The sequence below is a fragment of the Streptomyces sp. NPDC093065 genome, assembly GCF_044754585.1.
GTDB lineage: Bacteria > Actinomycetota > Actinomycetes > Streptomycetales > Streptomycetaceae > Streptomyces.
The window spans coordinates 173014-287588 of the sequence record NZ_JBIVPJ010000006.1 but is presented as its reverse complement, the minus strand read 5'-3'; the positions used below and the strand labels follow the sequence as shown (position 1 = coordinate 287588).

Genomic DNA, 114575 nt, shown 5'->3' with positions numbered 1-114575 from the left:
GGGAGCGGGCGGCCGTCGACGACGTACTGCGGGACTGGGAGCGCATCGCCCGCCAGGCCGGTGCCGCGTCGGCCGACGGCTGGGTCCGCGCCGAACTGGGCTGCCGCGGGGAGCGCTGGGGACGCCTGGTGCTGTGCGGCTTCCGGGGCGAGCGGGCCGCCGGACGGCTGCTCGCCGACCGCGCGGCCGAGGCCCTCGTCCTGCACCGCATGCTCGCCGGTGACGGCACGCACACCGCCCAGGGCACGGGCGGCACCGGGGGCTCGGGCGGCACCGGCGGCTTCCGGGACTCGTGGGACTCGTGGGAGGAGCAGTCCGCCCGGGTCCTGCTCACCGACCTGGTCACCGGGGCCGTACCGGCGCGGCAACTGCTGCCCCGGGCGCGCGCCGCGGGGCTGCCCGTCAACCGGCGCGTCTTCGTCCCCCTCGTCGTCCGCGAGCGCGACCCGGCCCGGCCGGTCCGGGTGCTGCGGCGCCTCGGCCTGCCCGGCATCGCCGCCCGGCTCGCCGACGACCACGTCGCCGTCCTGCTCAGCCTCGCCCCCGACCAGGACGCCAGGGCGCTCACCGCCCACTTCGCGACCCGGCTGCGTGCGGAACCGGACAACTCCCACGCCGTGGTCGCGGCGGCCGACGCCCGCGCCGACTGGACCGACGTCCCGGCGGGCCTGCGCGAGGCCCAGCACGTCGCCGACGCCGTCGCCGACTCCGCGACCGCGGCCCTCGACCTGCGGCCCGTCGTACGGCTGCGCGACATCCATCTGCGCGGCCTGGTGCGGCTGCTGCGCGACGACCCGCACGTCCAGTCCTTCGCCGAACGCGAGCTGGACGGACTGCTGCGCGGCCCCGACCAGGACCTGCTGCCCGTGCTGCGCACCTACCTCGCCACCGGCCGCAACAAGTCCCGCACCGCCCAGCTCCACCACGTCTCCCGGCCCGCGCTCTACCGCCGCCTGGAAGCCATACAGGGGCGGCTCGGCGTCGACCTCGACGACTTCGAGCAGGCGGCCTCCGTACACATCGCGCTCCTCGCCCACGACGCACAACAAGGGTGACACCGTGCAATGCCCGACCCCCGCAGACGTGACACCGTGCCACTCATTTCGGCCACCCGCCGTCCCTAGGCTCACCGCACACCTAGCGCCACACCGAGCGAACCGAGCGAGTGGAGGCCGAAGATGAGCCGAGTGATCCGTGCCGCGCTCTTCCAGACCGCCTGGACGGGCGACAAGGAATCCATGATCCAGGTCCACGAGCAGGCGGTGCGCGACGCCGCCGCCCAGGGCGCACAGGTCATGTGCTTCCAGGAGCTGTTCTACGGACCGTACTTCTGCCAGGTCCAGGACCCCGAGTTCTACGCCTACGCCGAGCGCATCCCGGACGGCCCGATCGTCGAGCGCTTCCAGCGCCTCGCCCGCGAGCACGGCATCGTCCTGGTGCTCCCCATGTACGAGGAGGAGCAGCCCGGCGTCCTCTACAACACCGCCGCCGTCGTCGACGCCGATGGCTCCTACCTCGGCAAGTACCGCAAGACGCACATCCCCCAGGTGCGCGGGTTCTGGGAGAAGTTCTACTTCCGCCCGGGCAACTCCGGATGGCCGGTCTTCGACACCGCCGTCGGCAAGGTCGGCGTGTACATCTGCTACGACCGGCACTTCCCGGAGGGCTGGCGGGCGCTGGGCCTCGAAGGCGCCGAGGTCGTCTTCAACCCGTCGGCCACCTCCCGCGGCCTGTCCGGCTACCTGTGGCAGCTGGAGCAGCCGGCCGCCGCCGTGGCCAACGAGTACTTCGTCGGCGCCATCAACCGCGTCGGCGTCGAGGAGCTGGGCGACAACGACTTCTACGGCACCTCCTACTTCGTCGACCCCGAGGCGCAGTTCGTCGGCGAGGTGGCGAGCGACAAGGAGACCGAACTCGTCGTCCGCGACCTCGACATGGGCAAGCTGCGCGAGGTCCGCGACCGCTGGCAGTTCTACCGCGACCGCGCGCCGGGCGCCTACTCCCCGCTGACCGCGCCCTGACCTTCCCGGGGCCCCTGACAGGAGGGAACAGCAGCATGAGCAGCCGTACCGTCATCCGCGGTGGCCTCGTCGTCACCGCGTCCGACGAGATCCACGCCGACGTCCTGATCGAGGACGGCCGCGTCGCCGCGCTCGCCGCGACCGGCACCCCGGCGGCCGAGGCGTTCACGGCCGAGCGCGTGATCGACGCGAGCGGCAAGTACGTCATCCCGGGCGGCGTCGACGGGCACACCCACATGGAGATGCCCTTCGGCGGCACCTACGCCGCCGACACCTTCGAGACCGGCACCCGCGCCGCCGCCTGGGGCGGCACCACCACCATCGTGGACTTCGCCATCCAGAGCGTCGGCCACTCCCTGCGCGAGGGCCTGGACGCCTGGCACGCCAAGGCCGAGGGCAACTGCGCCGTCGACTACGGCTTCCACATGATCGTCTCCGACGTGAACCAGGAGACGCTCAAGGAGATGGACCTGCTGGTGGAGGAGGGCGTGACCTCCTTCAAGCAGTTCATGGCCTACCCCGGCGTCTTCTACTCCGACGACGGCCAGATCCTGCGTGCCATGCAGCGCGCCGCCGACAACGGCGGCCTGATCATGATGCACGCCGAGAACGGCATCGCCATCGACGTCCTCGTCGAGCAGGCCCTCGCCCGCGGCGAGACCGACCCCCGCTTCCACGGCGAGGTCCGCAAGGCCCTCCTGGAGGCCGAGGCCACCCACCGCGCCATCCGGCTCGCCCAGGTCGCCGGCGCACCCCTGTACGTCGTCCACGTCTCGGCGACCGAGGCGGTGGCGGAGCTGACCCGGGCCCGCGACGAGGGCCTGCCCGTCTTCGGCGAGACCTGCCCCCAGTACCTGTTCCTGTCCACGGACAACCTCGCCGAGTCCGATTTCGAGGGCGCCAAGTACGTGTGCAGCACGCCGCTCAGGCCGAACGAGCACCAGGCGGCCCTGTGGCGGGGCCTGCGCACCAACGACCTCCAGGTGGTCTCCACCGACCACTGCCCCTTCTGCTTCAGCGGGCAGAAGGAACTGGGCCGGGGCGACTTCTCCAAGATCCCCAACGGCATGCCGGGCGTCGAGAACCGCATGGACCTGCTCCACCAGGCAGTCGTCGACGGGCACATCAGCCGCCGCCGCTGGATCGAGATCGCCTGCGCCACCCCGGCCCGCATGTTCGGCCTCTACCCGAAGAAGGGCACCATCGCGCCCGGCGCCGACGCCGACATCGTCGTCTACGACCCGGACGCCGAGCAGGTCCTGTCCGCCGAGACCCACCACATGAACGTCGACTACTCGGCCTACGAGGGCAAGCGGATCACCGGCCGCGTGGAGACCGTGCTCTCGCGCGGCGAACCGGTCGTCACCGAGCGGGAGTACACCGGACGCAAGGGCCACGGCGTCTACACCCCGCGCGCCACCTGTCAGTACCTGAACTAGGAGTGGTGCCCATGGACTTCGGACTCGTCCTGCAGACCGACCCGCCGGCCTCCCGCGTCGTGGACCTCATGAAACGGGCCGAGCACAACGGCTTCAGCCACGGCTGGACCTTCGACTCCGCCGTGCTGTGGCAGGAACCCTTCGTGATCTACAGCCAGGTCCTGGCCAACACCGGCACGCTGAAGATCGGCCCGATGGTCACCAACCCGGGCACCCGCACCTGGGAGGTGACCGCCTCCACCTTCGCCACCCTCAACGACATGTTCGGCAACCGCACCGTCTGCGGCATCGGCCGCGGCGACTCCGCGATGCGGGTGGCCGGACGCAAGCCCAACACACTCGCCCGCATAAGCGAGGCCATCAAGGTCATCCGGGCGCTGGGCAGGGGAGAGGAGGCCGACCTCGGCGGCGGCACCGTCGTCAGGTTCCCCTGGATCAGGCCCGGCGCCGAAGTCCCCGTGTGGATGGCCGCCTACGGCCCCAAGGCCCTGAAGATGACCGGCGAGGAGGCCGACGGCTTCATCCTCCAGCTCGCCGACCTCTACCTGACCGAGTACATGGTCAAGGCCGTCCGGGACGCCGCCGAGGCCGCCGGACGCGACCCGGCCGAAGTGACGGTCTGCGTCGCCGCCCCCGCCTACGTCACCGCCGACGACTCGCCCGGGGCCCTCGCCCACGCCCGCGAGCAGTGCCGCTGGTTCGGCGGCATGGTCGGCAACCACGTCGCCGACCTGGTCGCCAAGTACGGCGCCCACACCGGTGCCGTACCCGACGAACTCACCGACTACATCAAGGCCCGCGAGGGCTACGACTACGCCCACCACGGGCGCAGCGGCAACCCGGACACGCAGTTCGTGCCGGACGAGATCGTCGACCGGTTCTGCCTGATCGGACCGGTCGAGAAGCACATCGAGAAGCTGACCGCCCTGCGCGCCCTCGGCGTCGACCAGTTCGCGCTGTACGACATGCACGACGCACAGGAAGCCGTGATCGACACCTACGGCACGAAGGTCATCCCGGCCGTCAACGCCTGACCCGGCTCCCCCTCCCCCCGGGTGCGCCCGGGGGGAGGGGCCCAGGGCGCACCCGCGCACCCCCCTCGGCACCGCCCGCACGGCCTCTCCCGTCCCACCGCATGATTGGCCTGCCCATGACCGACACCGCGCCCACGGCCATACCGCCGTCCGCCCAAGTCACCCTCCCCGACGGGCGCGTGGAGCTCGCCCCGGGCTCCACGCCGCCGAGCGGTCCCTACGCCAACGAGGACCTGCTGCCCGTCCCCGTCGAGCGGCGCACCTGGACCACCTACAACTTCTCCGCGCTGTGGGTCGGCATGGCCCACAACACGGCCTCCTGGACCCTCGCCTCCGGTCTCATCGCGGTCGGCATGGACTGGAAGCAGGCGGTGTTCACCATCGCCCTGGCCAACCTGATCGTGCTCGCGCCCATGCTGCTCACCGGCCACGCCGGACCCAAGTACGGCATCCCCTTCCCGGTGTTCGCCCGCGCCTCCTTCGGCGTCCGCGGCGCCAACCTGCCCGCCGTCGTACGGGCGTTGGTGGCCTGCGGCTGGTTCGGCATCCAGACCTGGATCGGCGGCGAGGCGATCTACTTCCTGGCCGGCAAACTGATCGGCGAGGGCTGGACCGGCGCCGCGACGGTCGGCGGCTACGCCTGGACCATGTGGCTGTCCTTCGCGATCTTCTGGGCGATCCAGGTCGCCATCATCTACCGCGGCATGGAGACCATCCGCCGCTTCGAGAACTGGGCCGCGCCCTTCGTCCTCGTCGGCGCCTTCGTGATGCTGTGGTGGATGGCCGACAAGGCGGGAGGCCTCGGCCCGCTCTTCGACCAGCCGTCGAAGCTCGGCTGGGGCGGCGACTTCTGGAAACTGTTCTGGCCCTCGCTGATGGGCATGATCGGCTTCTGGTCCACGCTGTCACTCAACATCCCCGACTTCACCCGCTACGGGAAGAGCCAGAAGGCCCAGACCCGCGGCCAGGCACTCGGCCTGCCGACGACGATGACGCTGTTCGCCTTCCTCTCCGTGATGGTCACCTCCGGCTCCCAGGCGGTCTACGGCGAACCGATCTGGGACCCCGTACAACTCGCCGCGAAGACGGACAACGTGGCGGGCCTGCTCTTCGCCCTGGTCACCGTCCTGGTGGCGACCCTGTCCGTGAACATCGCCGCCAACCTGGTCTCACCGGCCTTCGACTTCTCCAACGTCGCACCGCGCAAGGTGAGTTTCCGGGCGGGCGCGCTCGTCACCAGTGTCCTGGCGGTCCTCATCTTCCCCTGGAAGCTGTACTCCGACCCGCAGGGCTACATCTTCACCTGGCTCGGCCTGGTCGGCGGACTGCTCGGCACGGTGGCCGGCATCCTCATCGCCGACTACTGGGTCCTGCGCCGCGCCCGCCTGCATCTGGCCGACCTGTACCGCAGGGGCGGCCGCTACTGGTACGAGGGCGGCTGGAACTGGCGCGCGGTGCTCGCCTTCCTCGTCGGCGGCGTCCTGGCCATCGGCGGCGCCGACTTCCACCCCCTGGTCGACGGCCGCCCCGTACCCTTCCTCGAACCGCTGGCCGACTACGGCTGGGCGGTGGGCCTGGGCACGTCCCTGATCCTCTACCTGGGGCTGATGCTGCTGCCCGCCACCCGTCCGAGGGCCGCCGCGGCCGGGCCCGCTGTCCGGCCCTAGCCGTCCTGCAAGGCGGCCACGGCCTCCTTGGCCGCCTTGATGGCGCCCTTGTTGATCTCGCTCGTGCTGGGGGCCTTCTTCGACTCGAAGTCGCTGCCGTTGTACGTGATCACCACCAGGGCGTTGGACGCGCGGACGAGCACGGTGCCCTCGCGGGTCTCCTGCTTGTCCTCGGTGGTGAGGTTCACGACGGAGTAGGCGCCGTCGCCGAGTCCGGGGACCTCACCGCCGCCGCTGCGGTCGGCGACCCGCTCCTTGTACGACTTCTGCGCGGCCTCGTCCGTCTGCATCACCTCGAAGGAGACGTCGAGCCAGCGGTAGTCGTATCCCTTGAGCGCGTTCCAGGAACAGGTACGGCGCACCTTGGTGTCCGTGGACGGTATCTCCTTGCCGGCCGCCTTCGCGCCCGGCACCAGAGAGGTGACCGTCTTCCCCGCCAGGGCCCCGCACGGCGCCGGCGCGTTGGCGTACGTCTTCGTCGCCGCCTCGGTCGCCGGGGCGGAGGCCGATCTGCCGGTGGTGTCGGGCGAGGGCGTCCTGTCCTTCGCGGCCGGTGAGGTGTCCGGCCCGGACGACAGCGCCCAGCCCGCCGTGGCGAGCACGGCGACCGGTGCCAGACGGGCGGTCAGGGCGAGCGGCAGAGGAAGAGAACGCACGGCGCACTTCTCGTGGGGGACGGTGCGGAGGGTGCCCGCACTGCGGACGGGACGCCAGTGTCACACGAGTCCCCGTGGTGCGGAAGGGCGAACTCGGTGCGTGGCCGTGCGGTGACGCAGACGTACGGGCGCGTCGGGTCCGTACGGCCGTCACCAGCCACACGCCGGCCCGCGTCCGTACCCCGGTCCGGATGGCGTGGGGGAGCAGCGCCGCCTCCCGTCCGGCGAGCCGCCCGGCGGGCAAGGGGCGGCCCGGGAAGCGCGGCAGCAGGAAGCCGACGGCGTCCATATCAGCCGCGCGATGACCAAGCTCGGCGCCCGGGACCGGGCCCAACTCGTCGTGTTCGCCTACGAGTCGGGACTGGTCACGGTGCGGGAGAGGACCTAGGCGTCCTCAGGGCACCCGCGCGGTCCACTCGTGGGAGGAGAACTTCGTGCGGGCCAGCTCCCGCGCCCGGGCCAGTTCCTCGTCCGTCACCTTGCCCTGGGTCAGCCCGTACCGGCCGCCGAAGGAGGAGATCATCCGCTCGATCACGGCCTCGCGTGCGAGGCCGGTCTGCCGGCGCAGGGGGTCCACCCGCTTCTTCGCGGACTTCGTGCCCTTGTCGGACATCTTCTCCCGCCCGATCCGCAGCACCTGGAGCATCTTGTCCGCGTCGATGTCGTACGACATGGTCACGTGGTGCAGCACGGCGCCGGGGCCGCCTCCGGGGCCCACGACGCGCTTCTGCGCGGCGCCCGCGATCTTGCCCTGGTCGGTGGCGATGTCGTTCAGCGGCTGGTACCAGGCGCGGATGCCCATCTCACCGAGTGCGCCGAGCACCCAGTCGTCGAGGTAGGCGTAGCTGTCCTGGAAGGAGAGGCCCTGCACCAGCGCCTCCGGCACGGACAGGGAGTAGGTGATCGTGTTGCCGGGCTCCACGAACATCGCGCCGCCGCCGGAGATCCGGCGCACCACCTCGATGCCGTGCCGGGCGGCGCCCTCGGGGTCCACCTCGTTGCGCAGCGACTGGAAACTGCCGATGATCACCGCAGGGGAGCCCCACTCCCAGACACGCAGTGTCGGTGGGCGCCGGCCCGCGGCGACCTCCGCGGTCAGCACCTCGTCCAGGGCCATGTGCAGGGCGGGGGCCTCGGGACCCTCGTGGATCAGCTGCCAGTCGTAGTCCGTCCAGTCCGTGGCGTGCGCCAGGGCGCGGCGCACCGCGATGCCGACACCCTCCGAGGTCAGCCCGTACATGACGGTGCCCTCGGGCACGGCCGCGTCGATCCGCGCGGCGAGTCCCGTCGCGTCGGTGTCCGCCGGAGCGCCCTCCAGCGCGCGGTTCACGGCGTCCAGCGCCTCGTCCGGTTCCAGGAAGAAGTCGCCCGCCACTCGTACGTGCCGCAGCACGCCGTCGTCGGACTCCACGTCCACGACGACCAGTTTGCCGCCGGGGATCTTGTATTCACCGTGCACCGTTCCGCCTCCGTTCCGCATCCGGAGACAACAGTGCGCCCGGACGGTGTGTTCCCGCCTCCTGCCGCGACGCCCCGCGCGGGTCCGGGCGGTCACGCGACCCGCTCGGCCACCCGGTCGCCGACGGGCACGGTCAGCCGCACCTCGGTGCCGCCCCCGCGCGCCCGGCCGACGACGAGATCGGCGCCGATCAGCAGGGCGCGCTCGCGCATGCCGCGGATCCCGGCCCCCTCCGCGGTGCCGCCGGAGCCGTCGAAGCCCCGGCCGTCGTCCCGCACCCGGAGCCGGACGGCGGCGTCCCCCGCCCGCTCCAGGGTGAGCACCACCAGGCGGGCCCCCGCGTGCCGGGCCGCGTTGGTCAGGCCCTCCTGGGCGACCCGGTAGAGGACCAGGTCGGCGTTGTCGCCGAGGTCGGGCAGGCCGGAAGCGATCTCGTGGCGCACGGTCAGCGAAGGGCCGGTGAACTCGTCCGACAGCGACCTCAGGGCGCTGCTCAGGCCCAGCTCCTCCAGGACCCCCGGGAGCAGCCGGCGGGCGATGCGGCGGATCTCGTCCAGGCTCGCCCGGGTCGTCTCCTGCACCAGCGAGAGCTGCTCACGCACCTCGTCGGGCGCCTGGTCCGCGACCCGCTTGAGGTCCAGCAGCACGGCGGCGAGCGTCTGCCCCACCTCGTCGTACAGCTCCTGGGCGACCCGGTGGCGTTCCGACTCCTGCGCGCTCAGCGTGCGGGCGGCGCTCAGGGCGCGCTCGGCCTCCAGCCGGTCGAGCATGGTGTTGAAGGTGGTGATCAGCTCGGCGATCTCGCCGTCGCCGTCGACCTTCGGACGGACCCGCGGCCGCAGCAGGTCGGTCGTGGTCATGGCCTGCGCGAGCCGGCGCAGCGGCCCGAGACCGACCCGCAGCAGCAGGACGTTGGCGGTCAGTATCACCACGAGTCCCACCGTGAGGATCGCGGCCTCGGTGAGCAGGACGGGCGTCGACACGGTGACCGGTCCCAGCAGCAGCGCGGTGGCCGCGATCAGCACCACCGCGTTGAACAGGGAGATTCTCCAGAACAAGGGCACGGCAGCAGCGTCGACGACGCGCGGCGCGGGCGTCCATCGGTTCGCACACCCATTTTCGGTCCGCACCGGCACGTCTACAGGTCCCGCCCGCACGTATCTGGGTACTGTCCCCGATTCCCGTGGCCGACCACGGTGGGTGACCGTGTAGCCACTCCTGCCCCGAACGGAATCGACCCCACCCGTCCCGACCCCTGGAGGTGTGCCGGTGAGTCTGACGACGTGGCTGGCCCTGGCGGTGTTCGCCGTCGTCTACGTGCTCATCGCGACGGAGTGGGTGCACCGGGTGGCCGCCGCGCTCGGCGGTGCCGTCGTGATGCTGCTCATCGGGGCGACCGACGCGGAGCACGCGTTCTTCTCCGAACACGCCGGCATCGACTGGAACGTCATCTTCCTGCTGCTCGGCATGATGCTGATCGTCTCCGTGCTGAAACGCACCGGGGTCTTCGAGTTCGTCGCGATCTGGGCCGCGCGCCGGGCCCGCGGCAGACCGTACCGGCTGATGGTCCTGCTGATCGTGGCCACCGGCTTCCTCTCGGCCTGGCTGGACAACGTCACGACCGTCCTGCTGATCGCGCCGGTCACCATCCTGGTCTGCGGGCGCCTCGGACTGCCGGTGATCCCGTTCCTCGTCGCCGAGGTCATGGCCTGCAACATAGGCGGTGCCGCCACACTCATCGGCGACCCGCCCAACATCATGATCGGGTCGCGCGCCGGACTGTCCTTCAACGACTTCCTGATCCACATGACCCCGATCGTCGTCGTGCTGATGATCGCCTTCATCCTGATGAGCCGGCTGATGTTCCGCGACGCGTTCCGCTACGACCCCGAGCGCGCGGCCTCCGTCATGGAACTCGATCCGCGGGAGGCCATCAAGGACACCCGGCTGCTCGTCGTCAGCGGCGTGGTGATCACCGCGGTGATGGTCTGTTTCGTCCTGCACACCGCCCTCCACCTGGAGCCGTCCGTGGTGGCCGTCAGCGGCGGACTGCTGCTGCTCGCCGTCTCCCGGCTCCGTCCCGCCGAGGTGGTCAAGGACGTCGAGTGGGAGACGCTCGCGTTCTTCACCGGGCTGTTCGTCATGGTCGGTGCGATGGTGCGGACCGGCGTCATCGGCGACCTGGGCAGGACGGCGGCCGAAGCGGCCGACGGCAACCTCCTCGGCACGGCCATGGCCCTGGTCTTCGGCTCGGTCGTGCCGTCCGCGGTCGTCGACAACATCCCGTTCGTGGCGTCGGTCAGCCCCATCGTCTCCGAGATCGTCGACTCGTCCGGCGGCACCGCCGAGGCGGGGATGCTCTGGTGGGCCTTCGCCCTCGGTGCCGACCTCGGCGGCAACGCCACGATCATCGCGTCCTCGGCCAACGTCGTGGTCGTCGGCATCGCCGAGCGGGAGGGCCACCACATCTCGTTCTGGCAGTTCAGCCGCTACGGGCTCGTGGTCACAGCCGTCACCGTCACACTCGCGGCCGCATACGTGTGGCTGCGCTACTTCGCCCTGGCCTGAGGGCGGACCGGACCGCCGGCCCCGCCGGTTAGCCTGAGCCGCATGCGTGTCACCAGGGAACTGCCGACGCTCGCCGCCGGTGCGGTGGACGTCTCCTTCGTGATCAAGGGGTACGAGGAGGTCGTCGCCGCCGACACGGCCTGGAACGAGCACTCCCACCCGTGGCACGAACTGCTCTGGAACGCGCACGGCGCGTCCACCGCCGTGGTCGGTTCCCAGGTCTGGTGCATCACACCGACGCTCGGCCTGTGGATGCCCGCGGGGCAGCTGCACTCGGCCTCCGCCGTGGCCGGCACCTCCTACCGGGCCCACTTCTTCCGGCACGGCACGGTCTCCGCGCTGCCCGACGAGCCGGTGGCCGTGGACATCACCCCACTGCTCAAGCTGCTCCTGGACCGGCTCGGGGAGCCGGGCCTGCCGCCGCGCTCAAGGGACGTCACCGAAGCCATGGTGCTCGACGTCCTGCGGCCGTCACCGAGGGCGCTGCTGGTGCAGCTGCCCACGTCCGCGCTGCTGCGGCCGATCGTGGACGCGGTCCGGGCCGACCCGTCCGACCAGCGCACCCTGACCGGCTGGGCCACGGCCCTCGGTTGCAGCGCCCGCACCCTGACCCGCGCCTTCCGTACCGAGACGGGCACGAGCTTCGCCCGCTGGGTCGCCTCGGTACGGGCCCAGCACGCCGTGCACCTGCTGGCGCTCGGGTTCGAGGTGGACGTGGTGGCCGACGCGGTGGGCTACCGCTCGGCGAGCGCCTTCGGGGCGGCCTTCCGGCGGACGACGGGGACCACCCCGGGCCGGTTCCGGGCGCGCTGAGGGCGGGCGCGTGCGGGGGGCGTGCTGTGTCCCGATCGCTACAAGTCCTGTCACGAAGGCTCGATTGCTACCGGTGCGCGGCCTGCCTAGTCTGAGCGGGTGAGTTCAGGTAAGCCTTACCTAACTCATCGGGTCCGGCTCTTCGTGCCCGACTCCCCGTGCCCAACTCCCCCGAAAGTGAACACCGGGTCGATGAGAACACCCCGCCTTCGCGTACTCGCCCTCGCGGCGGCCCTCCTGCTCGGCCTCACCGCGTGCGGTGGCCAGGACGACGACACCAAGTCCGACGGCAGTGCCGCCGGCGCCGACGCCTCCGGGCAGTTCCCCGTGACGATCAAGCACGCGCTCGGCACCACCGTCGTCCCCGACAAGCCGAAGCGCGTCGCCACCGTCAACTGGGCCAACGACGAGGTGCCGCTCGCCCTCGGCGTCGTCCCGGTCGGCATGGCCAAGGCCAACTTCGGCGACGACGACGGGGACGGCGTACTGCCCTGGACCGAGGACCGGCTGAAGGAACTCGGCGCCAAGACCCCGGTGCTGTTCGACGAGACCGACGGGATCGACTTCGAGGCCGTCGCCGACACCCGGCCCGACGTCATCCTCGCCTCGTACTCCGGGCTGACCGCGCAGGACTACGAGACCCTCAGCGAGATCGCCCCCGTGGTCGCCTACCCCGAGGCCGCCTGGGCGACCCCGTGGCGCGACATCATCCGGCTGAACAGCAAGGCCATCGGCCTCGCCGACGAGGGCGACGAGCTGATCGGCGAACTTGAGGGACAGATCACCGAGACCGTCGCCAAGTACCCCCAGATCAAGGGGAAGTCGGCGATGTTCATGACCCACGTGTCCTCCAAGGACGTCAGCGAGGTCGGCTTCTACACCACCCACGACACCCGCACCCAGTTCTTCACCGACCTGGGCATGAAGATCCCGGCCAGCGTCTCCGGGCCGTCGAAGGACACCAAGAAGTTCGTGCTCACCAAGAGCGCCGAGCGCATCGACGACTTCAACGACGTCGACATCGTCACCGGATACGGCGACGACAAGGGCGAACTCCTCAAGGCCCTCAAGAGCGACCCGCTCACCTCGAAGCTCACCGCCGTCAAGCAGGGCTCGATCTACCTGCTGCCCGGCAGCACCCCGCTGGCGACCGCCGCCAACCCCACCCCGCTGTCCATCCCGTACGTCCTCGACGACTACGTGAAGGCGCTCGCCGCGGCCGCGGACAAGGCCGCGTGACCGCCACCGGGACCCTGCGCGCGCCGAACGCCCTCCCCATACGGCGTTCGGCGCGCGTGCGCGTGATCTGGCTCCTCGTCCTCGCGGCGGTCCTGCTCGTCGTCATGACCGCCTCCCTCGCCCTCGGCTCGCGCGACGTCGCCTGGTCCGACGTGTGGGCGGCGCTCGGCGGGGCCGACCACACCCTGGAGGAGGCGGCGGTCGCCAAACGCATACCGCGCACCCTCCTCGCCGTCGTCGTGGGCGCCGCCCTGGGGGTCTCCGGCACCGTCATGCAGGGCGTCACCCGCAACCCGCTCGCCGACCCCGGCATCCTCGGCGTCAACATGGGCGCCTCGCTGGCCGTGGTCACCGCCATCGCCCACTTCCAGCTCGCCTCAGCGGCCGGGTACGTCTGGGTCGCGATGGGCGGGGCGGCCCTGACCGCCGGGTTCGTGTACGCCGTCGGTTCGCTCGGCCGCGGCGGCGCCACCCCGCTGAAACTGGCCCTGGCCGGCGCCGCCATCTCGGCCGCGCTCGCCTCGCTGGTCAGCGCGGTTGTGCTGCCGCGCAACGACATCTCCGACACCTTCCGGCTGTGGCAGATCGGCGGCGTCGGCGGCGCCTCCTACGGGCAACTCGGCAGCGTGGTGCCCTTCCTCGCCGCCGGGTTCGTGCTCTGCCTCGCCAGCGCCCGCGCCCTCAACTCGCTGGCCCTGGGCGACGACCTGGCGGCCGGGCTCGGCGAACGGGTGGCCCTCGTACGGGCCGTCGCGGCGCTCGGCGCGGTCGTGCTGTGCGGCGCGTCCACCGCCGTCGCCGGTCCTATCGCCTTCGTCGGGCTCCTGGTGCCGCACACCTGCCGTCTCCTGGCCGGTGTCGACCACCGCTGGCTGCTGCCACTGTCCGCACTGGGCGGTGCCGTCCTGCTGACCGCCGCGGACGTGGTGGGGCGGGTCGTGGCACGGCCCTCCGAGATCGACGTGGGCATCCTGACCGCGATCCTCGGCGCCCCCTTCTTCATCCACATCGTCCGCCGACAGAAGGTCAGGTCCCTGTGAGCGCCCCCGCCGTCAGCGCCGCCTCCACGCTGCGGACCGTCACCCGCACCCGCGTCCGCGGCGCCCTGCGACGACGGCTCCTCGTCCTGACCCTGCTGGTCCTCGTCGTCGCCGCCCTCGTCACCTCCCTGATGGCCGGGCACACCTTCTACCCGGCCCACGACGTGCTGCGCGTGGTCATGGGGGAGGACGTGCCGGGCGCCTCCTTCACCGTGGGAAGACTGCGGCTGCCGCGCGCGGTGCTCGCGCTGAGCGCCGGACTCAGCTTCGGCATGGCCGGCGTCACCTTCCAGACGATGCTCCGCAACCCGCTCGCCAGCCCCGACATCATCGGCATCAGCGCGGGCGCGAGCACCGCGGCGGCCGTCGCCATCGTCGTCTTCTCGCTGGGCGGTACCGAGGTGTCGGTCGTGGCGATCGCCGCCGCGCTCGGGGTCGCGCTGCTCGTGTACACCCTCGCCTTCCGCGACGGGGTCGCCGGCACCCGGCTCATCCTCATCGGCATCGGCGTCTCCGCCCTGCTCGACAGCGTCACCTCCTACGTCCTGTCGCAGGCCGGCGAATGGGACCTCCAGGAGGCGATGCGCTGGCTCACCGGCAGCCTCAACGGCACCACCTGGGACGAGACCGTGCCCAGTGTCGCGGCGGTGCTCCTGCTCGGCCCGGTGCTGCTGTCCCAGGCCCGCAACCTGAGCGCCCTGAGCCTCGGCGACGACACGGCCTCCGCGCTCGGCGTCCGCGTCGAACGCACCCGCGTCGTCGTGATCGTCGCCGCCGTCGGGCTGATCGCGTTCGCGACGGCCGCCGCGGGACCGATCGCCTTCGTCGCCTTCCTCTCCGGCCCGATCGCCGCCCGGCTGGTCGGCACCGGCAGGTCCCTGCTGGTCCCCGCGGGACTGGTCGGCGCCCTGCTCGTCCTGGTCGCCGACTTCACCGGCCAGTACGCCTTCGACACCCGCTACCCCGTGGGCGTCGTCACCGGCGTCCTCGGCGCGCCGTACCTCGTCTACCTGATCGTCCGCACCAACCGGGCCGGAGGCTCACTGTGACCGCGTCCCACACCCTGTCCACCGAGGGCCTCACCCTCGGCTACGGCGACCGCGTCGTCATCGAGGGCCTCGACCTAGCCCTCGCGGCCGGACGGATCACGGTCATCGTCGGCGCCAACGCCTGCGGCAAGTCCACGCTGCTGCGCTCCATGTCCCGGCTGCTCGCGCCCCGCGCCGGACGCGTCGTGCTCGACGGCAAGGAGGTGCACCGCACCCCGGCCAAGGAACTCGCCCGCACCCTGGGCCTGTTGCCCCAGTCGCCGGTCACCCCCGAGGGCATCACCGTCCTGGACCTGGTCGGCCGGGGCCGCCACCCGCACCAGCGCGCCTTCTCCCGCTGGACGGCGCAGGACGACGCGGCAGTCGCCGCCGCACTGGAGGCCACCCACACCACCGACCTGATGGACCGCGCCGTCGACGAACTCTCCGGCGGCCAGCGCCAACGGGTGTGGATCGCCATGGCGCTGGCCCAGCAGACCGACCTGCTGCTGCTCGACGAACCCACCACGTTCCTCGACATCAGCCACCAGATCGAGGTCCTCGACCTGCTCACCGACCTCAACCGGACCCGCGGCACCACCATCGTCATGGTCCTGCACGACCTCAACCTCGCCGCCCGCTACGCGGACCGGCTCATCGCCCTCGCCTCCGGCGGGCTGCACGCCGCCGGAAATACGGCGGAAGTGATGACCGAGGAGACGGTACGGTCCGTGTACGGCATGGAGAGCCGCGTCATCGAGGACCCGGTCTCCGGCAGGCCCCTCGTCCTGCCCATCGGACGCCACCACACGACGGCCACGGCGACCGTCGCCGGAGACAACGAAGCAAGGCCATGACCCCGAAGCTCACCGCGCTGCTGCCCGACCTCGCGCCCTGGCGCTCCTCCCGCGACTTCCGCCTCCTGTGGGTGCAGGGACTGGTCACCTACCTCGGCAGCGTCATGGCGCTGATCGCGCTGCCGCTCCAGATCAAGGAGCTGACCGGCTCCCCGCTCGCCGTCGGCGTCATGGGCGCCGTCGAACTCGTCCCCCTGGTGGTCTTCGGGCTCTACGGCGGGGCACTCGCCGACGCCGTGGACCGGCGCAGGGTCATCGTGCTCACCGAGGCGGGCCTGGGACTCCTGGCCGCCGTCCTGCTCGTGAACGCGCTGCTGCCCCGGCCCATGCTCTGGCCGCTGTACGTGGTCGCCGGCGGGGTGGCCGCACTCGCCGGACTGCAACGCCCCGCGCTGGACTCGCTGCTGGCCCGGATCGTGCCGCACGACCAACTGGCCGCCGCCGCGGCCCTGAACGCCCTGCGCTGGCAGGCCGGCGCCATCGCCGGACCCGCGCTGGCCGGCCTCGTGGTCGCCTACGCGGGCAACGTCCCCGCGTACGCCACCACCGTGGTCTGCTTCTGCGCCTCGGTCCTGATGTGCCGCCGGCTCTCGCCGGTGCCGCCCGTCGAGCACGCGGCCAAGCCGTCCCTGCGCGGCATCGTCGAGGGTGCCCGGTACGCCTGGTCGAGACCGGTGCTGCTGGGCACCTACGCGATCGACCTGGCGGCGATGCTCTTCGCCTTCCCGAACACCATCTTCCCCTTCCTCGCCGACGAACTGGACGCCGACTGGGCGCTGGGCCTGATGTACTCGGCCGGTGCCGTGGGCTCCCTGCTGATCAGCCTGACCAGCGGCTGGGTGTCCCGGACCCGGCGGCACGGCCTGCTGGTGGTGTTCGGCGCGGCAGGCTGGGGTCTGGCCGTCGCGGCGGCCGGCTGGACCGCGAACGTCTGGCTGGTGCTGGCCTGTCTCGCGCTGGCCGGAGCCGGGGACATGCTCAGCGGCCTGGGCCGCTCCACCATCTGGAACCAGACCATCCCCGACCGGCTGCGCGGCCGGCTCGCCGGCATCGAGGTGCTCTCCTACAGCATCGGACCGCAGCTGGGCCAGGTCCGCGCCGGGGCGATGGCCGGCTGGACCGGCGCCCGCCCGGCGATCTGGACCGGCGGGGTGGCCTGTGTCGCGGCCGTGGGACTGCTCACCGCCGCGCTGCCCGGGCTCGTCGGTTACGACGCCCGAACCGACGAGGACGCCCTGCGCCGCGCCCAGGAGGGCAACGGGCCCCGCGCCGAGGCACCGAGCCCGACGTGAGAACGGCGGACCGCCGCCGTCACGGACGTGTCGTGACGGCGGCGGTCCACTCCGGCCGGTTCCGGCCGGCCCGGCTCACTTCAGGGCGTGTTCCCACTCCCGCGCCGGCGACCAGAGCCCGCCACCGCCGGGAGCCGACCCACGGCCGGCGTCCCGGGCCGCGCCCGGCCAGTGCGGATACTGCTGCTCCGCAGGCCGGAACCCGACCGTGTACGTACGGGTGAACGCGCCGTTGGCCGAGGTCACCGTGATGGTGCGGGTGGTGAACCCGCGCTGGGACGACGAGACCGTGGAACTGCCGGCCGTCACCTTCACCCGCGCGCCCGACGCGGCCGTCACGGCACCGACGGCCGGGATCCGCTCGTACTTCGGCCAGTCCACGACGTACGTGGACACCTCTGGGTCGAACCCGTCGAGCGAGACGCCCCCCACGGTGATCGCGGAGGCGTCCGCGACGCTCGCCTTCGTGGCGTCGGGGGAGTTGGTCACCGTGACCGACCCGTCGGCGTCGACGACCACATCCGCCGCCATCGCCGCCGCCAGGTTGATCCGCTGCCAGCTCGGCCCGTCGGACCCGGTGAGGTCGAGCGGGTACCCCGAGTCCGTCGCGGTCTGCTCCAGCACCTGGGTGCGCTGCTCGGCGGTGAGATCCGGGAAGGCCGTGATCAGCAGCGCCGCCGCGTCGGACGGCGCGTCGAGGGCCTGCCCGGCCTTGCCGGTCCGGGAGAACCCGTAGGACAGGCGCTGGGTGTACCGATCGATCTGCTGGGCCGTGCTCAGACCGGCGTAGGGGTCGCCCGCGCAGGCCGTGAGCGTGTCGCCGTACCCCTCCTTCTCGCACCGGGCCAGCAGCACGTTCCGGATCTCGGTGCGGGCCTGCGTCAGCAGCTTCTCGAAGCCGGGGTCCGCCCAGCGGTGCGCCACGGTGGCCTGGGCCGTGATCCGGCCGCCCATGACGTCCAGCGGGTAGTGGAACCCGAGGACGACGCGGTTGTTCCCGTACTCCGAGGTGCGCGCGAGGATCGACGGCGCCAGCTCCGGCAGCAGCGTGGCGAGGATCGTCCCGGCCTCGTAGCCGCCGTAGGTGTGGCCGCTCGGGTACGAGCCGCTGGTGGCCAGGCCCGCATACGAGCCGTCCTGGGACTCGTAGACGCCGCCGCCGTCGCCGACGAAGCCGAGCCGGACGTACGGGCGCAGGTACTGGTAGTGGTTCTTCGCCGCGTCGTGGGTGTCCAGGCTCTTGGTGACGCGGGAGAACAGCGCGCTGGTCTTGGGCAGTTGGCCTCCCTTGAGGGCTTCGCCGTAGAGCGGTCCGAGCCGGGAGCCCAGTCCGTCGGCCATGGTGACGGTGGCGCTGTTGGAGGCGTCCACCACGGCGCGGTCGACCTGCTTCTGCGTCGCCGCGTTGTTGATGCCGAGGGCGATCGTGTCGTTCTCCGCGGTGGACGAAGTGCCCTCGGACAACTTCTTGTTGGCGCCGAGAGTGGCGGGGCCGAGGTCGTCGAAGCCGCTGAGGAGGCCGTTGAAGTAGTCGCCTCCGTCGTCGGTCGCGGGCCACGAGTCCGACGCGTAGGCGGCGTCGAGCACGTCGTCCGGGAAGGGGGACGGCTCGTAGTCCGAAGGATCGGTGGCGGTGGCGGTGGCGGTGGCCGTGGTCGTGGGCTCGGCCGTCGGGCCGGGGTCGTCGGAGCTGCCGGCCGGGGTCACCGCGGTCACGGTGGCGGAGTGGGCCTTCGCCTTGCCCGCGGTGGTGAGCAGCGCGGTGTCCGAGGTGCCGGGCACGTGCGCGGTCGTTCCGTCGTCGAGGGTGACGGTGTAGCCGACGACGGGGAAGCCGCCGTCACCGGCGGGCCGCCAGCTCACCCGGACCCGCTTGCCGTCGGTGACCACCCCCGTGACGGCCGGTGCCTGGGGCCTGTTGTCGCCCGTGACCGCGGGCTGCGTCGATGCGCTCCAGGGGGAGTCGCCGAGGGCGTTCACCGCGCGGACCCGCGCCGTGTACGAGGTGCCGGACTTCAACCGGGTGAACACGGTGTTGCGGGCGGCCGGGTCGTCGATCTCCACCTGGTGACCGCCGCTGAGCGTGACGACGTAGCCGGTGACCGGCGAGCCGCCGTCGTCCTCGGGTGCGGACCAGGCGACCGTCACACTCGTGGCGGACGCGGTCGCCGACACGGCGCCGGGCGCGCTCGGCGCCGTCTTGCGCTTCGGGGCGAGCCCGGCCAGCGCGCGGTCGAGCGCGGTGTACCGCTCGGTGAGCGTCCGGTCCGTGGCCCCGTCGTCCGCGAGGGCGGTCCTCGCCTTGGTGAGGGCCGCGGTGAAGGCCGACCAGGAGGCGTCCGTGTAACGGTCGTTGTCGCGGGCCGCCGCGGCGGTGACCAGGTTCTCCAGCCTCAGCCTCGGCAAGGCAACGAGCTGCCTGGCGGCGAGAGTGAGGCTCCGGGTCCGCAGGTCGACTTCGAGCTGGGTGGCGTCCTCGGCACCGAGCAGGTCGCGGGCGGCGGCGAGTTCGCGCCGGAACACCCCGAAGTCGATCGAGCCGTAGCGGTCCGCCTCGTCGGAGAGCCCTTCGTACTGCTCGATCGCCTTGCGCAGCGCGGACGGATCCGTGGCGGCGGGCGCCTCGACGTGGCGGAAGGCGACCCGGCCCAGGTTGGCGACGTACGGGTGCGCCGAGTCCGCGCGGGTCGTCAGCCGGAGGTGGACGCGGTGCGTACCGGTGACCGCCTCGGGCAGTGCCAGGCTGGTGGTGCCGCCCGACGACCACGCCGTGCCGGTGACCGGCAGCGGCACGGTCGCGTACGGCGTTCCGGGGGCGTCCGCGTCGAAGGAGTCCAGGTACAGCTGGACGGCCGAACCGGTGCCGCAGCGGGCGGAGTTGTTGACGTAGGTGAGCGTGACGGTGTTCTTGGGGGAGTCGCCGAAGTCGATGTCCCCGTAGTCCAGCCAGGCCCCGTCGTAGGTGCCGCCGAGGCTCGTGGCGGAGCCCGCGTCGCTCCAGGTGGCCGGCTCGCTCTTGAGTCCGCCCCCGCTGCTGCCCCTGAACGCCGTGGCGTCGAAGCCCACCGGGGCGTCCGCCTCCCGCGTCAGGGTGAGCGAGTGGACGTTGGCGACGTAGGGTTGCGCGTCGGTCTGGGTGCCGGAGACGAAGACGGCGTACACCGTCTGCTCCCCCTCGAAGACGCGCGGGTCGAGCGGCACGGTCGTCTCGGCGACGGTCCCCCAGCCCGAACCGGTGTACTCCAGGGGGATGTCCACGCTCGTCGGACCGTCCCTCGAACCAAGCCGCAGCTCGATGTGCGAGTCCGACGCCGCACGCGAGCGGGGCTTGTCGTAGCTGACGGTGACCGCGTCGGCGCCGTCGCCGAGGTCGGTGTCCCGCCACTGGGCCCACGCGCCGTTCGTCACGTTCTCGAAGACGCCGCCCGAGAGCTTCAGCGGCAGTGAACCGTCGCCGGTGGCCGAGGCGTTGGCCGTGGTCAGCGAGGCCAGTGTCGTCCTCGAACCCGACGAGGAGAGGTCTTCGGGCGAGAACCGGTACCAGTCGAAGTTGGACACCCACTGCCGCCCCGACGGGGCGTGGAACACGAACGTCGCTCCCGACGCCTCCAGCAGGGCCCGCGGGTCGGTGACGGCAGCCTGCACGGTGGTGTAGTACTGCCAGCCGCCGGTCCCGGGCAGGGAGACGGTGGCGACGACCGGGCCGTCGGCGTCCCCGGCGTGGATGTCCACGCTGCTCGGTTCCGCCGTCGGGGCCTGCGAGTTGGCGTAGCGCACGGACACGCTCCGCGGCGCGACCCCGCCGAAGTCCAGGTTCGTGTACTGCTCCCAGGCGCCCTCGGTGACGCCGCCGAGATCACCGTCCGAGTAGTACGCCTCCTTGACGAGGCTGGGGCCCTCCATCCGGTCGGGGTCCTCGGCCTGGAGGACGGCGTAACCGCCCTCGTCCAGGGTGAGCCCGTCGGCCGCGGCGCGCAGCGCGTCGTGCGCGGCCATGAGCGTGCCGGTCGGGGAGGCGGAGTCCGCGAGGACGGTCCGCGCGCGTTCCAGCGCCGTCCGGAAGACGCCGTAGGAGCCCTCGGAGTAGTTGCCCTCGCGCACCAGGGACGCCTCGTCGACGAGGGAGGTGAGGCGTCCCCGGTGCACCGCGGCGGCCGAGACGGTCAGCGGGTCGGTCACGGACACGCCGGTGCCGGTCACCGTGGAGGCCGGTATGCCGTGCGGGAAGGCCCGGTCCGTGAAGGTGATGCCGAAGCGTGCGTCGGTCCTGGTGGTGCCGGTGAGCGTCAGCGACGCGGTGCGCCTGCCGGTGACCCGCAGGTCCGCCGTCACACCGTCCGGGAGGCCGGTCACGCTCGCCGCACCGGTCCGGGTCAGGCTCGTGCCCTTGCGGGCCGCGAACGACGCCCTGCCGGACAGGCGGAGCCGGACGCCCGCGTCGACGGTGCCGTCCGCGGCGGTGGCCACGGTCCCGGGACGGGCGGAGACGACCGTCGTGCCCTTGCCCGGGCCGGTGCCGCCGTCACCGTCGCCCGTGTCGGTGCTGAGCGAGTAAGCGGGCTCGGTGCGGGCGCCCCAGGACGACGGCTTGGAGCCCATGTCGAACTTCAGGGTGCCGCCGGCGACGATCTGCGTGTAGTCGAGCCAGGTGTTCGAGAACCGCTTGCCGTTCAGGGACGCGCCCTGGACGTAGTAGGCGCTCGGCGACACCCCGTCGGCCTTCACCGTGAACTCGGCGCCGTTGGCGTAACTGATCGTCGTGGAGTCGAAGAACGGGCTGCCGATCTGGAACTGGCTGGAGCCCGCGGTCACCGGGAACAGTCCGAGGGCGGCGGCGACGAACATCGTCGACATGGTGCCGGCGTCGTTGTCCATGGTCGGCAGGAAGCCGTCCGGGGCGGGTTCGTAGACCCTGGTCTTGACCGGCGGCCTGAACTCGCCGCCGGAGCTTGGGGCTTCGCCCGTGGAGCCCGTCGCGATGTACCGGTTCCAGGTCTCGCCGGTGTAGATGGCGCGCACCCACTTCTGCGTCAGGCTCGGTTCGCCGACGTAGTTGAAGAGGTAGGGGGCCTGGAGGTCGATCTCGTTGGCGTTGGAGTGCAGCATCGTCGAGCCGTCGTCGGCGTCGGAGTCCTCGCCGAACATGTGCCGGATCGCGGCCCGGCCGGCCTTCTCGCCGCCCATGGCCTCGATGAGGCCGCCCATGTCGTACGCGTCGTACCAGTGGTACTGCCAGAGCGTGCCCTGGTAGAGCTTCGCCTCCTCGAACTTCTCGTAGTCGACGCCCTGCCACTCGCCCTCGCCGTCGCGCGGGGTGAGCAGACCCACCTCGGTGCCGTCGTCCGCCTTCCAGGCGCCGGGCCTGACCAGGTTGTCGATCGCCATGGTGGCCTGCTCACGCAGCTTCTTCGCGTCCGCGTCCTCGCCGAGCGCGTCGGCGACGACCGACAGCGCCCACTGGTCGTAGCCGCGCTGGACCGTCGTACCGGGATCACCGGCGACGTAGCCCTGCCGCAGCTGCGCCCCGGTGTAGTAGCCGGTGTACGACTTCAGCGCCGGGTAGGCCTCGTCGAGCCGGTCGAAGTCCTTGAACCCCTTCGACAGCGCGTCTGCGATCACCACCGCCGAGCGCTCCCAGCGCACCGTCGGCACCGAGTGGGTGAGGCTGCCGAGGCTCTTGCCCGAGGCGTGCGCGTCGGCGAACAGGACCACCGCGGACTGCACCATGTCCCGGTAGGTCACGGGGTCGATGTAGGCCTCGACGGAGTACTTGCGGAAGTCGTCCCAGGTGGACCAGCCGTCGTAGTACGTGAAGCCGTTCGCCTCGTGCACCGCGCCGTCGACGCCGCGGTACGTGCCGCTGGTGCTGGTGGCGTTCACCGGCAGCGCGTACATGCGGTACAGGTGCGTGTAGAACAGCTTCGTCAGCGTCGAGTCCGGGTCGGCCTTCCGGGAGGCCTGCACCGCGACGGCGCCGAGCGTGCGGTTCCAGTCCGCCTTCGTCTGCGCGCGCACCTCCTCGAAGGTGCGGCCCGCCACCTCGTTGTGCTGGTCGGTCGCGGCCTGTTCGGCGCTGATCGGCGACAGGGTGACGCGCAGTTCGACGTCGTCGCCCTCGGACGTGCCGAAGCCGAGGACGGCGCCCGTGTCGGTCCCGTCCTGCGCGGTCGCGTCGGTCAGCCTGCCGTCGTCGCCCCAACTGCGCAGCGAGGTCACGGGGACGTTGGTGGTGGCGTAGTAGTACAGGCGGTACGAGGCGCCGTTGAACGACCCGGCGACGAGTCCGCTGATCGCGGTGGTCCCGTCCCCCAGCTTCGTCGCGTCCAGGGTGGCGCGGGTCCGGCTGGTGAAGTTGTTGGCGAGGTCGAGGACGAGCTGGGGCCGCGTACCGGCCGGGAAGGCGTACCGTTCGAGCGCCGTACGGGTCGTCGCGGTCGTCTCGGCGTCGATGGTCCCGTCGGGGGACCCGAGGCCCACCCGGTAGGAGCCGGGCGACGCGGACTCGTCGTCGTGGCTGTAGGGGTGCGCGTAGGTGCTCGTGGCCGGGCGCTCGTCGTACTGCCGCGCGGTCGGGACCACCAGCAGGTCGCCGCCGCCGCCCGAACCGCCCACGCCGTCCAGGTTCGTGGCGGTGAACCCGGCGATGTGGTCCTCGTCGTAGTCGTACCCCGAGTGGTTGCGGCCCGGGGTCGTCATCGGGTTGACCTTGGCGAGGCCGTGCGGGGCCTGGGCGCCGGGGAGATCGTTGCCGTCGTCGCCGGCGGTGGACACGAACGGGTCGACGAGCTTGGTGTAGTCCGTGTCGCGGGACGCTTCACCGGCCGTGGCTGAGCTCTTCGCGACGGGCACGGCCGCGGCGGTGCCGCCGCCCGTCAGCGCGGCGAGGCCGAGCGCCCCGGCGAGGACCGCGGCGACCGTGGAGCGAAGGGCCCGGGGCCGGGGTCTGGCCGACCTTGTCGGCGGTCTCTTGGATCTGTCGGACATGGCGAGCACGGCCCCTTCCCAGTCGGACAACGTTGTCAAGCGGCAATCGAAGCAAGCGCTCCGAGGTGAACGCCTCCGCCATCACATAGGGAGAAGTCATACAACGGGGAAACGGAGTTCGTACAGAGGTTCACCCGGCCGCGAGCGACGGGACTGCCCGGCCCGGGGCGTGCGGGCGGGGGTTCGACGGTCCAGCGCAGACGGCGCGTTGTCCAGGGCGCGGGCTCCTCGCCGCTGCGACCCATTCGTCACTGCGCGCGCCCTGCCGGGAGGCGACGCCCGGGGAAATGATGTGCGGACCGCATGTGAGCCAGGCGAATCCGCACATCTGCCCCCGGGGCAGCGCGGTGTGCCGGGGAAGGACTCAATCTTGCTGCTTCTCATCTCTCCGGACGGTGTCGACGAGGCCCTCGACTGCGCGAAGGCGGCCGAGCACCTGGACATCGTCGACGTGAAGAAGCCCGACGAGGGCTCGCTCGGCGCCAACTACCCCTGGGTCATCAGGGAGATCCGTGCGGCGGTCCCGGCGGACAAGCCGGTCTCCGCCACCGTGGGCGACGTGCCGTACAAGCCCGGCACGGTGGCCCAGGCCGCGCTCGGCGCGGCCGTGTCCGGGGCCACCTACATCAAGGTCGGCCTCTACGGATGCGCGACACCCGAACAGGCCGTCGAGGTCATGAGCGGGGTCGTCCGGGCGGTGAAGGAGCACCGGGCGGACGCGTTCGTCGTCGCGTCGGGTTACGCCGACGCCCACCGCATCGGCTGTGTCAACCCGCTCTCGCTGCCCGACATCGCGCGCCGTTCGGGTTCCGACGCCGCCATGCTCGACACCGCGATCAAGGACGGGACGCGGCTGTTCGACCACGTTCCGCCCGACGTGTGCGCGGAGTTCGTGCGGCGTTCCCACGACGCCGGCCTCCTCGCCGCGCTGGCGGGCAGCGTCAGGACCGGCGACCTGGGCGAACTGGCCCGCATCCGGACGGACATCGTCGGAGTGCGCGGAGCCGTCTGCGAGGGAGGGGACCGCAACACGGGCCGGATCCGGCCACACCTGGTGGCGGCCTTCCGGGCCGAGATGGACCGGCACGTCCGGGAACACGCGGCCACTGCCGCGCAGAGCTGACCATGGCTCTGGCGACCGGACGTTCCCCGCACGACACCGGTGACCGGGGCGGGCACTTCGCCGTCGTCGATCCGTCGACCGGCGAAGCCTTCGACGAGGCTCCCGACCGGCGGCCGGAGGAACTGGACGCGGTCGTCGACCGGGCCCACGCGGCCTGGCGCGGCTGGCGGGCCGACCCGGCGGCACGCGGGGCGGCGCTGCTCGCGGCGGCGGACGCCGTCGACGCGGCCGCCGCCGCTCTCGCCCCGCTCCTCACGCGTGAACAGGGCAAGCCGCTGACCGAGTCGCACGCGGAGGTGGCCCGCACGTCCGCCCGGCTGCGCTACTTCGCGGAGCCGGACATCGGGACGCAGCCGATCGCGGACGACCGTCCCGTGCGCAGCCGGCTGCGGTGGCGGTCGCTCGGGCCCGTCGCCGCGATCGTCCCGTGGAACTTCCCCCTGCAACTGGCGTCGGCGAAGTTCGCGCCCGCGCTCGCCGCGGGCAACACGGTGGTGCTCAAACCCTCGCCGTTCACTCCTCTCGCCACACGGATGCTGGGGTCCGTCCTCGCCGCTGCCCTGCCCGAGGGCGTACTGACGATCGTCACCGGGAGGGAGCCCCTCGGTGCCCGTCTGGCGTCGCACCCGGGGATCCGTCATGTGACCTTCACCGGGTCGGCGGCCACAGGACGGGCCGTCGCCGCGGGCGCGGCGGCCTCGCTCGCCCGGGTCACCCTGGAACTGGGAGGCAACGACGCCGCCGTCCTGCTCGACGACCTCGACGTGGAGGAGGTCGCGGACCGGCTGTTCTGGGCGGCGTTCCGCAACTGCGGCCAGGTCTGCATGGCGGTCAAGCGCGTCTACGCCCCTGCGCGGCTCCACGCCCGGGTGGTGGAGGCGCTCGCACACCGGGCGAGGACGACCGCCGTCGGGTCCGGGCTCGACCCGGCCTCGCGGATCGGGCCGGTCAACAACGCCCCGCAGCTCGCCCGCGTCGAGCGCTGCACGGCCCGTGCCCTGGCGGACGGTGCCCGGGCCGCCGCCGGTGGACACCGCCTGGACCGGCCGGGGTACTTCTTCGCTCCGACGATCCTGGCCGACGTGCCGGCCGACAGCCCGGTGGTGACCGAGGAGCAGTTCGGCCCGGTCCTGCCGGTCCTGCCGTACGACAGTCTCGACGAAGCCGTCCGGGCGGCCAACGACACCGGCTTCGGACTGGGCGGCTCGGTGTGGGGGACCGACCTCGACCGGGCCGCGGCCGTCGCCGACCGTCTGGAGTGCGGGACGGCGTGGATCAACCACCACGCCGAACTCTCCCTCGCCCAGCCCTTCGCGGGCGCCAAGGACAGCGGTGTCGGCGTCGCGGGCGGACCGTGGGGGCTCTACGGAAACCTCCAGCCGTTCGTCGTGCACCGCCCGCAGGAGGCGTGAAGTGAGGTTCGGCGCGGCGGTTCTGCGTGCGTACGGGGACCCGTTCACCGTCGAGGAGGTGGTGCTGGCGGAGGGGCCGGCCGAGGGGGAGGTCCTGGTCCGGATCGCGGGCTGCGGGATGTGCCGGACCGACCTCGCGGTGCGGGGGTCGGCCGGCCGCTCCCCCCTGCCGGCGGTCCTCGGGCACGAGGGGGCCGGAGTCGTGGAGGAGACGGGAGGCACGGGCACCGGTCTGAGCGCCGGCGACCACGTGGTGCTGAGCTTCGACTCCTGCGGGCACTGCCGCAACTGCCAGGGCGCGGCTCCCGCCTACTGCGATTCCTTCGCCTCCCTGAACCTGTTCGGCGGGCGTGCGGAGCACGCCGCACGGTTCACCGACGCGACCGGAACGGCCCTGGCCCCCCGCTGGTTCGGTCAGTCCTCGTTCGCCGAGTACGCGCTGGTCCCGGCCCGCAACGCCGTCCGGGTCGATCCCTCACTGCCCCTGGAACTGCTCGGACCGCTCGGCTGCGGCTTCCTCACCGGCGCCGGCGCGGTCTTCAACTCCTTCCGTGCGGGCCCCGGCGACACCCTCGCCGTCTTCGGCGCGGGCGCGGTGGGCCTGGCCGCGGTGATGGCGGCCCACGCCGCCGGAGCGGTGACCGTGGCCGTGGACCGGCATCCCGGGCGGCTGGCCCTCGCCGAGCGGCTCCACGCCCTGCCGGTCCCCGCCGCCTCGACCGGCCTGTCCGACCGCGTCCGGCGACTGACCGGCGGGGGAGCGGCGTACGCGCTGGACACCACGGGGTCCGCCGGACTGATCAACGAGGCGCTCCGGTCGCTGCGTCCGACCGGCCGCCTCGGTCTCGTGGCCCGGCTCCACGACACGTTGCCGCTGGAGGCGGGAACGCTGGACCGCGGGCGCGCGATCTCCCACATCTGCGAAGGAGACGCCGTCCCCGCACTGCTGATCCCCCGGCTCACCGCGCTCTGGCAGGCCGGGCGGTTCCCCTTCGACCAGCTGATCCGTACCTATCCGCTGGCCGACATCAACGAGGCCGAGCACGACTGCGACACGGGCCGCGTCGTCAAGCCCGTCCTGATCCCGGACGGCCGGCGGCACTGAACGCGCCGCCCGCCGCCGCCCACCCCGGCCGGCGCCCCGGAGGGACGCCGGCCCCACGCGAACCCACCAGGGAGAAGGCATGGCCGACACGGCACCCCTCAGCAGCACCACGGACGGCGTGGAGGAAGGAGTGGGGCTGACCGCGCTCCTGGTCGCCGCGGCGCGGGCGATCGAGACCCACCGCCCGGACAGCCTCGCCCAGGACCTCTACGCGGAGCACTTCGTGCTGGGCGCCGGGGCGTCCGCGCACTGGCCGGTCCGCCTGGACCAGGCACCGGGCGGTGACACGAGCCCGCTCTGGGGACGCTTCGCCCGCTACTTCGGTCTGCGTACCCGGGTTCTCGACGACTTCCTGCTCCGGTCGGTCCGGCCCGCCGTCATCCGTCAGGTGGTGCTGCTGGGAGCGGGGCTGGACGCGCGGGCGTTCCGGCTCGACTGGCCCTCCGACTGTGTGATCTTCGAGATCGACAGGGACGGGGTCCTCGCGTTCAAGCACAAGGTCCTGGACACCTTGTCGGCCGAACCCGGGGCGGCGCGCGTGCCGGTCGGGATCGATCTGCGCGCCGACTGGGCGGGTGCCCTGACGGCGACGGGCTTCGACGTCACGGCCCCCACCGTGTGGCTGGTCGAGGGTCTGCTGTTCTACCTGCCGGCCGCCGCCGAGACCGCCCTCATCGACACGGTCGACCGGCTGAGTGCGCCGGGCAGCGCCCTGGCATACGAGGTCAAGCTCGAGAAGGACCTGATGGCGTACCGCGACAGTCCGCTGTACACGTCGACGCGCCGGCAGCTCGGCATCGACCTGCTCGACCTGTTCAGCCGGGAGCCGCGGCCCGACTCCGCGGCCCGTCTGAGGGACAGGGGCTGGACCGCGTCGGTCCACACTCCGTTCGACTTCACCCACCGGCACGGACGCGGCCCGCTGCCCGAGGAGAACGACGCCCTGGCGGGAAACCGCTGGGTGTTCGCGGACCGGGCGCGGGCGGCCTGATCGGCCCGGCCCCAGGGGCGTCAGTGGTCCGCACCCCGTTTCATGCATGGATCCCGCTGTTCCCCCCTTTCGTGTGTGAAGTTCCGTTCTGTCCTGCCGAAGTGCCCGGGGCGACCGGATAGTTGGACCAGCCGCCGGGGGCACCCCGGCGCGCTCCGACGGCAAGGCTCCACCAAGAAAGGCAGGGTGCACCATGGTGCCCACCACCGAGGCGACCGACCGCATCGAGCTGGTCTTCTCCCTCTTCGACGCCGATGGCAACGGCTACCTGGAACTCGCCGACTTCGACTTGATGAGCACCCGCGTGGTGGCCGCGGTCCCGGCCGCACAGGAGGCCGTCAAGAACAGGCTCACCGGTGCCTTCCGCCGCTACGGAGAGACGCTCCTGACCGAGCTCGACGCCAACGGTGACGGCCGCGTCAGCCCCGAGGAGTTCACCTCCGTCGTCCTCAACCCGCAGCGGTTCGACGCCGTGGTGGACGAGTTCGCCGAAGCCCTCGCCGCGATGGGCGATCCGGACGGCGACGGCTTCGTCGCCCGCCCCGAGTTCGTCGCGCTGATGATCGCGATCGGCTTCGCACGGCCCAACATCGAGGCCCTCTTCCAGGTCTTCGGCCCGGACGGGGAGGACCGCGTGCGCGTGTCCACCTGGGCCGACGGCATCAGGGACTACTACCGACCCGAGAAGTCCGGCATCGCCGGCGACCATCTGGTGCCGGGGGCCTGACGGGGATGCCTTCGGCCCGGTGAGGAGGGTGGCACCGGCCGGGGGCACACATCTACCCTGCGTACGGCAGTGGCCGGCGTCGGCAGCCCGACCCGGCCCGCGGTGGATGTGGGGGGAGTACGTGGAGGAGACGGTCGCGCGCTTCTTCTCCCCAGGCTCTCCCCACGGGCCCGACGCCTCGCACCTGCCCGTCGACGCACCCGAACACCGAGGTCAGGTATGCGATTCACGACTCGCCCCACCCTGAGCGGCACCTTCGGCATGGTGTCCTCCACCCACTGGCTGGCCTCCCAGTCCGCCATGGCGGTGCTGGAGGACGGGGGCAACGCCTACGACGCCGCCGTCGCCGGAGCCTTCGTGCTGCACGTCGTCGAGCCGCACCTCAACGGGCCCGCCGGAGAGGTGCCGATCCTGCTCGCGCCGGCGGGCGGCGAGGTGCGGGTGCTGTGCGGGCAGGGCGTGGCGCCGGCCGGGGCGACGGTGGCGCACTACAAGGGCCTCGGGCTCGAACTCGTCCCCGGCACCGGACCGCTCGCCGCCGCCGTGCCCGGTGCCTTCGACGCCTGGATGCTCCTGCTGCGCGACCACGGCACCAAGTCACCGGCCGACGTGCTGAAGTACGCCATCGGCTACGCCGAGCACGGGCACGCGCCCGTGGAGCGCGTCGCGGAGACCGTCGAGACCGTCCGTGAACTGTTCGAGACGCACTGGACGACGTCCGCCGACGTCTACCTGCCGCAAGGCCGCCCGCCCCGCCCCGGCGAGCTGCTGCGCAACCCCGCCCTCGCCGCCACCTGGAGGCGGCTGCTCGCCGAGGCCTCCGGCGCGAGGGGGCGGACGGGCGGCCGGGAGGCGGAGATCGACGCCGCACGGGAGATCTGGCGCTCGGGGTTCATAGCCGAGGCCCTCGTGCGGCAGGCCGGGCGGCCCACCCTGGACACCAGCGGTGAACACCACAGCGGCACCCTGACCGCCGCCGACCTCGCCGGCTGGTCCGCCCACTACGAGGCACCCGCGACGTACGAGTGGAACGGCTGGACCCTGTGCAAGGCCGGCCCGTGGAGCCAGGGCCCGGTCCTGCTCCAGCAACTGGCCCTGCTCCCAGCCGAGTTGCCCGCATACGGCTCCGCAGACTACGTCCACCTGCTGGTCGAGGGCTGCAAGCTGGCCATGGCCGACCGGGAGGCCTGGTACGGCGACGCGGACGGCGCGGACCGGGTCCCGCTCGACGAGCTGCTGTCGCCGGAGTACAACGCGGAGCGGCGGCGACTCGTCGGTGACAAGGCGTCGTTCGAGCTGCGGCCCGGCGCACCCGGTGGGCGCGCCCCGCGGCTCAGCGCGCACGCCCTCGGCGCCGCCGTGGAGGGGGAGGGGCTCGACGCCCTGGGGGTCGGCGAGCCGACGGTCGCCAAGAGCCCGACGTCACCGGTGCCGGGCGAACCGGACGTCGCCGCCGACGGGAGCACCCGCGGCGACACCTGCCACCTCGACATCGTGGACCGCTGGGGCAACATGGTCTCCGCCACACCCAGCGGCGGCTGGCTCCAGTCCAACCCCGTCGTGCCCGAACTGGGCTTCCCGCTCGGCACCCGGCTCCAGATGACCTGGCTGGAGGAGGGCCTGCCCAACTCGCTCGCACCGGGCCGCCGCCCCCGCACCACGCTCACGCCGTCCGTCGCCCTGCGCGACGGAGTACCGGTCATGGCCTTCGGCACCCCCGGCGGCGACCAGCAGGACCAGTGGCAGACGCACTTCTTCCTGGCCGTCGCGCTGCGCGCGCGGGTGCGCGGAGGTCTCGACCTCCAGGGCGCGATCGACGCCCCGAACTGGCACAACGACAGTTTCCCCGGCTCCTTCTTCCCGCGCGGGATGCGGGCGGGATCCGTCACCGTGGAGTCCCGCATGCCCGCGGAGGTCGTCGAGGAGCTGCGGCGTCGCGGGCACGACGTGACGGTGGGGGAGGCGTGGTCGGAGGGCCGTCTGTGCGCCGTCGCGCGCGACCCGGAGACGGGCTTGCTGTCGGCGGCGGCGAACCCGCGCGGCATGCAGGGCTACGCGGTCGGCCGCTGACCGGCACGGCACGCGGGGCCGCACGGCCCGGCCGTCACCCCGCGCGCCCGCGCGCACCCGGAGTTCATCCTGGTGCCACCCGCGGTACACCATCCGGGTGGGGATTGTCAGTGGCGCGTGCTCTCATGGAGTCATGATCGAGAACAACGAAACCATCGACGAGTTTCTCGCCCGGCCCACCGACGAGGTGGAGGCGGCCGTCCGAAAGGCGGCGGCCCAGGAGATCATGCCGCGCTGGCGCCGGCTCGCGGCACACGAGGTGGACCAGAAGGCGGGCCCGCACGACCTGGTGACGGACGCCGACCGCAGGGCCGAGCTGTACCTCACGGAGGCCCTGGCCGACCTGCTGCCGGGCTCGGTGGTGGTCGGCGAGGAGGCGGTGCACGCGAACCCCGCGTCGTACGAGGCGGTACGCGGCGAAGCACCGGTGTGGATCATCGACCCGGTCGACGGGACCCGGCAGTTCGTGCGCGGCGAGGAGGGCTTCTGCACGCTGGTGGCCCTCGCCCACCACGGCGTCGTGCACGCCTCCTGGACGTACGCCCCCGTCACCGACCGGCTTGCCACGGCCGTACGCGGCAGGGGCGCCTTCCTGGACGGTGAGCGGCTGTACGCCGGGCCGCCCGAGCCCGGCCGCGAGCTGCGGGTGGCCACCTCCCACCCGGACTACACGACGGACGAGCAGAAGCGCGACCTGCTCGCCCTGCGCACCCCGGGCGTGGCCCCCCGCCCCTGCGGTTCGGCCGGCCTGGAGTACCTCGCGGTCGCCAGGGGCGAGTGCGAGGCCACCGCCTTCTCCTGGGAGGCGGCGTGGGACCACGCGGCAGGTCTCCTCCTGGTCGAGGAGGCGGGCGGCGTCCACCTGACCCTCACGGGCGAGCCCTTCCGCATCACCGGGGGCAACGACCTGCCGTTCACGGCCGCCCGCGACGCGGCCACGGCCCGGCGGGTGGTGGCACTGCTGTCGGGCGAGGCGTGAGGGCAGCCGGCCGCCGCGGGCGGGCCCCGTGACCGCGCGCCGCCGGACCCCGGGCCTATCCTGATCCCGAGTGGCCATCGGCTGACGAAGGGGTCCGAAGGTGCCGTCGATGCTCGATGCGGTCGTAGTGGGTGCGGGGCCGAACGGACTGACCGCTGCCGTTGAGCTGGCCCGCCGAGGCTTCTCGGTCGCCGTGTTCGAGGCGCGGGACACCGTGGGCGGCGGAGCGCGCACCGAGGAGCTGACCCTGCCGGGCTTCCGGCACGACCCGTGCTCGGCGGCACACCCGCTGGGCATCAATTCCCCGGCCTTCCGCGGCCTCCCCCTGGAGCGGTACGGCCTCGAGTGGCTGCATCCCGCGCTGCCCATGGCGCACCCCTTCCTCGACGGCTCGGCCGCCGTCCTGTCCCGGTCGGTCGGCGAGACGGCCGCCTCCTTCGGGGCGCGCGACGCGGGCGCGTACCGCAGGCTGGTCGAGCGCTTCCTGCCCAGGTGGGACACGCTCGCCCGCGACTTCATGTCCCTGCCGCTGACCGCGCTGCCCCGCGACCCGGTCACCCTGGCCCGCTTCGGACTGGTCGGCCTGCCGCCGTCGACATGGCTGATGCGCCGCTTCCGCGACGACCGGGCCAAGACCCTCTTCGCCGGGCTCGTCGCGCACGTCATGGCCCCGCTCGGCGGCTTCGCGACCGGCGCCATAGGCCTGGTCTTCGCCCTCGCCGCGCACGCCCGGGGCTGGCCCGTGGCCCGCGGCGGCTCCCAGTCGATCTCCGACGCCCTCACCGCGTACCTCGGGGACCTCGGCGGCACCGTCCACACCGACTACGAGGTCAAGCGCCTCGACGACCTGCCGCCCGCGCGGGCGTACGTCTTCGACACCTCGCCCACCGCCCTGGCCCGCATCGCGGGTCTCGGCAGTCACTACGCGAACTACCGGTACGGCCCCGGCGTCTTCAAGATCGACTACGCGCTGGACGGCCCCGTCCCGTGGACGGCCGAGGAACCCCGCCGTGCGGGCACCGTGCAGATCGGCGCCGACAGCGCGGAGATCGGTGCCGCCCTGGACGCGGCCTCCCGCACCGACCGTGCTCCCGAGCGGCCGTTCCTCATCACCGTGCAGCCGAGTGTCGCCGACCCCACCCGCGCCCCGGCCGGCCGGCACGTCTTCTGGGCGTACGGCCATGTCCCCAACGGCTGGACCGGCGACCTCACCGACGCGATCGAACGCCAACTGGAGCGCTTCGCCCCCGGCTTCCGCGACCGCGTCCTCGCCCGAGCCACCGCGGGCCCGCCCGAACTAGCCGTCCGCAACGCCAACTACGTCGGCGGCGACATCGCCACCGGCGCGGTCAGCGGCCTCCAGCTCCTCCTGCGCCCGAAGCTCTCCCTCTTCCCCTACTCGACCCCGCACCCGGCCGTCTTCATCTGCTCGTCGGCCACACCGCCGGGCCCCGGCGTGCACGGCATGCCGGGGCACAACGCGGCGAAGGCCGTCTGGCGCAGACTCCGCCAGACCTGACCCCTCAACGAAACGGTACGGAACCGAGCGAGCGAGGACCCGTATGACCGCCATCACCCTGGTCCAGGGCGACATCACCCGCGAACACGCCGACGCGATCGTCAACGCCGCCAACTCCTCCCTCCTCGGCGGAGGCGGCGTCGACGGTGCCATCCACCGACGCGGCGGCCCGGCGATCCTCGCGGAGTGCCGCGGACTCCGCGCGGGCCACCTCGGCAAGGGCCTGCCCACCGGTAGCGCGGTCGCCACCACCGCGGGCGACCTGGACGCGCGCTGGGTGATCCACACGGTCGGGCCGGTGCACAGCACCACCGAGGACCGCTCCGGCCTCCTCGCCTCCTGCTACCGCGAATCCCTCCGGGTCGCCGACGAGTTGGGCGCCCGCCACGTCGCCTTCCCGGCCATCTCCACCGGTGTCTACCGCTGGCCGCTCGACGACGCCGCCCGCATCGCCGTGGAGACGGTGCGGGGAGCCGACACGTCCGTCGAGGAGGTCAGGTTCGTCCTCTTCGACGACCGGGCCCACGAGGCGTTCGCCGCGCGGGCCGGCCGACCGCCCGGCCGGTGGTGAGGGGCCGGCCTCAGGGCCGGGGACGCGGGGCCCTCATGCGACGGTGACCTCTTCGCGCTCGCTCCTGGCCGCGGGACGCTGCACGTGTTCGTTGACGCGTCGGCCGAGCAGGACGAAGAGGAGGATCAGGCCGACGGTCAGCACGATGTGACCGAGGCCGGCGGTCAGCGGCACCGCTTCGGAGATGTGGTCCTCGTCGCGGCCGAGCACGGTCAGGATTCCGTGGACGCCCATCATCGCCGTCGAGATCGCCAGGCCGGCGTTGTAGCACCAGAAGAACCCGGTGAACAGCCTCGTCCCGGAGAGCTGGAAGAGCTTGTCCAGGGCGAGCACGATCAGGAAGACGAGCATGCCCAGGGCCAGCAGGTGGGTGTGCATCAGTGCCAGTTGGGTCTCGCCGTGGAAGTCCTCGGCCTTCGTGAACTCGCGGTAGAAGAGTCCCGAAACGACTCCCACGATCATGTAGACGTGTGCCGCGTAGTACGACTTGCGCATGGTGCGTCCCCCCGTGCCGTCCTCGTGTGATCGCGACCATTCAAGCGCGGCCCGACGGAACGCGGTGGGGTTTCACTGGAACTGATGTTCAGGTGCCTCGACCGGCGCGGGCCGGGTCACCGAACCGGCCGCCGCCGTGGGACCGGCCGCCGGCCCGCCGGCCGGGCGCCCGGCGTCAGCGGGTGCTCCACTTCTGGTCGTCCTTGCCGTCGCACTCCCAGAGCTGGAGCCTCGCGCCGTTCCCGGTCTTCCCGTCCACGACGTCCACGCACTTGTTGGCCTGTACGTTGACCAGGTCCCGGGGCCCGGCCAGGATGAACTGCTGGGCGGGGTTGCCGCTGCACACCGCCACCTGGACGACCGTGCCGTTGGCCGTGCCGCCCCAGGTCGCGTCCATGCACAGGCCCAGCGACCGGATCGTGCCGTCGGGACGGAAGTCCCACTTCTGCCAGTTCTTGCCGGTGCAGTCCGCGATCTGCAGCGGCGCACCGTCCCGCCACTTGTGACCCGCCACCTCGATACAGCGGTCCGAGGCGTGGCCGTAGATGGTCGTGCCGGGAGCGACGGTCTCCGGGGCCTCGGCCTCCGGCTTCCCCTCGTCGCCCCCGCCCGTGGTCTCCTTCTGGGACTTCTTGGGCGCCGGCGGCTCTTCACCGCCGCCGTCGCCCCCGTCGTCGTCCGGCGTCTCCCGCGTGGCCGGCTGCTGCACCCGCGGCTGCTCGGCGGGCGCGGACTCGGCGGTGCTGGGCAGGGTCTCGGGTGTGGCACCGGGGCTCGGGGCGAGTGCGGCTCCGGCCTGCTGGGTCTGCTCGGTGGCGCTGGTGCGGACCTGCGGTTTGTAGGCGATCCAGATCATCACGAACGCGATCGCCAGCGCCAGGAAGACCCCGAAGAACGTCGCCAGCCAGCGGGGCAGGAAGCCGCGCTGCACGTAGGTGCCCTCGACGTCGGTCGGATCGACCCCGGAGCGTCGTACCGCGAGCCTGTAGGGCCGCTCCTCCTTGGAACCGAACCAGATGATCCGCTTCGGCTTCAGCGTCGTCTCCACGAACGCCGCACGCCCCGGCTCGATCTGCACGTTCGACGGCCGGATCTCGTACGACAGATGGTCGCCGGTGTCGCTGCCCGCGACCGACGCCGTCACCTTCGTGTTGCCGAGGTTGTCCACCGCCAGCCGCGGCCGGCCACGAAGGCGTCCCTTCACCGTCGGCGGCACCAGCTCGGCCCGCACCTCGGTGAACGCCGTGATCGTGAGGTTCCCCTCCGGGACGGTCACCGCGTCCGGGTGCTCCGTCGGCGTGATCCGCACGGCGTACGGATTCGGCCCCGCCACCGCGTCCGGCGTGCGCGGCGGGGCGAACGTCAGCTCGACGGTGCCGGTCGTGCCCGGGTACAGGCGCAGGGTCTGCGGCTCGACCGTCGTCCAGGGAGCCACATCCCCGACGGGTTCGAACCGGTACTCGTCCACCACATCGCCGGTGTTGCGCACCCGCAGCCGTACGCGCGCACTGCTGCCGGGGTCCACGGTCGCGGACGCGGGCTCCAGGGAAGTCCACAGGTTCACGCGAGGACGTTACGTGGAGACCGGGTCCCCGTCAGGGGCTCCCGGGGCAGTCCCGGGTGCCCGGAAGGGCCGGATCCCGTGACCGGTCGCCCGGCGACACGCCTGCCCACCAGGAACGAACAAACTCCGACGGGATAATTGATTCGGTTCTGTTCGAGTCCTAGGGTGACCCTGATCCGGTAGTCACCGCGTCACCGGCAGTTGAGATCCGCCCCACCGCCAACCGCCGTCGAAGCACCGTGTGTTGAGCCGCCCCCGAAGCCCCACGGAAGGCCACGGTCATGCCGCACCCGCCCGCGTCACCCGCCCAGTCCCCGGCCCGCCTGCCCCGCCAGGCCGTCAGCCGCCGCCGCCTCCTGGAGGGCGGGGCCGCCGTCCTCGGCGCGCTCGCCCTCTCCGCGTCGCCCGTCGCCGCGCAGGCGGCCGGACGGAGAGCGGCGGCCGACGAGCCCCCGGAGTGGAACGACTTCGGCGTTTTCCGGCTCGGCACCCAGCCGCCGCACGCCACGCTCACGCCCTACGCGGACGTCGAGCAGGCCCTCGCCGGCGACCGTGCCCGCTCGCCCTACCGGCTGAGCCTGGACGGCACCTGGAAGTTCGCCTACGCCGACCGCCCCGAGGACCGGGACGCCGACTTCCACCGCACCGACGTGGACGACGGAGACTGGGAGACCATCCCGGTCCCGTCCGTGTGGCAGCTGCACGGCCACGACTTCCCCATCTACCTGAACATCACCTACCCGTACTGGGGCCCCAACGGCCGCGGCGAGGAGCCGCAGCCGCCCGCCGCGCCGACCCGCTACAACCCGGTCGGCCAGTACCGGCGCACCTTCACCGTCCCCCGCGACTGGAAGGGCCGCCGCACCTTCCTCCACTTCGAGGGCGTCAAGTCCGCGCACTACGTGTGGATCAACGGCGAACTGGTCGGCTACGACGAGGACTCCTACACCCCGTCCGAGTACGACGTCACCGACCACCTCAAGCCGGGCACCAACCAGATCGCCGTCGAGGTCTACCGCTACTCCGACGGCGACTGGCTGGAGGACCAGGACATGATCCGGCTGAGCGGCATCTTCCGCTCGGTCCACCTCTACTCCACCCCGGCCGTCCACCTGCGCGACTTCAAGCTGGACACCCCGCTCGACGACACCTACACCGGCGCCGAACTGGCGGTCACCGCGAGTGTGCGGGCGTACGGCGAGGGCGGCACGGGCCGCTACACCGTCGAGACCCAGCTCTACGACGCGCGCGGCCACGCCGTCTGGTCCCGGCCGCTCCAGCAGCCCGTCGACGTCGGCACGGCGGGCGCCGGAGAGGACGTCACCGTACGGGCGGCCAAGGCCGTGTCCAAGCCCCGGCTCTGGTCGGCCGAGCACCCGAACCTCTACACGGCCGTACTGCGCCTGCGGGACCCCGCCGGCAAGGTGACCGAGACCCTGTCCCACCGGGTGGGCTTCCGCGAGTTCGCGCTCAAGGACGGGCTCATGCGGATCAACGGCGAGCCGGTCTCCTTCCGCGGCACCAACCGCCACGAGATGCACCCGGCCCGCGGCACCGCGCTCACCCGCGAGGACATGGTCGCGGACATCAGGATCATCAAGCGGATGAACATGAACAGCGTCCGCACCTCGCACTACCCCAACAACCCGTACTGGCTGGAACTGGCCGACGAGTACGGCCTCTACCTCGTCGACGAGACCAACCTGGAGACCCACGGCATCCGCGACGAGTACCCCGGCGACCACCCCGACTGGACCGCCGCCTGCGTGGCCCGCGCCCAGAACATGGTCCACCGGGACAAGAACCACGCCTCGGTCGTCATCTGGTCGCTGGGCAACGAGGCGGGGGGCGGCTCCACCTTCACCGCCATGCACGACTGGATCCGCTCCTACGACGCCACCCGCGTCATCCAGTACGAGGGCGACGACCGCCCCGGCATCAGCGACATCCGCTCGGCGATGTACGACAGCCCGCGGCGCGTCGAGCAGCGCGCCGAGGACACCTCCGACACCCGGCCCTACGTCATGATCGAGTACGCCCACTCGATGGGGAACTCGACCGGCAACTTCAAGAAGTACTGGGACGTCGTGCGCGCCCACGACGTGCTCCAGGGCGGCTGGATCTGGGACTTCGTGGACCAGTCCCTCTACACGCCCGTCCCCGCCCGCACCCTGCTCACCGAGGCCGGACCCGCCGGGCTGCGCGGTGAGATCCTCGCCACCCGCGGCACCCTCGACCGCAACAAGGGCCTGTCCGGCATCACCGTCTTCGAACGCGACGACAGCCTCGACCTCACCGGTTCGCTGACCCTGGAGGCCTGGGTCACCCCGCACGTGACCGGCTACCACCAGCCGATCCTCGCCAAGGGCGACACCCAGTACGCACTGAAGCAGAACGGCCGGACCCTGGAGTTCTTCATCCACTCCGAGGGGCAGTGGATCACCGCGAACTGGAGCCTGCCCGACGACTGGACCGGCCGCGAGCACCACCTCGCGGGCGTCTTCGACGCGGACGCCGGGACCCTGACCCTCTACGTCGACGGCGTCGAGCGGGCCACCCGCACCACCGACCGGCGCCCCAGCAGCAACACCGCGCCCCTCGCCCTCGCCTCCGACGCCGACAACCAGGTACGGGAGTTCAGCGGCACCGTCCGGCGCGCCCGCGTCTACGCCCGCGCCCTGGGCGCCGCCGAACTGGCCTCCGACGGCCGCGGTCCCGGCGACGACGGCGTGCGGTTCTGGTTCGACGCCGCCACCGTGAAGAGCGAGAAGAAGCGGCCCGGGGACAGGACGTTCCTCGCCTACGGCGGCGACTGGGGCGACAACCCCAACGACGGCGCCTTCGTCGCCGACGGCATCGTCACCGCCGACCGCGGTCACACCGGCAAGGCCGCCGAGGTCAAGCGCGTCTACCAGGCCGTCAACGCCGCCCGCGCCCCCGGCGGCGGCCCCGGCGTGGTCACCCTCACCAACGAGTACCTCTTCACCCACCTCCGTGAGTTCGACGGCCACTGGGAACTCGTCGCCGACGGCAAGGCCGTACGGCGCGGGAAGCTGACCCGGGAGCAGCTGGACGTGGCACCGCGCTCGAAGAAGGACATCACCCTCCCCGTACGCCTGCCGCACGACCCGGACCCGGGCACCGAGTACTTCCTCGAACTCTCCTTCACCACCAAGGAGTCCACCCCCTGGGCGAAGGCCGGATTCGAGGTGGCCCGACAGCAGCTCCCGGTGGACAGCGGCGCCCCCGCGCCGGTCCCGGCACGCCTGGAAAGCGTCCCGGCGCTGCGCCACGAGGACCGCGACAAGGAGGTCGCGGTCACCGGCAAGGGCTTCTCGGTCACCGTCGACAAGCGCACCGGCACCATCACCTCCTACGAGGCGAAGGGCACCCGCCTGGTCAACTCCGGGCCCGTGCCCAACTTCTGGCGCGCGCCCACCGACAACGACAAGGGCAACGGCCAGCCCACCCGCAACCAGACCTGGCGCGACGCCGGCGCCCGCCGGAAGGTCACCGGTGTCGCCGTGCGCGCGCTCGGCGACCGCGCCGTCGAGATCAAGGTCACCGGCACGCTGCCCACCTCGGTGGAGTCCACGTACACCACCACGTACACGGTGTTCGGCAACGGCGAGATCAAGGTCGACAACACCCTGCACCCGGGCGCCGCGAACCTGCCGTACCTCCCCGAGGTCGGCACGATGCTCTTCCTGCCGCGCGGCCTGGACCGCGTGCACTGGTACGGGCGCGGCCCCGAGGAGAACCACTGGGACCGCAACGACGGCACGGACGTCGGCCTGTACTCCGGGACCGTCGCCGAGCAGTGGACCCCGTACATCCGCCCGCAGGAGAACGGCAACAAGACCGACGTCCGCTGGATCGCCCTCACCGACCGCCACGGAGTCGGCCTGCTCGCCTCCGGCGAACCCCTGCTGGAGGCCAACGCCTCGTACTTCACGCCGGAGGACCTGTCGGCCGGCGTGCGGCACGACTACCAGCTCACCCCGAGGGACGAGGTCGTCCTGCGCCTGAACCACCGGCAGATGGGCGTCGGCGGCGACAACAGCTGGGGCGCGCAGACCCACGACGAGTTCAAGCTCTTCGCCGACCGGGACTACACCTACACCTACCGGCTGCGCCCGCTCACCGACGTCCGGGACGCGACGCGCGCCTCGCGGCGGCCGACGGCGACCGAATAGCGCCCGACCGGGACCGGGAGCCCGGGGTATCCGGGCTCCCATGGGCGACATTCTGGTCGGGGCGTGCTCGTGGACGGACCGGCAACTCCTCGCGAGCGGCTGGTATCCGCGCGGGCACCGGGACGCCGAGGGACGGCTGCGGCACTACGCGTCGCGGCTGCCCCTCGTCGAAGTGGACGCCGGGTACTACGCGTTGCCCAGCCGCCGCAACAGCGAGCTGTGGGTGGAGCGCACACCGGAGGGCTTCCGCTTCGACGTCAAGGCGTTCTCCCTGCCGACCGGCCACCCCACCCGCGCGGAGGCACTCCCGGCCGACCTACGCGGGACCGGGCACGGGCGGCTCGGGCGCGGGAAGGTGAGCGACGGGCTGCTGGACGAGGTGTGGGGGAGATTCGCCGGGGCGGTCGAGCCGCTGCGCGGGGCCGGGCGGCTCGGCGCCGTGCTGTTCCAGTTCCCGCCGTGGTTCGCGCCCGGCTCCTGGGCGGAGGCGTCCCTCGAAGCGTGCGTCCGGCGGGCGCGGGGCCGGCCGCTCGCGGTGGAGTTCCGGCATCCGGGCTGGTGGGAGACGAAGCAGGCGGAGACCACCCACGCCCTGCTTTCCGCCCTGAAAGCCTCGGCCGTCGGCACCGACACGGCGCAGGGCCTGCCCGGCTCCCTGCCGCCCGTCGTGCCGGTCACCCGGCCCGCCCTCTCGGTCGTCCGCTTCCACGGACGCAGTCCGGAGTGGGGGAGGGGCACCAAGGAGGACCGCTTCCGGTACGACTACGACGTGAGCGAACTGGCCGCCCGGGTGCCCGGCCTGCGACGCGCGGCCCGGCTGTCGGACGAGTTGCACGTCCTGTTCAACAACTGCTGTGCGGACGCCGCGGTACGCGCGGCAGAGACCATGCGGCGGCTGCTCACCGCGCCGCGTCGCTGAGCCCCGGCCGCCGACGGGGCCCGACCGTGCCGGTCGATCCGCGGGAGCCCAGGAAGCGTGACGTCCAGGTCGGATTCCCGCCAGCCCATTGCCAGGGCGGCGGGCCATCCTGGACCCATGCAGACGGGAATGCACACCGACACCGAGCGCTGCGTGCGCGCCGTGCGGTCGAAGGACGCACGCTTCGACGGGTGGTTCTTCACGGCCGTCCTGACGACCGGCATCTACTGCCGGCCCAGCTGCCCGGTGGTCCCGCCCAAGCCCGGCAACATGACCTTCTACCCGAGCGCTGCGGCCTGCCAGCAGGCCGGATTCCGGGCGTGCAAGCGCTGCCGCCCGGACACCAGCCCCGGCTCACCCGAGTGGAACCTGCGCGCCGACCTCACGGCCCGCGCCATGCGTCTGATCGCCGACGGCGTCGTCGACCGCGAGGGCGTGCCCGGCCTCGCCGCCCGCCTCGGCTACAGCACCCGGCAGGTCGAACGCCAGCTCCTGGCCGAACTGGGCGCCGGTCCCCTCGCCCTCGCCCGCGCACAGCGCGCCCAGACCGCCCGGCTGCTGATCGAGACCACCGCGCTGCCCATGGCGGACATCGCCTTCGCGGCCGGGTTCGCCTCCATCCGCAGCTTCAACGACACGGTCCGCGAGGTCTACGCGCTCCCCCCGAGCGAACTGCGCACCCGCGCACCCCGAAACCGCCTCACCCACACCGCCCCCGGCACCCTGTCGCTGCGCCTCCCCTTCCGCACCCCGCTCAACCCCGACAACCTCTTCGGCCATCTCGCCGCCACCGCCGTTCCCGGCGTGGAGGAGTGGCGGGACGGCGCGTACCGGCGCACGCTGCGCCTCCCGTACGGCCACGGCATCGTGGCCCTCACCCCCGACCCCGACCACATCGCCTGCCGCCTCACCCTCGGCGACCCGCGCGACCTGACCGTCGCCATCAGCCGCTGCCGGCGCCTGCTCGACCTGGACGCCGACCCCGTGGCGATCGACGACCAGCTGCGCGCCGACCCGCTGCTCGCGCCCCTCGTCGACAAGGCCCCCGGCCGACGGGTGCCCCGCACGGTGGACGAGGCCGAGTTCGCCGTACGGGCCGTGCTCGGCCAGCAGGTCTCCACCGCCGCCGCCCGCACCCACGCCGCCCGCCTGGTCACCGCGCACGGCGATCCCGTGGACGACCCCGAGGGCGGCCTGACGCACCTCTTCCCGTCCACCGAGGCGCTGGCGGCGGTGGCCCCGGAGACCCTGGCGATGCCCAGGACCCGCCGGACCACCTTCACCACCCTGGTCGCCCACCTGGCCGACGGCTCGGTCAACCTGGGCGTCGAGTCCGACTGGGCCGAGACCCGCGCCCGGCTCCTGGCCCTCCCCGGCTTCGGCCCCTGGACCGCCGACGTCGTCGCCATGCGCGCCCTCGGCGACCCCGACGCCTTCCTCCCCACCGACCTCGGCATCCGCCGCGCCGCCGGTGAACTGGGCCTGCCCTCCACCCCGGCCGCGCTCACCGCACGCGCGTCGGCCTGGCGGCCCTGGCGGGCGTACGCCGTCCAGTACCTGTGGGCGACCGACGACCACCCGATCAACTTCCTGCCCGTATGAGTCCCTCTCCCGTACGAACCCCTTCTGAGGAACAGCCGTGAAACAGCACACCGTGATCGACAGCCCCTACGGCGCGCTCACCCTCGTCGCCGAGGACGGCGCCCTGTGCGGCCTCTACATGACCGACCAGCGCCACCGCCCGCCGGAGGAGACCTTCGGGTCCCGCGACGAACGCCCCTTCGCCGAGGCCGAGGAACAACTGGAGGCCTACTTCACCGGCGAACTGAAGGACTTCACCCTCGACCTGCACCTGAACGGCACCCCGTTCCAGCGCACGGTCTGGGACCGGCTCCAGAGGATCCCCTACGGCGAGACCCGCACCTACGGCGAACTCGCCGCCGCCCTCGGCAACCCGGCCGCCTCCCGCGCCGTGGGCCTCGCCAACGGCCGCAACCCGGTGGGCATCGTCGTCCCCTGCCATCGCGTCATCGGCGCGAGCGGCGGCCTCACCGGCTACGGCGGCGGCCTGGAGCGCAAGCAGCGACTGCTGGACTTCGAACGCGGGGCGGCGGGACCGCAGTCGTTGTTCTGACCGTTCCAGCCGCGCGAAAACGCGTTGCCCGCGCGCCGCGGGGCCCGTTACGCTCGCCGGACTTCGAAGACCACGCTCCCCCGAACGATGCCGCAGATGGGGAGCAGGCCCGCGCACAGCAGCCCGGAGCCACGGAGGGGCGGCGCCACTGTTTCGGCATGCCCTCCGGAGGACCGCTCCCATGCAGCACACGCATCCCACGCTTCCCCCGCACATCGGCCTCGGCCTTCCCGTCGACGACCCCGCCCTGCTGCTCGGCTGGGCACGGCGAGCCGACGCGCTCCCCTTCAGCACACTCGGCCTGCTCGACCGGCTCGTCTACGACAACCCCGAACCCCTGATCACCCTCGCGACCCTCGCGGGCGCCACCTCCCGCATCCGCCTGCAGACCGAGGTGCTGATCGCGCCCGTCCACAACACCGCGCTGCTCGCCAAGCAGACCGCGACCCTCGACCGCCTGTCCGGCGGGCGCTTCACGCTCGGCATCGGAGTCGGCGGGCGGGCCGACGACTGCCTCGCCGCCGGCATCGACCTCCACCGCCGCGGCCGCCGCCTCGACGAGCAGATGACCCTCCTGCGCCGGACCTGGCAGGGCGAGCCCTACGCCCGGGACGTCGGCCCCATCGGCCCCCGCCCCGCGACACCCGGCGGGCCGAAGGTGCTGTTCGGCGGCTTCGCCCCGGCCGCCCTCGAACGGGTCGGCCGCTTCGGCGACGGGTTCCTCGGCGCTGCCCTGCCCGCCGCGCACATGAGCGGCCTGTTCCGCCGGGCCGAGGCGGTCTGGGAGAAGTACGACCGCCCCGGGCGACCGCGCCTGGTCGCCCAGGCGAGCGTCGCCCTCGGCCCCGACGGCACGGTGGAACGGGCCCGGCGCAACCTCCGCGACTACTACGCCTTCACCGGGCGCGCCGAGTACATGACGAAGGGCCTGCTCACCACCGCACGGGAGATCCGGGCGGCCGTCGGCGCCTTCCGGGACATCGGCGCCGACGAGGTCGTGCTGTACTGCTGGGCCCCCGACCCGGACCAGGTCGACCGCCTGGCCGACGCCGTGTTCTGACCGCCCCCCCCGGTCCGCTCGGCTCAGCCCAGCCCGCGCAGCAGCTCGGGCAGGGCGGTGCCGATCGGCTCCCGGACCACCTGGTCGGCCAGGTCGTCGTACGGCGTCGGCTCGGCGTTGACGACGATCAGCCGGGCCCCGTGGCCGGCGGCGACGCCGACCAGTCCGGCGGCGGGCTCCACCTGGAGGCTGGTGCCGACGGCGACGAACACCTGGCACGCCTTGCTGATGGCGACCGCCTCGCCCAGCACCACCGGGTCGAGGCGCTCGCCGAACATCACGGTCGCCGGTTTCAGGACGCCGCCGCACTCCAGGCACGGCGGGTCGTCCTCACCGGCGTCGATCCGTGCGAGGGCGTCCACCATCGGCCCCCGGGCCCCGCAGCCGGTGCACACGTGGGCACGCGCGGTGCCGTGCAGCTCCAGGACCTTGCGGTCGGAGAGGCCGGCGAGCTGGTGCAGGCCGTCCACGTTCTGGGTGATCACCCGGACCGGCACCCCGCGCCGCTCCAGCTCGGCCACCGCGCGGTGCGCCGCGTTCGGCTCGGCGCGCAGCGCGGCGGTCTCGCGCCGCATCCGCCAGGAGCGCCGTCTGATCTCGGGATCGCCCATGTAGTACTCGTACGTGACGAGCTTCTCGGCGTCCGGGTCGCGCCGCCACAGTCCGTTCGGACCGCGGTAGTCGGGGATGCCGGAGTCGGTCGAGACGCCGGCGCCGCTGAGGACGGCGACGAGGGGCTTGCCGGTCATGCGGTCGAGGGTAGGGCGCCGGTGCGCGGTCGGCGAACGGTTATCGGTCGACCCGGACGCCGTCGACCAGCTCGGCCGTGCCCGAGCCGTCCGCGAGCACGTCCAGGGCGGCCAGCACCCGGCCGTGCAGCGCGGGAAGCAGAAGGCCGCCCAGGTCCTCGCGCGACACCAGCCGCCACGACAGCAGCTCCTCCTCCTGCAGCCGGATCGCCTTGAGGTCGTCCTCGGACAGGATCCCGCCGTCGTACAGGTACGCCACGATCGGCGGCCTGCCCGGACCCCGCACCCAGTCCACCGCGAGCAGGCGCCCGATCCGCACGTCGAGCCCGATCTCCTCCAGGGTCTCCCGCCATGCGCCCTGCCGCGGGGTCTCCCCGTCCCCGGACTCGATCGTCCCGCCGGGCAGCGCCCACCCCTCGCGGTAGTTCGGTTCCACGAGCAGCACCCGCCCCCCGGCGTCCCTGAAGACCGCGGCGGCGCCGGCCAGGGCGCGGGGCAGACCGGCGATGTAGGTGGCGTAGTCAGCAGTGGTCATCTACGAAGCGTAACGAGCCCGCCCCTGGCCCCGGGGCGGCCGGCGCCGACCCGGGCCAGGGAGGGGCGCACGGGTGGTTCCACGGTGTGGGCAGGGCATGACGGCGCGGGTGTCCTCCGGTTAGGGTCGCAGCGGCGCGACTGCCTTGACGTGCGCAAGGCTCGGAGAGCAAGGGGAGATCAAGGTGGCTGACGCTGCTGTGGACGGGGCCCGCCGGGTCCTCGTCGCCGCGGACAAGTTCAAGGGCTCGCTGACGGCCGTCGAGGTCGCCGAGCGCGTCACGGCCGGACTGCGCCGCGTCGTGCCGGACGTCCGGGTCGAGGCGCTGCCCGTCGCCGACGGCGGCGACGGCACGGTGGCCGCCGCGGTCGCGGCCGGTTTCGAACGCCGGGAGGTGCGGGTCGCCGGACCCCTCGGCGACGAGGTGACGGCGGCGTACGCGCTGCGCGGGGAGACCGCGGTGGTGGAGATGGCCGAGGCCAGTGGCCTCCAGCGGCTCCCGGAAGGCGTCCTCGCGCCGTTGACGTCGTCCACGTACGGCTCGGGCGAGCTGCTGCGGGCCGCGCTGGACGCGGGGGCCCGGACCATCGTGTTCGGGGTCGGCGGCAGCGCCACCACGGACGGCGGCGCCGGGATGCTGGCCGCGCTGGGCGCGCGGTTCCTCGACGCGCACGGGGAGCCCGTCGCGCCGGGCGGGGGCGGCCTCGCCCACCTGGCCACGGCCGACCTGTCCGGTCTCGACCCGCGGCTGTCCGACGTCGAGCTGGTACTCGCCAGTGACGTCGACAACCCGCTGACGGGACCGAAGGGCGCCCCGGCGGTCTACGGCCCGCAGAAGGGTGCCTCGCCGGACGACGTGACGGCGCTGGACGCCGCGCTCGCGCACTTCGCGAAGGTGCTGGAGGGCACGGAGGGCGTGGGCGCGCGAGCCGCCGACCACGCCGCGTCCCCGGGGGCGGGTGCGGCGGGCGGCATCGGCTTCGGCGCGATGCTGCTGGGCGCGCGGTTCCGGCCCGGCATCGCGGTGATGCTGGACGTACTGGGCTTCAAGCCGGCGCTGGACCGGGCGGACCTGGTGATCACCGGGGAGGGCTCGCTGGACGAGCAGACCCTGCACGGGAAGGCACCGGCGGGTGTCGCCGCGGCGGCACGGGCGGCGGGCAAGGAGGTCGTCGCGGTGTGCGGACGCCTTGCGCTGCCGGCGGAGGTTTTGGGGCGGGCCGGGATCCGGCGGGCGTATCCGCTGACGGATGTCGAGCCGGACGTCGCGAAGTGCATCGCGGACGCGGGGCCGATCCTGGAGCGGGTGGCGGAGTCCATCGCCGGGGACTTCCTGGCCTAGGGGGATCTCGCCCCCGCCGCCCCTTCCCATTCCCGACCCTGGGGGCTGTCGCCCCCAGGCCCCCGCTTACGGCCCTGAACGGGCCTCGTCCTCGAACGCCGGACGGGCTGGAAGGCCCACCCCTCTCCCCACCGAGTCGGGCGGTGGGTGGGCATAGGCCCGGGGGTCTGGGGGCGGAGCCCTCAGGGACACCGACGCCGGGCGCGCGCAAACGGAAGGGCCCCGAACCCAACCCGGGTCCGGGGCCCTACCGACGTTCACACGTCACGGAAGCTGCGCAGCCCGCGCCTCCCGCCGATTGTCACGGAAATTGTTCACCCTGCGAGCGGTGGCGAACAGGGGGATCACCGCCCCCATCACCAGCTGCAGCGCACACCCCGTCTGCAGCAGCAGCTGCCCGCTCGGCGCGTCGAAGGCCCAGCCGGCCAGCAGCCCCATCGACAGGACGATCCACGACAGCATCGCCACGGCGAGGCGCCCCCGCGGCTTCGGGTACTCGACCCGGCTCACCATCAGCCAGGCCGTACCGATGATCGCAAGGAGCGTCGCCACGAACGGCAGCTCGAGCAGCACGATCGACACCACGGTCAGCGCCCCGAACGGCGACGGCATGCCCTGGAACGTGCCGTCCTTGACGGTGACGCACGAGAACCGCGCGAGCCGCAGCACCACCGCCAGCAGCACCACGATCGCCCCCACCGCCGCCACGCGCTGGTAGGCGTCGTCCGCGACCATGCCGTAGACGAGGACGAAGTACGCCGGAGCCAGGCCGAAGCTGATCAGGTCGGAGAGGTTGTCCAGCTCCGCGCCCATCGGCGAGGAACGCAGCTTGCGGGCGACCAGACCGTCGAACAGGTCGAAGATCGCCGCGCACAGCATCAGGATGACCGCGGTGGCCGCGCTGTGCCGGGCCATGCCCGACTCGTCGCTGCCCATGAGGTGCGGGATCAGGATCCCGGTGGTGGTGAAGTACACCGCCATGAAGCCGCACGTCGCGTTGCCGAGCGTGAGTGTGTCCGCTATCGACAGGCGGAGCGAGAGCGGCATCTCCTCCTCGTCGTCCACCTCGTCGGCCTCCGGCACCCATCCGGCCTGGGTCTGTGGATCAATCACGGTCAATTCGAGTCACCCCAGCCACCGTCTTCTGGCCCACCTCGACATCCACCTCTACGCCCTCCGGCAGGTACAGGTCGACGCGGGAGCCGAAGCGGATCAGACCGACCCGCTCGCCCTGCTCGACCTTGGTGCCCTGCGGCACGTACGGGACGATGCGGCGGGCGACCGCGCCGGCGATCTGGATCATCTCGATGTCGCCGAGCTCGGTGTCGAAGTGCCACACGACGCGCTCGTTGTTCTCGCTCTCCTTGTTGAAAGCGGGAACGAAGCCGCCCGGCACGTGCTCGACCGACGTCACCGTGCCCGACAGCGGGGCGCGGTTGACGTGGACGTTGAGCGGGCTCATGAAGATCGCGACGCGGGTGCGGCCGTCCTTCCACGGCATGATGCTCTGCACCACACCGTCGGCGGGCGAGACGACCCTGCCCTGGGTGATCTCGCGCTCGGGGTCGCGGAAGAACCACAGCATCCCCGCCGCGAGCGCGGTGGCGGGGACGGCGACGGCCTTGGCGGCGCCGGAACGGCGGGCCCGCAGGAGACTGACGGCTGCGGTGGCGACGGTCGGCAGAAGCCACGGCGATGCTCCGCGCGCGAGGCGTACGCCGGTGAGGCTGTCGCGAGGTGCAGAGGTTTGGCTGTGGGGCATGGATGACCTTCGTAGCGGATGATGCCGCGCTCTGACGGGGGACGGCGGCTTTCCGGCGATCGTAGCGGCTTCCTGCCGCAACTGGGTAAGCCAGGAAGCCGAGTCGGCGGCCGAACACTGCCTACGGGGTGTGACCTTCTTCTCCAAGAAAACACCCCGTATCCGGACATCTAACCCTGGAATCGATACTCTTCGAGCAGTCGGCGGCCGATGATCATTTTCTGGATCTCGGCGGTACCCTCCCCGATGAGCAGCATCGGCGCCTCGCGGTAGAGGCGCTCGATCTCGTACTCCTTGGAGAAGCCGTACCCGCCGTGGATACGGAAGGCGTCCTCCACGACCTCCTTGCAGTACTCGGAGGCGAGGTACTTGGCCATCCCCGCTTCCAGGTCGTTTCGTTCGCCCGAGTCCTTTTTGCGTGCAGCGTTCACCATCATCGCATGCGCCGCCTCCACCTTGGTAGCCATCTCCGCGAGCTTGAACTGGATGGCCTGGTGCCGGGCGATCTGCTTGCCGAAAGTGTGACGCTGCTGGGCGTACTGGACACCGAGTTCGAAGGCACGCTGAGCGACGCCGCAACCACGGGCCGCCACATTGACGCGGCCCACCTCGACGCCGTCCATCATTTGGTAAAAACCTCGGCCGGTGACACCGCCGAGGACCCGATTGGCCGGAATGCGCAGGCCGTCCATGATCAGCTCGGTGGTGTCGACACCCTTGTAGCCCATCTTGTCGATCTTGCCGGGGATGGTCAGGCCCGGGCGGACCTCGCCGAAGCCGGGCTCCTTCTCCACCAGGAAGGTCGTCATCGACTTGTGGGGGGCGGTGCCCTCCGGGTGACCCTCGTCACTCTTCACCAGGACGGCCACGAGCGAGGACGTACCGCCGTTGGTCAGCCACATCTTCTGGCCGTTCAGGACGTACTCCTCGCCGTCCTTCACCGCCTTCGAGGTGATCGCCGACACGTCCGAGCCCAGCGCCGGCTCGGACATCGAGAAGGCACCCCTGATGTCGCCCGCGGCCATGCGCGGCAGGAAGTGGTCCTTCTGCTCCTGCGTGCCGTGCTGCTTGAGCATGTACGCCACGATGAAGTGCGTGTTGACGATGCCGGACACCGACATCCAGCCGCGGGCGATCTCCTCCACGCACAGCGCGTAGGTCAGGAGCGACTCGCCCAGGCCCCCGTACTCCTCGGGAATCATCAGCCCGAACAGGCCGAGTTCCTTGAGCCCGTCCACGATGTCCTGCGGGTACTCGTCCCGGTGCTCCAGTTCGGTGGCGACCGGGATGATCTCCTTGTCCACGAAGTCCCGGACGGTGGAGAGGATCTCCCGCTGGACGCCGGTGAGACCGTGGGTCTGGGCGAGACGGCTCATCTTCTACTTCCCCTGTTCCTTCAGCTCGGGGCGGCCCGGCTGCTCGCCGCCGCGCTCCTTGGTGTACGTCTCGGTCGGCACCATCACCTTGCGGCGGAAGACGCAGACCAGCGTGCCGTCCTGCTTGTAGCCCCTGGTCTCCACGTGCACGATCCCGCGGTCGTTCTTCGACTTGGACGGCCACTTGTCGAGCACGGTCGTCTGGCCGTACACCGTGTCGCCGTGAAAGGTCGGCGCCACGTGCTTGAGCGACTCGATCTCCAGGTTGGCGATCGCCTTGCCGGAGACGTCCGGGACGGACATGCCGAGCAGCAGCGAGTAGACGTAGTTGCCCACCACCACGTTCTTGCCGAAGTCCGTCGTCTGCTCGGCGTAGTTGGCGTCCAGGTGGAGCGGGTGGTGGTTCATGGTGAGGAGACAGAACAGGTGGTCGTCGTACTCCGTGACCGTCTTCCCCGGCCAGTGCTTGTACGTCGCCCCGACCTCGAACTCCTCGTAGGTGCGTCCGAACTGCATGGCGCTCAGCCCTCCGGGATCTCGAACTTCGACGTGCGCCGCATGCCGGCCGCCCGGCCCTTCCCGGAGACGACCAGCGCCATCTTGCGGCTGGCCTCGTCGATCATCTCGTCGCCGAGCATCGCCGAGCCCTTCTTGCCGCCCGCCTCGGACGTGTAGTAGTCGTACGCGTCCAGGATCAGCTCGGCGTGGTCGTAGTCCTCCTGGGAGGGCGAGAAGATCTCGTTGGACGCCTCGACCTGGCCCGGGTGCAACACCCACTTGCCGTCGAAGCCGAGGGCGGCGGCGCGCTGCGCGACCTCGCGGTAGCCGTCGACGTTGCGGATCTGGAGGTAGGGGCCGTCGATCGCCTGGAGGTCGTTGGCGCGGGCGGCCATCAGGATCTTCATCAGGATGAAGTGGTAGGCGTCGGCCGGGTAGCCGGGTGGCTGCTCACCCACGACCAGGGACTTCATGTTGATGGACGCCATGAAGTCGGCCGGGCCGAAGATGATGGTCTCCACGCGCGGGCTCGCCTGGGCGATCTCGTTGACGTTGTTCAGGCCCTGCGCGTTCTCGATCTGCGCCTCGATGCCGATCCGGCCGACCTCGAAGCCCATCGTCTTCTCGATCTGGGTGAGGAGGAGGTCGAGGGCGACGACCTGCTGGGCGTCCTGGACCTTCGGGAGCATGATGCAGTCCAGGTTCGGGCCGGCGCCCTCCACCACCGTCACGACGTCGCGGTACGTCCACTCGGTCGTCCAGTCGTTGACGCGCACGACGCGGGTCTTGCCGGTCCAGTCGCCCTCGTTCAGGAACTTGACGATCGTGTGCCGCGCCTCGGGCTTGGCGAGCGGCGCGCAGGCGTCCTCCAGGTCCAGGAAGACCTGGTCCGCCGGGAGTCCCTGGGCCTTCTCCAGGAAGCGGGGGTTGCTTCCCGGGACCGCCAGACAGGAGCGGCGGGGGCGAAGCCGGTTGACGGTCGTCATGCGGGGACCTCCAGGGGGTCGAGCTTGTTCGCGTTCCGGATCTCGTCGACGATCCGGCCGATGATGCCGGTGATGTCGAAGTCCTTCGGGGTGAAGACCGCGGCCACTCCCGCGGCCCGCAGTTCCTCGGCGTCACCGTTCGGGATGATGCCACCGGCGATCACCGGGATGTCTGTGGCACCGGCCACACGGAGCCGTTCGAGCACGTCCGGCACCAGCTGGGCGTGCGAGCCGGACAGGATGGACAGGCCCACCGCGTGCACGTCCTCCGCGAGGGCGGCGTCCACGATCTGCTCCGGGGTGAGCCGGATGCCCTGGTAGACCACCTCGAACCCGGCGTCGCGGGCCCGGACGGCGATCTGCTCGGCGCCGTTGGAGTGGCCGTCCAGGCCCGGCTTGCCGACCAGGAAGCGGAGCTTGCCGACGCCCATCTCCTTGGCCGTCAGCTCCACCCCGCGGCGCACTTCGGACAGGGCCGAGCCCTCCTCCGCGGTGACCGCCACCGGCGCCGAGGACACACCGGTCGGTGCCCGGAACTCGCCGAACACCTCGCGCAGCGCCCCCGCCCACTCGCCGGTCGTGGCGCCGGCGCGGGCGCACTCCAGGGTGGCCTCCATCAGGTTGCCGGTGCCGCGCGCGGCCTCCTTCAGCTTCTCCAGCGCCTTGCAGGGGCGCGGGTGGTTGAAGGGCGGCTGGTAGCGGGTGTCCCGCCAGTTCTCCAGCGAGGCGATGACGCGGGCCTCCACCGCCGGGTCGACCGTCTGGATCGCGGTGTCCAGGTCGGCGGTCAGCGGGTTGGGCTCGGTGCCCTCGAAGGCGTTGACACCGATGATCTTCTCCTGGCCGGACTCGATCCGGGCCCGGCGCTCCGCGTGCGAGGCGACCAGCTGGGACTTGAGGTAGCCGGACTCGACGGCGGCCATGGCGCCGCCCATCTCCTCGATGCGGTCGATCTCCGCGAACGCCGCCTCGACCAGCTCGTCGACCTTCGCCTCGACCACCTTCGAGCCCTCGAAGAGGTCCTCGTACTCCAGCAGGTCGCTCTCGTGCGCCAGCACCTGCTGGATGCGCAGCGACCACTGCTGGTCCCAGGGACGCGGCAGGCCCAGCGCCTCGTTCCAGGCGGGCAACTGCACGGCACGCGCGCGTGCGTCCTTGGAGAGGGTCACCGCCAGCATCTCCAGCACGATCCGCTGGACGTTGTTCTCCGGCTGCGCCTCGGTCAGGCCCAGGGAGTTGACCTGGACGCCGTAGCGGAAGCGGCGGTGCTTGGGGTTCTCGATGCCGTACCGCTCGCGGGTGACGCGGTCCCAGATGCGGCCGAAGGCGCGCATCTTGCACATCTCCTCGACGAAGCGCACGCCCGCGTTCACGAAGAAGGAGATGCGGCCGACCACGTCGCCCATGCGCTCCTGCGGCACCTGGCCGCTGTCGCGCACCGCGTCGAGCACGGCGATCGCGGTGGACATCGCGTACGCGATCTCCTGCACCGGCGTGGCGCCCGCCTCCTGCAGGTGGTAGCTGCAGATGTTGATCGGGTTCCACTTCGGCAGGTGGGAGACCGTGTACGCGATCATGTCGGTCGTCAGGCGCAGCGACGGACCCGGCGGGAAGACGTGCGTCCCCCGGGACAGGTACTCCTTGACGATGTCGTTCTGGGTCGTGCCCTGGAGCTTGGTGATGTCCGCGCCCTGCTCCTCCGCGACGACCTGGTAGAGCGCCAGCAGCCACATGGCCGTGGCGTTGATGGTCATCGAGGTGTTCATCTGCTCCAGGGGGATGTCCTGGAACAGCCGGCGCATGTCACCGAGGTGCGCGACCGGCACGCCGACCCGGCCGACCTCGCCGCGGGCGAGGACGTGGTCGGAGTCGTAGCCGGTCTGGGTCGGCAGGTCGAAGGCGACCGACAGACCCGTCTGGCCCTTGGCGAGGTTGCGCCGGTACAGCTCGTTGGACGCCTCGGCCGTGGAGTGACCGGCGTAGGTGCGCATGAGCCACGGCCGGTCCTTCTGACGCTCAGTCATGTGTGGCCTCCGTCGCCGTCAGATGTTCCGGAAGCGGTTGATGGCGTCGAGGTGCTGGGCACGCTTAGCCTGGTCGCGCACGCCCAGGCCCTCCTCGGGCGCCAGGCAGAGCACGCCGACCTTGCCCTGGTGGAGGTTGCGGTGGACGTCGTACGCCGCCTGGCCGGTGTCCTCCAGCGAGTACACCTTGGAGAGCGTCGGGTGGATCTTGCCCTTGGCGATGAGGCGGTTGGCCTCCCAGGCCTCGCGGTAGTTGGCGAAGTGGGAGCCGATGATGCGCTTCAGGGACATCCACAGGTAGCGGTTGTCGTACTCGTGCATGTAGCCCGAGGTGGAGGCGCAGGTGGTGATGGTGCCGCCCTTGCGGGTGACGAAGACGGAGGCGCCGAAGGTCTCGCGGCCGGGGTGCTCGAAGACGATGTCGATGTCCTCGCCGCCGGTGAGTTCACGGATGCGCTTGCCGAAGCGCTTCCACTCCTTGGGGTCCTGGGTGGTCTCGTCCTTCCAGAACCTGTAGCCCTCGGCGTTGCGGTCGATGATCGCGTCGGCGCCCATCGAGCGGCAGATGTCCGCCTTCTGCTCACTGGAGACGACACAGATCGGGTTGGCGCCGCCGGCCAGGGCGAACTGGGTGGCGTAGGAGCCGAGTCCGCCGCTGGCGCCCCAGATGAGGACGTTGTCGCCCTGCTTCATCCCGGCGCCGTTGCGCGAGACGAGCTGGCGGTAGGCGGTGGAGTTGACCAGGCCGGGGGCGGCGGCCTCCTCCCAGCTGAGGTGGTCCGGCTTCGGCATCAGCTGGTTGGACTTGACCAGCGCGATCTCGGCGAGGCCGCCGAAGTTGGTCTCGAAGCCCCAGATGCGCTGCTCGGGGTCGAGCATCGTGTCGTTGTGGCCGTCGGACGACTCCAGCTCCACGGAGAGGCAGTGCGCGACGACCTCGTCGCCCGCCTGCCAGGCGTTGACGCCCGGACCGGTGCGCAGGACGACGCCGGCCAGGTCGGAGCCGATGATGTGGTAGGGCAGGTCGTGTCGCTTGGTGAGCTCGCTGACCCGGCCGTAGCGCTCCAGGAACCCGAAGGTGGACAGCGGCTCGAAGATCGAGGTCCACACCGAGTTGTAGTTGACCGAGGAGGCCATGACGGCCACCAGGGCCTCGCCCGGGCCCAGCTCGGGCAGCGGCACCTCGTCCAGGTGGGTCGACTTGCGGGGGTCCTTGTCGCGGGTCTCGAGGCCCGCGAACATCTCGGTCTCGTCCTTGTGCACGGTGATCGCGCGGTACGACTCGGGCAGCGGGAGAGCGGCGATGTCGGCCTTCGTGGAGTCGGGCGACTGGATCGCGTCCAGGATGTCCTTCACGGTCACGGTGTTGCCTCCGGCGGTGAGCGCCCTGAGGGAGGGGCGCTGAGGGTTACGTCGGTGCTGCTGAGGTGAGGGTGTGTGCCTGTGACGCAGGCGTTCGGGCGCGCAGGGGGTGAGGTGCGGGGACAGCCCGGACACCTTCAACGTATGACACCGCGTGTCACCCCGCAAGGCACTGAGTGCCAGAAACTGTTCTCAGATGAAATCTTTACGCGACAGATGAGCGATGATCGATCGAATCATCTCCCGCCGAGGGCGGAAAACGGGCATCGACATGCAAAAACGGCCACCCGGTGGGTGGCCGTCGTCACAGTGCGGAAGGGGCGGTCAGCGCTCCTTGAGCGCCTGCTCGATGGTGCGCATGACCTCGTGCAGCGGCGCGTCGGTGCGCGCCACGGTGACCAGCACCTCGCCCTGCACGGAGGCCGAGGAGGCCGCCGGCCGCGCGGAGGCGGAGGTGCCGCGCCCCGCCCCGATGCCGGTGCCGAAGGTCTTGCGCACGATCGCGAAGGCGTGGTCCAGCTCGGTCTCCACGTCGCCCTGCCCGTCGGCCCGCAGCCAGCGCCGCAGCACGTGGTTGTGCGCGGTGACCACGGCGGACGCGGCGACCTCCGCGAGCAGCGGGTCGTCGCCCGCGGCGTCGTCGTGCGCGTGCTCGTCGAAGTGGCCGAGCAGGTAGCGGGTGAACAGACGCTCGTAACGGGCCACCGACGCGATCTCCGCCTCGCGCAGCGTGGGCACCTCGCGCGTCAGCTTGTAGCGGGCGACCGAGATCTCCGGCCGGGCCGCGTACATCTTCATGACTTCCTTGATGCCGCGGCACACCGTGTCGAGCGGATGCTCGTGCGCGGGCGCCGCGTTGAGGACCGCCTCCGCGCGCACCAGGGTGTCGTCGTGGTCCGGGAAGATCGCCTCTTCCTTGGAGCGGAAGTGGCGGAAGAAGGTGCGGCGGGCGACCCCGGCGCGGGCCGCGATCTCGTCGACGGTGGTCGCCTCGTACCCCTTGGTCGCGAACAGCTCCATCGCCGCCGCCGCCAGTTCCCGGCGCATTTTGAGCCGCTGGGCGGCGGCCCGGCTGCCGGCCGTGCTCTCCGGAGCGTCGGACGTGGCTGAGGTACGTGAGGACTTGGCGGGCTGGGACATGACCCGAACGTACTGCATGCGGCCGCAATCATGCGCGTGACCGGGGATTCCCCCGCCCTCGCGGGGCGGGGGAGGGCCGGCCGGACCGAGCAGCCCTCCCCAGCCCTCCTCGGACCCGAACCAGTCGCCCGGCCGCTCAGCGGCGGGCATGCTCGCGGAAGCCGCGGCCCGTCTTGCGGCCGAGGCAGCCCGCGGCCACCAGGTGCTCGAGCAGCGGTGCGGGGGCCAGCCCCGGGTCGCGGAACTCCCGGTGCAGGACCTTCTCGATGGCCAGCGACACGTCCAGGCCGACCACGTCGAGCAGCTCGAAGGGGCCCATCGGGTAGCCGCCGCCGAGCTTCATCGCCGCGTCGATGTCGTCGAGGGTCGCGTAGTGCTCCTGCACCATCTTGACCGCGTTGTTGAGGTACGGGAACAGCAGCGCGTTCACGATGAACCCGGCCCGGTCGCCGCAGTCCACGGCGTGCTTGCGCACCTTGGCGCAGACCTCGTGGACGGTGGCGTGCACGTCGTCGGCGGTCAGCACCGTCCGGACCACCTCGACCAGCTTCATCGCCGGGGCCGGGTTGAAGAAGTGCATGCCGATCACGTCCTGCGGGCGCGAGGTGGCGCGGGCGCAGGCGACGACCGGCAGGGAGGACGTGGTGGTGGCCAGCACCGCGCCGGGCTTGCAGACCTTGTCAAGGGTGCCGAACAGCTGCCGCTTGACCTCCAGGTCCTCGGCGACGGCCTCCACGGCCAGGTCGACGTCGGCGAAGTCGTCGTACGTGCCCGTCGGAGTGATCAGCTCCAGCGTCTGGGCGGCCGCCTCGGCCGTCATCCGCCCCCTGTCGACCGACCGGGCCAGGGACTTGCCGATGCGTGCCTTGGCCGTCTGCGCCTTCTCCGCGCTGCGGGCGGCCAGCACCACCTCGTACCCGGCCTTGGCGAACACCTCCGCGATGCCGGACGCCATGGTTCCCGAACCGGCCACACCGACGGCGCGCACCGGCCGGCCGCCGACCCCGGTGTCCCTCTTGTGCGGGGTCGGCGCGTCCGGCACGACGACCGCGCTGCCGGGCGCCTCGTAGGTGTAGAAGCCCCGGCCCGCCTTGCGCCCCGTCAGGCCCGCCTCGCTGAGCTGCCTGAGGATCGGCGCGGGGGCGTGCAGCCGGTCGTGGGAGGCGGCGTACATGGCCTCCAGGACCGTGCGCGCGGTGTCCACGCCCACCAGGTCGAGCAGGGCCAGCGGCCCCATCGGCAGGCCGCAGCCGAGCCGCATCGCGGCGTCGATGTCCTCGCGGGAGGCGTAGTTCGCCTCGTACATCGCGGCGGCCTGGTTGAGGTAGCCGAACAGCAGGCCGTCCGCGACGAAACCGGGCCGGTCCCCGACCGCCACCGGCTCCTTGCCCAGGTCCAGGGCGAGGTCGGTGACGGCCGTGACGGCGGCGGGAGCGGTCAGCACCGAGGAGACGACCTCCACCAGCCTCATCGCCGGCGCCGGGTTGAAGAAGTGCAGGCCGAGCACCCGCTCCGGGCGGGCCGAGTCCGCGGCGAGGCGCGTGACGGACAGCGCGTTGGTGCCGGTCGCCAGGATCGCCTCCGGGCGCACGATCCCGTCCAGCTCCCGGAAGACCCGCTGCTTGATCTCGTACGACTCCGGGGTCACCTCGATCACCAGGTCGGCGTCGGCGGCCGCCCGCAGGTCGGTGGAGGTGCGGACGCGGCCGAGGGCGGCGGCGCGCTCCCGCTCGGTCAGCCGCCCGCGCTCGACGGCCCGGGCGGTGGAGGACTCCAGCGCGGCGACGGCCTTGACGGCCTGCGCCTCGCTGACGTCGATGCCGACGACGTCGCGGCCGGCCCCGGCCAGGACCTCGGCGATGCCGGTGCCCATGGTGCCGAGGCCGACGACGGCGACGGTCCGGAGCGGGGACAGAGGGGTGTCGGACAGGGGAGTGGCCATCGCGGGACTCCAGGAATGAGGGGTGACGACGGGAGCACGCCCGGGTGCGCCGTCGCGGCGCACCGGGTGCGTGGGAAAGTCAGGAAGGAGTGCGGGTGTCGCCGGGCTCGAAGCGCACACGCCCGGTGCCGTCGCGGAGGGCGCGCACACGCCCGCCCGGCGGCCTGTGACCGGCCCTGTCCCGAGGCCGAGTCCTGATGCGGTACCCGAGGTACCGGACCGACTGCTCTCCCGGTGGTTGCGTCACCAGACCACCGTGAGGAGTTGCTGCGAGTGGATGACCCGCTCGTCTGAGGTTAACTCGCGGGTAACGAGCGCGCCAGCCCTCGGTGTTCGTGATGTACGTCCCACGGATGGGGTGACGCGCCTAACCTCGGTGCCATGGACGAAGAGTTGCGAGTGCTCACTGAGCGCTTACGGGCCGAGTCGGCCGCGTCGGGTGCTCCGGGCGCCCCGGCGCAGTACGACCGTCTCGTGGCGAGCGGGGACCACGACGAGCTGGCCGCGGTGCTCACCGAGCCGGGACACCCGCTGTGGGCCCGGGAGCTGGCCGCCTTCCGGCTGGGGGTCGCGGGGGACCGGCGGGCCTTCGAGTCGCTCGTGCTGCTGCTCAACCACCGCGATCCGCCGCGCTGCGCCTCGGCCGCCCATGCCCTGGCCCGCCTCGGCGACCCGCGCACCGCCCGCGCCGCCGCAGCGCTCGCCACCAACGAGCTGCGGGTCGCCTACGCCCTGCATCCGGTACGGCTGCTGGTCGAGCTGCGAGCCCCCGAAGCCGTGCCCGCGTTGATCACCACACTCCAGCGGAGGCTGCGCCCGCACGACCCGTACCGGCGCGTCGCGCTGGCCTGCGTCGAGGGCCTCGGCACCCTCGGCGACGACCGCGCCGCTCCCGTCCTGAACGACGCACTCGCCCACCCGGCGCTGGCCGAGGCGGCGGTCCGGGCGCTGGCGCGCATCCCGGGGCAGCGCTGACGGGCGCCCGGCCGGTACCGGGGCGGGCGGCGGTGAGGAGCCGTCACCCGCGCCCGGGTGAGGACCGGGGAGCGGCCGGCCGGTGCCGGTGGCCGCCGTGGTGAAGGGCCGCCGACCGGTACGGCGACGGTGAAGGAGCACCGACCGGTGCCGGAGTCGGGACCGAGGAGCCGCCGAAGGGGGCTGGGGACCGTGGCCGTGGCCGAGCGGCCTTCGTCCGGTGCCGCGTCGTGACGGGGCGTCAGCCCACCAGCGACCGGGTGTACCGCACCTCCGGCACCGCGACCCGCTCCACCGTGAAGGGCTCCTCGGTGCCGTCGGGGCGAAAGCCCGCCCGTTCGTAGAAACGCCGGGCGCGGGCGTTGCCCTTGAGCACCCACAGCAGCATGCGCAGGTGCCCGGCACCCTCGCACCGGCGCACCGACTCGCGCAGCAGCGCCTGCCCGACGCCCGTGCCGAACCGTGCGTCGTCGACGTAGAGGGCGTACAACTCGGCGTCCGCGGTGCGCACCTCACCGTCCCGGTAGGGACCGTGGCAGGCCCAGCCGACGACCTCGCCGCCGTCGTCCTCGGCGACCAGGTTGACCACGTCCTCCCGGGACCGGGCGAACAGACCGCGGCGCCGCTCGGCGTCGGCGGCGGGGTCCATGGCGTCGAGGTACCGCTGCGGCATCAGCCCCCGGTACGCGGTCTGCCAGCCCCGGACGCGGATCCGGCCCACGCTGTCGCAGTCGGCGAGGGCCATCTCCCGCACCCGCACCGGCGGGTGGCTCACGCGGACACCACCGCGAACGCCTCGATCTCCATGAGGAACTCCGGCCGCACCAGCGCGCCCACCTGCACCGCCGAGGCGGCCGGCAGCCGGTCGTCCGGTATGTGCTCGGCGCGGGCCGCGCGGATCGCACCCATGTGCGCCATGTCCGTGACGAAGAAGGTCAGCTTCACCACGTCGTCGAAGCTCGCCCCGGCCGAGGCCAGACACCGGCGCAGGTTCTCGAACACCTGGCGGGCCTGGGCCGCGGGATCGCCCTCGCCGACCACCTTGCCGTCCTCGTCCAGGGCGAGCTGCCCCGAGACGGCCACGAACCGCCCGGTGCCGAGGACGACATGGGTGTACTGCGCGGCGGGGGCGACGCCCTCGGGGGCGGTGATCCTGGTCAGCTCGCTCATGGGTCCATCGTGGACCACGGCACCGACAACGCCGCCCCGGGGGTCAGCCGCGGAAGCCGAGTAGCCCGTGCAGGGTGGAACCGCGCGAGGACGTCGAAGCCGCCTTGGACTCCAGCGGCTTCGGGTCCGGCAGCGCCGGGCACACCGCGTCGGCCTCGCCGCCGTCGCCGTGCGGCACGGTGCCGTCGGCCAGGTAGGCGGCCAGGTGCCGGTCCAGGCAGTCGTTCCCGCTCAGCGTGATGCCGTGGTTCCCGCCGCCCTCCTCGACGACGAGGCCGGAGCCGCGCAGCAGTCGGTGCGCGGCGACACCGCCCTCGTAGGGGGTCGCCGCGTCGCCGGTCGCCTGGAACAGCAGCGCCGGGGGCAGCTCGTCGTTGGCGACGTCCACCGGCTGCCGGGACTCCGCGGACCAGAACGCGCACGGGGCGTTGTACCAGGCGTTGTTCCACACCATGAAGGGCGCCTTCCCGTACAGGTCCCAGCTGTCGTCGCGCCACTCGTCCCAGTCGCGCGGCCAGCTCGCGTCGCGGCACTCCACCGCGGTGTAGACGCTGTACCCGTTGTCCCCGGAGGCGTCCAGGGCGCCGAAGTTCTCGTACGCCTCGACCAGCGGGCCGCTGTCCTCGTCGTTGACGTACGCGGCGAAGGCCTCGGCCAGGTAGGGCCAGTAGCCGTTGTAGTACCCGCCGGGCATGTAGGTGTCCTCCAGCTCGGAGGCGCCGACCTTCCCTCCGGCGGGCTTCTCCGCGAGCGCCGCCCGCATGGCGTACCACGCCGTCTCGACCCGCTCCGGGTCGGTGCCCAGCCCGTACGCCGCGTCGTGCCCGGCGATCCAGGCCAGGAACGCCCGGTGGCGGTCGTTGAAGGCGAGGTCCTGCTCGAGGTTGGCGTCGTACCAGACGTCGCCGGGGCCGACGACCGAGTCCAGGACCAGCCGCCGCACCCGGTCCGGGTAGAGCCTGGCATAGACGGCGCCCAGGTAGGTGCCGTACGAGTAGCCGAAGTAGTTGAGCTTCTCCGTGCCGAGCGCCGCCCGGATCGCGTCCACGTCCCGCGCGGCGCTCACGGTGTCGATGTACGGCAGCACGTCCGCGTACTTGTCGCCGCAGGCGTCGGCGAAGGACTTCGCGCGCGTGAGGTTGGCCCGCTCGACGTCCGGCGTGTCCGGCAGCGAGTCGGGGCGCACGGGGTCGAAGTGCCCCGGCAGGCAGTCCAGCGCGGGACTGCTCCTGCCCACCCCGCGCGGGTCGAAGCCGACGACGTCGTACTGGGCGGCCACCTTCGCGGGCAGGGAGGACGCCACGAACCCGGCGAGGGTCAGCCCGCTGCCGCCGGGGCCGCCGGGATTCACCAGCAGGGGGCCCTGGTACGTCCTGGCGGTGTGCGGGACGCGGGACAGTGCCAGCGTGATCTGCCTCCCGTGCGGGCGCGCGTGGTCGAGCGGCACCTTCAGGGACGCGCACTGGAGCGTCGGGTAGTCCTCGGTGGCGCACTTCTTCCAGTGCAGGTCCGTCGCGGGTGCGGCGGTCGCGGGGCGGGCGGGCCGCGGGGCGGTGGCCCCGGCGGGGACGGCCGTGACGGTCCCGGCGGCGATGACGGCGGCGCCGCACAGCACGGCTGCGCGTTGTCTCATGGCGTTCTCCCAGGACTCCCAGGACGGAGAGGCTGCGGTCCGCGCGGTCGCGGTCCTCGCCGCATCGTCCCGGCGAGCGCCTCGGGAAGAACGCGAGCTGTCGATACTTGACCCGGTTGGGCCGAAGGATGCCCTCCAATGCACTCAGATGAGCGAGAGCTGGACCGGCTCGGTGGTCGCGGCCCCGGCCGGCCGCGCGGGATCCTGCTCGGCGATCCGCCGGGGCGTCCCCGCGCGCGTGGGACCGATGCCGTACTCGCGGGCCAGATCGTGCACCTGGCGCGTGATCCGGCGCTGGTACCACTTCGGGGCGTAGGCACCGTCCGCGTACAGCCGCTCGTACCGGCGGACCAGGTGCGGGTGGTGCCGGCCGAGCCAGGCCATGAACCACTCGCGGGCGCCCGGGCGCAGATGCAGCACCAGGGGCGTCACCGAGGTGGCGCCGGCGGCGGCGACGGCGCGCACGGTGGCCCTCAGCTGGGCCGGCTCGTCGCCGAGGAAGGGGATGACCGGCGCCATCAGCACTCCGCAGCCGATGCCGCGCTCGCCGAGGGCCCGTACGACCTCCAGGCGGCGCTCCGGGGCGGGGGTGCCCGGCTCCACGGTGCGCCACAGCTCCGCGTCGGTGAAGCCCACCGAGACCGAGATCCCGACGTCCGTCACCCGGGCCGCCCGCGTCAGCAGGTCCAGGTCGCGCAGGATCAGCGTGCCCTTGGTGAGGATCGAGAAGGGGTTCGCCCGCTCGGTCAGGGCCTCGATGATGCCCGGCATCAGCCGGTAGCGCCCCTCCGCGCGCTGGTAGCAGTCGACGTTGGTGCCCATCGCGACGTGCTCGCCCTGCCAGCGGCGCGAGGCCAGCTGATGGCGCAGCAGCTCGGGCGCGTTCACCTTGACGACGATCTGAGAGTCGAAACCGAGCCCCGTGTCGAGGTCCAGGTAGCTGTGCGTCTTGCGCGCGAAACAGTAGACGCACGCGTGCGTGCAGCCCCGGTAGGGGTTCACCGTCCACTCGAACGGCATGCGCGAGGCCCCCGGCACCCGGTTCAGGATCGAGCGGGCCCGCACCTCGTGGAAGGTGACGCCTCTGAACTCGGGCGTGTCGAACGTGCGGGTGACGACGGCGTCCGCGCCGAACAGCGCGGTGTCCGCCGCCCGGGCGTGGTCGGAGTCCGTGAGGTTCTCCCAGCGCATTTTCGGCCTCCTCGGTAGCACTGGCCGACACAATAGAACACTTGTTCCCTTGATCGTGCGGGTGAGTCGCGCGGGGCCGCTTCACGCCCCCCGATTTGGTGGCCGCGCGGTGGGGTGGTTGGCTTGCCCCGAACCCGAGAACCAGGCCCTGGAGGAACCCGATGGCGCAGGTCGAGGCGACGACGGAGCGGATCGTCGCAGCGGACGCGGAGACGGTGTTCGACACCCTCGCCGACTACAGCGGCACCCGCGAGAAGCTGCTGCCCGAGCACTTCAGCGAGTACGAGGTCCGTGAGGGCGGCGACGGCGAGGGCACCCTCGTGCACTGGAAGCTGCAGGCCACCAGCAAGCGCATCCGGGACTGCCTGCTGGAGGTCACCGAGCCGACCGACGGCGAGCTGGTCGAGAAGGACCGCAACTCCTCCATGGTCACCACCTGGCGGGTCACCCCCGCAGGCGAGGGCAGGTCCCGGGTCGTCGTGGTCACCACCTGGCAGGGTGCCGGCGGCGTCGGCGGCTTCTTCGAGAAGACCTTCGCGCCCAAGGGCCTCGGCCGGATCTACGACGCCATGCTCGTCAAGCTCGCCGCCGAGGTCGAGAAGTAGCCAAAGGGCAAGCACGCGGCGTCCGTTGGGCGCCTCACCGGTTCGAGTGATCTCCGCGCGAACCCGTCGTACGTCCGTAACTCGTCGCACTTGTTCGCAGTTGTCGCCTCAGGTGGCAAATGTGAGCAGGTGTGACGAGGGGAGCGGTACGTGGGCGGGATCACTCTGGTGCAGGATCCGGTGCAGGACGGACCGGCCGTCGCGGTCCAGGCGCCACCCGAGCCGCCCGCCGCCGGACCCGAGCGGGAGCCGGACCCGGGGCCGGACGCCGCACTGAGCCCGCGCCGGGTGCGGCTCGTCTTCGTCGGGCTGATGCTGGCGCTCCTGCTCGCTGCCCTGGAGCAGATGATCGTCGCCACGGCGCTGCCGAAGATCGTCGGCGAGCTGCACGGCCTGGACCGGATGTCCTGGGCGATCACCGCGTACCTGCTCACCTCGACCATCGGCCTGCCGATCTACGGCAAGCTCGGCGACCTCTTCGGACGCAAGGGCGTCTTCCAGTTCGCCATCCTCGTCTTCGTCGTCGGCTCCGCGCTCGCCGGACGCGCGCAGAGCATGGACCAGCTGATCGCCTTCCGCGCGGTCCAGGGCGTCGGCGCCGGCGGCCTGATGATCGGCGTGCAGGCGATCATCGCGGACATCGTGCCGCCCCGCGAGCGCGGCCGCTTCATGGGCCTGATCGGCGCCGCCTTCGGACTCGCCTCGGTTGCGGGCCCGTTGCTGGGCGGCTACTTCACCGACCACCTCTCCTGGCGCTGGTGCTTCTACATCAACGTGCCCTTCGGGCTGGTCACCATGGCCGTCGTCGCCGTCGTCCTCAAGCTGCCCAGGCCGCGGGTCAAACCCCGCCTCGACATCCTCGGCGCCCTGCTGCTCGCCGCCGCCTCCACCTGTCTGGTGCTGCTCACCAGCTGGGGCGGCACCGAGTACGCGTGGGGGTCGAAGACGATCCTCGGTCTCGCCGCCGGAGCCGTCGGCAGCGCCCTGCTCTTCCTGGTCGCCGAGCGCTTCGCACCGGAACCGCTGATCCCGCTGCGCCTGTTCCGGGACTCCATCTTCAACGTCACCGCTCTGGTCGGCCTCGTCATCGGCGTCGCCCTGTTCGGCGCCGCCAGCTACCTGCCGACCTTCCTCCAGATGGTCGACGGCGCCAGCGCCACCGAGTCCGGCCTGCTGATGCTGCCGATGATGGGCGGCGTCGTCGGCGCCTCGATCATCTCCGGACAGCTCATCAGCCGCACCGGTCACTACCGGATCCACCCGATCCTCGGCAGCGCGCTGTCCGTCGTGGGCATGTGGCTGCTCTCCCGCCTCGGCACCGACACGCCCCGGCTGCACTACAGCATCTGGATGGCCGTCCTCGGTGCCGGCATCGGCATGGTGATGCCCGTCCTGGTCCTCGCCGTCCAGAACTCCGTACGCCCCACCGACCTGGGCACCGCCACCAGCGCCAACAACTACTTCCGGCAGATCGGCGGCAGCGTCGGCGCGGCCGTCTTCGGCACCCTCTTCGCGGGCCGGCTCACCGACGCCCTGGCCGACCGGATCCCCACCGACGCGGCGGGCGGGCTCCCCGACGCCGAGGCCATCACCCCACAACTCGTCCACTCCCTGCCCCCGGCACTGCGCGACGCCTACATCGCGGCGTACGCCGACGCCATGCCGCGGATCTTCCTCTACCTGGTGCCGGTGCTCGTCCTCGGGCTCCTCATCGCCCTCTTCCTCAAGGAGAAACCCCTGGTGTCCCACAACGCCCCCGTCACCGAGCCGGAGACCGCACCACAGGCGCAGCCGGCCGCCCAGGTCCCGCCGGCCCGGTCGCCCTACGCCGGCGGCATCCCCGTCTGCGGCACGGTGCAGCACCCCGACGGCACCGTCGTGCCCCGCGCCGCGCTCACTCTCATCGACGTCGGCGGTCAGCAGATCGGCCGCGGAGCCAGCGGCGACGACGGGCGGTACGCGCTGGCCACACCCGGCTCCGGGGCGTACGTCCTGATCGCCGCGGCCGGCGGCCACCAGCCGCAGGCCGTCTCCGTGACCGTGGGCGAACGCCCGGTGGAACTGGACGTGGTCCTCGGCGGCGCCGGGCGCCTGGCCGGCAGCGTGCTCACCGCCGACGGCAGCCCCGTGCGCGACGCGATCGTCACCCTCACCAACGTCCACGGCGAGGTCGTCTCCACCACCCGCAGCGGCCGCGAGGGCGGCTACGTCATCACCGAGCTGGTGGCCGGCGAGTACACCCTCGCCGCCAGTGCCCCCGCCTTCCGCCCGGCCGCACTGCCGGTCAGCGTCCAGGCCGCCCGGGAGACCCGCCAGGACGTCGAACTGGCCGGCGGCGCCGTGCTGCGCGGCACCGTGCGGGCCAGTGGCGGACGGGCCGTCGAGGACGCGCGCGTCACGCTGCTCGACGCGGCGGGCAACGTGGTGGACACCCTGACCACCGGGCCCGACGGCACCTTCCGGTTCGTCGACCTGTCGTCCGGCGAGTACACCGTCATCGCGGCCGGATACCCGCCCGTCGCGACCGTGCTCCAGGTGGCCGGCGGCGGCCGCACCGAGCGCGACCTGCAACTCGGGCACGAGGACTGAGACCGGCCACCGGCGCGGGGGCGCGCGCCGGTGTGTTCGAGCGTCACCAATTCCCCCGTTGCCGCACATGGTCACCGGCCACCACCGTACGGTGGTGACGGCGACACAGATCTTGCGGAGCCGTGGGCAGAGAGGGCCTGACGCCATGGACCATGGCACCGAGCGGGACACACCTCCCGGCCACCCGGCCGGACCCGACACCGTGCCGGCCGACCCCGTGACGGGCCGCGTCCCGCTGGCCGTCGTCGTGGTCGACCGCGACGGGCTGGTCTCCCACTGGAGCCGAGGCGCACGGCGGCTGTTCGGGCTGCCCAAGGAAGAGGCGATCGGCCGGCCCGCCCCCGACCTGCTGCCCGTCTCGGGCGTGCTCCCCGGGGGCGGCGCCGTGGACGACGACCCGGCCTACGGCTCGTACACCGACGACGACGGCCTCGGGCCCGGCCTGGAGTCCTCCCTCGACGGGCGGTCGTCCTACCCGGCGGCCGGCCGCGCCCGGCTGACCGTGCCGGCCGACGACCGCGTCGACGTGCTCTGGTGGGCGTACCCCCTGGTGGGACCCGGCCCGGAGCGGCTGCTCGTGCTGGCCGTCGGCGCGGACGGGCTGCGGCGGGACTACGCCGACGGGAGCGTGGAGCCGGCCGTCGTCGAGCGGATCGCGCCCGGATTCGCCCTGCACACCGACTTCCCCGGCGCCGACGAACTCGCCCGCCGCCTCCCCGAGATCCTGCCCAGCATGAGCGTCGGCGAGAGCGCCCGGATCGTCGCTCAGGTCCTCGAACTGGGCTACCCGATCCTGGAGTTCAGCCAGAACGACCGGGTGCCCGTCACCCCCGACTGGGGCGTTCCCCGGCGTGCCGAGCGCCGGGCGCGCCGTGAGCGGGCCGCGCGCGCACTGGCGGCCGGCGAACCGGTGCCGGAGGAACTGCGGGACGAGGCCGAGGACCTGGAGTACGCGGCGGTCCGCGAGCGCCTTGAGTTCCTCAACGAGGTCAGCGGCGCGATCGGCACCTCGCTGGACCTCTCGCGGACCGTCGTCGAGGTCAGCCGGGCGGTCGTCCCGCGCTTCACCGACGTCGCCGGCACCTATCTGCGCGAACAGGTCGTCGCGGGGGAGGGCTTCCCCGACGGAGTGCCGGACACCACCACCATGTGGCACCGGGTCGCCCTGGAGCACACCGACGAACCCGGCCGCTGGGACGACGTCGTACCGGTCGGCGAGGCGATGCCCTTCCCGGCGCACACCCCCTTCTTCCAGTGCATGACCAGCGGTGAGCCGGTCCTGGTGCCCCGCATCACCGAGGAGATGGGCCACGCCATCGCCTCCCAGTTCGAGAAGCGGGACATCCGGCCGCTCATCACGGGCCGCTCGATGCTGCTGGTGCCGCTGAAGGCACGCCAGGTCGTGCTCGGCTTCATGATCCTGCTCCGGCATCCCGAGCGGGCCGTCTTCAACGACATGGACCGCGTCACCGGCGCCGAACTCGCCGCCCGCGCGGGGCTCGTGCTGGACAACGCGCGCATGTACACCCACCAGGAGAACGTCGCCGAGACGCTCCAGGACAGCATGCTGCCGCACATCCCCGCGCGCATGGCCGGCTGCGACATCGCCACCCGCTATCTGCCGGGCACGCTGCTCGGCCGGGTCGGCGGCGACTGGTTCGACGCGGTCAAGCTGCCCGGCGCCCGCACCGCCCTCGTCGTCGGCGACGTCATGGGCCACGGCCTGGGCTCCGCCGCGATGATGGGGCAACTGCGCACCGCCGTCCAGACCATGGCCGCCCTCGACCTGCCGCCCGCCCAGCTCCTGCGCAACCTCGACGACCTCGCCCAGCGGCTCGGCGACACCCACCTCGCGACCTGCCTGTACGCCGTGTACGACCCCGTCGCCGGTGAACTGCACCTCGCCAACGCCGGCCACATCCCGCCCGTCCTGGTCCGTGCCGAGGACGGCGCCAGCGAGCTGATCGACCTGCCGACGGGGGCGCCGATCGGCGTGGGAGGGGTGCCCTTCGAGTCGGTGCGCGTGCCGGTGGCGCCCGGCGACCGGCTGGTGATGTGCACCGACGGCCTGGTGGAGGTGCGCGGCGAGGACATCGGCGTCGGCCTCGCCACCCTCTGTGAGTCCGCCGCCCACCCGGCCGCGTCCATGGACGACGCCTGCGACACCATCATCCACGCCCTGGGCATCCGAGGCGGCCGCAAGGACGACGTCGCCCTGCTGATGGCCAGGCTGACCGGCATCGAGCCCGACGCCGTCGCCGAGTGGCGCCTCGCCCGCGACCCGGCCGAGGTGGGCCGCGCCCGTGCGGCGGTCCGCGAGCAACTCCACGACTGGGGGCTGCCGAAGCTGGCCGGACCGGCGGAGCTGATGGTCAGCGAGCTCGTCACCAACGCCGTCCGCCACTCCCGCGCCCGCCCCGTCGAACTGCGCCTGGTGCGCGCCGACACGCTGCTGTGCGAGGTGGACGACGACGACCACGACCTGCCGGCCCTGAAGAGCGCGGGCCCCGAGGACGAGACCGGGCGCGGGCTGCGGGTCGTCAGCACCCTGGCCCGCGAGTGGGGCGCCAGCCGCACCAACGCGGGCAAGACGGTGTGGTTCGAACTGACACTGCCCGCGCGGCGGCGCTAGCACCGGCCCACCGCACGGCGGTCAGTCGTCGCGCCGCCGCCGTTCCGCCCTGCGTTGCAGCGATTCGCGTCGGGCGCGCAGCTCACGCTGCCGGCGCAGGCTCTTCGCGCGCCGCTCGGCCCGGGCCCGGGCGCGTGGGTCCCTGAGCTTCGTGTGGTCGAGCCTCGTCAAGTACCGGATGAGGCCGGCGAACAGCGCCAGGAGGAGCACGCCCAGCACGGCGGCCACCGCCGGCGGCATGTCCGCGACCTCGATGTCCCGGTACCTTCCGGCGCCCATGAGTTCCACGAGCCCCCTCACCCTCTGTCCGGCCGCCGCAATCTACCGGACGCGGGCCGTGCGGGCCCGTATCCGCCGGCGCGAACGACCCGTGAAGGAATGCGCCGGGCGCTTGTGGCCGTGCGCCGGGCGCGATACACCGTACGGACCCGTCGTCGTCGGCGGGCCGTACGTCGTCGCACCTGGGGAGACGCGGATGAGCGTGACGAGTCGGTACCGGGACGCCTGGGAGGGCTTCTGGAGCGAGGCCCCCGAGAACCGGGGGGCGGTGTTCTGGGACGCGGAGCCGACCCTGACCGCCGGTCGCCATCTGGCCCACTTCGAACCGCACCTGACCGAGCCCGGCCTGCCGCTGATCGACCTGGGCTGCGGCAACGGCACCCAGACCCGCTATCTCGCCGAGCGCTTCCCGCACGTCGTCGGCGCCGACCTGTCCGCCGCCGCCCTCGAACACGCCCGCCACGCCGACCCGGCCGGGCTGGCCGTGTACCGGCAGCTGGACGCCGCCGACAAGGCGGAGGCGGAGACCCTGCACGCGGAGCTGGGCGACGCCAACGTCTACGTCCGCGGGGTCCTGCACCAGTGCGAGCCCGACGACCGCCAGCCCCTGGCCGACGCCCTCGCCGCGCTCCTCGGCGCACGCGGCCGCGCCTTCCTGGTGGAGCCCGCCCAGGCGGCCAAGAGCGTCCTGACGGGCCTGGCCCAGGGCCCCGCCGGCCCACCCGCCAAACTCGCCCCCGTGCTACGCCACGGGCTGACCCCCGCGGCCGTCCCCGACGAAGCGGTGCCCGAGTACCTCCGCGCGGCCGGACTCACCGTCCTGGCCGGCGGGGAACTTCCGCTGGTCACCACGGAGTACACGCCGGACGGCACCCGCATCGAGCTGCCGTCGACGTGGGTGGTGGCCAGCCGGAGCGCGTGAGGTGGGGTCTGACCAGGGCCGACCGGTTATTGGTCTGGACCGGTGAGAGTTATCCACAGGCCTGGCTGAGGCTCGGCGGGACCGCGTAACGTGACGCCACATGAAGATCCTCATCAGCGCCGACATGGAAGGCGCCACCGGTGTCACCTGGCCGGCCGACGTGCTGCCCGGGACGCCGCAGTGGGAGCGGTGCCGGTCGATGTTCACCTCGGACGTGAACGCGGCCGTGCAGGGATTCTTCGACGGAGGTGCCGACGGGGTACTGGTCAACGAGGCGCACTGGACCATGCGCAACCTGCTCCTGGAGCGGCTCGACGAGCGCACGCAGATGCTCACCGGGCGCCACAAGGCGCTGTCCATGGTGGAGGGCGTCCAGCACGGGGACGTGGACGGCATCGCGTTCGTCGGCTACCACGCGGGCGCCGGCATGGAGGGCGTCCTCGCGCACACCTACCTCGCCAACCAGCTCACCGGCGTCTGGCTCAACGACGTACGGGCCAGCGAGGGTCTGCTGAACGCGCACGTGGTCGCCGAGTACGGCGTGCCGGTGGTGCTGGTCACCGGCGACGACGTGGCCTGCGAGGACGCGCTCGGGTACGCGCCGGAGGCGCGGAAGGTCGCGGTCAAGGACCACGTGTCGCGGTACGCGGCCGTGTGCCGTACGCCGGCCAGGACCGCCGCCGACATCCGCGCCGCAGCCAAGGAGGCGGCGACGCTCGCGGTGCGCCACGAACCGGTGACCGGCGGGCCGTTCACCCTCGCCCTGGAGTTCGACGCCGAGCACCTCGCGGCGGCCTCGACCGTGGTGCCCGGGGTGGCGCAGGTCGGGGAGCGCAAGGTGGCGTACACCCACGACACGATGTTCGAGGCCATCCGGACGTTCAAGGCGGTCACGACGATCGTCTCGGCAGCGGTGGAGGAGCAGTATGGCTGAGCACCCGGGCACCGGACCCGACACCGGCGAGCAGGCGCTGGACGAGGTCGTCCGGTTCACCTCCGAGCTGATCCGCATCGACACCACCAACCGGGGCGGCGGCGACTGCCGGGAGCGGCCCGCCGCCGAGTACGCCGCCGCGCGGCTCGCCGAGGCCGGGATCGAGCCCACGCTCCTGGAGCGGACCGAGGGCCGCGCCAACGTCGTGGCCCGCATCGAGGGCACCGACCCGTCGGCCGGCGCGCTGCTGGTCCACGGTCACCTGGACGTGGTGCCCGCCGAGCCCGCCGACTGGAGCGTGCACCCGTTCTCCGGGGAGATCCGCGACGGCGTCGTCTGGGGGCGCGGTGCGGTCGACATGAAGAACATGGACGCGATGATCCTCGCGGTCGTCCGCGACTGGGCCCGGCAGGGCATACGGCCCCGGCGGGACGTGGTGATCGCCTTCACCGCGGACGAGGAGGCCAGCGCCGAGGACGGCTCCGGCTTCCTCGCCGACCGGCACGCCGCCCTGTTCGAGGGCTGCACCGAGGGCGTGAGCGAGTCCGGGGCGTTCACCTTCCACGACGGGGCCGGGCGGCAGTTCTATCCCATCGCCGCCGGTGAGCGCGGTACGGGCTGGCTCAAGCTCACCGCGCGCGGGCGGGCAGGGCACGGATCGAAGGTGAACCGGGAGAACGCGGTCACCCGGCTCGCCGCAGCCGTCACCCGCATCGGCGACCACCAGTGGCCACTGCGCCTGACCCCGACCGTGCGCGCCGCCCTCACCGAGATCGCCGCCGTCTACGGCATCGAGGCCGACCTGAGCGACGTCGACGCGCTGCTGGACAAGCTCGGCCCCGCCGCCAAGCTGGTCGAGGCCACCGTCCGCAACAGCGGCAACCCGACCATGCTCGACGCCGGGTACAAGGTCAACGTCATCCCCGGCGAGGCCGTCGCCCACGTCGACGGGCGGTTCCTGCACGGTGGCGAGGACGAGTTCCGCGACACCCTCGACCGGCTCACCGGGCCGGACGTGGACTGGGAGTTCGCCCACCGCGAGGTGGCGCTCCAGGCGCCGGTGGACTCGCCGACGTACGCACGGATGCGCGCGGCCGTGGAGGAGTTCGCGCCCGAGGGGCACGTCGTGCCGTACTGCATGTCAGGCGGCACGGACGCCAAGCAGTTCTCGCGGCTCGGCATCACCGGGTACGGCTTCGCGCCGCTGAAGCTGCCCGAGGGCTTCGACTACCAGGCCCTCTTCCACGGCGTGGACGAACGGGTCCCCGTCGAGGCGCTGCACTTCGGAGTCCGTGTCCTGGACCGTTTCCTGCGCACGGCGTAAAGACCCGGGGACCGGTACGCGGGCCCCGCAACCCGGGATCCGGAACCCGGGCCCCGGAACCGGGAACCGCCCGGACAAGCATGGAGCTGGAGGAGAAGTGGGAGTGGAGGAGTCAGTGCCGACTCTTTCGTACGGATCGTGGCCCTCGCCCGTCGACGCGGCCCTCGCCGCCGCGCACGACGGACGGCCCGACGACGTCGGCTTCGTCGGTGACGAGGTGTGGTGGACCGCGCCCCGGCCCACCGAGGGCGGGCGCCGCACCCTGGTGCGGCGCCACGCCGACGGCACCGAGGAGCCGGTGCTGCCCGCGCCGTGGAACGTGCGCAGCCGCGTCATCGAGTACGGCGGCCGGCCGTGGGCCGCGGTCGCGACCGACACCGGCCCGCTCGTCGTCTTCGCCGACTTCGCCGACCAGCGGCTGTACGCCTTCACGCCGGGCGGCGGCGAACCGCGTCCGCTGACCCCGCTGTCCACGGTGGGCGGCGGCCTGCGCTGGGTCGAACCGGACCCGCGCCCCGAGCGCGGCGAAGTGTGGTGCGTCCTCGAGGAGTTCACCGGCGAGGGCCCCACCGACCTGCGCCGCGTGCCGGTGGCGGTGCCGCTGGACGGCTCCGCGGCCGACGACCGGGGCGCCGTGCGCGAACTCACCCCCGAGCGGCACCGCTTCGTCACCGGACCCCGCCTCTCGCCCGACGGGCACCGCGCCGCCTGGCTCGCCTGGGACCACCCGCGCATGCCCTGGGACGGCACCGAACTCGTCGTCGCCGAGGTCGGCCCCGAGGGCACCTTCCGGGACGCCCGGACCGTGGCGGGCGGGCCCGAGGAGTCGATCGCCCAGGTCGACTGGGCCCCGGACGGCACCCTGCTGTACGCCTCCGACCGCACCGGCTGGTGGAACCTGTACCGCGACGGGCAGCCCCTGTGCGCCCGCGAGGAGGAGTTCGGCGGGCCGCTGTGGAGGCTCGGACAGCGCTGGTTCGCCCCCCTGGACAGCGGCCTGATCGCGGTCCTGCACGGCCGGGGCGCCGCCGTCCTCGGCATACTCGACCCCGAGACCGGCGAGGTCGTCGACGCGGCCGGACCGTGGACCGAGTTCGCGCCCGCGCTCGCGGCGCACGGAGAGAGAGTCGTCGGCGTCGGCGCGAGCCCGTACAGCGGCTACGAGGTCGTCGAGCTGGACGCCCGCACCGGCCGCGCCCGCGTGATCGGCGCCCCGCACGAGGACGCCACCGACCCGGCCTACTACCCGAAACCGCGGATCCGCACCTTCCGGGGTCCGGACGGACGCGAGGTCCACGCCCACATCCACCCGCCGCACAACCCCGGCTGCCGCGCCCCGGACGGCGAGCTGCCGCCGTACGTCATCTGGGCGCACGGCGGCCCCACCAGCCGCTCCCCGCTCGTCCTCGACCTGGAGATCACCTACTTCACCTCCCGCGGCATCGGCGTCGCCGAGGTCAACTACGGGGGCTCCAGCGGGCACGGCCGGGAGTACCGCAACCGGCTGCGCGAGCAGTGGGGCGTCGTCGACGTCGAGGACTGCGCGGCGGTGGCCGTCACCCTCGCCGAGGAGGGCACCGCGGACCCGCGGCGGCTCGCCGTGCGCGGCGGCAGCGCGGGCGGCTGGACGTCCGCGGCGTCGCTGGCCACCACCGACGTCTACGCCTGCGGCACGATCATCTACCCGATCCTCGACCTCACCGGCTGGGGCACCGGGGAGACCCACGACTTCGAGTCGCAGTACCTGGAGAGCCTGATCGGTCCGTACGCCGAGGTTCCCGACCGCTACCGGGAGCGGTCGCCCGCCGAGCACGCGGAGAGCGTCACCGCCCCGTTCCTGCTGCTCCAGGGACTCGACGACGTGATCTGCCCGCCCGTGCAGTGCGAGCGGTTCCTCGAACGCATGGCGGGCCGCCAAGTGCCGCACGCCTATCTCACCTTCGAGGGCGAAGGGCACGGATTCCGCCGGGCGGAGACCATGGTGCGCGCCCTGGAGGCCGAACTCTCCCTCTACGCCCAGGTCTTCGGGCTGACCCCGCCCGGCGTGCCGGCCCTGGAGCTGACCCGATGAGCCAGGTGGGAGAGCTGGTCCGGCCGGCCCGGCTGGCCCCCGGCGCCCGGGTGGCCGTCGTCGCCCCCAGCGGGCCGGTGCCCGAGGAGCGGCTCCAGGCCGGCCTGGACGTGCTCAGAGGCTGGGACCTCGACCCGGTCGTGGCACCCCACGTGCTGGACCGGCACGGCACCTTCGACTACCTCGCGGGCACCGACGCCGACCGGGCCGCCGACCTCCAGGCCGCCTGGTGCGACCCGTCCGTGGACGCGGTGCTGTGCGCCCGCGGCGGCTACGGCGCACAACGCATGGCCGACCTGCTCGACTGGGAGGCGATGCGCGCGGCCGGGCCGAAGGTGTTCGTCGGCTTCAGCGACATCACCGTGCTGCACGAGGCGTTCGCGGTCCGGCTGGGCCTGGCCACCCTGCACGGCCCGATGGCGGCCGGGATCGACTTCGTCAAGAACACCCGGGCGCAGGAACACCTGAGGGCCACCCTGTTCGCCCCCGAGACGGTCCGCGTGATCGCCTCCGGCGGTACGCCGCTGGTGCCCGGCCGGGCCCGCGGCGTCACCCTCGGCGGCTGCCTCGCCCTGCTCGCCGCCGAGCTGGGCACCCCGCACGCCCGGCCCTCCGCGCGCGGCGGGCTGCTGTGCCTGGAGGACGTGGGGGAGGAGACGTACCGCGTCGACCGCTACCTCACCCAGTTGCTGCGCGCCGGCTGGCTCGACGGGGTCGCCGGCGTGCTGCTCGGTTCCTGGGAGCAGTGCGGCCCCTACGAGCGGCTGCGGCCCCTGCTGGCCGACCGGCTCGGCGGCCTCGGCGTGCCGGTCGTCGAGAACTTCGGGTTCGGGCACCGCGAAAGCGCGCTGACCGTCCCGTTCGGCGTACCGGCGGAACTCGACGCGGACACGGGCACCTTGACCCTCGACCGGCCCGCGCTGCGCCGGCCGTCGTAGGCTGATCCCATGCCGCACACCTCGTCCCGTCACCTCGCCGAGGGCCCGCGCGTGGGCATCAGGTACTTCACCCACGCGGACGGTGCCGAGTTCACCGCCCGGGCCCGGGAGAGCAAGGACCTGCACCACCCCTGGCTCTTCCCGCCGGACAGCGCCCAGGCGTACGAGGCCTACGCGGGCCGGCTGATCGAGGACCGCACCAAGGCCGGGTTCCTGGTGTGCGAGAAGGACCCGGACGCGGCCGCCGGGGGCGCGGCCGACGGCTCCATCGCCGGGTTCGTGAACATCAACAACATCGTCGAGGGCGGCTTCCTCAGCGGCGCCCTCGGCTACGGCGTCTTCGCGCACGCGGCGGGCCGCGGGCTGATGCGCGAAGGGCTGGACCTCGTGGTGCGGTACGCGTTCGGACCGATGCGGCTGCACCGGCTGGAAATCAACGTCCAGCCGGGCAACGCCGCCTCGATCGCGCTGGCCCGCGCCTGCGGCTTCCACCTGGAGGGCTTCTCGCCGAGGATGCTCTACATCGACGGCGCCTGGCGCGACCACCAGCGCTGGGCGATCACCGCCGAGTCCGTGACTTCCGGTTGATCTTCATCGTGTCCAGGTCCGTCACCGTGGACCGCAGATCGCGGAACCCGTGGCCGAGAGCGCGCAGCGTTCCCTCCGCCCGGTCCTCCGCGATCGCGCCCGCCATCTCCTCGCCGTCCGCCGCGTCCGACACCACCACGTAACGCATCGAGAAGTGCTTCAGGGGAGCGGGCTCGTACGACAGCGATCCCTCCTCGGTGAACCGCATGCTCGCCAGCCCGTGTTCGTCCGCCTCGGCCAGCAGCCGGGCACGGCCGTCCTCGGTCAGACCGTCCCAGGTCCCCCGGACGATCACCCGGTAGGTGTGCTGCTCAGCCACGGGCTGCTCACTCACGTGCCGCTCTCCTTCGCATGCGTACGCCGACCGCCCGACCCTAAGCCCACGCCCGCACCGCGCCCCAGCGGATTAAACGTGAGCCACGTCGCCCCGGCCCGGCCGACGGAGCCCCTGTTCACCGCGCCGACGAACGGCTTCCATGGGGAACCGTGACGACGATCCGACGTGAGGTACTGACCCTGCCCGCCGCGCCGCTGGGTCCGGACAACCCCCTGCCGCCGCTGCGCCCCCTGGACGAGGCGCACCGCATCGACGACCGGGACCGGGCGGACCTGCCGCGTGACATGGCCCGCCAGGTCGACTACGCGCCCCTGCGCAGCCTGCTGCCCGTGCAGGTCCGGGACGGCTACGGACGCGGACGTGAACCGAGCGGGCTGGACGCGCTCGTCATCGAGAACGACCGGCTGCGGGCCACCGTCCTGCCGGCCCTCGGCGGCCGCATCGCCTCCCTCCGCCACAAGCCGACCGACCGCGAACTCCTCTACGTCAACCCCGTCCTCCAGCCCGCCAACTTCGCCCTCAACGGCGCCTGGTTCTCCGGCGGCATCGAATGGAACATCGGCGCCACCGGCCACACCACCCTGTCCTGCTCACCCGTGCACGCCGCCCGCGTCCCCGCCCCCGACGGCGGCGAGATGCTGCGCCTCTGGGAGTGGGAGCGGCTGCGCGACCTGCCCTTCCAGGTCGACCTGTGGCTGCCGGACGGCTCGGACTTCCTCTACGTCGGCGCCCGCATCCGCAACCCGCACGAACGCCCGGCGCCCACCTACTGGTGGTCCAACATCGCCGTCCCCGAGGACCGCCGCGTCCTGGCCCCCGCCGACGAGGCCTGGCACTTCGGTTACGAGCGCCGGCTGCGCCGCGTGCCCGTCCCGGAGTACGACGGCGTCGACCGGACGTACCCGCCGAACAGCACCTACGCCGCCGACTACTTCTACGAGGTGCCGGACGGCCGGCGCCGCTGGATCGCCGCACTCGACGAGCACGGACACGGGCTGGTGCAGACCTCGACCGACGTGCTGCGCGGCCGCAAGCTGTTCGTGTGGGGCACCGGGCCCGGCGGACGGCGCTGGCAGGAATGGCTCACCGAGCCCGGCAGCGGCGGCTACTGCGAGATCCAGGCGGGGCTCGTGCGCACCCAGCTCGAACACGTCAAGCTGGAGGCGGAGAGCGAGGTGTCCTGGCTGGAGGCGTACGGTCCGCTCGACGCCTCGCCCGACGGAGACTGGCACACCGTGCTGCGCGGAGCCGAGGCCCGGCTGGAGGCCGCCCTGCCCCGGGCCGGAGTCGACGCCGCGTACGACGCCTGGCTGCCGCACGCCGACACCGAGCCCGGCGAGCGACTGGCCACCGGCTCCGGCTGGGGAGCGCTGGAAGTACTGCGGGCCGGCTGGAAACTGCCCGGCACCCCCTTCGGCGAGGACACCCTCGGCGCGGAACAGGAGCCCTGGCTGCACCTGCTGCGCGCCGGTTCGCTGCCCGGGCCCGAGCACCACGAGCCGCCCGGCGGGACGCTGGTCGCCCGGCCCTGGCGGGACATGCTGGAGACCACGGCCGCCACCCCCCTCGCCGAGTACCACCTCGGCGTCGCCCAGTGGCACGGCGACGACCGCGCCCAGGCGGTACGCAGCTGGGAGCGCGGCCTGCAGAGCCTCGGGAATCCCGCGAACGCCAGGACCGCCCAGAACGCCGAGTCCGGCGCCGGCCGCTGGCCGCTGCTGCGCTGCCTCGCCGTCGCCGATCAGGAGGACGGCCACCACGAGCGTGCCGCCGACCGCTACGCGGAGGCCTTCGACGACCTGTGCGCACGCCGGACCGACGGGGCGGACGGGACCGGAGGGTGGTCGGCCGTCGCCGCCGCGCTCGGCCGGGAGGCGATCGGGGCGCTGCTCGCGGTCGGGCGCACCGCGGACGCCCGGGCCGTATGGGAGCGGCTGGATCCGGCGACGCGGGCCCGGGGCCGTTTCCGCCTGATCGAGGCGGAGCTGTTGGCCGCCGAGGGCCGGCGCGAGGAGGCGCGGGCCGTCTTCGACGAGGGGTTCGAGGTCGCCGACCTGAGGGAGGGCGCCGAGAGCATCGGCCTGCTGTGGGCGCGGCTGGACGACGCACCCCTCCCGGCCCGCCACGACTTCCGGATGCGGCCGGACGCGGGGTGAGCCCCGGCCCACCCCGACCGGAGCCCGCCGGTCTACTGCTGCCGCCGGTCCACGTACTCGTAGATCGCCCCGTCCGGGTGCCGGGCGATCAGGTTGCGGCCGACGGGCGTCGCGACCGGGCCGGCGATGATGTCCGCGCCCAGTGAACCGAGCACGCGCCGGGTCTCCTCGACGTCCGTCACTGCGATCGTCGCGGTCACCTTGCGCAACACCTCGATTTGGGACTCGGGCCCGCTCATCAGCAGGAAGCAGCCGACGGCGGCGACTTCGACGCCACCGCGTTCGAAGCGGAGGGCCTCGCCGCCGGCCAGGCCCTCGTAGAAGGGGATCGCCTTGTCCAGGTCGTCGACGTAGATGCGCAGTGTGGCTCCCAGAATGTCCATACGGAGGAGCCTAGTTGCGTGCACCGGCCGATCACCCCCCGTCCGGCCATGGAAGCCGGGCCCGCGGGTACCCGCAACACATGGAACGCATGGATCACTTGGAACACCTGGACAGGCAACTGGTCGACGAGCTGGCGCAGGTGGCACGCGAGACCGTGCGCGACGAACTGCGCGAACAGACCCGCAGGCAGCGCCGCAAGGCCACGCTGTACGCCGCGTCCGGCACCGCCGCCCTGTACGCGGGCGCCGCCGTCGCGCTCGCCGTGGGCCTGGCGCTCGCCGTCGTACTGCCCGGCTGGGCCGCCGCGCTGATCACGGCCGCCCTCCTGGGCGTCGCGGCGTATCTGCTGCGCGGTGCGGCCCGGCCGCACGCCTCCGGACCGGGCTCCGCCCACGGCGCCGCTCCCGAACACGTCGTCGGCGGGGGCGCGCCCGGCGCGCCCCCGAGCGGACTCGGCATGCCCTACCCGCCGATGCCGCCCGTCGCCCCCGGCGGTGCGGGCGCGGCGACCGGCGCCCCGGGCGCGGGCACACCCGCACCGGGCGGCACCGGGCCGGCGGCCCCGCGCCAGGACGACATCGACCCCGAGGCAAGGCGCGAGCGCGGCTGACCGGCCGCGGACAGGGGTACGCCCCGCACGGAAAGGCATTCGTGCGGGGCGTACCCCTGTCCGCGCCGGTGAGGTGCCCCGGCCATGACGCGCGTCAGGCGCTCTGCTGGAGCTGGGGAAGCACCTTGGTGCGGTAGAGGTCGAAGAAGCCGCGCAGGTCCGGGCCGATCTGGTTGACGTAGACGCGGTCGAAGCCGGCGTCGGCGAACTGCTTCAGCTCCGCGACGTGCTCGTCCACGTCGTCGCCGCACACCCGGTTGTCGCGGACCATGTCCTCGGTGACCAGGGTCTGCGCCTGGTCGAAGTGCTTGGGCGAGGGCAGCACCTGGCCCAGCTCGCCGGGCAGCTGCTCGTTGGCCCACAGCCGGTGCACCGTGCGTACGGCCGCGTCCCCGTCGGTGTCGTAGCAGACCTTGGTGCCCCCGCTGACCAGCTTTCCGCCGCCCCCGCCCTTGCGGTACTGCTCCACCATCGAGGCGTCCGGCATCATCGTGATGTACCCGTCGCCGACCCGTGCCGCCAGCTTCGTCGCCGACGGACCGAAACCCGAGATGTCGATGGGGACCGGCTCGTCCGGCACCGTGTACAGACGGGCGTTCTCCACCGTGTAGTGGGCGCCGTGGTGGTTGACTTCCTCGCCGGAGAGCAGCCGGCGGATGATCAGGACGGCCTCCTCGAGCATCTCCAGACGTATGTGCGCGGCGGGCCAGGCGTCGCCGAAGATGTGCTCGTTCAGCGCCTCGCCGGTGCCGACGCCCAGCCGAAAGCGGCCGTCCGTCATCACCGCGCTGGTCGCGGCGGCCTGGGCCACCACCGCCGGGTGGATGCGCACCGTCGGGCAGGTAACCGCCGTCTGAACCGGCAGCGACACCGCGTCGGACAGGGCGCCGATCACCAACCACACGAACGGGCTCTGGCCCTGTTCGCCGTTCCAGGGGTGGTAGTGGTCGGAGATCCACAGCGCCTGGAACCCGGCCTGCTCGGCCATCCGCGCCTGCTCGATGAGCTCCGCGGGACCGTACTGCTCGCACGAGAGGAAATAGCCGTACTCGGGCATGAGGGGGTGCCTCCGGACAAGGGAGCGGGTGGGTCCGGAGCCGGGTACCCGGGCGCCGGACCGGAAACCGGCGGCGCGGCGGCTTCGGGCCCACGGGCCGCGGCTTTCCCGTGGACGTTTGGGCGCCCCGGCCGAGGGGACGCGGAAGGCTCACGAGGTACGCGACAGCCCGGAGGCGAACCGTGAGCCGACCCCGCATCGTGATCGTCGGTGCCGGCTTCGCCGGGTACCGGACGGCCCGCACCCTGTCCCGGCTCACCCGGCACCAGGCCGACATCACCCTGCTCAACCCGACCGACTACTTCCTCTACCTGCCCCTGCTGCCCCAGGTCGCCGCCGGAATCCTGGAACCGCGCCGGGTCAGCGTGTCCCTGTCCGGCACCCTGCCGCACGTACGGCTGGTGCTCGGCGAGGCCGACGGCATCGACCTGGACGGGCACACCGTGCACTACACCGGCCCGGAGGGCGAGGAGGGCACCCTGCCCTACGACCGGCTGGTGCTCGCCGCGGGCAGCGTCAACAAGCTGCTGCCCATCCCCGGCGTCGCCGAGCACGCGCACGGCTTCCGCGGGCTGCCGGAGGCGCTCTACCTGCGCGACCACGTGACCCGGCAGGTGGAACTGGCCGCGGCCTCCGACGACCGGGCGGAGTGCGCGGCGCGGTGCACGTTCGTCGTGGTCGGCGCGGGATACACCGGCACCGAGGTCGCCGCGCACGGCGCGATGTACACCGACGCCCAGGTCCGCAAGCACCCGATGCGCACCGGCATGCGGCCCCGCTGGATGCTGCTGGACGTGGCGCCCAGGGTCATGCCCGAGATGGACGAACGGCTCTCCCGCACCGCCGAGCGGGTCCTGCGGCAACGGGGCGTCGACGTGCGGATGGGGACCTCCGTGAAGGAGGCCACGCACGACGGGGTGGTGCTGACCGACGGGTCGAGTGTCGACACCCGCACCCTGGTGTGGTGCGTGGGCGTGCGGCCCGACCCGCTGGTGGAGTCCCTGGGGCTGCCCATGGAACGCGGCAGGCTGCTGGTCGACCCCCACCTCCAGGTGCCCGGCCGGCCCGAGCTGTTCGCCTGCGGTGACGTGGCCGCGGTGCCCGACCTGAACCAGCCGGGCCAGTACACGCCGATGACCGCCCAGCACGCCTGGCGACACGGCAAGGTCTGCGCACAGAACGTCGCCGCGTCGCTCGGCAGGGGGCAGCGCCGGGCCTACCGCCACCGTGACATGGGGTTCGTCGTGGACCTCGGCGGCGCCAAGGCCGCCGCCAACCCGCTCGGCGTGTCGATGTCCGGCCCGGCGGCGGGCGCGGTCACCCGCGGCTACCACCTCGCCGCGATGCCGGGCAACCGCGTGAGGGTCGCCGCCGACTGGCTGCTCGACGCGGTGCTGCCCCGCCAGGCCGTACAGCTCGGCCTCGTACGGTCCTGGTCCGTACCGCTGGAGTCGTCCTCGCCCGAGGTCGCGCGGGTACCGGGGCGTCCGGAGCGGACCGGGACGGACACCGGGAGCGGGGCCGGCGAGAAGACCAGGGACGACAAGACCGCCACGGACGGCAAGAGCAACAAGAGCAACAAGAGCGACAAGGACGACAAGGACGACAAGGACGACAAGGACGACCCGAACAACCAGGGCACCGAACAGGCCGGCGACAAGCCGGGCGGCGAGCCCGCGACGACGCGCCCCGGCGGTGAACCGGCCAGGAACCAGCCCGGCGGCGAGCCCGCCAAGAACCAGCCCGGCGGTGAACCGGCCAGGAACCAGCCCGGCGGCGACCGCGCCAAGAGGGGGCAGTCCGGCTCGCCCCGCGCGTCCGGCAAGCCCCGCCGCGCCGTCGAGGCCGCCGGACCGCGTCCCGGCGGCCGGGCAGGCTCCGGCAAGCCGGGCAAGGCCTCCCGCGCGGGCGGCGCGGGCTCCGCCGGCAAACGGCCCACGGCAGCGTCCGGACCCGGCCGCTCCGCGGGCCCGCCCACCGACCCCGGTCCCGAACCCCCGGCGAACCAGCCGCCCCCCGGACCCGACATCGCCCCCGGCCCCGTCAAACGCACCGACGGCCGTGCCGCGGAAGGAGACTCATGAACACCGGTGAACTCGTCGACCTCGGACAGCAGTTGCGCGTCGACAGCGTACGGGCGTCCGCCGCCGCGGGCTCCGGGCACCCGACGTCGTCGATGTCCGCCGCGGACCTGGTGGCCGTACTGCTGGCCAACCACCTCCGCTACGACTTCGAGCGCCCCGCCCACCCCGGCAACGACCGCTTCGTGCTCTCCAAGGGACACGCCTCGCCCCTGCTCTACTCCGCCTTCAAGGCGGCCGGCGCCATCGACGACGAGGAACTGCTCACCTTCCGCAAGCTGGGCAGCCGCCTGGAGGGGCACCCCACGCCGCAGCGGCTGCCGTGGGTCGAGACGGCCACCGGTTCGCTCGGCCAGGGCCTGCCCGTGGGCGTCGGCATCGCGCTGTCCGGCAAACGGCTCGACCACGCCGACTACCGCGTGTGGGTGCTGTGCGGCGACAGCGAGCTGGCCGAGGGATCGATCTGGGAGGCCGCCGAGCACGCCGGGTACGAGCACCTCGACAACCTCACCGTGATCGTCGACGTCAACCGGCTCGGCCAGCGCGGCCAGACCCGGCACGGCCACGACCTCGACGCGTACGCACGCCGGTTCCGCGCCTTCGAGTGGCACACGATCGAGGTCGACGGCCACGACGTCGACGCGATCGACCGCGCCTACGGCGAGGCCCTGTCCACCAAGGGCCAGCCCACCGCGATCATCGCCCGCACCCTGAAGGGCAAGGGCGTCGAGGCCGTGGAGGACCGCGAGGGACAGCACGGCAAGCCGCTGCCGGAGGCCGAGGAGGCCGTGGCCGAACTCGGCGGCCCCCGCGACATCAGGCTGCGGGTGCACGCGCCCGAGGACGCCCGGGCGCTGCGCCCGACGGGCACCGGGCAGACCGAGCTGCCCCGCTACGACCAGGACGACGAGGTCGCCACCCGTAACGCGTTCGGCGAGGCGCTCGCCGCGCTCGGCACCGCGCGCGGCGACGTCGTCGCCCTCGACGGCGAGGTCGGCGACTCCACGCGGGCCGAGTTCTTCGCCAAGGAACACCCCGAGCGCTACTTCGAGTGCTACATCGCCGAGCAGCAGATGGTCGCTGCCGCGGTGGGCATGGCGGCACGCGGCTGGGTGCCGTTCGCCACCACGTTCGCCGCGTTCCTGACCCGCGCCCACGACTTCGTGCGCATGGCCTCGATCAGCGGCTCCGGCATCAACCTCGTCGGCTCCCACGCGGGCGTCGCCATCGGCCAGGACGGGCCCAGCCAGATGGGCCTTGAGGACCTCGCGATGATGCGGGCCATCCACGGCTCGACCGTCCTGTACCCGTGCGACGCCAACCAGGCCGCGCGCCTCGTCGCCGAGATGGCCGGCCTGGAGGGCATCCGCTACCTGCGCACCTCGCGGGGCGAGAGCAAGGTGATCTACGGTCCCGACGAGGAGTTCCCCGTCGGCGGCAGCAAGGTGCTGCGTTCCTCCGACGCCGACCGGCTCACCGTCGTCGCGGCCGGCGTCACCCTGCACGAGGCGCTCGCCGCCGCCGACGCCCTCGCGGCGGACGGCATCCCGGTCCGGGTGATCGACCTGTACTCGGTCAAGCCCGTGGACCGGGCCGCCCTGCGCGCGGCCGCCGAGGAGACCGGCTGCCTGGTGACCGTGGAGGACCACCGCCGGGAGGGCGGCATCGGCGACGCCGTCCTGGACGCGTTCTCGGACGGACGGCCCGTGCCCCGGCTGGTGCGGCTCGCGGTCACGACGATGCCGGGATCCGCGACCCCGGCGGAGGAACTGCGCGCCGCCGGGATCGACGCCGAGTCCATCGAGGCGGCCGCACGGATGCTCGTGGAGCAGGCGATCGTTTCGTGAGCGCAAGCGCAAGCGCAAGCGCAAGCGCAAGCGCAAGCGCAAGCGGGAGCGGGAGCCGCCGGGCCGGCGACGGCGGCTCCCGGGCCGTGCGGGCCGGACGGCACACGGTGGAGGTCCACCGGCCGGACAAGGTGCTGTTCCCGGCCGGTGACGGCGGCGCCGGGGAGTACACCAAGGGCGACCTCGTCGACTACCACCGTGCCGTCGCCCCGTTCATGCTGCCCCACCTGCGGGGCCGCCCCCTGATGCTGGAGCGGCACCCGGACGGGATCGACGGGCCCCGGTTCATGCAGAAGAACACCCCGGAGCACTACCCGGAGTGGATCGGCCGCGTCGAGGTGGGCAAGGAGGGCGGCACGGTCTGCCACACCGTCTGCGACGACTCCGCCACCCTCGTCTACCTCGCCGACCAGGCCGCCCTCACCCTGCACCGCTGGCTGTCCCGGACCGGGCACGTGAACCGGCCGGACCGGATGGTCTTCGACCTCGACCCGGCCGGCGACGACTTCGAGGCGGTCCGGGCGGCGGCCCGGCTGCTGGGGGAACTGCTGGACGAGCTGAGACTGTCCTCGGCGCTCATGACCACCGGCTCCCGGGGCCTGCAAGTCGTGGTCCCGCTGGACGGCCGCCAGGACTTCGACGACGTACGCGACTTCGCACGGGCCGTCGCCGACGTCCTGGCCGCGGCCCACCCCGACCGGCTCACCACCGCCGCCCGCAAGAAGGACCGCGGTGACCGTCTCTACCTCGACATCCAGCGCAACGCCTACGCCCAGACCGCGGTCGCCCCCTTCACCGTGCGCCCCCGCCCCGGCGCGCCCGTGGCCTCGCCCATCTCCTGGGACCAGCTGGACGACCCCGCGCTGCACGCCCGCCGCTGGACGATCGCCGATGCCGTCGAACAGGCCCGCACGCGGCCCTGGGCCGGGCTCACGCACCGCACCCGGGCCCTGGCCCCCGCCCGGCGCCGGCTGAACGCCCTGCACGGCTGAGCGGGCCGCGCAACCCGGAGAGGTTTGGCGAACACACATGCGGCCACACGGAGGGGGAGGTGGCCATGTCGAACACGAAAAACACATCCGACTCGCAAGACTCGCAACAGAGTTCACGAAAGCCACATACATCTCAGAAGTCGCAGTCGTCACAGGAGCCGCGCCGTCCCAAGCCGATGGAGGTTCTGCGCGAGGCGCGCACCCAGCTCGCCGAGCTCACCGGCATGCAGGCCGAGTCCGTGTCGTCCTTCGAGCAGACGGACGAGGGATGGGCACTGGAGGTCGAGGTCCTGGAACTGGAGCGGGTGCCCGACACCATGAGCCTGATGGCGAGCTACCAGGTGGAACTGGACGCCGAGGGACAGCTGACGGGCTACCGGCGCGTACGGCGCTACGAGCGCGGCCGGGCAGACGCCCGCGGCAGCCGCTAGAGAGGCGCACGGCGCCCGCCCGTACCCGCGAACACACCACACCACCGACAAGATGGAGGAACAGCAGGCATGACTGTCGTACCGGCACAACAGACCGGCGGCGGAGGCGGCAGCAGCGGCCTCTACGACGTGCTTGAGCTTGTTCTGGACAGGGGCCTCGTCATCGACGCCTTCGTGCGTGTCTCCCTGGTCGGCATCGAGATCCTGAAGATCGACGTCCGTGTCGTCGTCGCGAGCGTGGACACGTATCTGCGCTTCGCCGAGGCATGCAACCGGCTCGACCTGGAGGCCGGGCCGCGCAAGGACCCGGGGCTGCCCGACCTGGTCGGCGAGATGACCGAGTCCGGCGCCCGCGGCAAGTCCAAGGGGGCGCTGTCCGGCGCCGCCGAGACCATCTCCGACGCGTTCAAGCAGGCCCGTGACGAGGGCGGCTCCGAGCGCGAGACCTCGTCGCGACCGCGGGCCCGCAAGTCCGCGCCCGCGCGCCGGAAGGAGGAGCAGGAGTGAGTACGTACGTCTACGGCATCACCGCCGCCACGCATCCCTCGCTCCCCGAGGGCACGGGCGGAGTCGGTGACCCGCCGCGCGAGGTGCGGATCCTCAAGGAGGGCGACCTGGCGGCCGTCGTCAGCGACGCGCCCGAGGGACTGCGCCCCAAGCGCAGGGAACTGCTCGCCCACCAGAACGTGCTGAGCGAGATCGGGGCGGACGGCTGCGTGCTGCCCATGCGCTTCGGCAGCGTCGCCCCGGACGACAAGGCGGTCACGGGGGTGCTCGCCGAGCGTGCCGAGCACTACGCGGAACGCCTGGGGGCGCTGGACGGCCGGGTCGAGTACAACGTCAAGGCCAGCCACGTCGAAGAGGCCGTGCTGCACCACGTGATGGCCGAGAACCCCGAGATCCGCGCCCTCGCGGAGTCCAACAGGCAGGCGGGCGGCGGAACGTACGAGACGAAGATCCGGCTCGGCGAGATGGTCGCGGCCGCGGTCAAGGGCAAGGAGGCCGAGGACGCCACCACGCTGGAGCGTGCCCTGGAGCCGGCCGCCGACGCCGTGAGCGTGGGTCCCGAGTCCACCGGCTGGCTGGCCAACGTCTCGTTCCTGGTGAAGCGGGAGGCGGCCGACGAGTTCCTGGCCGCCGTCGAGCGGGCCCGCGAGCGGATGCCGCACCTGGAGGTCCGCGTGAACGGTCCGCTGCCGCCGTACAGCTTCGTCGAGCCCGGCCCCGCCGAGCCCGCGGGCACCGCGGCCGGCGGGGCGGACGCCGGAGCGGGGTGACGACATGGGACTGATCTCGGAGGTCCTGCTGCTGCCGTTCGCACCGGTGCGCGGCAGCGCCTGGGCCATCAGACAGGTGCTGGACGAGGCCGAGCGGATCTACTACGACCCCGCCACGGTACGGGCCGAACTTGCCCGCCTCGAAGAGCAGTTGGAGGCCGGCGAGATCTCCGAGGAGGAGTTCGACCGACAGGAGGACGAGCTTCTGGACCGGTTGGAGACCGCTACGCGCACGAGCGCGGGATTGGGTAACGGGACGGCACGATGAATCGAGTGGGAATGGGCCTCGCGGTAGGGGCCGGATATCTGCTGGGACGCACCAAGAAACTGAAACTCGCGGTCGCCGTGGGCACCATGGTGGCCGGCAAGAAGATGAACCTGACCCCGAAGGGCATCGCCGAACTGGTCTCCGGGCAACTGCAGAACAACCCCCAGTTCAAGGAGATCGGGGACCAGCTGCGCACGGATCTCAGGGGTGTGGGCAAGGCGGCCTCCGGCGCCATGGTCGAGCGGCAGATCGACGCGCTCGCCGACCGGCTGCACGGACGCACCGCCGAGGTGCGCGACCAGCTCTCCGGCGCGGCGTCCCAGGTCCCCGGCGTCGGATCCGACGACTCCCGCGACTCCCGCGACTCCGAGGGCTCGGAGGACTCGGAGTACGAGGAGCCCGAGGAGCACGAGGGACAGGAAGTGCCCGCCGAACAGCGCGAGGAGCCCGAGGAACGGCGTGAGGACAGGCCCCGGCCGCGGCGCGAGCGGCCGGCCGGGAAGGCCACCTCCGAAGCGCGGAAGACGGCCAAGAAGACGCCGGCCAAGGCTCCCGCGAAGAAGGCCGCCGCCAAGGCCCCCGCGAAGAAGGCCGCTGCGAAGCGGGCCCAGCCCGCGAAGAAGGCGGCCGCCAAGAAGACGCCTGGTGCCCGTCGGCCGAAGGGCGGTGGTGAGCGATGAGCGACGCACTCGGATCCGCGACCTCCAAGGCAGGAGACGCCGCGAAGAAGAATCCGCTGGCCGACGTGGCGCAGAGCGAGGCGGCCGACCGCCTCAAGGCCGAGGTGCAGGACTACCTCGCCGCCCAGGCCACCCGGCTGCTGACCGGCCTCGGCACCAAACTCGGCGAGACCACCGGCAAGCTCAACGACATAGCCGAGGGCAACAGCCCCGGATTCGCCAAGCTCGCCCTCGACGGCGGACGCAAGCTCGCCGAGGGCAAGAGCCCGATGCGGGCCGCCTTCGAGGTCGGCGCCGGCAAGGTGAAGGACAACGTGGTCGGCGCCTTCAAGAACCTCACCGGCGGCAAGGGCCACAAGAAGGGCGGCGGCGGTCAGAAGCCGACGGTCATCATCGAGTACGTCGACGTCGGCGTGCCGCTGCGCACGGCCTACGACCAGTGGACCCAGTACCAGGACTTCAGCACCTTCGCCAAGGGCGTCAAGAGCGCGAACCGCGCCGACGACACGACCTCCGACTGGCAGCTGAAGGTCTTCTGGTCAAACCGCAGCTGGAAGGCGACGACCACCGAGCAGGTGCCCGACGACCGGATCTCCTGGACGTCCGAGGGCGCGAAGGGCTCCACCAAGGGTGTCGTCAGCTTCCACGAGCTCGCCCCCAGCCTGACCCGCGTGGTCCTGGTCATCGAGTACTACCCCAAGGGCCTGTTCGAGAAGACCGGCAACATCTGGCGCGCCCAGGGCCGCCGGGCCCGGCTCGACCTCAAGAACTACGTCCGCCACATCACCCTCAAGGGCGAGGCCGACGACGGCTGGCGCGGCGAGATCCGCGACGGCGAGGTCGTCCGCAGCCACGAGGACGCGGTGGCGGAGGAGGAAGAGGAGCAGCGGCAGGACCAGCAGGACGACTCGGAGCAGGAGCCCGAGGGCGCCTACGAGGGCGACGACGAGGAAGAGCCCGAAGGCCAGTACGAGGACGAGGAAGAGCCCGAGGAGGCGTACGAGGAGGAGCCGGAGGGCGAGACAGAGGAGGGGTACGAGGAGGAGCCGGAGGGCGAGTACGAGGAGGAGCCCGAGGCGGACAAGGAATCCGGGGAGGACGAGTACGCGTCCCGTGAGGAGTACGAGGACGCCGAGGGCGGGAGCCGTCGATGACCACCCCCAGCCGACTGCCCGACCCCTACGGCCAGGGACAGAGCGCCAACCTCGCCGACATCCTGGAGCGGGTGCTCGACAAGGGAGTCGTGATCGCGGGCGACATCAAGATCAACCTGCTCGACATCGAGCTGCTGACGATCAAGCTGCGGCTCGTCGTCGCCTCCGTCGACAAGGCCAAGGAGATGGGCATCGACTGGTGGGAGAGCGACCCCGCCCTGTCCTCGCGCGCCCGGCACGACGAGCTCACCCGGGAGAACGCGGCGCTCCGCGAACGCCTGCGCGAGCTGGACCCGGGCCGCGTACCGAGGGAGGCGTCGTGACCGGACTGCGCTACGTCTACGCCGTCTGCCGCCCCTTCGACGCGGCCCTCCAGGCCCAGCTCACGGGGGTGGCGGGCGATCCGCCCCGGCTGCTGCCGCACGGCGACCTGGTGGCCGTCGTCAGCCACGTGCCCGAGGCCGACTTCAGCGAGGAGGCGCTGCGTGCCCACCTGGAGGACCTGGACTGGCTGACCGCCACCGCCCGCGCCCACCAGCAGATCGTCGACGCGCTCACCGCGGTGACCACGCCGCTGCCGCTCCGGCTGGCCACCGTCTTCCGGGACGACAGCGGCGTACGCCAGATGCTTCAGGAGCGCGAGGCGGCCTTCCGGCGCACGCTCGACCGGCTGAACGGGCGGGTGGAGTGGGGCGTGAAGGTGTTCGTCGAGGCGGAGCGGACGGAGCAGGCCGGGGCCGAGCCGGCCCGGCCCGCACCGAAACCCGCCTCCGGCCGGGACTACCTGCGACAGCGGCGCCGGCAGTCCCGGGCGAACGAGGACCTGTGGAGCAGGGCCGAGGAATTCGCCACGGGTCTGCACGCGTCGCTGTCCGGCCGGGCCGACGACGCGCGGCTGCACGCTCCGCAGAATCCGCGCCTTTCCGGGGCCGCCGGACGGAACGTCCTCAATGCCGCCTATCTGGTGGGCCGTGACGCGTCCGAGGAATTCGTGGAAATGGTGGACCGCACGAAGGGCGACGCCCCCGGAATTCGGGTGGAACTCACCGGACCGTGGGCTGCCTATTCCTTCGCCGGAGAGGAGACCGGCCGGGGAGAGGACGCCGCGGACGCCTCCGGTCAGGCCGCCGGCGAGAAAGCGGGGGAGGAATCGTGACCGTCGTGGAGCGCCGTGAGATCGCCCTCGTGGACCTGCTCGACCGGCTGCTGGCCGGCGGAGTCGTCATCACCGGCGACGTGACGCTGCGCATCGCGGACGTCGACCTGGTCCGCATCGATCTGAACGCGCTGATCAGCTCGGTCAACCGCAACGTCCCCTCACCGTTCGGGGACTGACATGACCGGACAGCCCGAACCTCCCGAGCCGCGCAGGCGCCGCCTGGAGCTGGAACCCGACACGGTGGAGCGCGACCTGATCAAGCTGGTGCTGACGGTCGTCGAGCTGTTGCGCCAGCTCATGGAACGCCAAGCGCTGCGCCGCGTCGACGAGGGGGACCTGAGCGAGGACCAGGAGGAGCGGATCGGGCTCACCCTGATGCTCCTCGACGACCGCATGACGGAACTGCGCGACCGGTACGGACTGCGGCCCGAGGACCTGAACCTGGACCTCGGGCCGCTGGGACCGCTGCTGCCCCGGGAGTGAGCGTCACTCCCGGGGCAGCAGCCTCGTCACCCGTCGTCCGTCATCCGTGTCGCGTCACCTGCCGTGCGTCACCGGCCGTTCACCACCGGTACCAGCGGCCCCTGCCGCCGCCGGTCTTCGTCCCGCGGGCCAGAAAACCGATCAGCCACAGGACCAGAACCGCCAGAGCGATCCACCAGAGAATCTTCACCGCGAACCCGACGCCGAAAAGGACGATCGCGAGAAGCAGTACGAGCAGAAGCGGAACCATAATGTTGAACCTCCTGCCGTACTGGTTTCCCGAAATTCACCGAACAGGCGTCGGTCACGCCTCCTTTCGGCACAGAATCTCCCCGTGCAGGACGCTGAACCAGCCTTCCGGCCGCTTTCCCCACTCCCGCCACGCCGCCGAGACGGCGCGCAGTTCCCCGGGGGTCGCGTGGCCGCCCCCGGTGGCGCGTTCGGCGTACGCCGACGCCAGGGTCCGGTCCGCCCACAGGCCGCTCCACCACTCCCGTTCCTCGGGCGTGGCGAAGGTCCAGGTGGCCGAGGTCGCCGTGACGTCGGTGAACCCGGCCTCGAGCGCCCACGCCTTCAGCCGGCGTCCGGCGTCCGGTTCGCCCCCGTTGGCGCGGGCCACCCGGTGGTACAGGTCCAGCCAGTCGTCCATGCCCGGGGACGCCGGGAACCACGTCATGGCGCCGTAGTCGGAGTCACGGACGGCGACGATCCCGTTCGGCCGCGCGACCCGCTTCATCTCGCGCAGCGCCCGCACCGGGTCGCCCACGTGCTGGAGCACCTGGTGGGCGTGGACCACGCAGAAGCTGTCGTCCGGGTAGTCGAGCGCGTGCACGTCCGCGACCGCGAAGCCGGTGTTGTCCAGCCCGCGCCCGGCGGCCGTGGCCCGGGCCCGCTCCACGATCTCCGGAGCCCGGTCCACGCCGGTGACGTGGCCGTCCGGGACCAGCTCCGCCAGGTCCGCGGTGATGGTGCCGGGGCCGCAGCCGATGTCCAGGATCCGCATGTGCGGCCGCAGGTGGCCGAGCAGGTAGGCGGCGGAGTTCTCGGCGGTGCGCCAGGTGTGCGAGCGGAGCACGGACTCGTGGTGCCCGTGCGTGTAGACGGCGGTCTCGTGCGGCTTCGGCATGGTGGATCCCCTCTCCCGACAGTGCGATCACGGTACGCCCGTCGGCCGCATGGTGAGATCCACGTTTTGATATATGGACTGACGGAGTGTCAGGCGAGGTCAGGACAGCAGTCCGCCGCCGGGCAGCGGGCGGTACACCGTGAGCGCCTCGGGCAGCTTCTCCAGCGTCAGATCGCCCTCGGTCTCCGTCAGCTCGCCGTCGTACGCCATCAGCGTGCCCGGCGCCACCCCCGACAGGCGCAGCCGGGGCACCTGCACCGCCGCGTGGGCGGGGGAGCGGGTCAGCGGTCCGGCGAGGGCCGCGGAGAGCAGGCGCAGGGCGGGCCGGCGGCCGCCGTGCACCACCCGCACGTCCAACTGGCCGTCCGCGAGATCGAGCCGGCGGCCCGAGGCGAGACCGCGGCGGTGGTACGTTCCGTTGCCCGCGAACAGCATCCACAGCGGGCGCCTGCGGCCGCGCACCTCGGCCTCCAGCGGGTGCCGGTCGGCACGCAGCACCCGCACCGCCGCCAGCACCCCGGCCGGCCAGCCGCCGATCCGGGGCGACCAGCGCTCACGCTCGTTCACCAGCTCCGGGTACACGCCGAGGCTGAAGGTGTTCAGGAAGACGCCGCGCCGTCCGCCGGAGGCGAACCGGCCCACGTCCACCCGCACCCCCTCGCCCCGCTCCAGTGCCCCGCACAGGTCCCGTACGTCCTCCACCCCCAGGTCGTAGGCGAAGTGGTTGAGCGTGCCGCCGGGCAGGACCGCGAGGGGCAGCCCGTGGCGGAGCGCGATCTCGGCCGCGGCGTTCACGGTGCCGTCGCCGCCGCACACGCCGAGCGCCCGCGCGTGGCCGGCCGCCTTCTCGAGCTCGGCCCGGACGTCTCCCGGCTCGCACTCCACGACCTCGGCGTCGGGCAGCGCGTCGCACAGGGCCCGCACCCGGTCCGAGGTGCCCGAGCCGATGTTGGCGACCATGACGAGTCCCTCGCCGCCGGGCAGCGCGGGCACCTCGGCGCGCGGCCGGGCCGGCGGGATGTGCTGGGCCCGCGTCGGCACCATCCCGCGCACGGCGAACGCGGCCCCCGCCCCGAGCGCCGCACCGGCCAGTACGTCACTCGGGAAGTGGACGCCGGTGTACACCCGGGACAGGACGACCGCGGCGGCCACCGGGGCCACCGCCGCGCCCCACGCCGGGGACTCCAGCGCGACACCGGTCGCGAACGCGGCGGCCGACGCGGCGTGCCCGGACGGGAAGGACGTCGTGATCGGCTGCCGCTTCAGCTGCCGCACCAGCGGCACCGGGTCGAGGACCGGCCGGGGCCGGCGCACCGAGCGCTTGCCGAGGGTGTTGATCGTCAGCGAGGCCAGACCCAGCGAGGCGAGACCCCGGGCGGCGGCGCGCCGGGCCCTCGGCGTACGGGACGCGGCCAGCGCGGCGCCCGCCGCGAACCACAGCACTCCGTGGTTGGCACTGCGGCTCAACCGGGGCAGCAAGGGGTCGGCGCCGGGCCAGGTGCGGGCGGCGACGGCCTCGAACACCCGCTGGTCCAGCCGCAGGAAGCCGTTGCGGAGGGGATGCGGGCCGGGCGTGGTGGCGGTGAGGTCTACGTCGGGGCTCATGGGTCCCGCCTACCCGGCCGGCGGCGTTTCCTGTCGGTGGTCCGCGCCACGTGCCTCCGGGCTCGTGGCCCGGCCGAAATCGGTTTGCCCGGAGCGCGGCCGGAGCAGCACAATCCGGTCCCATGGGTCACCTCGAAGCCGCGCACCTGGAGTACTGCCTCCCCGACGGGAGGGCGCTCCTCGGCGACGTCTCCTTCCGGGTGGGGGAGGGGGCCGTCGTGGCCCTCGTCGGACCCAACGGCGCGGGCAAGACCACCCTGCTGCGCCTGCTGGCCGGTGAGCTGAAACCGCACGGCGGCTCCGTCACCGTCACCGGCGGCCTCGGCGTCATGCGCCAGTTCGTCGGCTCCGTACGGGACGAGACGACCGTGCGCGACCTGCTGGTGTCCGTGGCGCAGCCCCGGATCCGCGAGGCGGCGCGCGCCGTCGACACCGCCGAGCACGCGATCATGACGGTCGACGACGAGGCCGCCCAGCTGGCGTACGCGCAGGCGCTCGCCGACTGGGCCGAGGTGCGCGGGTACGAGGCCGAGACCCTGTGGGACATCTGCACCACCGCCGCACTCGGGATCCCGTACGAGAAGGCCCAGTGGCGGCAGGTGCACACCCTCTCCGGGGGTGAGCAGAAGCGTCTCGTCCTGGAGGCCCTGCTGCGTGGCACCGACGAGGTGCTCCTGCTCGACGAGCCGGACAACTACCTCGACGTGCCGGGCAAGCGCTGGCTGGAGGAGCGGCTCGCCGAGACCCGCAAGACCGTGCTGTTCGTCTCCCACGACCGGGAGCTGCTCGCCCGCGCCGCCCAGAAGATCGTCTCCGTCGAACCCGGCCCCGCGGGCGCGGACACCTGGGTGCACGGCGGGGGCTTCGCCACCTTCCACGAGGCCCGCCGCGAACGCTTCGCCCGCTTCGAGGAACTGCGCCGCCGCTGGGACGAGAAGCACGCCCAGTTGAAGAAGCTCGTCCTGACGCTGCGTCAGGCAGCCGAGAACAGCCCGGACATGGCCTCCCGCTACCGCGCCGCGCAGACCAGGCTGCGCAAGTTCGAGGAGGCGGGGCCGCCGCCCGAGCCGCCGCGCGAGCAGGACATCAGGATGCGCCTGAAGGGCGGCCGCACCGGCGTCCGCGCCGTCACCTGCGAACAGCTGGAACTCACCGGCCTGATGAAGCCCTTCGACCTGGAGGTCTTCTACGGCGAACGGGTCGCCGTCCTCGGCTCCAACGGCTCCGGCAAGTCGCACTTCCTGCGGCTGCTGGCCGGCGACGACGTGACCCACACCGGGAACTGGAAGCTCGGGGCGCGCGTGCTGCCCGGCCACTTCGCGCAGACCCACGCCCACCCCGAGCTGCTGGGCCGCAACCTCCTGGACATCCTGTGGACCGAGCACGCCCAGGACCGGGGCGCCGCCATGTCCCGGCTGCGCCGCTACGAGCTGACCCAGCAGGCCGAGCAGTCCTTCGACCGGCTCTCCGGCGGCCAGCAGGCCCGCTTCCAGATCCTGCTGCTCGAACTCCAGGGCGTCACCGCGCTGCTCCTCGACGAGCCCACCGACAACCTCGACCTGGAATCGGCCGAAGCCCTCCAGGAGGGCCTGGAGGGCTTCGAGGGCACGGTCCTCGCGGTCACCCACGACCGCTGGTTCGCCCGCTCCTTCGACCGGTACCTGGTCTTCGGCAGCGACGGGCGCGTGCGCGAGACGACGGGGCCGGTCTGGGACGAACGGCGGGTGGAGCGGGCGCGCTGACGTCCGGGGGGCTGCCCGTAGCCCCGGGGCACCGGGATCCGGGCGCCGGATCCCGGCGGGATCACTTCCAGCGCAGCAGCGCCCCCAGGCCACCCACCGGCGCCTTCTGAGCGGTCTCCGGCGGCAGCACCGGCGTCACCGAGATCGCGGGCGCTCCGGTCATCACCGCCGAGCGCAGCAGGGCGTCGTCCGCCCGCGCCGACCAGGAGTTCTGCTCGCCGAGCGTCTTCAGCTCGGTACGGCGCACCGCCACCTGGTCGGCGTCCTCGCCGATCCACACCTCACGGTGCGTGTCGGGGGCGTCCGGGATGACCAGCAGCTCGTCGATGCGGTGCTCCCGGGCCGCCTCCACCAGCGCGGGCACGCCCTCCGCGGCACCGGCCCGGCCCTCGTCGTCCGGCGACCGTGCGGCCAGGAACCGGTCCAGGTCCTGGCGGGCACGGCTGCGGACGTGGTCCTCGCGCAGTCCCTCCACCTCGTCGTCCAGCAGCCTGCTCCCGGCACCGCGCGAGGCCTCGGCGACGCGCTCCTGCAGACGCGACGGCAGCCGCTCGTGCACCGAACGCCGCTCCCGGTCGTCGCCCACCAGGATGAGCAGATCGGCGCCCGTCTCCTCCTGGCACACCGCGAGCGCGTCCGCGATCTCCGCCGCGTTGTGCTCCCAGGTGTTCTCCACCCGGAGCTGGAAGTGGCGCTCCGACCAGTCCACGCTGCTCGTACGGTGCAGCGGCCACTGCCGGCCGGTCACGCCGCCCGCGTCCGAGCTGCCCAGCGCACTGCGCAGCTCGAAGTCGGCGCCCTTGCGGTCGACGTACGCCACCACGCACACCGGGTCCTCGCCGGCCAGGTCGAGCAGCGGCGTGACGTGCGGCAGCGGGGCCCAGTCCGCGGTGGTCCCGCCGTACGGGGGACGGGCCAGCGGCGGATCGAGGACCACCTGTCCGGCGCACGCGAACAGCGCCCGCCCGTGCGGGTCGGTGGCGTGCCGCAGTCCGTCCACCGCCTCCCGCACCGCCTGGCAGGTGGCGTCGTCGGCGCCCTGCTCCGCCAGCTCCCTGGCCACCGCGGCGGCCGTCAGCTCGCGCTCGTGGGGGGTGTCCTCCGTGTGCCGGGAGAGGTCGACGTAGACGGAGGCCCAGGGCCCCTGGTGTTCGTAGAGGGGGTGCAGAAACGCGAGATCCATGTGGCTGCCCTCCCGGGTGCCGCTCGGGGGTGGTAGTGCTCCGGGGCGGGTACCCGGGACGCATGAACGAACACGACACGCGGGACGACACCAGGACCGGTGTGGACCCGGGCCGCCTGGACGACCAGCAGCTGATGAAAGAGCTGGAGACCATCCACCGCACGCGCCACGACACCCTCCTGTACGGGTCGAACGACGCGCTGCGGGCCCACAACGACCGCATGGCGGGCCTGGAGGGCGAGTGGCTGCGCCGCAACCCCCGCCGTCCGGTGGCCGCCGGCCGCACCCGTGAGGGCGCCCGGGAACGCGGCTGCGGCCAGAGCGCCGCGCCCGGTGGCTGAGCGCGACGGCGGGCCACCCGCGATCCCTCGCCGGTGGCCCGTCCGCCGTGTGACCGGTCGCCCGCCTCAGCCGGCCGCCTTGGCGAACTCCGCGAGGTAGGTCTCGCAGAAGGCCTTGAGGTCGTCCGGCTTGCGGCTGGTGACCAGGACGTTGCTGCCCCCGTCGCAGACCTTGACCTGCTCGTCGACCCAGGTGGCGCCCGCGTTGCGCAGGTCGGTCCGCAGGCTGGGCCACGAGGTCAGGGTCCGGCCGCGCACGACGTCCGCCTCGACGAGCGTCCACGGCGCGTGGCAGATCGCGGCCACCGGCCGGCCCTGCTCGAAGAAGTCCCGGACGAACGCCACGGCCTTCTCGTCCGTGCGCAGGAAGTCCGGGTTGGCCACCCCGCCGGGCAGGACAAGGCCGTCGAACGAGTCGGCGGACGCGTTGCCCACCACCTCGTCGACCGGGAACGTATCCGCCTTGTCGAGGTGGTCGAAGCCCTGGATCTCGCCCGACTGCGTGGAGACGAGCACGGGGTCGTGCCCCGCGTCCTTCGCCGCCTTCCACGGCTCGGTCAGTTCGACCTGCTCCACGCCCTCGGGCGCGGTGAGAAATGCGATGCGCATGGAGTTCGGGCTCCCTTCCTTCATGTACCGCGCGGACCGGACCGGTCGCCCTCGGTGAGAGCCACCGCCAGTTCCTGCACGTTGTCGTAGCGCGCCTTGTGCGGCAGCCGGTCCAGCTCCTCGACGAGGGCGTCCGGCGCGTTGCCGCGGCGCAGTGTGCGGGTCAGTTCCCGCGGTCCCGCGGGGAAGCTGCCCCGGGTCAGGTTCCGGGCCAGCTCGAGCCGCAGGGCCTCCAGGTACGTCGGTCCGCGGCCCGGTGTCACGGGTCCGTACATGACGTCCGGATCGTCCTCGGCGGCCGGTTCCGGGTCGTTCCACTCCTCGCTGCGGGTGGGGTGCCCGGACCTGAGCAGACCCTGCAGTTCGTGCTTCATCTCGTCGTCGCGGTGGACGCTCATCCGGTCGCTGCCTCGCTGCATGTCTCCCTCCAGATCCTCAGGGGGTGCCGACCGCGTACCCGGACACCGCGGGCCGACACGGATTCGCCCGGACGGGTCCGTTCCGATTTCGGGCGGATCAGAAATCGAGAAGCGCGGGCCGTCGTGCCCCCTCTAGCGTGTGACCACCGAGGCAGTGAGGGCGTCACGTCGAGCGAGCCCCCGAGAGATGGAGACACGATGAGCAGCGCCAAGAGGCCGGGCACGCAGGGGCCCGGGTCGCACGTCGCCGACGGCCACGACCGGATCCGTGTGCACGGCGCCCGCGAGAACAACCTCAAGGACGTCAGCATCGACATCCCCAAGCGTCGCCTGACGGTGTTCACCGGGATCTCCGGCTCGGGCAAGAGCTCGCTGGTGTTCAACACGATCGCCGCCGAGTCGCAGCGGCTGATCAACGAGACCTACAGCGCCTTCGTCCAGGGTTTCATGCCCACCCTCGCGAGACCCGAGGTCGACGTCCTGGACGGCCTCACCACCGCGATCATCGTGGACCAGCAGCGGATGGGCGCCGACCCCCGCTCCACCGTCGGCACCGCCACCGACGTCAACGCGATGCTGCGCATCCTCTTCAGCCGCCTCGGCGAGCCGCACATCGGCCCGCCCAGCGCCTACTCCTTCAACACCGCCTCGGTCCGGGCCAGCGGCGCGATCACCGTCGAGCGCGGCAACAAGAAGGCGGTGAAGGCGACCTTCCAGCGCACCGGCGGCATGTGCACCCACTGCGAGGGCCGCGGCACCGTCTCCGACATCGACCTCACCCAGCTCTACGACGACTCCAAGTCGCTCGCCGAGGGCGCCTTCACCATCCCCGGCTGGAAGTCGGACAGCCAGTGGACCGTGCAGGTCTACGCCCAGTCCGGCTTCGTCGACCCGGACAAGCCGATCCGCCAGTACACCGACAAGGAGCTGCGGGACTTCCTGTACGGCGAGCCGGTCAAGGTGAAGGTCAACGGCGTCAACCTCACCTACGAAGGGCTCATCCCGAAGATCCAGAAGTCCTTCCTGTCCAAGGACAAGGAGGCGATGCAGCCGCACATCAGGGCCTTCGTGGAGCGGGCCGTCACCTTCACCACCTGTCCCGAGTGCGAGGGCACCCGGCTCAGTGAGGGCGCCCGGTCCTCCAAGATCGGGAAGATCAGCATCGCCGACGCCTGCGCGATGGAGATCCGGGACCTGGCGCAGTGGGTCCGCGACCTCGACGAGCCCTCGGTGGCACCGCTGCTCACGGCCCTGCGGGACACCCTCGACTCCTTCGTGGAGATCGGCCTCGGCTACCTCTCCCTCGACCGGCCGGCGGGCACCCTGTCCGGCGGTGAGGCACAGCGCGTCAAGATGATCCGCCACCTCGGCTCCTCGCTCACCGACACCACGTACGTCTTCGACGAGCCCACCGTCGGACTGCACCCCCACGACATCCAGCGGATGAACGACCTGCTGCTGCGCCTGCGGGACAAGGGCAACACCGTCCTCGTCGTCGAGCACAAGCCGGAGGCCATCGCGATCGCCGACCACGTCGTCGACCTCGGCCCCGGCGCGGGCACCGCCGGCGGCACCGTCTGCTTCGAGGGCACCGTCGAGGAGCTGCGGACCGCCGACACCGTCACCGGCCGCCACCTCGACGACCGGGCCGTCCTCAAGGAGTCGGTCCGCAAGCCCACCGGAGCCCTGGAGATCCGCGGCGCGAACACGCACAACCTGCGGGACGTCGACGTCGACGTCCCGCTCGGCGTCCTCTGCGTGGTCACTGGCGTGGCGGGCTCCGGCAAGAGCTCCCTGATCCACGGCTCGGTCCCGGCCGGCGCCGACGTCGTATCGGTCGACCAGAGCCCCATCAAGGGGTCGCGGCGCAGCAACCCCGCGACGTACACCGGACTGCTCGACCCGATCCGCAAGGCCTTCGCCAAGGCCAACGGCGTGAAGCCGGCCCTGTTCAGCGCCAACTCCGAGGGGGCCTGCCCCACCTGCAACGGCGCCGGTGTCATCTACACCGACCTGGCGATGATGGCCGGCGTCGCCGCCCCCTGCGAGGACTGCGAGGGCAAGCGGTTCCAGCCCGCCGTGCTGGAGTACCGCTTCGGCGGCCGCGACATCAGCGAGGTGCTCGCGATGTCGGTGGACCGCGCCAAGGAGTTCTTCGGCGCCAGGGACGCGCGCCTGCCCGCCGCACACAAGATCCTCGAACGGCTCGACGACGTGGGCCTCGGCTACCTCACCCTGGGCCAGCCGCTCACCACCCTCTCCGGCGGCGAGCGGCAGCGGCTCAAGCTGGCCACCCACATGAACGAGAAGGGCGGTGTGTACGTCCTCGACGAGCCCACCACCGGCCTGCACCTCGCCGACGTCGAGCAACTGCTCGGCCTGCTCGACCGCCTCGTCGACGCCGGCAAGTCGGTTGTCGTCATCGAGCACCACCAGGCCGTCATGGCGCACGCCGACTGGATCATCGACCTCGGCCCCGGCGCGGGTCACGACGGCGGCCGGATCGTCTTCGAGGGCACCCCCGCCGACCTCGTCGCCGACCGCTCCACCCTCACCGGCGAGCACCTCGCCGCCTACGTCGGCGCCTGACACCGGCGACGGCCCACGGCGCCCGGAACGCCAGCCGGAGCGTCCGGCGCTGTGGGATCGTGGTCGGGTGACGACGCTGGAGGACCTGGCCCGGCTGCGCCGGGCACGCGACCTGATGGACCGCGAGTACGCCGAGCCGCTCGACGTGCCGGCGCTGGCCCGCGTCGCCCTCATGTCGGCGGGCCACTTCTCCCGCAGCTTCCGCGCCGCCTACGGGGAAACGCCGTACAGCTACCTGATGACACGCCGCGTCGAGCGCGCCATGGCGCTGCTGCGGCGCGGCGACATGAGCGTCACCGAGGTCTGCTTCGCGGTCGGCTGTACCTCGCTGGGCTCGTTCAGCTCGCGGTTCACCGAACTGGTCGGCGAGAGCCCGAGCGCCTACCGCAACCGCGACCACTCCGACGGCGCCGCCGTCCCCGCCTGCGTCGCCAAGGTCCACACCCGGCCCGTCAGGAACGGAGAAGCGACCCCCGCGCCACCGCCCGTAGCGTGACACACATGGACATCAGCCTCTCGCAGTGCTTCATAGCCGTCGACGACCACGACAAGGCGCTCGCCTTCTACCGGGACGTGCTCGGCATGGACGTCCGCAACGACGTCGGCCACGCAGGAATGCGCTGGGTGACCGTCGGCTCCCCGGACCAGCCCGACGTGGACATGGTCCTCGAACCCCCGCTCGCGGACCCCAACGCGTCGGCCGCCGACAAGGAGGCCATGGCCGAACTCCTGGCCAAGGGGCACCTGCGCGGCGTCGTCCTCACCACCGACGACGTCGACGCCACCTTCGAGCACGTCCGCGCCGCGGGCGCCGAAGTCCTCCAGGAGCCGGTCGACCAGCCCTACGGCGTCCGCGACTGCGCCTTCCGCGACCCGGCCGGCAACATGCTGCGCATCAACCAGCCGCGCAAGGACTGAGAATCCGTGTGTTTGCCGTGGGGCACAGGGGGCAGGCGCAAGTTCAGTGCTTCGGACAGGAGGCACGTCCGTGGGAGCGGCGCTGGGCCGCCACGGATGCGTCCGAGCGCGGCCGGACGCCCTCCCACGGTGACCGCCCGACCCCCAGGGCCGCGTCGTCGTACCGGTGCCGCCCGCATCGCGGGCCGGAGGCCGCCCGCCTCCCGGTCGCCCCCGATACGGACCGCACCGACCGGGCACCCGCCCGGCGCGACGGCGGGATCCCGCGCTCCGAGGGAGTTGCGACGCACCATGCCGATCCACGCCAGTGTGAAGCACCCGCACGACGACGCCCCCGACACGGCCGACGCCTTCCGTCGGCTCGCCGGCCTTCCCGACGGTCCCGAACGCGACGCGGTCCGCGACCGGATCGTCGAGGCATGGCTGCCCATGGCCGAACGGCTGGCGGGACGGTTCCGCAGCCGCGGCGAGAGCTACGAGGACCTGCGCCAGGTCGCGGCCCTCGGCCTCGTCAAGGCCGTCGACCGGTACGACCCCGAGCGCGGCAACGCCTTCGAGAGCTACGCCGTGCCCACCATCACGGGCGAGATCAAGCGCCACTTCCGCGACCACATGTGGACCCTGCACGTACCGCGCCGGGTCCAGGAACTGCGCAACCGCGTGCGCTTCGCCGGCCAGGACCTGTCCCAGACCATCCCGGGCCGCAGGCCCACCGTCACCGAGATCGCCGAGCACGCCGACCTGAGCGAGGAGGACGTCCGCGTCGGGCTGGAGGCGCTGGAGAGCTTCACGGCCCTGTCGCTGGACGCCGAGCTCCCCGGCAGCGAGGACGGCTACTCGCTGGGTGACGCGCTCGGCGCCACCGACCCGGCCCTGGACACGGTCGTCGACCGCGAGGCCGTCAAGGACCGGCTGGCCGCGCTGCCGCCGCGCGAACGCGCCATCCTCTACATGCGGTTCTTCGACGACATGACGCAGAGCCGCATCGCCGAACAGCTCGGCATCTCCCAGATGCACGTCTCCCGGCTGATCACCCGCTGCTGCGACCGGGTGCGGGAGCAGGTCATGCGGGATCCGGGTCCGGGGGCGTGAAACCTCGGGCTCACCCGCCCGGGCGCCGCGTTCGCGCGAACGGCGCACGGTGACGGGCGCCCACCCACCCGGCGGGCTGTGATGGCCGAGGGGCGCGAGCGCCGTGCCCCCGCAGCCGTCGCTCGAAGGAGCCCGCCCCATGCGCCGCACCGCCCGCGCCCTGTCCGTCGCCGTCCTGGCCAGCGCCGCCCTGGGCGTCCCGGTGGGGGCCGTCGTGGCCGACCCCGGCGTCCCGCCGCCGCCCGGCGACGCGGGGGAGCCCGTCGCCCCGCCGTCCGCCGACGATTCGGCAGCCGTGCCCCCGCCGACTGCCGGGGACGCCCTCCAGCCGTCCGCCGGGCGGACCGCCGCGCAGGTGAGCCCGGCGGACGCCGCTCCGGGCGACACCGTCACCGTCTCGGTCTCGTGCGCCCCGACCGGCGGGGCGGCCGCGCCCGCGAGCCTCGACGCCACCTCGGCGGCCTTCGAGGAGGGCACGGTCGCGCTGCGCAAGGTGGCGGACGACGGGGGGACGGCGTCCGGGCCGACCTACCGCGGCACCGCGCGCATAGCCACCACCGAGGACTTCGCGGCCGAACAGGACGCCGGGGACGCGGGGGACGCCGCCGACCCGGGGGGCGCGGACACCGGGGGCCCGGCGGACACCTCGGGCTCGGCCGAGACCGAGGGCTGGGCGGACACGGAGGGATCCGCCGGGGCCACCGACGACTGGACCGTGGACGGCGCCTGCCCGGACGCCTCGGGCGGCGAGGGCGGCGCCCCCTGGAGCGCCACCATGAGCGTGCCCGGGGAAAGCGGTGCCGGTGCCGGTGCCGCCCAGCCGGCGTGCCGGGAGTCCACCGCCCCGCGCGCGGGAACCTCCACGCACGGCACGCCGTGCGCCCCCGCCAAGCCCGCGTGCCCCGAGACCACCTCGCCGCGCGGCGACGCCGCCACGCAGGGCACGTCCTGCGGCGGTGCGAAGGCGGAGCACGGGGTGCAGGCCGGCGCCGGCGGCTCCTTCGGCGACTCGGTGCCCGCCCTGGTCGCCGGCGGCCTGCTGATCGCGGGCGCGTGCGCCGCGGCCGCGCACCGGCTGCGGCTGCGCCTGCGCGGGGAGGACGGGGAGCGCTGACTCGCGCGGGCGCCGGCCCGGCCTGTGACCCGCGCAACCGGACCCGCAGCCATGGCGGGGCCGCAGGGTGGGTACTGGGATCAACGAACGGCGAGCAGACACGGACCGACACGGAGACAGGGCACGGCACGGACAGGCGGCACGGACCGCGCGGAGGTACCCATGCGGCGCACGGACCCCGAAGACCCCGCCACGGAACCCGGGAGCCACGGTGCCGTCGGCCGTTCCGGAGCAGGCCCCGGCCTCGGAGGGCCGGCTGCGGGGCCGGGCGGTCGTGGCGCGGTCGGGGCTTCCGGGGCAGGTGCCGGTCTCGGAGGTCCGGCTGTGGGGCGGGGCGGTCATGGTGCCGTCGGGCGTTTTGGAGTGGGTCCCGGCCTTGGGGGTGCGGGGGTGGGTGGTGCGGAGGTATGCATGGGGCGTACGGATTCCGGAGGGCCGGCTGCGGGGCCGGGTGGTCGTGGTGCTGTCGGGGGTTCCGGGGCAGGTGCCGGTCTCGGAGGTCCGGCTGTGGGGTGGGGCGGTCATGGTGCCGTCGGGCGTTCCGGAGTGGGTGCCGGCCCTGTGGGACACGGACCCGTCCGGTACGGTCCGCACTTTCCCGATGACGGGCTGCCGGTGCTGCCCGAACTGTCCGCCGTGCTCGCAGCCGCGGCGGGCCGCTCTCGCGGGGAACCGGCCGGCGGTGGGCCCGCCCTCCTGGACGCCGCGAGCGGCTACTGGGACCGGCGCGGCCTGACCACCGACCCGGGCCACCTCGCCGCCGCCCCCGGCGCGGGCGCCCTGCTCCTCGCGCTGACCGCCGCGCTGGGCGGCGACGTCCTGGTGCCCCGCCCCTGCGCCGCCTGGTGGGCACCGTACGCACGGCTGCTGGGCCGGCCCGTCTTCCACGTGCCGACACCGGCCGAGTCCGGCGGCGTACCCGACCCGTACGCCCTCCTGGAGACCGTCCGCCGGGTGCGCGCCGAGGGGGGCGATCCGCGCCTGCTGGTGCTCTCCGTCGCCGACGACCCGACCGGCACCGTCGCGCCGCCCGAACTGCTGCACGAGACCGTCGAGGCCGCCGCCGGGGAGGGACTGCACCTGGTCAGCGACGAGACCTGGCGCGACACCCTGCACGACCCGCACGCCACCGTGATCCTGAGCCCCGCCGAGATGCTGCCCGAGCGGGTCACCGTCGTCACCGACCTGGCCGGCGCGCTGCTGCCGCCGGCCTGGCCGGCCGCCGTCGCCCGCTTCCCCGCCTCCGCCGCCGGGAACGGCCTGCACGCGCGCGTGCTCGACGTGCTCACCGCACTCGGCGCCCGGGTCGCGGCCCCCGTCGCCGCCGCGGCCGGGTACGCGCTCGACGAACCCGAGCCGGTCGCCACGCGCCGGGCCGCCGCCGTGCGTCTGCACGCGCGCGTGGCCGCGGCCCTGCACGCGGCCGTCGTCGCCGCGGGCGCCACCGCCCGGCCCCCGCAGGCCGGCCGCCACCTGTACGCCGACCTCGGGCCGCTGCGCGACGCGCTGGGCGCCGAGGGTGTCGGCGACGCCCAGGAACTGGAGGACTTCCTCACCGCCAGGCTGGGCATGCCCGCCCCCGGCGGCCACCGCTTCGGCGACGACCTGCCGGCCCTGCGCGTCCGGCTCGCCACCGGCCCCCTGCTCGACGCGGGCACCGACGAGCGGCGCGCGCAGGCCCTCCTGGCCCCCGACCCGTTGGAACTGCCCGACGTGCAACGCGCGTTGACCGGTCTGAAGTCGGTCTTCGACGCTCTCCGCGACGCTCAGCGATGGGAGCCCCCTCGATGACGCAGCAGCCCCGGTCGACCACGAGCAGCCCCACCTCCGCCGAGGACACCGGCGCGGCCTCCGCCCACCCGCCGCTCGCCGCACCCCGGCCCCCGGCCGAGCACCGGGTGTGGCCGCGGACCTTCCACGACCGGCTGACCGCGCCGCTGCCCGGCCTGAAGGCCCTGGCCAGATTCGCCCGCGAGGGAGCGGTGAGACCCGGCCCCGCCGGACTCGCCGACATCCCGCGGCTGCCCCACGCCCCCGGCCCGCTGCCCCGCGTCGACGCGCGCACGGTCGCCGTCACCTGGGCCGGACACGCCAGCTGGGTGATCCGGATCGGCGGGCTCACCGTGCTCACCGACCCGGTCTGGTCCCGCCGGATCCTCGGCACCCCGGCCCGGATCACGCCCGTAGGCGTCGCCTGGAGCGCCCTGCCCCGCGTGGACGCCGTCGTCATCAGCCACAACCACTACGACCACCTGGACGCCCCCACCCTGCGCAGGCTCCCGCGCGACACCCCGGTGCTCGTGCCCGCCGGTCTCGGCCGCTGGTTCCACCGCCGCCGCTTCACCCGCGTCACCGAGCTGGACTGGTGGGAGGCGACCGAGCTGAACGGGGTCCGGTTCGACTTCGTCCCGGCCCACCACTGGTCCAAGCGCAGCCTCACCGACACCTGCCGCACCCTGTGGGGCGGCTGGGTGCTCACCGACGCCGACGGCCGGCGCGTCTACTTCGCCGGCGACACGGGATACGGCCACTGGTTCACCCGTATCGGCCGCCGCTACCCCGGTATCGACCTCGCCCTGCTCCCCATCGGCGCCTACGACCCCCGCTGGTGGCTCAGCGACGTGCACTGCGATCCCGAGGAGGCGGTACGGGCCGCCCAGGACGTCGGGGCGCGCCACATGGCGCCGATGCACTGGGGCACCTTCGTCCTGTCCGCGGAGCCGGTACTGGAACCCCTCACCCGGGTACGCGCCGCCTGGCAGCAGGCGGGCCTGCCCCGCGAGCGGCTGTGGGACCTGCCGGTCGGCGGGTCCCGAGTGCTGGAGTGACGCCCCCGCCTCCGCCCCCCGTCCCGGCATCCGCAGGCCGCCGCGGCCCTACGCCTTCGCCGGCCCCCGCAACCGCCGCCAGACCCCAGGCACCACGCTGACCAGCACGGTCAGGGCGATCGCCGCGGCCACGCCCTCCCACGGCTTGCTGAACAGGGCGCCGCTGAGGATCCCGATCAGCTGGTACGTCACCGCCCAGGCCAGGCAGGCCGGCAGGTTGCCCCTCGCGAAACGCCGCAGCGGCCACTTCGCCAGCAGGCAGGCCAGCATCACCGGTATCCGGCCGGCCGGCACCAGCCGGGACAGGACCAGCACCGCCACGTCGTGCTCGGCGAGTTTCTCCTGCGCCTGCTCCAGCCGGTCCTCCGGCGCCCGGGAGCGGATCGCCTCCAGCCAGCGCGAGCCGTTCTTCGAGCCGACCCCGCGCCGGCCCAGCCAGTACAGCGCCATGTCCCCGCAGAACGCGGCCAGCGACGCCGTCGCGAACACCATCAGCATGGCGAACGGCAGCGTCTGGTGCATCGCCACCACCGCCGCCGAACTGACCAGAGCACCCGTCGGCACGACCGGCACCAGCGCCCCGATCAGCACCAGCAGGAACAGCGACGGATAGCCGAGCGCCTGCTGCGTCGGCTCCGTCGGTATGTTCAGCGTCGCGGCCCCCAGCCAGCTCACCGCGCGACCTCCACCCGCACACTCTCGCCGTGCCCCAGCCGGTGCACCGCCACCCCCGGCGCGCGCAGCGCCGACAGGCGCACGAACTCCTGGCCCGGCGTGTGGAACTCGTGGGGGCGCACGGCGTCCATCCCGATCGGCCAGTACGTGCCGTAGTGCACCGGCACCGCGGTGCGCGGCGCCAGCCGGGCCAGCGCCTCGGCCGCCCGCCCCGCGTCCAGGTGCTCCGCACCCAGGTACGGGCCCCAGCCGCCCACCGGCAGCAGCGCCGCGTCGACCGGCCCGACCTCCTTCTCCATCCCGTCGAACAGACCGGTGTCCCCGGCGAAGTACGTCCGAGCCTCACCCTCGACGACATAGCCGAGCGCGGGGGCGCGGTGCCGTCCGACCGGCAGCCGCCGCCCGTCGTGCCGGGCCGGCACCGCACGGATCCGCAGGTCACCGACTGTCGTCTCGTCACCCGGCGCCATCTCGGTCAGCTCCAGGTGCCCGAGCCGGCGCAGTCCCGGCACCGCCCGGCGCGCGCCCCGGGGCACGAGCAGGCGCGTGCCCGGCGCAAGCCGCGCGAGCGACGGCACATGCAGATGGTCGGCGTGCAGGTGGGAAACGAGCGCCACGTCCGCACGCCGGGCCTCCGGCGGCGGCACCTCGCCCCGCCTGCGCCGCAGGTGGGCGAGGCGCCGTACGAACAGGGGATCGGTGAGCACGCGGACGTCCGAGTCCTCGACCGTGCAGGTGGCGTGACCCCACCACGTGAGCTCCACCGGCACCTCTTTGCCTCCTTCGCGCGACTCCCCGAAGCCTACGTCCAGGAGTAGGGTCGGCGGCGAAAACGGGAGGTGACGGGAGGTGAGGGGGGACACCATGGGGCCGGTGCGGGTGACGGCGATCGCCAGTCTGACGCCACTGGAGCAGCTGGACGACGACCCCTTCCTGGTCGACTCCCGCAGCCAGCACGCCATGTGCGCCCACTGGGCCGCCGAGCACGGCTACGTCGTCGCCCGACAGCTCCTGGTGCGCCGGCTGCGGCACGACCACGACGCCCTGTGGGACGGGGTGCTTCCCGGGCGGGACCTGTTCGTGGCGCCGAGCCGCCGGGTGCTGGAGAGCGCGCTGTCCTCCGTCGACGACTTCACCGCGGAGTGCGCGCGGCGCGGCGTCCGCGTCGAGACCGTGGGCCACGCGGAACCGTCGTACGACGCGTGGATGAAGGCGTGCGTCCACCGCAGGCTGTCCATGCCGACGGCCGGGTACGACGGCCGCTGACCACCGCCGCGGGGCGTGAACCGGACCCGGGGGGACAAACGGGCACTCCGGAGCGTTGTGGCAGGGTGGGGAAGGCCCGCACGGACGACGGGCCGGGGACGTGAGGTGTGCGGGACGTGAGCGGAGGCCGTTGGCGCCGGGTCGCCAGTCAGATCGGGCGGAGTGTCGCGGTGTGGGCCGTGTCCACCCTCACCATGCTCGCGCTCGCCGGGATCCTGCCGGACTTCCGGCTCCAGTCGCCCGACGGCGACAGCGCCACCGACATCGCCGTGACCGCCGCGGTCGGCGCCGGCGCCTTCGGTCTGCTCTCCGCCCTGGTCTGGCCGCTCATGGTCCGCCTGCTGCTCCTGGTGCCGGCCCTCGTGCTCGGCCTGCTGGTCTTCTTCCTCAACGGCGGACTGCTGCTCCTCGCGATCGACGTGAACCCGGCCGGACGCGGCGGCGTCGCCCCCGAGACGGCGGTCGTGGTGGCCGCCGTCATGTCCGCCGTCGCCTCCGCCACCGGCGGCGCCCTGGCCGTGCGCGACGACGACGCCTACCGGCGCCGCCTCTACCGCCTCGCCGACCGCCGCCGCAGATCCGGGCCGCCCTGTCCGGCCGGACCCGGCACCGTCTTCCTGCAACTGGACGGCGTCGGCCACGACGTCCTGCGGGACGCGGTCGACGGCGGCGCCATGCCCACCGTCGCCCGCTGGCTCGGCCGCGACGGCGCCCGCGCCACCCACCGGCTCGACCTCTGGCGCACCGACTGGTCCAGCCAGACCGGCGCCAGCCAGCTCGGCATCCTGCACGGCAGCAACCACGACGTCCCCGCCTTCCGCTGGTACGAGAAGGACACCGGCGAGGTCATGGTCAGCAACCGCCCGACCAGCGCCGCCGAACTCCAGTACCGCGCCGTCCGGCGCACCGGCGACGGCGGACTGCTCAGCCTCGACGGCGCCAGCCGCGGCAACCTCTTCGGCGGCGGCGCCGACGAGCAGGCCCTCGTGCTGTCCATAGCCACCCGCCGCCGCAGCCGCGAGACCCGCTCCCGGGCCGGCTACTTCGCCTACTTCTCCGACCCGGCCAACGCCGTGCGCACCGCGATGTCCTTCGTCGCCGAGGTGTGCCGGGAGATCGGCCAGTCCACCCGCGCCCGCGTCCACAAGGTCCGCCCGCGCGTATCCCGCGGCGGCCTCTACCCCTTCGTCCGCGCCTTCGCGACCGTCGTCGAGCGGGACGTCGTCGTCGCCGCGGTGATGGGCGACATGCTCGCCGGCCGCACCGCCGTCTACGCCGACCTGGTGGCCTACGACGAGGTGGCGCACCACTCCGGGCCGGGCAGCCGGGACGCCGCCAAGGTCCTCGGACGGCTCGACCGGGCCCTCGCCCTGATCGAGCAGGTCGCCGAGCACGCGCCCCGCTCGTACCGGATCGTCGTCCTGTCCGACCACGGCCAGAGCCCCGGGGAGACCTTCCGCGCCCGCTACGGCCTGACCCTCGCCGACCTGGTGCGGGCCGGCTGCGGACTGCCCGTGCCGCGCAGCGCCCGGCGCACCCGCAGCGGCGCCGAGGCGCGCAACACCGTACGGGCCGCCCTGCACCGCCCCGTCGAGGAGGGCGCCGAACAGCAGCGGCCCGCCGACACCCCCACCGGACGCCGTTCCGAGCCGATCGTGCTCGCTTCCGGCAACCTCGGCCTGGTCTCCTTCCCGGACGTCCCGCACCGGATGACCCGGGAGGAGATCGACGCCCGCCACCCCGCCCTGCTGCCGACCCTCGCCAACCACCCCGGCGTCGGCTTCCTGCTGGTGCGCAGCGAGGAACACGGCGGCGTCGTGCTCGGCGCGCGCGGCGCCGAGGTGCCTCTCGACCGGCTCGACGAGGACCCCGGTCCGCTCGCCCCCTTCGGTCCCGGCGCCGCCGACGCCGTACGCCGCACCCACACCTTCCCGCACACCGCCGACATCATGGTCAACTCCTTCCACGACCCGGCCGACGGCGAGGTCCTCGCCTTCGAGGAGCAGATCGGCTCGCACGGCGGACTCGGCGGCGCCCAGTCCCGCGCCTTCCTGCTGTCCCCGACCGTGCTGTCCGCGCCGGCCGGCCAGGGTGAGGAGATCGTCGGCGCGGAGCAGGTCCACCGGGTGCTTCGCCACTGGCTGCGCGAGTCGAACGGCCCCCAGGTGCCGGTGGAGGCGGAGGAACCGCGGCCGAAGGTCGTCGAAGGCGCACCTTTTCCCGTCGCGGACGGGTTCGTACAGGACAAAAGCGCCTGATTTGGAAGGGTGCGGGAGCGTGCCGGACCATGGGCGGGTCCGGCGATCCCGGGCCCCGTTCCATGAGAGGCGCACCATCCCATGCACGTCACCGGGACCGTCCCCCCACCGGCTCCGGAACCGCAGGAGAACCCCGCGGCCCCCGACACCGGACACACCGACCACCCCGCTCCCGCCGACGACTCGGCACCCGGTGGCACCCGGCACGCCCGCCGCTTCGGGCTCCCCGTCGCCACCGCCCTGGTCATGGGCAACATCATCGGCGGCGGCATCTTCCTGCTCCCGGCCTCCGTCGCCCCGTTCGGCACCATCAGCCTGCTCGCCTTCGGCGTCCTGACCGTCGGCGCGATCGCGCTGGCCCTGGTCTTCGGCCGCCTCGCCGCCCGCGACCCTCGCACCGGCGGCCCCTACGTCTACGCCCGCGGGGCCTTCGGCGACTTCGCCGGTTTCCTCGCCGCCTGGGCGTACTGGATCACCACCTGGGTGTCCAACGCGGCCCTCGCCGTCGCCGCCGTCGGCTACCTCGACGTCCTGATCCCGGTGAACGACCACCGCTGGACCGCGTGCCTGGCCGCCCTCGTCGTCCAGTGGCTGCCCGCCCTCGCCAACTTCGCCGGCACCCGCTACGTCGGCGCCGTCCAGCTCGTCTCCACCGTGCTGAAGTTCGCGCCGCTGCTGCTCGTCGCGGTCGGCGGGCTGTTCTTCTTCGACGGCGACAACCTCGGCCCGTTCAACGCCACCGGCTCCAGCGGCATCGGTGCCGTCTCCGCCGCCGCCGCGATCCTGCTCTTCTCCTACCTCGGCGTGGAGTCCGCCGCCGTCAGCGCCGGCGAGGTCAAGGACCCCCGCCGCACGGTCGGCCGGGCCACCGTCATCGGCACCGCGGGCGCCGCCCTCGTCTACCTCCTCGGCACCCTCGCGGTCTTCGGCACCGTCGCCCACGACCGCCTGGTCACCTCCTCGGCGCCCTTCTCGGACGCCGTGAACGCCATGTTCGGCGGCGCCTGGGGCGGCTGGGCCGTCGCCCTGGCCGCCCTGGTCTCGATGACCGGCTGCCTCAACGGCTGGACCCTGCTCAGCGCCCAGACCCCGTACGCGGCGGCCAAGGACGGTCTCTTCCCGGCCGCGTTCGCGCGCAGGCGGCGCGGGGTGCCCACCGTCGGCGTCGGCGTCACCGTCGTCCTCGCCTCCCTGCTCACCGTGTACAACTACACGTCCGGCTCGGCCAAGGTCTTCGAGGTCCTCGTCCTCGTCACCACCTTCACCGCCACCGTGCCCTACCTGCTGGCCACGGCCGCCCAGCTCTTCCACCTGCTCTCCGGACAGGGCGAGAGGGTCGACCGGGCGCGCCTGGTCCGGGACGGGGTGATCGCGTCGGTCGCGGCGGCCTTCTCGCTGTGGCTGGTCGCGGGCGCCGGGTACACGGCGGTCTACCAGGGCGTGCTGTTCCTGTTCGCGGGCGTGCTCGTGTACGCGGTGATGGCGGCCCGCAGGCGCCGAGCCGAGGGCCCCACCGCACCGTAATTCGGTTGGGCGGGGACACGAGGGCACGCACACTGGGCCGGTCGCCTCCCGGCCCGAACCAGCCCCTGCGTGCAGGCAGCCGTCACCGTCACTCCCGCCCGGCTCCCGGAGCTGCTGCTCGCCTCGCCACCGTGCGGCCGGTGTCCCTGTGGGGCACACCCGGCATCGGCAAGTCTTCGCTGGTGAGGAACTACGCCGACTCGCCGGGCCTGGTGGGGGTCCCTCCCACGCCGTTCAGGTGGGGGAGCGTGAGCCCTGACCCTCCGTCACGGGCAGGTATCCGGCGCCGTGCGGCGCGGCGTCGCAGAACACGACACGGGCGGCGCACACGTCGCGGGCCTCGGCGTAGGAGGCGGCGACGGAGATGCCGTGGGTGCGTGCGAGTTCGGTGTCGGCGGCGAGGGTGATGCCCGACGCGATGCCGCCGAGCGGCGGGTACGACGAGACGAACCAGCTCAGGGCCTGCTGCCAGGGGTGCAGGCGGGTGGGGCCGCCCAGCATGTCGTCGCGGCGGCCGCCCGCGAGGTCGAGGGCGGTGGACGTGGTGCGACATCGCCGGCCGGGTGCGGGTGCACGGACGCGGCGGCACCGTCCTGCAGCCCGGCGTCGACCTGCTGCTGCGCGCCGACGACTCTCCGCCCACCGCGCCGGTCCTCGTCGTCACCGACGGCTGGTGCGCCGTCCTGCGGGTGCGGCGCGAGGACGCCTGCCTGATCCCGCAGGGCGCGCGGCTGCCGTTCACGTCCCGGGGGCCGGTCTTCCGGGTGAGCTGAGCCGGAGTGTGATCGGATGGGGGTGGGACCCGGCCGCCGGGCTCCCACCGCCCAGCTACAGCAAGAGAATTCGAGAGGAACCGCCGTGGCAACCACGCGCTCCGCACACACCGTCTGGGAAGGCAACCTGCTCGAGGGCAACGGTGTCGTCACCTTCGACTCGTCCGGCATCGGCGAGCAGCCGGTGTCGTGGCCGTCGCGCGCCGAGCAGGCGAACGGCAAGACCAGCCCGGAAGAGCTGATCGCCGCCGCCCACTCCAGCTGCTTCTCCATGGCGCTGTCGCACGGCCTGGCCGGCGCCGGCACCCCGCCCACCAAGCTCACCACCTCCGCCGACGTCACCTTCCAGCCCGGCGAGGGCATCAAGGGCATCCACCTCACCGTCGAGGGCACCGTCCCCGGTCTCACCGAGGACGCGTTCGTCGCCGCCGCCGAGGACGCCAAGAAGAACTGCCCGGTCAGCCAGGCGTTGACCGGCACGACGATCACCCTGTCGGCCAAGCTGGCCTAGCGGGACAGGGCGCTAGGAGCCCGTGCGCTCCCAGCCCCGCCGGTCCGGGCGCGGCCCCAGCTGCCTGGGGTCGCGCGACCGGTAGACCACGTACGGCCGGGTCAGGTACTGCAGGGGCGCGCTGAACATGTGCACCAGACGGGTGTACGGCACCAGGGCGATCAGCACCATGCCGACCACGGCGTGCACGTGGTACAGCACCGGCACGCCCGCCATCAGCTCCGTCTTCGGATTCAGCGTGAACAGGCTGCGCGACCAGGGAGCGATGGTGCTCCGGTAGTCGTAGCCGTTGCCGGAGGTGTCGGAGAGCTTGGCGATCATGCCCAGCAGGAGGGCGCCGAGCAGGAAGACGTACATGAGCTTGTCGTTGGCCGTGGTGGCCCGGAAGACCGGCGCGTTGGTGCGGCGCCGGTAGATCAGGATGCCGATGCCCGCGACCGCGAGGACCCCGGAGAAGGTGCCTCCGTACAGCGAGAACAGGTGGTACGCGTGCTCGCTGATGCCGACGGCCTGCGTCCAGGACGCCGGGACGAACAGGCCGATCAGATGGCCGGCGA

General features: G+C 72.8%; 99 protein-coding genes and 3 pseudogenes (2 of these 102 only partly in view). 67 read left to right on the top strand and 35 right to left on the bottom strand.

Annotation, left to right across the window (positions count from 1 at the left end; translation table 11 throughout):
* From ACIQFU_RS13755 to ACIQFU_RS13735, 5 genes are all read left to right on the top strand, one after another.
* A protein-coding gene (locus ACIQFU_RS13755) for a PucR family transcriptional regulator (protein ID WP_402551270.1) crosses the window boundary here: on the top strand, positions 1-1055 show its 3' portion. Its footprint begins 598 nt before the window's first position; the window shows 1055 of its 1653 coding nt (coding positions 599-1653); the start codon falls outside the window, past its left edge; its stop codon occupies positions 1053-1055.
* A 123-nt stretch (positions 1056-1178) separates the two neighbouring features.
* Positions 1179-2021, top strand: a complete 843-nt coding sequence (locus tag ACIQFU_RS13750; RefSeq protein ID WP_402551268.1) for a nitrilase-related carbon-nitrogen hydrolase — start codon at positions 1179-1181, stop codon at positions 2019-2021.
* A 35-nt stretch (positions 2022-2056) separates the two neighbouring features.
* Positions 2057-3460: a dihydropyrimidinase gene (gene hydA / locus ACIQFU_RS13745; RefSeq protein WP_402551266.1), complete on the top strand. Its 1404-nt coding sequence runs from the start codon at positions 2057-2059 to the stop codon at positions 3458-3460.
* 11 nt (positions 3461-3471) lie between these two features.
* On the top strand, positions 3472-4494 hold the full coding sequence (locus ACIQFU_RS13740) for a TIGR03842 family LLM class F420-dependent oxidoreductase (protein ID WP_402551265.1): 1023 nt from the start codon (positions 3472-3474) through the stop codon (positions 4492-4494).
* Between the two features lie 116 nt (positions 4495-4610).
* Positions 4611-6161, top strand: coding sequence for an NCS1 family nucleobase:cation symporter-1 (locus ACIQFU_RS13735; protein ID WP_402551263.1), 1551 nt, complete (start codon positions 4611-4613; stop codon positions 6159-6161).
* Here ACIQFU_RS13735 and ACIQFU_RS13730 read toward each other — a convergent pair.
* Entirely contained in the window at positions 6158-6817 is a 660-nt protein-coding gene (locus ACIQFU_RS13730; protein ID WP_402551261.1) for a hypothetical protein, read from the bottom strand. The two genes, ACIQFU_RS13735 and ACIQFU_RS13730, sit on opposite strands and share 4 nt — an antisense overlap.
* 286 nt (positions 6818-7103) lie before the next feature.
* On the opposite strand from ACIQFU_RS13730, the pseudogene ACIQFU_RS13725 reads away from it, so the two are divergent.
* Positions 7104-7205: pseudogene (locus ACIQFU_RS13725) on the top strand (DNA-binding response regulator); the annotation flags it as partial.
* A gap of 6 nt (positions 7206-7211) precedes the next feature.
* Here ACIQFU_RS13725 and ACIQFU_RS13720 read toward each other — a convergent pair.
* A complete protein-coding gene (locus tag ACIQFU_RS13720) occupies positions 7212-8276 on the bottom strand; it encodes a biotin/lipoate A/B protein ligase family protein (protein ID WP_402551259.1) in 1065 nt (354 codons plus the stop codon).
* A gap of 92 nt (positions 8277-8368) precedes the next feature.
* Complete coding sequence (locus ACIQFU_RS13715; RefSeq protein WP_402551257.1) at positions 8369-9340, bottom strand: HAMP domain-containing sensor histidine kinase; 972 nt, start codon at positions 9338-9340, stop codon at positions 8369-8371.
* Positions 9341-9545: 205 nt separating this feature from the next.
* Here ACIQFU_RS13715 and ACIQFU_RS13710 point away from each other — a divergent pair, with 205 nt between their 5' ends.
* The 7 genes from ACIQFU_RS13710 (at position 9546) to ACIQFU_RS13680 (ending at position 17113) form a co-directional block, all read left to right on the top strand.
* The gene (locus ACIQFU_RS13710; RefSeq protein WP_402551256.1) at positions 9546-10844 is read left to right on the top strand and encodes an SLC13 family permease; all 1299 of its coding nucleotides are present in this window, start codon (positions 9546-9548) and stop codon (positions 10842-10844) included.
* 42 nt (positions 10845-10886) lie between these two features.
* A complete protein-coding gene (locus ACIQFU_RS13705; protein ID WP_402551254.1) occupies positions 10887-11657 on the top strand; it encodes an AraC family transcriptional regulator in 771 nt (256 codons plus the stop codon).
* Positions 11658-11849: 192 nt separating this feature from the next.
* Positions 11850-12896 (top strand): iron-siderophore ABC transporter substrate-binding protein, encoded by a 1047-nt coding sequence (locus tag ACIQFU_RS13700; RefSeq protein ID WP_402551252.1) that lies wholly within the window; start codon positions 11850-11852, stop codon positions 12894-12896.
* Positions 12893-13936 carry a FecCD family ABC transporter permease gene (locus ACIQFU_RS13695; protein WP_402551251.1) on the top strand — a complete coding sequence of 348 codons (1044 nt, stop codon included), beginning with the start codon at positions 12893-12895 and terminating at the stop codon, positions 13934-13936. Before ACIQFU_RS13700 ends, ACIQFU_RS13695 begins: the two co-directional genes overlap by 4 nt.
* The gene (locus tag ACIQFU_RS13690) at positions 13933-14985 is read left to right on the top strand and encodes a FecCD family ABC transporter permease (protein WP_402551250.1); all 1053 of its coding nucleotides are present in this window, start codon (positions 13933-13935) and stop codon (positions 14983-14985) included. Before ACIQFU_RS13695 ends, ACIQFU_RS13690 begins: the two co-directional genes overlap by 4 nt.
* Positions 14982-15821, top strand: a complete 840-nt coding sequence (locus tag ACIQFU_RS13685; RefSeq protein WP_402551248.1) for an ABC transporter ATP-binding protein — start codon at positions 14982-14984, stop codon at positions 15819-15821. The genes ACIQFU_RS13690 and ACIQFU_RS13685 overlap by 4 nt, the downstream gene beginning before the upstream one ends.
* Positions 15818-17113 carry an MFS transporter gene (locus ACIQFU_RS13680; protein WP_402551247.1) on the top strand — a complete coding sequence of 432 codons (1296 nt, stop codon included), beginning with the start codon at positions 15818-15820 and terminating at the stop codon, positions 17111-17113. The genes ACIQFU_RS13685 and ACIQFU_RS13680 overlap by 4 nt, the downstream gene beginning before the upstream one ends.
* Before the next feature lie 75 nt (positions 17114-17188).
* Here the strand turns inward: ACIQFU_RS13680 and ACIQFU_RS13675 are convergent, their stop codons facing one another.
* A complete protein-coding gene (locus ACIQFU_RS13675; protein WP_402551246.1) occupies positions 17189-24097 on the bottom strand; it encodes a glycoside hydrolase domain-containing protein in 6909 nt (2302 codons plus the stop codon).
* Positions 24098-24467: 370 nt separating this feature from the next.
* On the opposite strand from ACIQFU_RS13675, the gene ACIQFU_RS13670 reads away from it, so the two are divergent.
* The 9 genes from ACIQFU_RS13670 to ACIQFU_RS13630 all read left to right on the top strand — a co-directional run bounded on the left by ACIQFU_RS13670 (position 24468) and on the right by ACIQFU_RS13630 (position 34594).
* On the top strand, positions 24468-25220 hold the full coding sequence (locus ACIQFU_RS13670; RefSeq protein ID WP_402551244.1) for a (5-formylfuran-3-yl)methyl phosphate synthase: 753 nt from the start codon (positions 24468-24470) through the stop codon (positions 25218-25220).
* A 2-nt stretch (positions 25221-25222) separates the two neighbouring features.
* Positions 25223-26632, top strand: a complete 1410-nt coding sequence (locus ACIQFU_RS13665; protein WP_402551242.1) for an aldehyde dehydrogenase family protein — start codon at positions 25223-25225, stop codon at positions 26630-26632.
* 1 nt (position 26633) lies between these two features.
* Complete coding sequence (locus ACIQFU_RS13660; RefSeq protein ID WP_402551241.1) at positions 26634-27737, top strand: NAD(P)-dependent alcohol dehydrogenase; 1104 nt, start codon at positions 26634-26636, stop codon at positions 27735-27737.
* Positions 27738-27816: 79 nt separating this feature from the next.
* A complete protein-coding gene (locus ACIQFU_RS13655; RefSeq protein ID WP_402551239.1) occupies positions 27817-28728 on the top strand; it encodes a class I SAM-dependent methyltransferase in 912 nt (303 codons plus the stop codon).
* A gap of 193 nt (positions 28729-28921) precedes the next feature.
* A complete protein-coding gene (locus tag ACIQFU_RS13650) occupies positions 28922-29455 on the top strand; it encodes an EF-hand domain-containing protein (RefSeq protein WP_402551238.1) in 534 nt (177 codons plus the stop codon).
* Between the two features lie 219 nt (positions 29456-29674).
* Complete coding sequence (locus ACIQFU_RS13645) at positions 29675-31525, top strand: gamma-glutamyltransferase family protein (protein ID WP_402551236.1); 1851 nt, start codon at positions 29675-29677, stop codon at positions 31523-31525.
* Positions 31526-31658: 133 nt separating this feature from the next.
* Positions 31659-32504, top strand: a complete 846-nt coding sequence (locus ACIQFU_RS13640; RefSeq protein WP_402551235.1) for an inositol monophosphatase family protein — start codon at positions 31659-31661, stop codon at positions 32502-32504.
* A gap of 109 nt (positions 32505-32613) precedes the next feature.
* Positions 32614-34023, top strand: coding sequence for a phytoene desaturase family protein (locus ACIQFU_RS13635; protein ID WP_402551233.1), 1410 nt, complete (start codon positions 32614-32616; stop codon positions 34021-34023).
* 43 nt (positions 34024-34066) lie between these two features.
* A complete protein-coding gene (locus ACIQFU_RS13630; protein ID WP_402551231.1) occupies positions 34067-34594 on the top strand; it encodes an O-acetyl-ADP-ribose deacetylase in 528 nt (175 codons plus the stop codon).
* Positions 34595-34627: 33 nt separating this feature from the next.
* On the opposite strand, the gene ACIQFU_RS13625 is transcribed toward ACIQFU_RS13630, so the two are convergent.
* Both ACIQFU_RS13625 and ACIQFU_RS13620 read right to left on the bottom strand, forming a co-directional pair.
* Positions 34628-35089, bottom strand: a complete 462-nt coding sequence (locus tag ACIQFU_RS13625; protein ID WP_402551229.1) for a DUF2871 domain-containing protein — start codon at positions 35087-35089, stop codon at positions 34628-34630.
* 175 nt (positions 35090-35264) lie between these two features.
* The gene (locus ACIQFU_RS13620) at positions 35265-36653 is read right to left on the bottom strand and encodes a ricin-type beta-trefoil lectin domain protein (RefSeq protein WP_402551228.1); all 1389 of its coding nucleotides are present in this window, start codon (positions 36651-36653) and stop codon (positions 35265-35267) included.
* A 281-nt stretch (positions 36654-36934) separates the two neighbouring features.
* Here ACIQFU_RS13620 and ACIQFU_RS13615 point away from each other — a divergent pair, with 281 nt between their 5' ends.
* The 5 genes from ACIQFU_RS13615 (at position 36935) to ACIQFU_RS13595 (ending at position 44962) form a co-directional block, all read left to right on the top strand.
* On the top strand, positions 36935-40849 hold the full coding sequence (locus ACIQFU_RS13615; protein ID WP_402551227.1) for a glycoside hydrolase family 2 TIM barrel-domain containing protein: 3915 nt from the start codon (positions 36935-36937) through the stop codon (positions 40847-40849).
* Between the two features lie 40 nt (positions 40850-40889).
* A complete protein-coding gene (locus tag ACIQFU_RS13610; protein WP_402551225.1) occupies positions 40890-41768 on the top strand; it encodes a DUF72 domain-containing protein in 879 nt (292 codons plus the stop codon).
* 117 nt (positions 41769-41885) lie between these two features.
* Positions 41886-43370 (top strand): AlkA N-terminal domain-containing protein, encoded by a 1485-nt coding sequence (locus ACIQFU_RS13605; protein WP_402551223.1) that lies wholly within the window; start codon positions 41886-41888, stop codon positions 43368-43370.
* 37 nt (positions 43371-43407) lie between these two features.
* Entirely contained in the window at positions 43408-43902 is a 495-nt protein-coding gene (locus ACIQFU_RS13600) for a methylated-DNA--[protein]-cysteine S-methyltransferase (RefSeq protein ID WP_402551221.1), read from the top strand.
* Between the two features lie 181 nt (positions 43903-44083).
* Positions 44084-44962: an LLM class flavin-dependent oxidoreductase gene (locus ACIQFU_RS13595; protein ID WP_402551219.1), complete on the top strand. Its 879-nt coding sequence runs from the start codon at positions 44084-44086 to the stop codon at positions 44960-44962.
* Positions 44963-44985: 23 nt separating this feature from the next.
* Here the strand turns inward: ACIQFU_RS13595 and ACIQFU_RS13590 are convergent, their stop codons facing one another.
* Both ACIQFU_RS13590 and ACIQFU_RS13585 read right to left on the bottom strand, forming a co-directional pair.
* Entirely contained in the window at positions 44986-45711 is a 726-nt protein-coding gene (locus tag ACIQFU_RS13590) for an SIR2 family NAD-dependent protein deacylase (protein WP_402551217.1), read from the bottom strand.
* A 40-nt stretch (positions 45712-45751) separates the two neighbouring features.
* Positions 45752-46246, bottom strand: a complete 495-nt coding sequence (locus tag ACIQFU_RS13585; protein ID WP_402551215.1) for an NUDIX domain-containing protein — start codon at positions 46244-46246, stop codon at positions 45752-45754.
* A gap of 184 nt (positions 46247-46430) precedes the next feature.
* Between ACIQFU_RS13585 and ACIQFU_RS13580 the strand changes: the two genes are divergently transcribed.
* Entirely contained in the window at positions 46431-47588 is a 1158-nt protein-coding gene (locus tag ACIQFU_RS13580) for a glycerate kinase (protein ID WP_402551213.1), read from the top strand.
* A 264-nt stretch (positions 47589-47852) separates the two neighbouring features.
* Here ACIQFU_RS13580 and pssA read toward each other — a convergent pair whose 3' ends face one another.
* The 9 genes from pssA to ACIQFU_RS13535 all read right to left on the bottom strand — a co-directional run bounded on the left by pssA (position 47853) and on the right by ACIQFU_RS13535 (position 58678).
* The gene (gene pssA / locus ACIQFU_RS13575) at positions 47853-48671 is read right to left on the bottom strand and encodes a CDP-diacylglycerol--serine O-phosphatidyltransferase (protein WP_031037634.1); all 819 of its coding nucleotides are present in this window, start codon (positions 48669-48671) and stop codon (positions 47853-47855) included.
* A 22-nt stretch (positions 48672-48693) separates the two neighbouring features.
* On the bottom strand, positions 48694-49350 hold the full coding sequence (locus ACIQFU_RS13570) for a phosphatidylserine decarboxylase (RefSeq protein ID WP_402551212.1): 657 nt from the start codon (positions 49348-49350) through the stop codon (positions 48694-48696).
* Positions 49351-49520: 170 nt separating this feature from the next.
* Complete coding sequence (locus ACIQFU_RS13565) at positions 49521-50726, bottom strand: acyl-CoA dehydrogenase family protein (RefSeq protein WP_402551210.1); 1206 nt, start codon at positions 50724-50726, stop codon at positions 49521-49523.
* A 3-nt stretch (positions 50727-50729) separates the two neighbouring features.
* On the bottom strand, positions 50730-51242 hold the full coding sequence (locus ACIQFU_RS13560; RefSeq protein WP_402551208.1) for a MaoC family dehydratase: 513 nt from the start codon (positions 51240-51242) through the stop codon (positions 50730-50732).
* Between the two features lie 5 nt (positions 51243-51247).
* The gene (locus ACIQFU_RS13555) at positions 51248-52210 is read right to left on the bottom strand and encodes an HpcH/HpaI aldolase/citrate lyase family protein (protein ID WP_385356024.1); all 963 of its coding nucleotides are present in this window, start codon (positions 52208-52210) and stop codon (positions 51248-51250) included.
* Complete coding sequence (locus tag ACIQFU_RS13550; RefSeq protein WP_402551206.1) at positions 52207-54234, bottom strand: protein meaA; 2028 nt, start codon at positions 54232-54234, stop codon at positions 52207-52209. Before ACIQFU_RS13550 ends, ACIQFU_RS13555 begins: the two co-directional genes overlap by 4 nt.
* A gap of 18 nt (positions 54235-54252) precedes the next feature.
* The gene (gene ccrA / locus ACIQFU_RS13545; RefSeq protein ID WP_402551205.1) at positions 54253-55596 is read right to left on the bottom strand and encodes a crotonyl-CoA carboxylase/reductase; all 1344 of its coding nucleotides are present in this window, start codon (positions 55594-55596) and stop codon (positions 54253-54255) included.
* Positions 55597-55920: 324 nt separating this feature from the next.
* Positions 55921-56736: a TetR family transcriptional regulator gene (locus ACIQFU_RS13540; protein WP_402551204.1), complete on the bottom strand. Its 816-nt coding sequence runs from the start codon at positions 56734-56736 to the stop codon at positions 55921-55923.
* Positions 56737-56872: 136 nt separating this feature from the next.
* Positions 56873-58678: a 3-hydroxyacyl-CoA dehydrogenase family protein gene (locus tag ACIQFU_RS13535; RefSeq protein WP_402551203.1), complete on the bottom strand. Its 1806-nt coding sequence runs from the start codon at positions 58676-58678 to the stop codon at positions 56873-56875.
* A gap of 381 nt (positions 58679-59059) precedes the next feature.
* Between ACIQFU_RS13535 and ACIQFU_RS13530 the strand changes: the two genes are divergently transcribed.
* Positions 59060-59653: an adenylosuccinate lyase gene (locus tag ACIQFU_RS13530; protein WP_402551201.1), complete on the top strand. Its 594-nt coding sequence runs from the start codon at positions 59060-59062 to the stop codon at positions 59651-59653.
* Between the two features lie 241 nt (positions 59654-59894).
* Here ACIQFU_RS13530 and ACIQFU_RS13525 read toward each other — a convergent pair whose 3' ends face one another.
* The 4 genes from ACIQFU_RS13525 to ACIQFU_RS13510 all read right to left on the bottom strand — a co-directional run bounded on the left by ACIQFU_RS13525 (position 59895) and on the right by ACIQFU_RS13510 (position 63647).
* Entirely contained in the window at positions 59895-60398 is a 504-nt protein-coding gene (locus ACIQFU_RS13525; protein ID WP_402551396.1) for a GNAT family N-acetyltransferase, read from the bottom strand.
* 26 nt (positions 60399-60424) lie between these two features.
* Positions 60425-60823, bottom strand: a complete 399-nt coding sequence (locus ACIQFU_RS13520; protein WP_402551199.1) for a RidA family protein — start codon at positions 60821-60823, stop codon at positions 60425-60427.
* Positions 60824-60866: 43 nt separating this feature from the next.
* Positions 60867-62456: an alpha/beta hydrolase gene (locus ACIQFU_RS13515; protein WP_402551197.1), complete on the bottom strand. Its 1590-nt coding sequence runs from the start codon at positions 62454-62456 to the stop codon at positions 60867-60869.
* Positions 62457-62600: 144 nt separating this feature from the next.
* Positions 62601-63647 carry an Rv2578c family radical SAM protein gene (locus ACIQFU_RS13510; protein WP_402551195.1) on the bottom strand — a complete coding sequence of 349 codons (1047 nt, stop codon included), beginning with the start codon at positions 63645-63647 and terminating at the stop codon, positions 62601-62603.
* Between the two features lie 161 nt (positions 63648-63808).
* Between ACIQFU_RS13510 and ACIQFU_RS13505 the strand changes: the two genes are divergently transcribed.
* The 3 genes from ACIQFU_RS13505 to ACIQFU_RS13495 all read left to right on the top strand — a co-directional run bounded on the left by ACIQFU_RS13505 (position 63809) and on the right by ACIQFU_RS13495 (position 69473).
* Positions 63809-64252, top strand: a complete 444-nt coding sequence (locus tag ACIQFU_RS13505; protein WP_402551194.1) for an SRPBCC family protein — start codon at positions 63809-63811, stop codon at positions 64250-64252.
* A 150-nt stretch (positions 64253-64402) separates the two neighbouring features.
* A complete protein-coding gene (locus ACIQFU_RS13500) occupies positions 64403-66841 on the top strand; it encodes an MFS transporter (RefSeq protein ID WP_402551192.1) in 2439 nt (812 codons plus the stop codon).
* A 145-nt stretch (positions 66842-66986) separates the two neighbouring features.
* On the top strand, positions 66987-69473 hold the full coding sequence (locus ACIQFU_RS13495) for a SpoIIE family protein phosphatase (protein ID WP_402551190.1): 2487 nt from the start codon (positions 66987-66989) through the stop codon (positions 69471-69473).
* A 21-nt stretch (positions 69474-69494) separates the two neighbouring features.
* Here ACIQFU_RS13495 and ACIQFU_RS13490 read toward each other — a convergent pair whose 3' ends face one another.
* Positions 69495-69752 (bottom strand): hypothetical protein, encoded by a 258-nt coding sequence (locus tag ACIQFU_RS13490; RefSeq protein ID WP_402551188.1) that lies wholly within the window; start codon positions 69750-69752, stop codon positions 69495-69497.
* Between the two features lie 196 nt (positions 69753-69948).
* Here ACIQFU_RS13490 and ACIQFU_RS13485 point away from each other — a divergent pair, with 196 nt between their 5' ends.
* From ACIQFU_RS13485 to ACIQFU_RS13460, 6 genes are all read left to right on the top strand, one after another.
* Positions 69949-70674 (top strand): class I SAM-dependent methyltransferase, encoded by a 726-nt coding sequence (locus ACIQFU_RS13485; RefSeq protein WP_402551186.1) that lies wholly within the window; start codon positions 69949-69951, stop codon positions 70672-70674.
* A gap of 100 nt (positions 70675-70774) precedes the next feature.
* Entirely contained in the window at positions 70775-71608 is an 834-nt protein-coding gene (locus ACIQFU_RS13480) for a M55 family metallopeptidase (RefSeq protein WP_402551185.1), read from the top strand.
* Positions 71601-72932, top strand: a complete 1332-nt coding sequence (locus ACIQFU_RS13475; RefSeq protein WP_402551184.1) for a M20/M25/M40 family metallo-hydrolase — start codon at positions 71601-71603, stop codon at positions 72930-72932. The genes ACIQFU_RS13480 and ACIQFU_RS13475 overlap by 8 nt, the downstream gene beginning before the upstream one ends.
* Positions 72933-73047: 115 nt before the next feature.
* Positions 73048-75003, top strand: a complete 1956-nt coding sequence (locus ACIQFU_RS13470; protein ID WP_402551183.1) for a prolyl oligopeptidase family serine peptidase — start codon at positions 73048-73050, stop codon at positions 75001-75003.
* Positions 75000-75941, top strand: a complete 942-nt coding sequence (locus tag ACIQFU_RS13465; protein WP_402551182.1) for an LD-carboxypeptidase — start codon at positions 75000-75002, stop codon at positions 75939-75941. Before ACIQFU_RS13470 ends, ACIQFU_RS13465 begins: the two co-directional genes overlap by 4 nt.
* A gap of 9 nt (positions 75942-75950) precedes the next feature.
* A complete protein-coding gene (locus tag ACIQFU_RS13460) occupies positions 75951-76529 on the top strand; it encodes a GNAT family N-acetyltransferase (protein WP_402551181.1) in 579 nt (192 codons plus the stop codon).
* On the opposite strand, the gene ACIQFU_RS13455 is transcribed toward ACIQFU_RS13460, so the two are convergent.
* Positions 76501-76848, bottom strand: coding sequence for a DUF6204 family protein (locus ACIQFU_RS13455; protein ID WP_402551394.1), 348 nt, complete (start codon positions 76846-76848; stop codon positions 76501-76503). The genes ACIQFU_RS13460 and ACIQFU_RS13455 overlap by 29 nt on opposite strands.
* Before the next feature lie 167 nt (positions 76849-77015).
* On the opposite strand from ACIQFU_RS13455, the gene ACIQFU_RS13450 reads away from it, so the two are divergent.
* On the top strand, positions 77016-79022 hold the full coding sequence (locus tag ACIQFU_RS13450; RefSeq protein WP_402551180.1) for a DUF5107 domain-containing protein: 2007 nt from the start codon (positions 77016-77018) through the stop codon (positions 79020-79022).
* A 32-nt stretch (positions 79023-79054) separates the two neighbouring features.
* On the opposite strand, the gene ACIQFU_RS13445 is transcribed toward ACIQFU_RS13450, so the two are convergent.
* Complete coding sequence (locus ACIQFU_RS13445; protein WP_402551178.1) at positions 79055-79405, bottom strand: VOC family protein; 351 nt, start codon at positions 79403-79405, stop codon at positions 79055-79057.
* 80 nt (positions 79406-79485) lie between these two features.
* Between ACIQFU_RS13445 and ACIQFU_RS13440 the strand changes: the two genes are divergently transcribed.
* Entirely contained in the window at positions 79486-80016 is a 531-nt protein-coding gene (locus ACIQFU_RS13440; protein ID WP_402551177.1) for a phage holin family protein, read from the top strand.
* Positions 80017-80110: 94 nt separating this feature from the next.
* Here the strand turns inward: ACIQFU_RS13440 and ACIQFU_RS13435 are convergent, their stop codons facing one another.
* Positions 80111-81073 (bottom strand): LLM class F420-dependent oxidoreductase, encoded by a 963-nt coding sequence (locus tag ACIQFU_RS13435; protein ID WP_402551175.1) that lies wholly within the window; start codon positions 81071-81073, stop codon positions 80111-80113.
* 182 nt (positions 81074-81255) lie between these two features.
* Between ACIQFU_RS13435 and ACIQFU_RS13430 the strand changes: the two genes are divergently transcribed.
* From ACIQFU_RS13430 to ACIQFU_RS13370, 13 genes are all read left to right on the top strand, one after another.
* Positions 81256-83157 (top strand): FAD-dependent oxidoreductase, encoded by a 1902-nt coding sequence (locus ACIQFU_RS13430; RefSeq protein ID WP_402551173.1) that lies wholly within the window; start codon positions 81256-81258, stop codon positions 83155-83157.
* Entirely contained in the window at positions 83154-85001 is a 1848-nt protein-coding gene (locus tag ACIQFU_RS13425) for a transketolase (RefSeq protein WP_402551171.1), read from the top strand. Before ACIQFU_RS13430 ends, ACIQFU_RS13425 begins: the two co-directional genes overlap by 4 nt.
* Before the next feature lie 86 nt (positions 85002-85087).
* Complete coding sequence (gene ligD, locus ACIQFU_RS13420) at positions 85088-85993, top strand: non-homologous end-joining DNA ligase (protein ID WP_402551169.1); 906 nt, start codon at positions 85088-85090, stop codon at positions 85991-85993.
* 65 nt (positions 85994-86058) lie between these two features.
* On the top strand, positions 86059-86424 hold the full coding sequence (locus tag ACIQFU_RS13415) for a gas vesicle protein (protein WP_402551168.1): 366 nt from the start codon (positions 86059-86061) through the stop codon (positions 86422-86424).
* A gap of 69 nt (positions 86425-86493) precedes the next feature.
* A complete protein-coding gene (locus tag ACIQFU_RS13410) occupies positions 86494-86931 on the top strand; it encodes a gas vesicle structural protein GvpA (RefSeq protein ID WP_402551167.1) in 438 nt (145 codons plus the stop codon).
* Positions 86928-87701 (top strand): GvpL/GvpF family gas vesicle protein, encoded by a 774-nt coding sequence (locus ACIQFU_RS13405; protein WP_402551165.1) that lies wholly within the window; start codon positions 86928-86930, stop codon positions 87699-87701. Before ACIQFU_RS13410 ends, ACIQFU_RS13405 begins: the two co-directional genes overlap by 4 nt.
* A gap of 4 nt (positions 87702-87705) precedes the next feature.
* On the top strand, positions 87706-87969 hold the full coding sequence (locus tag ACIQFU_RS13400) for a gas vesicle protein GvpG (protein WP_402551164.1): 264 nt from the start codon (positions 87706-87708) through the stop codon (positions 87967-87969).
* The gene (locus ACIQFU_RS13395; protein ID WP_402551162.1) at positions 87966-88649 is read left to right on the top strand and encodes a DNA primase; all 684 of its coding nucleotides are present in this window, start codon (positions 87966-87968) and stop codon (positions 88647-88649) included. The genes ACIQFU_RS13400 and ACIQFU_RS13395 overlap by 4 nt, the downstream gene beginning before the upstream one ends.
* Positions 88646-89803 (top strand): SRPBCC family protein, encoded by a 1158-nt coding sequence (locus ACIQFU_RS13390; RefSeq protein WP_402551160.1) that lies wholly within the window; start codon positions 88646-88648, stop codon positions 89801-89803. Before ACIQFU_RS13395 ends, ACIQFU_RS13390 begins: the two co-directional genes overlap by 4 nt.
* Positions 89800-90126 carry a gas vesicle protein gene (locus ACIQFU_RS13385; RefSeq protein ID WP_383274705.1) on the top strand — a complete coding sequence of 109 codons (327 nt, stop codon included), beginning with the start codon at positions 89800-89802 and terminating at the stop codon, positions 90124-90126. The genes ACIQFU_RS13390 and ACIQFU_RS13385 overlap by 4 nt, the downstream gene beginning before the upstream one ends.
* Positions 90123-90959 (top strand): GvpL/GvpF family gas vesicle protein, encoded by an 837-nt coding sequence (locus ACIQFU_RS13380; protein WP_402551158.1) that lies wholly within the window; start codon positions 90123-90125, stop codon positions 90957-90959. Before ACIQFU_RS13385 ends, ACIQFU_RS13380 begins: the two co-directional genes overlap by 4 nt.
* Positions 90956-91138: a gas vesicle protein gene (locus ACIQFU_RS13375; RefSeq protein ID WP_003972471.1), complete on the top strand. Its 183-nt coding sequence runs from the start codon at positions 90956-90958 to the stop codon at positions 91136-91138. The genes ACIQFU_RS13380 and ACIQFU_RS13375 overlap by 4 nt, the downstream gene beginning before the upstream one ends.
* A gap of 1 nt (position 91139) precedes the next feature.
* Positions 91140-91445: a gas vesicle protein K gene (locus ACIQFU_RS13370; protein WP_402551156.1), complete on the top strand. Its 306-nt coding sequence runs from the start codon at positions 91140-91142 to the stop codon at positions 91443-91445.
* A 79-nt stretch (positions 91446-91524) separates the two neighbouring features.
* Here ACIQFU_RS13370 and ACIQFU_RS13365 read toward each other — a convergent pair whose 3' ends face one another.
* From ACIQFU_RS13365 to ACIQFU_RS13355, 3 genes are all read right to left on the bottom strand, one after another.
* Complete coding sequence (locus ACIQFU_RS13365; protein WP_007445585.1) at positions 91525-91695, bottom strand: hypothetical protein; 171 nt, start codon at positions 91693-91695, stop codon at positions 91525-91527.
* A 54-nt stretch (positions 91696-91749) separates the two neighbouring features.
* Positions 91750-92571 (bottom strand): class I SAM-dependent methyltransferase, encoded by an 822-nt coding sequence (locus ACIQFU_RS13360; protein ID WP_402551155.1) that lies wholly within the window; start codon positions 92569-92571, stop codon positions 91750-91752.
* Positions 92572-92670: 99 nt separating this feature from the next.
* Entirely contained in the window at positions 92671-94176 is a 1506-nt protein-coding gene (locus tag ACIQFU_RS13355) for a bifunctional phosphatase PAP2/diacylglycerol kinase family protein (RefSeq protein WP_402551153.1), read from the bottom strand.
* A gap of 122 nt (positions 94177-94298) precedes the next feature.
* On the opposite strand from ACIQFU_RS13355, the gene ACIQFU_RS13350 reads away from it, so the two are divergent.
* Positions 94299-95918 carry an ABC-F family ATP-binding cassette domain-containing protein gene (locus tag ACIQFU_RS13350; protein ID WP_402551152.1) on the top strand — a complete coding sequence of 540 codons (1620 nt, stop codon included), beginning with the start codon at positions 94299-94301 and terminating at the stop codon, positions 95916-95918.
* A 61-nt stretch (positions 95919-95979) separates the two neighbouring features.
* Here the strand turns inward: ACIQFU_RS13350 and ACIQFU_RS13345 are convergent, their stop codons facing one another.
* A complete protein-coding gene (locus ACIQFU_RS13345) occupies positions 95980-97101 on the bottom strand; it encodes a Vms1/Ankzf1 family peptidyl-tRNA hydrolase (RefSeq protein ID WP_402551150.1) in 1122 nt (373 codons plus the stop codon).
* 62 nt (positions 97102-97163) lie between these two features.
* Between ACIQFU_RS13345 and ACIQFU_RS13340 the strand changes: the two genes are divergently transcribed.
* Complete coding sequence (locus ACIQFU_RS13340) at positions 97164-97442, top strand: DUF6158 family protein (RefSeq protein ID WP_402551148.1); 279 nt, start codon at positions 97164-97166, stop codon at positions 97440-97442.
* Between the two features lie 66 nt (positions 97443-97508).
* Here the strand turns inward: ACIQFU_RS13340 and ACIQFU_RS13335 are convergent, their stop codons facing one another.
* Both ACIQFU_RS13335 and ACIQFU_RS13330 read right to left on the bottom strand, forming a co-directional pair.
* Positions 97509-98051, bottom strand: coding sequence for a type 1 glutamine amidotransferase domain-containing protein (locus tag ACIQFU_RS13335; protein ID WP_402551147.1), 543 nt, complete (start codon positions 98049-98051; stop codon positions 97509-97511).
* A gap of 20 nt (positions 98052-98071) precedes the next feature.
* Positions 98072-98470: a DUF2795 domain-containing protein gene (locus tag ACIQFU_RS13330; protein ID WP_402551146.1), complete on the bottom strand. Its 399-nt coding sequence runs from the start codon at positions 98468-98470 to the stop codon at positions 98072-98074.
* A 198-nt stretch (positions 98471-98668) separates the two neighbouring features.
* Here ACIQFU_RS13330 and ACIQFU_RS13325 point away from each other — a divergent pair, with 198 nt between their 5' ends.
* The 7 genes from ACIQFU_RS13325 (at position 98669) to ACIQFU_RS13295 (ending at position 107011) form a co-directional block, all read left to right on the top strand.
* Positions 98669-101059 (top strand): ATP-binding cassette domain-containing protein, encoded by a 2391-nt coding sequence (locus tag ACIQFU_RS13325; protein WP_402551145.1) that lies wholly within the window; start codon positions 98669-98671, stop codon positions 101057-101059.
* A gap of 67 nt (positions 101060-101126) precedes the next feature.
* The gene (locus ACIQFU_RS13320) at positions 101127-101555 is read left to right on the top strand and encodes a helix-turn-helix transcriptional regulator (RefSeq protein WP_402551143.1); all 429 of its coding nucleotides are present in this window, start codon (positions 101127-101129) and stop codon (positions 101553-101555) included.
* Between the two features lie 5 nt (positions 101556-101560).
* On the top strand, positions 101561-101977 hold the full coding sequence (locus tag ACIQFU_RS13315) for a VOC family protein (RefSeq protein ID WP_402551141.1): 417 nt from the start codon (positions 101561-101563) through the stop codon (positions 101975-101977).
* A 291-nt stretch (positions 101978-102268) separates the two neighbouring features.
* The gene (locus ACIQFU_RS13310; protein WP_402551139.1) at positions 102269-103069 is read left to right on the top strand and encodes an RNA polymerase sigma factor SigF; all 801 of its coding nucleotides are present in this window, start codon (positions 102269-102271) and stop codon (positions 103067-103069) included.
* 139 nt (positions 103070-103208) lie between these two features.
* Complete coding sequence (locus ACIQFU_RS13305; protein ID WP_402551137.1) at positions 103209-104183, top strand: hypothetical protein; 975 nt, start codon at positions 103209-103211, stop codon at positions 104181-104183.
* 411 nt (positions 104184-104594) lie between these two features.
* Complete coding sequence (locus ACIQFU_RS13300; protein ID WP_402551136.1) at positions 104595-105974, top strand: aminotransferase class I/II-fold pyridoxal phosphate-dependent enzyme; 1380 nt, start codon at positions 104595-104597, stop codon at positions 105972-105974.
* Positions 105971-107011, top strand: coding sequence for an MBL fold metallo-hydrolase (locus tag ACIQFU_RS13295; RefSeq protein WP_402551134.1), 1041 nt, complete (start codon positions 105971-105973; stop codon positions 107009-107011). Before ACIQFU_RS13300 ends, ACIQFU_RS13295 begins: the two co-directional genes overlap by 4 nt.
* Before the next feature lie 48 nt (positions 107012-107059).
* On the opposite strand, the gene ACIQFU_RS13290 is transcribed toward ACIQFU_RS13295, so the two are convergent.
* Together ACIQFU_RS13290 and ACIQFU_RS13285 are read right to left on the bottom strand one after the other, a co-directional pair.
* Positions 107060-107686, bottom strand: coding sequence for a DedA family protein (locus tag ACIQFU_RS13290; protein WP_402551132.1), 627 nt, complete (start codon positions 107684-107686; stop codon positions 107060-107062).
* Complete coding sequence (locus ACIQFU_RS13285) at positions 107683-108456, bottom strand: MBL fold metallo-hydrolase (RefSeq protein ID WP_402551131.1); 774 nt, start codon at positions 108454-108456, stop codon at positions 107683-107685. The genes ACIQFU_RS13290 and ACIQFU_RS13285 overlap by 4 nt, the downstream gene beginning before the upstream one ends.
* Positions 108457-108550: 94 nt before the next feature.
* Here ACIQFU_RS13285 and ACIQFU_RS13280 point away from each other — a divergent pair, with 94 nt between their 5' ends.
* The 3 genes from ACIQFU_RS13280 (at position 108551) to ACIQFU_RS13270 (ending at position 112734) form a co-directional block, all read left to right on the top strand.
* A complete protein-coding gene (locus tag ACIQFU_RS13280; protein WP_402551392.1) occupies positions 108551-108952 on the top strand; it encodes a hypothetical protein in 402 nt (133 codons plus the stop codon).
* Positions 108953-109068: 116 nt separating this feature from the next.
* A complete protein-coding gene (locus ACIQFU_RS13275; protein WP_402551130.1) occupies positions 109069-111210 on the top strand; it encodes an alkaline phosphatase family protein in 2142 nt (713 codons plus the stop codon).
* Positions 111211-111291: 81 nt separating this feature from the next.
* The gene (locus ACIQFU_RS13270; protein ID WP_402551129.1) at positions 111292-112734 is read left to right on the top strand and encodes an amino acid permease; all 1443 of its coding nucleotides are present in this window, start codon (positions 111292-111294) and stop codon (positions 112732-112734) included.
* A 327-nt stretch (positions 112735-113061) separates the two neighbouring features.
* Here the strand turns inward: ACIQFU_RS13270 and ACIQFU_RS13265 are convergent.
* A pseudogene (locus ACIQFU_RS13265) lies at positions 113062-113283 on the bottom strand (hypothetical protein); the annotation flags it as partial.
* On the opposite strand from ACIQFU_RS13265, the pseudogene ACIQFU_RS13260 reads away from it, so the two are divergent.
* A pseudogene (locus tag ACIQFU_RS13260) lies at positions 113280-113507 on the top strand (hypothetical protein); the annotation flags it as partial. The pseudogenes ACIQFU_RS13265 and ACIQFU_RS13260 overlap by 4 nt on opposite strands.
* 85 nt (positions 113508-113592) lie before the next feature.
* Positions 113593-114018, top strand: coding sequence for an OsmC family protein (locus ACIQFU_RS13255; RefSeq protein ID WP_402551128.1), 426 nt, complete (start codon positions 113593-113595; stop codon positions 114016-114018).
* Positions 114019-114030: 12 nt separating this feature from the next.
* Here ACIQFU_RS13255 and narI read toward each other — a convergent pair whose 3' ends face one another.
* On the bottom strand, positions 114031-114575 hold the 3' portion of the coding sequence (gene narI / locus ACIQFU_RS13250; protein ID WP_402551126.1) for a respiratory nitrate reductase subunit gamma. 178 nt of this gene lie beyond the right edge of the window; 545 of the gene's 723 nt are visible here — the last part of the coding sequence; its start codon lies off the right edge, out of view; it ends in the stop codon at positions 114031-114033.

Excerpts from the sequence above, each read along its gene's own strand:
- ACIQFU_RS13750 (WP_402551268.1), top strand. The coding sequence starts at position 1,179 with ATGAGCCGAGTGATCCGTGCCGCGCTCTTCCAGACCGCCTGGACGGGC.
- hydA (WP_402551266.1), top strand. The coding sequence starts at position 2,057 with ATGAGCAGCCGTACCGTCATCCGCGGTGGCCTCGTCGTCACCGCGTCC.
- ACIQFU_RS13740 (WP_402551265.1), top strand. The coding sequence starts at position 3,472 with ATGGACTTCGGACTCGTCCTGCAGACCGACCCGCCGGCCTCCCGCGTC.
- ACIQFU_RS13735 (WP_402551263.1), top strand. The coding sequence starts at position 4,611 with ATGACCGACACCGCGCCCACGGCCATACCGCCGTCCGCCCAAGTCACC.
- ACIQFU_RS13705 (WP_402551254.1), top strand. The coding sequence starts at position 10,887 with ATGCGTGTCACCAGGGAACTGCCGACGCTCGCCGCCGGTGCGGTGGAC.
- ACIQFU_RS13700 (WP_402551252.1), top strand. The coding sequence starts at position 11,850 with ATGAGAACACCCCGCCTTCGCGTACTCGCCCTCGCGGCGGCCCTCCTG.
- ACIQFU_RS13680 (WP_402551247.1), top strand. The coding sequence starts at position 15,818 with ATGACCCCGAAGCTCACCGCGCTGCTGCCCGACCTCGCGCCCTGGCGC.
- ACIQFU_RS13675 (WP_402551246.1), bottom strand. The coding sequence starts at position 24,097 with ATGTCCGACAGATCCAAGAGACCGCCGACAAGGTCGGCCAGACCCCGG.
- ACIQFU_RS13665 (WP_402551242.1), top strand. The coding sequence starts at position 25,223 with ATGGCTCTGGCGACCGGACGTTCCCCGCACGACACCGGTGACCGGGGC.
- ACIQFU_RS13655 (WP_402551239.1), top strand. The coding sequence starts at position 27,817 with ATGGCCGACACGGCACCCCTCAGCAGCACCACGGACGGCGTGGAGGAA.
- ACIQFU_RS13650 (WP_402551238.1), top strand. The coding sequence starts at position 28,922 with ATGGTGCCCACCACCGAGGCGACCGACCGCATCGAGCTGGTCTTCTCC.
- ACIQFU_RS13645 (WP_402551236.1), top strand. The coding sequence starts at position 29,675 with ATGCGATTCACGACTCGCCCCACCCTGAGCGGCACCTTCGGCATGGTG.
- ACIQFU_RS13640 (WP_402551235.1), top strand. The coding sequence starts at position 31,659 with ATGATCGAGAACAACGAAACCATCGACGAGTTTCTCGCCCGGCCCACC.
- ACIQFU_RS13635 (WP_402551233.1), top strand. The coding sequence starts at position 32,614 with ATGCTCGATGCGGTCGTAGTGGGTGCGGGGCCGAACGGACTGACCGCT.
- ACIQFU_RS13630 (WP_402551231.1), top strand. The coding sequence starts at position 34,067 with ATGACCGCCATCACCCTGGTCCAGGGCGACATCACCCGCGAACACGCC.
- ACIQFU_RS13625 (WP_402551229.1), bottom strand. The coding sequence starts at position 35,089 with ATGCGCAAGTCGTACTACGCGGCACACGTCTACATGATCGTGGGAGTC.
- ACIQFU_RS13615 (WP_402551227.1), top strand. The coding sequence starts at position 36,935 with ATGCCGCACCCGCCCGCGTCACCCGCCCAGTCCCCGGCCCGCCTGCCC.
- ACIQFU_RS13610 (WP_402551225.1), top strand. The coding sequence starts at position 40,890 with ATGGGCGACATTCTGGTCGGGGCGTGCTCGTGGACGGACCGGCAACTC.
- ACIQFU_RS13605 (WP_402551223.1), top strand. The coding sequence starts at position 41,886 with ATGCAGACGGGAATGCACACCGACACCGAGCGCTGCGTGCGCGCCGTG.
- ACIQFU_RS13595 (WP_402551219.1), top strand. The coding sequence starts at position 44,084 with ATGCAGCACACGCATCCCACGCTTCCCCCGCACATCGGCCTCGGCCTT.
- ACIQFU_RS13590 (WP_402551217.1), bottom strand. The coding sequence starts at position 45,711 with ATGACCGGCAAGCCCCTCGTCGCCGTCCTCAGCGGCGCCGGCGTCTCG.
- ACIQFU_RS13585 (WP_402551215.1), bottom strand. The coding sequence starts at position 46,246 with ATGACCACTGCTGACTACGCCACCTACATCGCCGGTCTGCCCCGCGCC.
- ACIQFU_RS13570 (WP_402551212.1), bottom strand. The coding sequence starts at position 49,350 with ATGCCCCACAGCCAAACCTCTGCACCTCGCGACAGCCTCACCGGCGTA.
- ACIQFU_RS13565 (WP_402551210.1), bottom strand. The coding sequence starts at position 50,726 with ATGAGCCGTCTCGCCCAGACCCACGGTCTCACCGGCGTCCAGCGGGAG.
- ACIQFU_RS13560 (WP_402551208.1), bottom strand. The coding sequence starts at position 51,242 with ATGCAGTTCGGACGCACCTACGAGGAGTTCGAGGTCGGGGCGACGTAC.
- ACIQFU_RS13555 (WP_385356024.1), bottom strand. The coding sequence starts at position 52,210 with ATGACGACCGTCAACCGGCTTCGCCCCCGCCGCTCCTGTCTGGCGGTC.
- ACIQFU_RS13550 (WP_402551206.1), bottom strand. The coding sequence starts at position 54,234 with ATGACTGAGCGTCAGAAGGACCGGCCGTGGCTCATGCGCACCTACGCC.
- ACIQFU_RS13540 (WP_402551204.1), bottom strand. The coding sequence starts at position 56,736 with ATGTCCCAGCCCGCCAAGTCCTCACGTACCTCAGCCACGTCCGACGCT.
- ACIQFU_RS13535 (WP_402551203.1), bottom strand. The coding sequence starts at position 58,678 with ATGGCCACTCCCCTGTCCGACACCCCTCTGTCCCCGCTCCGGACCGTC.
- ACIQFU_RS13530 (WP_402551201.1), top strand. The coding sequence starts at position 59,060 with ATGGACGAAGAGTTGCGAGTGCTCACTGAGCGCTTACGGGCCGAGTCG.
- ACIQFU_RS13525 (WP_402551396.1), bottom strand. The coding sequence starts at position 60,398 with ATGGCCCTCGCCGACTGCGACAGCGTGGGCCGGATCCGCGTCCGGGGC.
- ACIQFU_RS13520 (WP_402551199.1), bottom strand. The coding sequence starts at position 60,823 with ATGAGCGAGCTGACCAGGATCACCGCCCCCGAGGGCGTCGCCCCCGCC.
- ACIQFU_RS13515 (WP_402551197.1), bottom strand. The coding sequence starts at position 62,456 with ATGAGACAACGCGCAGCCGTGCTGTGCGGCGCCGCCGTCATCGCCGCC.
- ACIQFU_RS13510 (WP_402551195.1), bottom strand. The coding sequence starts at position 63,647 with ATGCGCTGGGAGAACCTCACGGACTCCGACCACGCCCGGGCGGCGGAC.
- ACIQFU_RS13505 (WP_402551194.1), top strand. The coding sequence starts at position 63,809 with ATGGCGCAGGTCGAGGCGACGACGGAGCGGATCGTCGCAGCGGACGCG.
- ACIQFU_RS13495 (WP_402551190.1), top strand. The coding sequence starts at position 66,987 with ATGGACCATGGCACCGAGCGGGACACACCTCCCGGCCACCCGGCCGGA.
- ACIQFU_RS13490 (WP_402551188.1), bottom strand. The coding sequence starts at position 69,752 with ATGGGCGCCGGAAGGTACCGGGACATCGAGGTCGCGGACATGCCGCCG.
- ACIQFU_RS13485 (WP_402551186.1), top strand. The coding sequence starts at position 69,949 with ATGAGCGTGACGAGTCGGTACCGGGACGCCTGGGAGGGCTTCTGGAGC.
- ACIQFU_RS13480 (WP_402551185.1), top strand. The coding sequence starts at position 70,775 with ATGAAGATCCTCATCAGCGCCGACATGGAAGGCGCCACCGGTGTCACC.
- ACIQFU_RS13475 (WP_402551184.1), top strand. The coding sequence starts at position 71,601 with ATGGCTGAGCACCCGGGCACCGGACCCGACACCGGCGAGCAGGCGCTG.
- ACIQFU_RS13465 (WP_402551182.1), top strand. The coding sequence starts at position 75,000 with ATGAGCCAGGTGGGAGAGCTGGTCCGGCCGGCCCGGCTGGCCCCCGGC.
- ACIQFU_RS13460 (WP_402551181.1), top strand. The coding sequence starts at position 75,951 with ATGCCGCACACCTCGTCCCGTCACCTCGCCGAGGGCCCGCGCGTGGGC.
- ACIQFU_RS13445 (WP_402551178.1), bottom strand. The coding sequence starts at position 79,405 with ATGGACATTCTGGGAGCCACACTGCGCATCTACGTCGACGACCTGGAC.
- ACIQFU_RS13440 (WP_402551177.1), top strand. The coding sequence starts at position 79,486 with ATGGAACGCATGGATCACTTGGAACACCTGGACAGGCAACTGGTCGAC.
- ACIQFU_RS13435 (WP_402551175.1), bottom strand. The coding sequence starts at position 81,073 with ATGCCCGAGTACGGCTATTTCCTCTCGTGCGAGCAGTACGGTCCCGCG.
- ACIQFU_RS13425 (WP_402551171.1), top strand. The coding sequence starts at position 83,154 with ATGAACACCGGTGAACTCGTCGACCTCGGACAGCAGTTGCGCGTCGAC.
- ACIQFU_RS13415 (WP_402551168.1), top strand. The coding sequence starts at position 86,059 with ATGTCGAACACGAAAAACACATCCGACTCGCAAGACTCGCAACAGAGT.
- ACIQFU_RS13410 (WP_402551167.1), top strand. The coding sequence starts at position 86,494 with ATGACTGTCGTACCGGCACAACAGACCGGCGGCGGAGGCGGCAGCAGC.
- ACIQFU_RS13400 (WP_402551164.1), top strand. The coding sequence starts at position 87,706 with ATGGGACTGATCTCGGAGGTCCTGCTGCTGCCGTTCGCACCGGTGCGC.
- ACIQFU_RS13395 (WP_402551162.1), top strand. The coding sequence starts at position 87,966 with ATGAATCGAGTGGGAATGGGCCTCGCGGTAGGGGCCGGATATCTGCTG.
- ACIQFU_RS13390 (WP_402551160.1), top strand. The coding sequence starts at position 88,646 with ATGAGCGACGCACTCGGATCCGCGACCTCCAAGGCAGGAGACGCCGCG.
- ACIQFU_RS13385 (WP_383274705.1), top strand. The coding sequence starts at position 89,800 with ATGACCACCCCCAGCCGACTGCCCGACCCCTACGGCCAGGGACAGAGC.
- ACIQFU_RS13370 (WP_402551156.1), top strand. The coding sequence starts at position 91,140 with ATGACCGGACAGCCCGAACCTCCCGAGCCGCGCAGGCGCCGCCTGGAG.
- ACIQFU_RS13365 (WP_007445585.1), bottom strand. The coding sequence starts at position 91,695 with ATGGTTCCGCTTCTGCTCGTACTGCTTCTCGCGATCGTCCTTTTCGGC.
- ACIQFU_RS13360 (WP_402551155.1), bottom strand. The coding sequence starts at position 92,571 with ATGCCGAAGCCGCACGAGACCGCCGTCTACACGCACGGGCACCACGAG.
- ACIQFU_RS13355 (WP_402551153.1), bottom strand. The coding sequence starts at position 94,176 with ATGAGCCCCGACGTAGACCTCACCGCCACCACGCCCGGCCCGCATCCC.
- ACIQFU_RS13350 (WP_402551152.1), top strand. The coding sequence starts at position 94,299 with ATGGGTCACCTCGAAGCCGCGCACCTGGAGTACTGCCTCCCCGACGGG.
- ACIQFU_RS13345 (WP_402551150.1), bottom strand. The coding sequence starts at position 97,101 with ATGGATCTCGCGTTTCTGCACCCCCTCTACGAACACCAGGGGCCCTGG.
- ACIQFU_RS13340 (WP_402551148.1), top strand. The coding sequence starts at position 97,164 with ATGAACGAACACGACACGCGGGACGACACCAGGACCGGTGTGGACCCG.
- ACIQFU_RS13335 (WP_402551147.1), bottom strand. The coding sequence starts at position 98,051 with ATGCGCATCGCATTTCTCACCGCGCCCGAGGGCGTGGAGCAGGTCGAA.
- ACIQFU_RS13330 (WP_402551146.1), bottom strand. The coding sequence starts at position 98,470 with ATGCAGCGAGGCAGCGACCGGATGAGCGTCCACCGCGACGACGAGATG.
- ACIQFU_RS13325 (WP_402551145.1), top strand. The coding sequence starts at position 98,669 with ATGAGCAGCGCCAAGAGGCCGGGCACGCAGGGGCCCGGGTCGCACGTC.
- ACIQFU_RS13315 (WP_402551141.1), top strand. The coding sequence starts at position 101,561 with ATGGACATCAGCCTCTCGCAGTGCTTCATAGCCGTCGACGACCACGAC.
- ACIQFU_RS13310 (WP_402551139.1), top strand. The coding sequence starts at position 102,269 with ATGCCGATCCACGCCAGTGTGAAGCACCCGCACGACGACGCCCCCGAC.
- ACIQFU_RS13305 (WP_402551137.1), top strand. The coding sequence starts at position 103,209 with ATGCGCCGCACCGCCCGCGCCCTGTCCGTCGCCGTCCTGGCCAGCGCC.
- ACIQFU_RS13300 (WP_402551136.1), top strand. The coding sequence starts at position 104,595 with ATGGGGCGTACGGATTCCGGAGGGCCGGCTGCGGGGCCGGGTGGTCGT.
- ACIQFU_RS13295 (WP_402551134.1), top strand. The coding sequence starts at position 105,971 with ATGACGCAGCAGCCCCGGTCGACCACGAGCAGCCCCACCTCCGCCGAG.
- ACIQFU_RS13280 (WP_402551392.1), top strand. The coding sequence starts at position 108,551 with ATGGGGCCGGTGCGGGTGACGGCGATCGCCAGTCTGACGCCACTGGAG.
- ACIQFU_RS13270 (WP_402551129.1), top strand. The coding sequence starts at position 111,292 with ATGCACGTCACCGGGACCGTCCCCCCACCGGCTCCGGAACCGCAGGAG.